This window comes from Mesorhizobium xinjiangense (assembly GCF_009749525.1).
In the GTDB taxonomy this organism is placed as follows: Bacteria; Pseudomonadota; Alphaproteobacteria; order Rhizobiales; family Rhizobiaceae; genus Mangrovimarina; species Mangrovimarina xinjiangensis.
The window spans coordinates 167,698-281,136 of sequence record NZ_WOAC01000001.1 but is presented as its reverse complement, the minus strand read 5'-3'; the positions used below and the strand labels follow the sequence as shown (position 1 = coordinate 281,136).

The following is a 113,439-nucleotide window of genomic DNA, read 5'->3' as shown; positions in this document are numbered from 1 at the left end:
CCGCATGGCGCGATCGTTGCACTGCGAATTGTTTCGAGAGTCGCAAAAAAAAGCGCGGCCCCGGCCAATCGACCATTGCGTGGTTGAATCGATTCGCATAGGCTTCAATCTGTAACGTTTCAGATTCAGGGAGGAGTTAAGATGCGTTATAGGCTCTCGGCCGCAGTTCTGGCGGCAGGTGTCGCATTTCCGCTTGCGGCTCAGGCGACCGATCTCGAAGTCACGCATTGGTGGACGTCGGGCGGCGAGGCGGCGGCGGTCGCCGAGCTTGCCAAGGCCTTCGACGCCACCGGCAACAAATGGATCGACGGCGCCATTGCCGGCAGCGGCAACACGGCGCGTCCGGTCATGATCAGCCGCATCACCGGCGGCGACCCGATGGGCGCCACGCAATTCAATCATGGACGGCAGACCGAGGAACTGATCGAGGCGGGCCTCATGCGCGACGTGACGAAAGTCGCCGAGGAGCAAGGCTGGGTCGACATCGTCAAGCCGGCTTCGCTGCTCGACAGCTGCACCGTCGACGGCAAGATCTACTGTGTCCCGATCAACATCCATTCCTGGGAATGGCTGTGGCTCTCCAACAAGGCGTTCGAGGATGCCGGCGTCGAGGTGCCGACGAACTGGGACGAATTCGTCGCCGCCGCGCCCGCGCTGAAGGAGGCCGGCAAGGTTCCGCTCGCCATCGGCGGCCAGCCCTGGCAGGCAGGCGGCGCCTTCCGTGTCCTGGTGACCGGCATCGGCGGTCCGGATCTCTATGAGAAGGTCTATGGCGACAAGGACGCCGATGCCGCCGGCGGCCCGGAAATGGCGAAGGTCTTCGATGCGGTCGAGGACATGCGCGAAATGTCGGCCGGCTCGAACGTGCAGGATTGGAACCAGGCGACCAATCTGGTCATCACCGGCCAGGCTGGCGGCCAGATCATGGGCGACTGGGCGCAGGGCGAGTTTCAGATCGCAGGCCAGGTGGCGGGCGAGGACTATAGCTGCCTGCCCGGACTCGGCGTGAACGAGGCGATTTCCACCGGCGGCGACGCCTTCTACTTTCCCACGCTGGATGATGAAACCGAGTCCGCGGCGCAACTCGAGCTGGCCTCCGTCATGCTCGACCCGAAGACCCAGGTTGCCTTCAATCTGAAGAAGGGGTCCCTGCCGGTTCGCGGCGATGTCGATCTGGAAGCGGCCAATGACTGCATGCGCAAGGGCCTCGACATCCTGGCCAGGGGCGACATCGTGTCGTCCGGCGAGCAGCTCATGAACCAGGATTCGCTGAACCAGATCAACGATCTGATCGCCGAATTCCTGGCCACGCCCGACATGACGACCGAGGCGGCACAGGAACGCTTCGTCGATATCGTCGCAAGCGCCAAGTAACGATTGCGCCAGCGGCCGCCGCTTCCTTTGCGAACCGGCGGCCCGGCCCTCCCCTTCAAGCTTCAGTGCGGGAAGCTACTGCATGTCGTCCGAACATGAAAACAGACCTCCCATGAGGCTGTTCAGGAACATGACGGCGAAGATCGCCTCTTTGCCGATGATCCTCACGGCCAGTGTCGTCTTTGCCGGCGGGACGGTGTGGACCTTCGTCTATTCCTTCACCGATTCGGGACTTCTGCCCCGGCTGCGCTTCGTCGGGCTCGATCAGTACGAGCGGCTTTGGTCGACGCGACGCTGGCTCGTCTCCATCGAGAACCTGTTCATCTACGGCGTGTGCATGCTGGTCTTCTCGCTGGTGATCGGCTTCGTTCTGGCCGCGCTGCTCGACCAGAAAATCCGTTTCGAGAACACCTTCCGGACGATCTTCCTCTATCCCTTCGCGCTGTCCTTCATCGTCACCGGCCTTGTCTGGCAGTGGCTGCTCAATCCCGATTTCGGCATCCAGGGCGTGGTGCAGGGCCTGGGCTGGACGAGCTTCGATTTCGATCCGCTCTACGACCCCGATATCGTCATCTACGGCATCCTGATCGCCGCTTTGTGGCAGAGCACCGGCCTCGTCATGTGCCTGATGCTGGCCGGCCTGCGCGGCATCGACGAGGATATCTGGAAGGCGGCGCGTGTCGACGGCATTCCGATGTGGCGGACCTATGTCTTCATCGTCATACCGATGCTGCGCCCCGTCCTGGTGACGGCGCTGGTCATCATCGCGTCCGGAATCGTCAAGGTCTACGACCTCGTCGTCGCCCAGACGAGCGGCGGTCCCGGCATCGCTTCCGAGGTGCCGGCCAAATACGTCTACGACATGATGTTCTCCTCGCAGAACCTGGGACAAGGCTTTGCCGCCTCGACGATGATGCTCCTGTCGGTGCTGATCGTGCTCATCCCCTGGGCCTATCTGGAATTCGGGAAGAAGAAGCATGGATAACACCGTTTCGGCCGACCTGCGTGACCTCGACACGTCGGGGCCCAGCGGGCCGCGTCCGCGCCGCACCTTCTCGCGCCGCAACATCTTCCTCTACGGGACGCTGCTGGTCATCGCCCTCTACTATCTGCTGCCGCTTTATGTGATGGTCGTGACCTCGCTCAAGGGCATGCCCGAGATCCGCCTGGGCAACATCTTCGCGCCGCCGGTCGACGTCACCTTCGCGCCCTGGGTCAAGGCCTGGTCGCAAGCCTGCACCGGCCTCAATTGCGACGGCCTGTCGCGCGGCTTCTGGAACTCGGTGCGCATCACCGTGCCCTCGGTGGTCCTTTCGATCGCCATCGCCTCGGTCAACGGCTATGCGCTCGCCAATTGGCGCTTCAAGGGCGCGGAGACGTTCTTCACCATCCTCATCTTCGGCGCCTTCATCCCCTATCAGGTGATGCTCTATCCGATCGTCATCCTGCTGCGCGAAATGGGCCTTTACGGCAGCCTCTGGGGGCTGGTGATCGTGCACTGCATCTTCGGCATGCCGATCCTGACGCTCCTGTTCCGCAACTATTTCACCTCGCTGCCGGAAGAACTGTTCAAGGCGGGGCGCGTCGACGGAGCGGGGTTCTGGGGCATCTATCTCAGGATCATGGTGCCGATGAGCCTGCCCATCTTCGTCGTGGCGCTCATCATCCAGGTGACCGGCATCTGGAACGACTTCCTGTTCGGTGTCGTCTACACGCGGCCCGACACCTATCCAATGACCGTCCAGCTCAACAACATCGTCAATTCGGTCCAAGGCGTGAAGGAGTACAATGTGAACATGGCGGCCACCCTACTGACGGGACTCGTGCCCCTCGCCATCTACTTCGCCTCCGGCAGGTTCTTCGTTCGCGGCATCGCCGCCGGGGCAGTCAAGGGCTGACGATGGAGGCCGCGACCATGGAAAGCGTGATCGTCAAGGATCTGTCACTGAATTTCGGTGCCGTGAAGGTTCTGAATTCGCTCAATCTCGCAATCGAACAGGGCGAATTCCTTGTCCTGCTCGGGCCGTCCGGCTGTGGCAAGTCGACCTTGTTGAACTGTGTGGCCGGCCTGCTCGACGTCTCAGCCGGCCAGATCTTCATCAACGGCAAGAACGTCACCTGGGAAGAGCCGAAGGACCGCGGCATCGGCATGGTCTTTCAGTCCTATGCGCTTTACCCGCAGATGAGCGTGGCCGGCAATCTGTCCTTCGGCTTGCGTGTTTCCGGCATGCCACGGGACGAAATCGACAAGCGGGTCTCGCGGGCGGCCGAGGTCCTCCAGATCGAATCGCTGCTCAATCGCCGGCCGGCAGCGCTTTCCGGCGGCCAGCGCCAGCGCGTCGCCATCGGCCGTGCCCTGGTGCGCGACGTCGACGTGTTCCTCTTCGACGAACCGCTCAGCAATCTCGACGCCAAGCTGCGCAGCGAACTGCGTGTCGAGATCAAGCGCCTGCACCAGCGCCTCAAGAACACGATGATCTACGTCACCCACGACCAGATCGAGGCGATGACGCTGGCCGACCGCATCGCCGTCATGAAGGGCGGCGTGATCCAGCAGCTCGACACGCCGCAGGCGATCTACAGCCAGCCGGTCAACCGCTTCGTCGCCGGCTTCATCGGTTCGCCCGGCATGAACTTCCTCGACGGCGTCCTGGCCAAGGGTCCGGTCTTCGAGGCGGACGGCCTGACCGTGGATCTCGAACGCTATCAGTTCGAAAGCACGGACGGAACCGGCCGCACGGTGCAGCTCGGCATCAGGCCCGAGCATGTCTTGATCGGCGAGGCTGCCGCCGCCATGCCGCACACGGCCGAAACGGCGGTCGAGCTGGTCGAGCCGATGGGCTCCGACACGCTGGTGTGGACCAGGCTGGGCGGACAGGCCTTCGCCCTGCGCGTCGATGCCGAGCGCGCCGTGCGCGACGGCGATACGATCCGCATCGGCTTCGATCCCGCCCGGGCTTCGATCTTCGACGCCGTGAGCGGCGAGAGACTCTGACAAACCCAAATCGATCCCTCTATCCACCAATGAAAGCCGAAGTGATGAACTGGTCATTCCAACTTTACAGCGCGCGCAATTTCCAACCCTGGGACGACGTTCTCCGCATGGTCGCCGAGGTCGGTTACAGCCAGGTCGAAGGTTTTGGCGGCGTTTATGACGACCCGAAGGGTTTCAAGGCGATGCTCGACGAGAACGGGCTGACCATGCCGAGCGGGCATTTTTCGCTCGACATGCTGGAGAAGGAAACCGCGAAGGCTCTCGACATCGCCGATGCGCTCGGTGTCGGGATCGTGATCTGCCCTCATCTGGCGGTAGAGAACAGGCCAACCGACGCGGACGGCTGGAAACGGTTTGGCGAAAGACTGGCCGTCGTTGGCGACGCGGTGAAGCTCGCCGGCAAGCGGTTTGCCTGGCACAACCACGATTTCGAGTTCGCATCGACGGCGGACGGCGCGGTGCCGCAGCGGCTGATCCTTCAGGCCGCGCCCGATATCGGTTGGGAAATGGACGTCGCCTGGGTGGCGCGCGGCGGCGCTGACCCGCTCGCCTGGATCGAGGAGTTCGGGCCGCGCATCGTTGCCGCGCATGTCAAGGACATCGCACCCGCGGGCGAGGCGGAGGACGAGGACGGCTGGGCCGATGTCGGCCACGGCACGATGGACTGGAAGGGGCTGATGGCTGCCCTGCGCGCCAGCACGCCGGCCGATATCTTCGTCATGGAGCACGACAATCCGAGCGACGCCGCCCGCTTCGCGCGCCGCTCCATCGAGGCAGCCAATCGGTTCTGAGGGACGAAAGATGACAGGCAAACTTGGCGTCGGCATCATCGGCAGCGGCAATATTTCCGCGACATATCTCGGCCTCGCCCCGCTCTTCCGTGGCATCGAGATGCGGGCTTGCGCCGACATCGACACGAAGGCGGCCGAGGCGCGGGCGCGCGAATACGGCGTGCGGGCGGAGACGGTGCCGGGCCTCCTTGCGGCCGACGATATCGACATCGTCGTCAATCTGACCGTTCCGGGCGCCCATTACGAGGTGTCGCGCGACATATTGGAGGCCGGCAAGCATCTCTATTCCGAAAAGCCGTTCGTGCTCTCGGTTGAGGAGGGGCAGGACCTTGCCGAACGCGCGGCGAAGAAGGGGTTGCGCATCGGCTCGGCGCCCGACACCTTTCTCGGCGGTTCGCATCAGTTGGCGCGGGACTTGATCGATTCGGGCAAGCTCGGACGCATTACCAGCGGCACCTGCCATGTCATGAGCCATGGCATGGAGCATTGGCATCCTAATCCTGACTTCTTCTTCCAGCCGGGCGGCGGCCCGATCCTCGATCTCGGCCCCTATTACATCGCCAATCTCATCCAGCTGATCGGCCCGGTGAAGCAGGTGGCCGCGCTTGCCACCATTCCCGCGCCCGAGCGCACGATCACCTCCGAGCCGCGCCATGGCGAGACGATCAAGGTCGCCACGCCGACGACGATCCACGCGCTGATGGAGTTTGCAAACGGCGCCGCCGTGACCTTCAATGCAAGCTGGGACGTGTGGCAGCACGGCCATGCGCCGATGGAGCTTTATGGCGAGCGCGGCACGGTCAATGTGCCCGATCCCAACTTCTTCGGCGGCGAGGTGCGCTTCACGAACGGCGCCGATCCGGCCAGCGAGCCGCCGCAATGGGATCACCCGTTCGGCAAGCCGAACCAGGAGCACGCGCACGGCATGCAGGCCAACTACCGCACGGCGGGACTGGCCGACATGGCGCTGGCGATCGGCGAGGGTCGGCCGCATCGCTGCTCGCTCGAACTGGCACTGCACACGATCGACGTCATGACGGGCATTCTTGAATCGGGCGAGACCGGCCGTTTCGTCGCCATGCGCACGCGTTGCGAACGTCCCGCGCCGCTCGGCGTGGCCGAAGCGAAAGCGCTTCTGGTTGACAGCGAATAGCGCTATCGAGAAGGGCGGCGCCCAAGCGCCGTCCGCGACGATTAGAAAGAGGATTTGAATGATGGGCTGGCAGCCTGCCGACAACCGCTACGAGACGATGAGATACAACCGCTGCGGCCGTTCCGGGCTCAAGCTGCCGGCGCTGTCGCTCGGCCTGTGGCACAATTTCGGCGACGATACGCCCCATGCGGTCAAGCAGGCGATCTGCCGCAAGGCCTTCGACCTGGGCATCACTCATTTCGATCTCGCCAACAATTACGGCCCGCCGCCGGGATCGGCCGAAGCCGCCTTCGGCCGCATCCTGCGCGAGGATTTTGCCGGCTATCGCGACGAGCTGATCGTCTCGACCAAGGCCGGTTACGGCATGTGGCCCGGCCCCTATGGCGAGTGGGGCAGCCGAAAGTATCTCCTGGCATCGCTCGACCAGAGCCTGAAGCGCATGGGCCTCGACTATGTCGACATCTTCTACTCCCACCGCTTCGACCCCGACACGCCGCTGGAAGAGACCATGATGGCGCTCGACCAGGCTGTGCGCTCGGGCAAGGCGCTTTATGCCGGCATCTCGTCGTACAATTCGCAGCGCACCCGCGAGGCGGCCGCCATCCTTGGAGATCTCGGCACGCCGTGCCTGATCCACCAGCCGAGCTATTCCATGATCAATCGCTGGGTCGAGGATGACGGGCTGCTGGACACGCTCGAGGACGAGGGCATCGGCTCGATCGTCTTCTCGCCGTTGGCGCAGGGCATGCTGACGGGGAAATATCTCGACGGCGTTCCCGAAGGCAGCCGCGCCACCCAGGGCAAATCGCTGCGCCAGAGCTTCTTGAACGAGGAAACGCTGGCCAATATCCGCCAGCTCAATGCGATCGCCGAACGGCGCGGCCAGACGCTGGCGCAAATGGCCATTGCCTGGGTGCTGCGCAAGGGTCGCGTGACCTCGGCACTGATCGGGGCGAGCCGGCCGGAACAGGTTGAGGATTGCGTCGGTGCGCTGGCCAACCCCGACTTCTCAGAGGAGGAACTTGCCGAGATCGACCGTTACGCGCGCGAGGGCGAGGTCAACATCTGGGCGGCGTCAGCCGAACGCAAGGGGCCGGCGCGCCAGTAGATGCGACGAAGGGGCCGGGCGCGTGCGCCCGGCAGATCAATCTTCAATTGGCTTGTTATTTTAGCCGTGTCAGCAGGCCCGCCATCAGCCGGGCACGCTCGACCAGGCTGTCGATCTCGATATATTCGCCCAGCGTGTGCAGGCCGGCGCCGCGCACGCCGATGGAATCGAGCGTCGGGATGCCGAGCGCGCCGGTGAAATTGCCGTCCGAGCCGCCGCCGGCGCTGCCATGGGTAAGCTCGAAGCCGATCTCGCCGGCGATCTCGCGCGCCACTTCATAAACCGCCATCGTTCCCGCGTCCCGTTCCCAGACCGGCCGCGTGACGCCGCGCGTCACCTCGATCACCACGTCGTTCTCCTCGCCCGACAAGGCGAGCATGCGCTCGATGCCGTGATCGAGATCGTGCTGGCGCTTGGCCATAGACAAGACCTCCGCCTGGCAGGACGACGAGACACAGTTGACCCATTGTCCGGCATGGACGACGCCGACGGAAAAGGTGCAGTCTTCGCCTGTCATCGCCTCGATCTCGAGGATCTTGCGCGCCATGGCGGCGATCGCCGAGCGTCCGTCCTTGAGCGCCCAGCCTGCATGGCTCGGCCGGCCGGCCGTCTTGACGTTGAAGCGCGCGATCGCGTAGCGCCCCGTGACCGCGCCGCCGTCGCCGCGCGCCGGCTCCGGCACCAGCACGATCTTGTTCTTGCGCGCCTCCATCTCGATCAGCTCGCGCGTCGACGGCGTGCCGACTTCCTCGTCGGGCGTGAACAGGACGGTGACGGGCAGCGGCGTTTCGATGCCGGCAATGGCCAGTTGGCGGATGGCCTCGAGGCTCACATAATTGCCGCCCTTCATGTCCTGGATGCCGGGGCCGTAGCAGCGCCCGTCCTCGATGCGCCACGGGTTCTTTTCCAGCGTGCCGATCGGGTGCACCGTGTCGAGATGACCGGAAATCAGGATGCCCGGCTTTCCGAAATCCTTGTGCGCAAAACGCGCCCTGACCGAGCCGCCAAAGCCCATGCGGCCGGGGATGCGTTCGATCTCGGCGCCGGCGGCTGCCAGGTCGTATGCCGCCAGATCCATCATGCGGTCGACGGCGGCTGCGTCGAAGGTCGGGCTTTCGCATTCGATCCAGGGTTTCAGTCCGGCAAGGATCGTTTCGGTGTCGAAAGGAAGGTCGTTGATGGTCATTGGCTGGTTCCGATTGTGCAATGGACTGGATTTGGGTCGGGTTCCTTCGCGCCCCCCTCTGGGCTGCCGCCCATCTCCCCCACAAGGGGGGAGATCACGCCACCTCAAGGCTTCGCTTCCTCTGCAAGATCGGAGATTGGCGAACCTGTCGATGCAGGACGATCTCCCCCCTTGTGGGGGAGATGCCCGGCAGGGCAGAGGGGGGCGAGACCGGGCGCGGCATAGGCGTCTGCCTAAAGCGGCAGGCGCTTTTCGACTATGCGTGCCATGATGCTGGCGCCGACAGGCAGGATCGCATCGTCGAGCACGAAGCCCGGATTGTGAGCCGGCAGCGTGCCGCCATGGCCGAGCGTGCAATAGGCACCCGGCACCACCTTCAGCATGTCGGCGAAATCCTCGCTGCCGGTCACCAGATCATGCGTCTGCGCGGCGTTCTCCTCGCCGACGATCTCGCGCGCGGCGTCGAGATAGGCCTCGGACAGTTGCGCGTCGTTCATCAGCACGTCGAAGATCGGCCGCAGATCGGGAACGACCTCAACCTCGTAGCTCGTGGCAAAACCGGCGCAGAGGTTCTCGACACGCCGGTGGATGAGCTCTTTCACCTCGTCGTCGAAATAGCGGATCGTGCCGGAGATGACGGCCTTGTCGGGCACGACATTGTAGGCGGAACCGGAATGGATCTGGGTGACGGAGACGACGGCGGGCCGGATCGCCTCGACATTGCGGCTGACGATCGACTGCAGGCTCTGCACCAGCGCTGTGGCGATCACGATCGGGTCCTTGGCATGATGCGGCATGGCGCCGTGGCTGCCCACGCCCTTGATCGTGATGTCGAAGAAGGTCGAGCCGGCCATGGCCGCGCCCGGCTTGACGCCGAACTTTTGCGGCTCGGCCAGCGGATTGTTGTGCATGCCGTAGATTTCGTCGCAGGGAAAGCGCTCGAAGAGCCGGTCGGCCAGCATGGCGCGTGCGCCGCCGAGGCCTTCCTCGGCCGGCTGGAAGATGAGGACGGCGCGTCCGGAGAAATCGCGTGTTGCGGCGAGATAACGTGCCGCGCCCAGGAGCATGGTGGTGTGCCCGTCATGCCCGCAGCCATGGAAACGCCCGGGGTTCTTGGAGCTGTAGAGCAGGTTGGTGAGTTCGTCCATCGGCAGCGCGTCCATGTCGGCGCGCAGGCCCACCGTGCGCCCGCCCTCGCCCTTGCCCTTGACGATGCCGATGACGCCCGTCTTGCCGATGCCGGTATGGACCTCGTCGACGCCCCATTTCTCCAGGAGTTCGGCGACGATCCCCGACGTGCGCACCTCCTCGAAGCCGATCTCGGGATGGGCGTGAAAATCGCGGCGGATCGCAGTCAGGTCGTCGGCATAGTCGGCGATTTGCGGCAGAACGGGCATGTCGATTGTCTCCGGGTAGGGGCTATTGCATGGAAAATGAGGGGGGTGTGAGAGAACGCGATACCGTTTGCAAAGGCTCACGCGCTCCCCAGCTCACGGAAATTGGCAAAATCCCAGTTGCGGCCCGGGGCGGCCTCGATGAGGGTGCGGGTATAGGCGTGCTGCGGGTTGGCAAGCACATTGGCCGCCGTGTCGTGCTCGACGATGCGGCCGCGCTGCATGACCACGACCTCGTCGCAGATCTGGGCGGCCACGCGCAGGTCGTGCGTGATGAACAGGATCGCGATGCCGAGCTTGTGCTGCAATTCGTCGAGCAGGTCGAGCACCTGTGCCTGCACCGACACGTCGAGCGCGGAGACCGCCTCGTCGGCGACAAGAACGTCGGGCTCCATGGCGATTGCGCGGGCAATGGCGACACGCTGGCGCTGGCCGCCGGAGAACTGGTGCGGATAGCGGCTGACCGCGTCGTCCGGCAGGCCGACCAGGGCCAGCAGCTCTGCCGCCCGGGCCATCGCCTTTGCACGGTCCTCGCCCATGTTGAGCGGTCCCTCGATCAGGCTGCGGCCGATCGTCCAGCGCGGATTGAGCGAACGGAACGGGTCCTGGAAGACGATCTGGATATGCTTGCGGTGCGGCAGCAGCCGGCGCCGCGACAAGGTGGCGATGTCGGTGCCGTCGACGCGGATTTCGCCGTCCGTCGGATCGACGAGCCGCATGATGCAACGCGCCACGGTCGACTTGCCCGAGCCGCTCTCCCCGACGATGCCGAGCGTGCGGCCCCTGGCGATCTCGAAGCTGACGTCGCTCGCCGCGTGCGTCGGTTCGCGGCGCACGAAGATGCCTGGCGTACTGTAGGTCTTGTCGAGTCGTTTCACTTCCAGCACCGGCCCGCTTTCCGCGGCCAGCCGCGAAGGACGCGGGACCAGGCTCGGCACGGCCGTCAGGAGCTGGCGCGTGTACTCCTGCCGGGGGCGCCGCAGCAATTGCTCGACCGGCGCCTGCTCGACGATCTCGCCCTGCTTCATGACATGCACCGTGTCGGCGATCTCGGCCACGACGCCCATGTCGTGGGTGATGAACAGGACGGCCGTGCCGTGCTTTTCCTGTAGCTCGGCGATCAGGCTCAGGATCTGTTGTTGGGTCGTCACGTCGAGCGCGGTGGTCGGTTCGTCGGCGATCAGCAATTGCGGCTCGAGCACCAGCGCCATGGCGATCATGATGCGCTGGCGCTGGCCGCCGGAAAGCTGATGCGGATAGGAGCGGTAGATGCGCTCGACATCGGGCAGATGCACCTGGCCCATGATGTCGAGGACTCGCGCCCTTCTTTCCTTCGCCGGCATGCGGGCGTGGGTGTCGAGCACCTCGCCGATCTGGTCGCCGACCCGCATGACCGGATTGAGTGCGGTCATCGGCTCCTGGAAGATCATGGAAATGCGCCGGGCGCGCATCTCGCGCATCCGGGTCGGGCTGAATTCGAGCAGGTTGCCACCGTCGAGCTCGATGCGCCCGCCTGTGGCGGCCAGCGCACCCTTGGGCAAAAGCCCCATTACCGCCAGCGACGTGACGGATTTGCCCGAGCCGCTTTCGCCGACCAGGCATGCGGTCTCGCCCTTGCGGATCTGCAGCGAGACGTGGTCGAGCACGGGCGCCGCCTGCGGGTTGTCGACCAGGCCGACTGTCAGGTTCTTGATGTCGAGAACGACCGGCGCGTCATCGAATTTGCGGGATTTGAACTGCATGGTCACGCCTCCCGCTTCTTCAGGCGCGGATCCAGGAGGTCGCGCGCCGTGTCGCCCAGAAGGTTGATGGACAGGATGCACAGCGACAGCATCAAGCCCGGCCAGAAGATGAGCGACGGCTTCAGTTGGAAATAGATGCGGCCCTCGGCCATGATGTTGCCCCAGGTGGGGATCTCCGTCGACACACCGGCGCCGAGGAAGGACAGGATCGCTTCGGTCAGGATCGCCGAGGCGCAGATATAGGTCGCCTGCACGGTCAGCGGGGCGAGCGTATTGGGCATGAGATGCTGCCATAGGATCTTCGGCATCGACGAGCCGAGCGCGATCGCCGCCTCGACATAGGGCTCCTCGCGCGCCGAAAGCACGACCGAGCGCACCAGCCGCACGACGCGCGGGATCTCGGGAATGGTGATGGCGAAGACGACCGACCAGATGCTCGGCCCGTTGAGCGCGACGAGCGCGATGGCGAGCAGGATCGACGGGATCGCCATCAGGCTGTCCATGATGCGCATGACGATGGCGTCGGCGAGGCGGAAGAAGCCGGAGACCAGACCGATGGCCAGTCCGATCAGCACGCTGACGAGCGCCGCGGCGATGCCGATGAACAGCGAGACGCGCCCGCCGGTGATGACGCGCGACAGCACGTCGCGGCCATAGGCGTCGGTGCCCAGCGGATAGGTGTCGCTCGGACCCTTCAGCCGCTGCACGGCATCCATCGCCATGGGGTCGTGCGGTGCGATCAGCGGAGCGGCGATGGCGGCGATGACGATGACGGCGAGCACCACCGCGGCGATGATGGGCGCGGCGCCGATCCGCCATTTCTTCGGCAGGGCGATGGCGCTGAAGACCCATTGCAGCCTGGCTGCCGGTTGTGATGGAGCAGCCATCAGTAGCGAATCCTCGGGTCGATGAAGGTGTAGGAAAGGTCGATCAGCAGGTTGATGAAGACGTAGATCGCGCTGGTCAGCAGGATCATCGCCTGGATGACCGGATAGTCGCGGGCCAGGATCGCGTCGACCGTCAGCCGGCCAATGCCGGGAATGTTGAACACGCTCTCGGTGATCACCACGCCGCCGATCAGAAGCGCGAAGCCGGTGCCGATGATGGTCATGATCGGCACGGCGGCGTTGCGCAGCGCGTGGCGGAACAGGACGATGTTTTCCTTCACGCCCTTGGCGCGGGCCGTGCGGATATAGTCCTCGCCCAGAACTTCCAGCATGGAAGCACGCGTCATGCGCGCAATCAGCGCCACATAGATTGTCGCCAGCGTCAGGCATGGCAGGATGGCGCGCGCCAGGAAGCGGCCGAGATCCTCCGACGGCGCCGCATAGCCCTGCACCGGAAGCCAGCGCAGTTCGATGGAGAAGATCTGGATGAAGATGTAGCCGATGACGAAGACGGGGATGGAAAAGCCGAGCACCGAGAAGGTCATCACGGCGTAGTCGACCCATGTCCGGTGGCGCCAGGCGGCCACCACGCCCATCGGTACCGCAATCAGCACCGACAGGATGATGGTCAGGACGGCGATGTTGAATGTCGGCCAGATGCGCTGGCCGATCATCGACGTCACCGCGGTGCTGGAGATCAGCGACGTGCCGAGGTCGCCTTTCATCAGCAGGCCGACCCAGGTCACGAACTGGACATAGAGCGATTCGTTCAGGCCCAGGGATTCGCGGATGCGCTCGAGCTGTGCCGGTGTGGCCGAGTCGCCGGCAATGATCGCCGCCGGATCGCCGGGCGTCAGCCGCAGGAGAAGAAAGACGAAGACGGCGACGATGGCCATGACGGGAATGACCGCCAGGATGCGCCGGATGATATAGCCAAGCATCGGTTGCTGTGCCTTTGGTTTCAGTGCTCGCGGCGCCTGTGACAGGCTCCCGCCCCCACGGGCAGGACTGTCACCTATCGCGCATTGCCCTCTCATCGACCCGCTTCGCGGGCCACTTCTCCCCCGCAAGGCAGGGGAGAAGAGACGCTTCCATCAATGCCTCAGTCCACCTTGTCGATGTTCCAGAACACCGGGACCGGCGACATCAGCATGCCTTCGAGCTTGTTGGAGCGCGCCTGGGGCGCATAGTACTGGCCAAGCGGGATATAGTTGACGCTGTCCATCGTGTGGATCTGGATCTTCTTGGCGACCTCCTGGCGCTCTTCCAGCGTCTTGGCGGCGATGAATTCGGCGCGCAGCGCCTCGATCTCGTCGTCCTTCGGCCAGCCGAACCAGGCGTCGTCGCCGCGCCCGTTGAGCATCGGGCTGATCAGCGGATTGTCGACCTCCGGCACCATCCAGTTGGTGAAGAAGATGTTCCAGCCGCCATCGGCCGGCTTGGCCTGGCTGGCGCGGCGGGTAACCAGCGTCTGCCAGTCCATCGCCTGCATATCGACGTTGAAGCCGGCATTGCGCAGCGCCTGTGCGGCGACCACCGGCTGTGCGGTCAGCGTCACCACGTCGGTCGGCTGCATGAGCACGATCGGCGTGTTGTCATAGCCGGCTTCCTCGAGCAGTTTCTTGGCGCCCTCTATGTCGCCCCCGCTGACGAGCGTGTCGGACCCCGTCTCGTCGCCGAGCGGCGTGCCGCAGCCGAAGATGGCGCCGCAGACCTTGTAGTAGTCCGGATTGCCGATCAGCGTCGCGAGAACGTCCTCCTGGCTCAGTGCCATCATGGCGGCCTGGCGGATCTCCTTGTTGTCGAACGGCGGATATTTGAAGTTCATGCGGCCGATGGTCTGGTAGCCGAGATCGTCGCGCACCTCGATGGTCACGTCCTCGCTCGTCTCAAGGATGGGCAGGAGATCGACCGGCGCCTGTTCCAGATAGTCGATTTCGCCCGACATGATGGCGTTGATGGCAGTCTGGGCGTCGGGCATGGTAACCCACTTCACCTCGTCAACCTTGACGTTTTTGCCGCCGGCCATCCAGCTTGGCTCCTCCTCGCGCGGCACATAGTCCTCGAACTTCCTGTAGGTCACCGAGACGCCCGGCTGGTACTCGTCCTCGACGAAGACGAAGGGGCCGGAGCCGACATATTCGGTGATCGCGGTGTCGGCCGGCGTGTTGGCGGCGATGCGCTCGGGCATGATGAAAGGCGGCAGGGCCGACTGCTTGGCAATCGTGTCGAGAAGCGGCGCGAAGGGCTCCTTGAGCGTCCAGACGATCGTCTTGTCGTCGGCCGCCTCGAGGCTCTCGGTGACGTCGAAAATGAGCTGGCCGCCCGAGTCCTTCTGGCCCCAGCGCTTCAGCGATGCAACAGCATCGGCTGCCGTCACCGGCGCGCCGTCATGGAATGTCAGACCGTCGCGCAGCGTGAATGTATAGATCAGGTTGTCGTCCGAAATCGTCCAATCGGCCATCTGCGGCTGCGGCGTGAAATTCTCGTCGACCGCGACCAGAACGTCGTAGATCATGTAGGCGTGGTCGCGCGTGATGTGGGCGGTGGTGATCACCGGATCGAGCACGCGAAGGCCCGAATGCATGACGGCGGTAATCGTCTTGGCCTGTGCCGCGGCGGAGGTGGCAAGGCCGGAACCGACCAGGACCGCACCCGACAACAGGGCAGCCGCCGTGCCGCGCATCGTGCGGCTCCAATGTCGCCGCCGGCTCTCGGCCGATGGAATCGATGAATTTATGCTCAGCATGTCCTTTTCCCTCTGTTGATTTCAGTCGCACGAACTACGGTCTTGTTGTTTTGCGTCCGGTTGGGCCGGCGTCGGTTGCTAAGGCGGTTCTTGCGCCGCCTTGTCTTGGGATCTTTCAGGCCTCCACGGTCCTGGTTTGCGCGCCGTGGCTTCCATGGAAGACCGGCCCATTGGGCGAAAGCCGCATGCCTTGAGCCAGGCGCGTCCAGGGCAGGTCGGCCGGGTCGAGCGGCATCGCGCCTGGCGCCTTGCCGACCAGGATGGTCTCGGCGATCGGCTCGAAGTCGGCCCGGAAATGCACCGAGCTCTTGTTGACCAGGATGGCCATCTCGGTCGGCTCGATGCCGACGAAACGATACATCGCCTGATCGGCCATTTGCGCCTTGTGGGTGGTGACCACGATCTTCACCCCGCCAATCGACAGGCAGGCGGAGGGTCCGACATTCATATGCGTCCCGCCATAATAGGGGCCGGTGGCATGCAGGTCGCCATTGGAAAGCGCCTCGACGCGGAACGTTGCCGCGAAAGGCGCATCGCCGGCAATGTTCGACCTGCCGCCGAGTGCCAGTGCAATCTCGGCGCCCTTGCCTGCCGCGTGCGCCGCCCGCGCGGCCTGCGGGTCGACCATCAGGCCGATGGCGGCGTGTTGCGCATCGTTTCTCACCAGTGCCCGCAACATGCCGGTCGTGTCGGAATTGCCGCCCGCGCCCGGATTGTCCTGCGTGTCGGCGATGACAACGGGTTTTGTCGCTCCGGCGGCGATGCGCATGGCCTCGGCCACGGCCGCGTCGGGATCCAGGGCTCGTCCGGCAAATGCATCCTCGCTCTCCAGGACCATGCCGCGAATGCGGTCAGCCGCGGCGTCGGCGGCCGCCTGCGTCTCGCCATAGGCGATCACGGTCGGTCCGCATTCGGCAAAGTCGGCCGCCGGAAAGCCGGTCCAGAACGATGTCGAGGCCACAGTGTCGCGTTCGAGCCGGGCGACCTCCTCATAGATGCTTTTCGCCGGCTCCATGGACGTGCATTGCCAGGCAATTGGGATCAGATAGGGCAGGCGGCGGAACGCTTTTGCGAAGGGCTTTCCGCGCGTCATCAGGGCATCGAGGCCGACCGCTGCGCGCCGGCCCGTCTCGGCCATGTCGACATGCGGATAGGTGCGGAAGGCGACGAGAAGGTCGGCATTGTCGACCATCTTCTGCGTCGTGTTGCCGTGCAGATCGAGGCTGACGGCGATCGGCACGTGCGGTCCCACGACGGCCCGGATGCGTGCGATCAGTTCGCCTTCGCCATCGTCGAGATGGTCGCAGACCATGGCGCCGTGAAGGTCGAGACAGACCCCGTCGAGCGGCATCGCCGCGGCAATGCCCGAAACGATCTCGCCGGCGATCTGTTCATAGGCCGCCTCCTCGACATGAGCCGACGGTATGGCGCCCGTCCACACGACCGGAACCATCTCCCAGCCATGGGCCGCGCCATGCGCGACGGCGCCCGAGATGCCCAGATTGACCCCCGGACAGCGCTTGAGGATTTCGTCGCCGCGGCTGAGCGGCAGATATCCGCCGCCTTGCTCGAAATCGGCCAGAGTCGCCTTGGACGGAGCGAAAGTGTTGGTCTCGTGGAGAAATCCCGCCAGAGCGACACGCAGTGTCATCGTGCGCCCTCTGCGGGAACAGGGATGCCGACAGATGGATCGTTGCAACCCGGCTGCTCAACCGGTCTCGATCGTGCCGACATGATACCCCTCATCAGCCGTTTCCCCTGGAAGCGCCGCTTGACAGTATTGATATCGCTATGCGATACGCTCGTATCATAATCATGATAAGTGCAGCGATTGTCACGAGTCAATGCACATTTGGGAGCACGCTCTTGCAAATGGTCCGTAGGGCGGCGTACGGGGTTCGACCTGTCACCAGCATCGACGACAGCGATCCGCTGTTCATTCAGTCGATCGGCCGTGCGGCGCAGGTGATGGCCGTCTTTCACGACGCCGCCAAGCCGCTCACCTTGAACGAAATCGCCACCCGTTGCGGTATCGGCAAGAGCGCCGTGCAACGCGTTGTCCACACGCTGCGCCATCTGGGCTATGTCGAGCGCGCCGAAGACGACAGGGGCTATGTCCCGGGCATCCGCTTCCTCGACAACACGCTGGACTATCTGCGGCTCAACCCGCTGATTGCGCGTGCTTCGCCGGTTCTTCTGGAGTTGCGGCGCAATGTCCGCGAGCGGGTCGATCTCAGCCTGCGCGACGGGCTGCGGCTCGTCTATGCATCACGCCTGCAAAGCAAGCGCGAAACCTTCTTCGCCACGTTGGTCGGCCAGAGCGTGCCGGTCTATTGCACGTCGGGCGGCATGGCGGTCATGGCGCATCTCGATGACGACGAAGTCGATGACATCATCGAGCGCTCGGACCGTGTGCCGATCACGCCGCGCACCATCACCGAGCCCGATGCGATACGGCGGCAAGTGTGCCAGGCGCGCGACAACGGTTATGCTCTCGCACTTGAGCAGGTGCTCGTCGGGGAAGTCGCCATCGGCGTCGCCATTCTCGGCCATGGCGGACGGCCCCTCGGTGCGATCCACGTCGCCGGTTCGCTGGCCGAATGGGAGGCCGATGTCTTCTGCAAGCGATTCGCGCCGCTCGCCGTCGAGGCGGCCGGTGCCATTAGCCGGCTCTGACGCCGCCTTTGCCGTTCACGGCTTGGGGTCGGCTTCGAGGTAGGCGATCACGTCGGCGATGTCCTGATCGTCCTTGAGACCCGGAAATGCCATGCGGCCCTTGGGTATCACGGATTTCGGTGCGCGCAGATATTTCGCCAGATTCTCGTCGTCCCAGACCAGCCCCTCGGCGCCGGCCTCCTTCATGTTGGGGGAATATTTCGACTGGAAACTTTCCACCGTTCCTGCGGTGCGCCCGACAACGCCGACGAGATGCGGTCCGATCTTGTTCTGCTCCTTGTCGGCCGTGTGGCAGGCCCTGCATTTGTTGAAGACCTTTTTGCCGGCCACGGCATCGCCGTCGGCATGTGCCGCAACGGGCACCGAAAGAGCCAGCGCCGCGAGAGCAGGGACAAGGACACTCGAAAGTTTCATGGGATAATCTCCTCCCTCTTACAGACAATCGATATCTCGCATGAGCGGCTGATGCCGGTGCGCGACCGGGAAGCACGCAGCAGATCCTGTCTGGATGCGACCATCACGCTAATAACCCACAGTCGCCGGCGCGCTGACCGTGAAGGCCTCGACGCGCAAGGACGAGGCGCAAAACCCCAGCAGCAGGAGAATTCCTGTGCCAATGACGAGCAGCAATATGGTTCTCGTATCCATCATTCCGACCACGGCGCGATGTCCTGACAGAGTACCGGACACGGCCGGCGAATGCCACATGATCGCGCCGTCCTTGTGCGGCAAAAGGACGCGACAAATCGGCACTTAGACGTTATGGTGAGGTTGGTGCAGGTCGCGGCTGGACGGGACTGTTCATCAACACCGCGCCGCGGGAACCGCGACCGAGCCGAACCTGATTCAGGAGGATTGGTCATGGCGAATTTTCACGTCTATGCGGGGGCCCAGAAGGCAATTGCGCATCCGAAAGTGCAGCAGATCGGGATGGCCGACGTTTTCGACGCCTTGCGGCTGGGCTTCGAGGATTTCTGGGCCAAGCCCTCGCATTATGTATTTTTGTGCCTGATCTATCCGATCGTCGGCATCATTCTTCTGACCTGGGCCTCGGGCGGAAATACGCTGCAGCTGGCATTCCCGCTGGTGTCGGGTTTCGCCTTGCTCGGGCCTTTCGCGGCGATCGGACTGTATGAGATGAGCCGGCGCCGCGAAGTCGGCATCGACACGTCCTGGGCGCATGCACTCGAGGTGCGCAAATCGCCCGCCATTCCTTCCATTCTTGCCGTCGGTGCGCTGTTGGTCGCCCTGTTCCTGGTTTGGATGTTCACCGCGCAGGCGCTCTATGCATGGCTGTATGGTCCAGAGCCGCCCGCATCCTTGCTCGCATTTCTCAACGAGGTCCTGACCACCCAGCGCGGCTGGACGTTGATCCTGCTCGGCAACCTTATCGGCCTTGTCTTTGCCCTGGTGGTCCTGAGCACCACGGTTGTCGCCTTTCCGCTGCTGCTGGATCGCGACGTCGGCGCCTATGCGGCGATCGAGACCTCGGCGCGCGTCATGCTCGCCAATCCCGCCGCGACCCTGCTGTGGGGGCTGATCGTGGCGGTGGCGCTGGTGATCGGGTCGATCCCGCTGCTTGCCGGCCTGGCGGTCGTCATTCCGGTGCTGGGGCACGCGACCTGGCATTTCTACCGCAAGACTGTGGTTTCGCCGGCAGTGAAGAAGTCGCGCTCCAAGGGCTGAACGCCGCTCCGCGCACTGCCCCTTGCGGGGCGGTGCGCCTCACCCCCCGCCGGAAAACAGCGTCGCGCGAGTGACTTCGGTGTAGTTGGATTCGATGGCCATGATGGCCACGAAGACGAGCACCGCGACCGGCGGCAGCAGGATCGCATAGGCCAGGGCCAGCCGCTCCCACACCATGTGCATGAAGACGGCGACGATCAGGCCCGCCTTGAGGATCATGAATGCCAGGATGAGGCCCCAGCGCAGATAGCCCTGCAGTTCTGCATAATCGACCATGTAGGAACACGCGCTGAGGACGAAGAGCCAGAACCAGACCCAGAGATAGACGCCGATCGGGTGCTGCTGCCCGTGGGCATGTGCGGCCTCGCCGGTCCCCGGCGCAACTGATTGTGCCTGTGCTTCAGCCTGTGCCATCGCTCTTCCTCACCACAGATAGAAGAATGCAAAGATGAAGACCCAGACGAGATCGACGAAGTGCCAGTAGAGCCCCATGATCTCGACATGCTCGTAGTCGCCGCGGCGGCTCGTGAAGAAGCCGCGCTCGCCGCGGTCATAATCGCCGCGCCAGACCTTGCGGGCGACGATCAACAGGAAGATGACGCCGATCGTCACATGTGTCCCGTGGAAGCCTGTGATCATGAAGAACGCGGAGCCGAACTGCGCCGCCCCCCACGGGTTGCCCCAGGGCCGCACGCCCTCGGTGATCAGCTTGGTCCATTCGAAGGCCTGCATGCCGACGAAGGTCGCGCCCATCAGCGCGGTGAACAGGATGAGGATCACCGTCGCGCGCCTGTTCTTGCGATAGGCCATGTTCACCGCCAGCGCCATCGTGCCGCTCGAGGAGATGAGCACGAAGGTCATGATGGCGATGAGGATCAGCGGGATGTCGGCGCCGAACATGTGAAGCGCGAAGACCTCGCTGGCATTCGGCCACGGCACGGTCGTCGACATGCGCGCCGTCATGTAGGCGAGCAGGAAGCAGCCGAAGATGAACGTGTCCGACAACAGGAAGATCCACATCATGGCCTTGCCCCAGGACGCGCTCTTGAAGGCGCGCTGGTCCGACGACCAGTCGGCGACGATGCCCTGCAGGCCGTCCGGGCGTGGCGGCTCTCCGGCCTTCATCGAATGAAGCGTCGTCTCGGCCATGTCGATCATCCCCTCACATCAGCAATTGGCGGCACGCTGCCACCAGATTGCTTGCCCAGCCCGCAAGCAGCACGAAAAGCCCGAGCCAGATGACGAACAGGACATGCCAGTACATGGCGCACAGCTCGACGCCGAGCCGCAGGCGGGCGGTGATTGTCTGGCTGCGCCAGACCTGCCGAACCGTCCAGCCAAGCCCGACGAGGCCGCCGATGATGTGCAGCCCGTGCATGCCGGTGATCAGGTAGAAGAATCCGTTGGCCGCATTGACCCGGAGATTGTGGCCCTCGGCCGCCAGCTCGCGCCAGGCGACGAGTTGGCCGGCGAGAAAGACGAGCGATGCGATGGCCGCCGCGGCAAGGGCAAGCCGTGTCGTGTCCATGCGCCCGCCGCGTGCCGCCACCACGGCGCAGTGCAGCGCCACGCTGGCGAGCGCCAGGATGCCGGTGTTGAGCCACAGGACGGCCGGCATGGGCGGTGCCTGCCAGTCGGCATATTCCATGCGCATGAAGTAGGCGCTGGCGAACAGCGCGAAGAGGCCGCCGATGACGGCCAGCAGGACGCCGAGCCCGACCTTCGCCGTCGGCATGTGCGTCACGTCGTTGTCCGGCAGCGCGCCGACGACACCGCCTTCCAGCCACGGTTTCGACATGATGCGCTGGTTGGCCAGCCACCATCCGGCGACGCAGAAGATGACGAGCAGAAAGACCAGGATGACGCTCATGCCGGCCTCGCCGCGCTTGGGTCGGGATGTGCGGCGCTGTGTTGCGGCCTCGGGTCGTTCTGGGCGATGAAGTCTTCCGGCGCGCCGGGCACCGAATAGTCATAGGCCCAGCGATAGACGACCGGCAGCTTGTCGCCCCAATTGCCGTGCGGCGGCGGGGTCGTCGGCGTCTGCCATTCGAGCGTCGTGGCGCGCCATGGATTGCCACCTGCATCCCTGCCGAAGCGCAGGCTCCAGAAGAGGTTGAACAGGAACACCATCTGGGCGAAGCCGACGACCAGCGCGGCGATGGTGATGAAGGCGTTCAGATTGTCGACCGGCGCGGTCATGAAGGCCGGCTCGCCGATTTCGGGATAGCGCCGCGGCACGCCGACGAGCCCGACATAATGCATCGGGAAGAAGATCGCATAGGCGCCGAGGAAGGTGATCCAGAAATGGAATTGGCCCATCGCCTCGTTGAGCATCTTCCCGGTGATCTTGGGATACCAGTGGTAGATCGCCCCGAAGATGACCATGATCGGCGCCACGCCCATGACCATGTGGAAATGAGCGACGACGAACATGGTGTCCGACAGCGGCACGTCGACCACCACGTTGCCGAGGAAGAGCCCGGTCAGCCCGCCATTGACGAAGGTAACGATGAAGGCGAGCGCGAACAGCATCGGCAAGGTGAGGTGGATGTCGCCGCGCCACAGCGTCAGCACCCAGTTATAGACCTTGATGGCCGTCGGAACGGCGATGATCAGCGTCGTGGTGGCGAAGAAGAAGCCGAACCAGGGATGCATGCCGGAGACATACATGTGGTGCGCCCAGACCACGAAGGACAGCGCGCCGATGATGACGATCGCCCACACCATCATGCGGTAGCCGAAGATGTTCTTGCGCGCATGGGTGGAGATCAGGTCGGAAACGATGCCGAAGGCCGGCAGGGCGACGATATAGACTTCCGGATGGCCGAAGAACCAGAACAGGTGCTGGAACAGGATCGGGCTGCCGCCGCCATAGGAGAGCTGCTCGCCCATCTCGACCAGCGCCGGCATGAAGAATGAGGTGCCGAGCACCCGGTCGAACAGCATCATCACGCAGGCGACGAACAGCGCCGGGAAGGCGAGCAGCGCCATGACGGTCGCCGTGAATATGCCCCAGATCGTCAGCGGCATGCGCATCAGCGTCATGCCGCGCGCGCGGCCCTGCAGCACGGTGACGACATAGTTGAGACCGCCCATGGTGAAGCCGATGATGAACAGGATCAGCGAAACGAGCATCAGGATGATGCCCCAGCTCTGGCCGCCCGGCGTGCCGCCGAGGATCGCCTGCGGCGGATAGAGCGTCCATCCCGCACCGGTCGGGCCGCCGGGCGCGAAGAAGCTCACCACCAGCACCAGCACCGCCACCAGGTAGATCCAGTAGCTGAGCATGTTGACATAGGGGAACACCATGTCGCGCGCGCCCACCATCAGCGGGATCAGGTAGTTGCCGAAGCCGCCGAGGAAGAGCGCGGTGAGCAGGTAGATCACCATGATCATGCCGTGCATGGTGATGAACTGGTAATAGGCCTCGGGCGTGATGAAATCGAACGTGCCGGGAAAGCCGAGCTGCAGGCGCATCAGCCAGGAAAGCACGAGCGCGACGAGGCCGATGGCGATCGCGGTGCCCGAATACTGGATGGCGATGACCTTGGCGTCCTGCGAGAAGACGTAGGTCGTCCACCAGCTCCTGGGGTGGTAGAGTTCAACGTCGGGTACCTCGGCAGGCGGGACGGTGCCGTCCGATTGAGGCGTGACATCGACCATCAAGCGACCTCCCTGCTTGCGGCGGCTGATATCCTGCCGCCGGTGTTCATTGTCCTACCCTATTGCGCCCCGGCTCCTTCGGGCTCGACCGTCTCGGCCGAGCCGACCTGGCGCGGCGCCGACAGTTCGGCGAAGGTCGGCTGCTCCTCCAGCCAGCTCGGATAGTTCTCTTCCGTATCGATCATGACATAGCCGCGCATGAACCCGTGCCCCACGCCGCAGAGTTCGGCGCACAGCACCTCGAAGGTTCCCGTTTTCGTCGGCGTGAACCAGAAATAGGTCACCATGCCCGGCACCATGTCCATCTTGGCGCGGAACTCGGGCACGTAGAAATCGTGCAGCACGTCGATCGAGCGCAGCATCATCTTCACCGGCTTGCCGATCGGCAGGTGAAGGTCGGCGGCCTCCAGCACGACGTCGTCCTGGCCGGCCGGGTCGTCGGGGTCGATGCCGAGCGGATTTTCGAAGCTGACCAGCCGGTTGTCCGTCTTGCCGAGCCGGCCGTCTTCGCCGGGCAGGCGGTAGTTCCATTGCCATTGCTGGGCCACCACCTCGACTTCGGTCGCGTCCTTCGGCACGGTGACGAACTGGCCCCAGACATAGAGCCCCGGCGCCAGCATCGCCGCGACGCCGACCGCGGTCACCACGGTGAGCCACGTTTCGAGCCGCTTGCTTTCCGGTTCATAGGCGGCCTTGGCGCCTTCCTTGTGGCGGAAGCGGTAAACGCAATACGCCATGAACAGGACGACGGCGGCGAACACCACGCCGGTGATCCAGAAGGTGATGACGAGCGTGTGGTCGATATAGCTCCAGTTGGACGCTATGGGCGTCCACCACCACGGGCTCAACATGTGAAACACGATTGAGCCTACGACCACGAGAACGAGTGCAAGCACAATGGCCATGCTGCGTTCCTCCCGACATCCCGGCAGGGTCGCTCTGCAGCCACCATGTCTGCGGACCCATTAAGGATGCCTAATCCATCATAGCTTGATTTGGGCGCAAATTTCTAGGTGATCGTGACCAATGGTCGCGGCTCGGGGGAGCCTGCGCCGATCCGCGATGAAAACGCCCCGCCGCGGCCGACGCTTCCGTGACGGGAAAACCGTTTATTTCCCGATAGTTGATGTTTCTGCAGGCAACGGGCCGATTTTTGTTGTGACCGGGTCATCGCGCTGTAACATAGCGGGAATAACCGCTGCGATCTCGACCGCAACAGAATATAGGGGAGTGCTTATATGACGTCGATCAAACGCCGCACATTCATCAAGGGCGCCGCGTCCGCCGCCGGGCTGTCGCTGGCCGCGCCTTTCATCTCGCGCACCTACGCGCAGGGTTCCTCCGGCTCGGTCAACATCTTCGCCTGGGCCGGATATCTCGACGACGCGATGATGGCGGCGTTCGAAAAAGCGACCGGCATCAAGGCGAACTACACGCCCTACGGCACCAATGACGAGCTGTTGAACCAGCTGCGCGCCAACGATGGCGGCGGCTTCGACATCATCTGGCCGACCGTCGACCGCGTGCCGAATTATGTCGAATTCGAGCTGGTGCAGCCGATCGACGAGAGCAAGGTCGATGTCGACAACTGCCTGCCGAGCGCCTGGACGAACTCCGAGAACCTCGGCGCGGTGATCGACGGCAAGCGCTACCAGGTACCCACCGACTGGGGCACGGAGGCCCTTTCCTTCGACAAGGACCAGGCGCCGCTCGAATACGGCACGGCCTCTTATGGCGACATCTGGAAGCCCGAGATGGAGGGCAAGGCCACCGTGCGCGGCCATTCCGGGCTTGTCGGGCTCGGCCTGTGGCTGGAGGCCGAGGGCAAGCTGCCCATGCCGATGGTCGAAGCCTTCAAGTCCGAAGACAACATGGTCAAGATCTACGACGCGATCCTCGAGGAGGCCATTGCCCGCAAGGCCAACATCATCCAGTTCTGGAACAACGAGAACGAGGCGCAGGGCGCCTTCCGCGTCAATGGCGCGGCCATCGGCCAGACCTGGGATTCGACCGCCGCCGCGCTCGGCAAGGAAGGCCTGCCCATCGGCTTCATCGCGCCGAAGGAAGGCGCGCTTGCCTGGATGGAGGGTGTGGCGATCCCGAAAGGCGCGGAAAATCTCGACCAGGCCTATGCCTTCATCAACTGGTTCCTGACGCCGGAAGCCGGTGCCATGTACACCAGTGCAACCTCCATCAACTCCACGGCCGTCGGTGCCGCCGACAAGACGAGCGATGAAGCCAAGGCGTTCTTCGCTGCTGCCTATCCCGACGACGCGCTCGACAAGCTGTGGTGGTGGCCGATCCAGGAGAGCTGGTTCGTTGCCAAGCGCAACGAATATCAGGACCGCTTCCTGTCGGCCTGATCGCCAACAACAAGAACGATCAAGGGCGGGTTTCGGCCTGCCCTTTTTCGCACCCCGGGGAACGATGTCACATTCCGTAAAACTTCAACAGATCGGCATGACATTCGGCGCGACCCGTGCCGTCAGCGATGTTTCCTTCACCGTCGAAGCCGGTGAATTCTTTTCCATTCTCGGCCCCTCCGGCTGCGGCAAGACGACGATCCTGCGCATGATCGCCGGCTTTCTGGAGCCGACGGAAGGCAAGGTGCTGATAGGTGAGCGCGACATGGCGGGCCTCGGGCCCAACCAGCGCCCGACCGCCATGATCTTCCAGTCGCTGGCGCTCTTTCCGCTCATGCCGGTGTGGGAAAACATCGCCTTCGGCCTCGAAGCGCGCGGCGCCCCGAAGGCCGAGCGGCGGGCAAAGGCGGATGAACTCTTGAAGCTCATCGCGCTCGAAGGCTATGGCGAGCGGATGCCCGGCGAGCTTTCGGGCGGCCAGCGCCAGCGCGTGGCGATTGCGCGGGCGCTGGCGGTCGAGCCGCAGGTTCTCCTGCTCGACGAGCCGCTTTCCGCGCTCGACCTGAAATTGCGCCAGCACATGCGCGCCGAACTGCGCAGTCTGCAAAAGCGCACCGGCGTCACCTTCATCTACATTACACACGACCAGTCCGAAGCGCTTGCCATGTCCGACCGCGTGGCGGTGATGAGCGATGGCGTGCTGCAGCAGGTGGGCGCGCCGCGCGATCTCTACGACAACCCTGCCACATCCTTCGTCGCCACCTTCGTCGGCGAGACCAATGCCATCCCGGGCAAGGTCAGTGCCGTAGAAAATGGCGTGGCCACACTGGAAACGGCCCATGGTCCTTTGCGCGGACGTGTCGGCGACGGGCTTTCCACGGGCAAGACAGGGAAGCTCTATGTGCGCCCGGAGGCGCTGCGGCCCGACGGCAACGGCGAGAACGCGCTGACGGCTACCATCGAGCGCATCGACTTCGAGGGCGCTTTCGCGCTGGTGCATGGCGCGCTTGCCGGCGACACGCCGCTTGTCGCCTCGATCTCCAACACAGAGCTCGGCAGCGCGCCGGCCATTGGCTCGAGCGCCTCCTTCGGCTTCAAGAGCGCCAATGCGGTGGTGCTTCCCGATGGCTGATCTCTACAAACGGTTCGGCGGCGGCCTCGGTACGCTCTTCCTCGTCATCGTCGCGTCCTGGATCGCCGGCATGGTGCTGGCACCCAATGTGATGATGATCGACTATGCGCTGCGCCCCAACCTGCCGCCTTCGCAGATCGGCGGACCGGACGACATCTATTCGCTCGACAACATCCTTTATCTCGCCAATGAGAGCGTGCATCGCGCCATCTTCTACAAGACCGTTTGGGCGAGCGCGCTGGTGGCCTTCGCCACCTTCCTGGTGTGCTATCCGCTGGCTTTCTGGCTGGCGCAGAACGCCACGCCCAACCAGACGGCGCTTGTGCTCCTGGCGCTCACCATTCCCTTCTGGATCAACGAGGTGCTGCGCACGCTGGCCTGGTATATCCTGCTCGCCTTCCGCGGGCCGCTCAACGCCTTTCTACTGGGCCTCGGCATCATCGACGAACCGGTGCGCTGGTATGGCGATGGCGGCGTGCTGGTGGGCATGACCTATGCCTATATTCTGTTCATGCTGTTTCCGATCTACAATTCCATCGAATCCCTCGACAAATCGCAGATCGAGGCCGCCCGAGACCTCGGCGCCTCCACCTGGCGCATCCATTGGCGCGTCGTCATCCCGCACGCCAAGGCGGGCATCGCGACCGGCTGCGTCTTCACCTTCATGCTGGCGGCCGGCAGCTATGTGGCCCCCGCCCTGCTCGGCTCGCCCGGCAGCCGCTGGTTCACCGAAATCATCTACAACTGGTTCTTCGAGGGCGGCGACTGGAACCGCGGCGCAGCCTATGCGCTGGTTCTGCTGGTGCTGTGCCTGGCGGTGGTGCTGATAACGCTCAGGATCGCCCGCGTCAGCCTGGCGGAGGTGGCGAAATGAGCGCGTCCGACCGGCTGATGAAGGCCCTGTTCGGCTTCTACATGATCGCCTTCTTTCTCTATCTCTTCGCGCCGCTGGCGATCATGGGGGCGGCCACCTTCAATGTGAGCCGCTTTCCCACCGTCACCCCCTGGCAGGGAACGACCCTGCAATGGTTCGACGCATTGTGGGCCGACCGGGCCATGTGGAAATCGCTGTGGACCTCCATCGCGGTCGCCTTCTTCGTGGTGCTGATCGCGCTGCCCATCGGCACGGCGGCCGCCCTGCTGCTCACCAGCCTGCATGCCCGTGCGCGCAGCTTCTTGTATGCGGTGATGGTCTCGCCGCTCCTGACGCCTGGCGTGGTGATCGGCATCGCCACGCTGGTGCTGTGGCGGCAATTGGGCGTCGGCGGTGGGGTGTTCCTCATCGTCGTCGCGCAGGCGAGCTTCATAAGCTGCTATGTGATGCTGATGATCGCCGCGCGCCTGCAGCGCTTCGATCCGGCGCAGGAGGAAGCGGCCCTCGGCCTCGGCGCATCGAAGTTCATGGTCTTCCGCCGCGTCCTCCTGCCGTTCCTCAAACCGGCGCTGTTCGCGGCCGGCTTCCTGGCGGTGCTGCAGTCGATCGAGAACTACAACACGACGCTCTTCGTGCGCGGCTTCGACACGCCGCTCACCGTCTACATCGCCACCAAGGTGCGCACCGGCCTGACCCCGGCCGTCAACGCCCTGGCCCTCATCATGATTGCCGTCACCATTGTCGGTGCAGTCGCCTACGAGGTTATGCGGCGGCGCGGCGCTGCGCGCCAGGGCGGTGTGACGGGTGCCGAAGGTGCGACCTCAGCGTGATTTCGGCTTGCCCGGCGCGCCCTGTTCGTCGAGCGGCCGCGCTTCGGAGACCAGCATGATCGGGATGCCGTCGCGCACCGGATAGGCGAGCTGCGCCGATTTCGAGATCAACTCGGCATTCTCGGCATCGAAGACCAACGGCCCCTTGGTCAGCGGACAGGCGAGAAGCTCGAGCAGCTTGCGGTCGACGCCGGTCCCGCGATCGTCCTGGTCGTTCATGCCCGTCTCTTCCTGGTCATTGCAGGCCGGGACCGGGTTCGTTGCTGCGCCGGGCGAGCAGGATTTCGGTGATGGCGATCAAGGTCTCCGCGCGCGACTTCAGGTCGGGCGCCTCCAGCAGCGCCTGCTTCTCACTCGGCCCGTAGGGCGACATCATCGACAGAGCGTTGACCAGCGTTGCATTCTCGGCGCGACGGATATTGTTCCAGTCGGCCTCCATGTCGTTGGCTTCCAGATAGGCTCGAAAGGCCTTGAGCAGTGCCGGCCGGTCGATCTGCGAGCCATCTCCCTCCTCGTCGAGATCCGTGATGAAAGGCGCGACGCGACATTGCCGGAACGGCGTCTTGACCTGCGCCTCTTCGATCAGCCGGAAGCGGCAAACGCCCTGCAGCGCGACCAGATAGCGCCCGTCGCCGGTCTCCGCCAGCGATGTCAGGCGACCCAGGCAGCCGACCTCGCACAGCATCGGCTCGCCGTTCGGCTTCTGCGCGCCGTCGAGCCTAGGCTGGATCATGCCGATCAGCCGGCCGCCCGTCAGCACGTGGTCCACCATCTGCAGATAGCGCGGCTCGAATATGTTGAGCGGCAGGCGTCCGCCCGGCAGAAGCAGGGCGGCAGAAAGCGGAAAGACCGGAATGACCGCCGGTAGGTCGGCGGCCGAGCGGTAATGCGAATTGCCGGCCTGCATCAATGCAAGCTCCCCTGAAACGCCTCCTTGCGGGCGACTGGCACTGGCTCGATCGCGCCAATATGCGGTTCGCCCTGTCCCGCCGCCATCGGATCACGAAAACAGCAGCGAGGAAAGCTTGCGCCGTGCCGCGAGCGTCGCCTGGTCGGTTGGGCCCCAGGCGTCGAAGAACTTCAACAGCTGCATGCGCGCGCCGTCCTCGCGCCAGTCCCTGTCGGAGCGCACGATCTCCAGCAGCGCATCGGCCGCATCCATGCGCTCGCCCCTGGCGTTGTGGATCAGCGCCAGGTCGAAGCGTGCCGCGTGATCTTTCGGATCCGCTTCCAGCCTCTCGCGCAGGGCGCCCGCGTCGCCGAGCTTGGCAGCCTCGTCTTCGAGCGCGATGCGCGCCCGCACGCTGTCGAGCGCGGCATTGCCCGCCTCGTCGGCGGCGATCGTGTCGACGATCTGGCGCGCGGTCTCGATGTCGCCGCGGTCGAGATGGATCGAGGCGAGGCCCGCCGCGGCCGCGGCATTGTCGGGCGCCTGGGCGAGCACGGCGGAATAGATGCGCGCGGCGGTTGCCTCATCGCCGTCCTGGCGTACCGCGGCGGCCTGTTCCAGGGCCTCGGTCACGGGATCGGCCGCCGGGCCGCCGAGACGCTTGATGAAGTCGCGCACCTGGCTTTCGGGCTGCGCACCCATGAAACCGTCGACGGGCTGGCCGTCCTTGAAGGCGATGACCGCGGGTATCGACTGGATGCCGAGCTGGCCGGCGATGGCGGGATGCTCGTCAATATTCATCTTGACCAGCTGCACCGCGCCGTTGGCCTCGGCCACCAGCCGCTCCAGGATGGGAGTGAGCTGCTTGCACGGCCCGCACCACGGCGCCCAGAAATCGACGAGAACCGCTTGATTGCGCGATGCCTCGATCACGTCGGCGGCAAAGTCGGCCGTGGTGGTGTCCTTGACCGGCTGACCCTGCGCGGCCACGCTTTCCCCCGTGGCGCCGGCCTGCTCGCCGTCGGCCTGCTCGCCGCCGGCCTGCTCGCCGCCGAATGTCGTGGTCGTCGTGTAGCCGCCTGAAGGGCCTGCAAATGGCCCTGCATATGGATTGTCTTTCATTCCGCCTGCCTTGCTCGCATTCCCGTTCGACAATGTGCGGTCAATGTGGCGATTGACCCGTTACTTTCAAGATATGGGGCTTGTGACCGGTCGCATTGACGAAGCGCAACAGATCTTCGCGCGACAACGACGTCGTAGCCTCGTTGGTCAGGGGATGGCAATTGATCGTCTCGTGCTCCATCAGGTCTGCGTCGAATAGCATGGTGACCGCGCCCTCGGTATCGTTGATCAGGCCGAGCGCCGTCACCGCGCCCGGCGCGACGCCGAGCAGGTGCATCAGCGCCTCCGGCTTGCCGAACGACACACGCCCGGACGCGCCGATGAGCTGATGCAGCGATTTCAGATCCACCTGCGCGTCCTCGGCCAGGGTGAGCAGGAAGTATTGCCCCTTCTTGTCCTTCAGGAACAGGTTTTTCGTGTGCGAGCCGGGAATCTGGCCGCGCAGCGCCTGTGATTGTTCGACGGTGAACAGGGGCGGATGGCGCACGGTCTCGTGGGCGATGCCCAATTCGTCGAGAAAGGTGATCAGTTCCTGCTCGCTTCGTGCCATGCAATGCTCCCATGGGCGCGCCCGTCAACCAGGCTGGTGTTTAGAGCAATTCCATGAGAAGTGAAACCCGGTTCTCCATCCGGAATGGCGTCAAATCAAAAGGTTAGATCGGTTCACCGATCCCGTGAAGTGATGAATCGAACGAGTGAAATGCCGGCCGGGACGAAACACCCCAACGGCGGGACGCGGTGCTGCGATGGGTGAAAATGCCGGCGATGGACGCCGCTTGGGCTCATGCCAAAGGGGCATGCGTGTAGGCGAAATTTGCTGTTGCATTCTGTCTCGGCATCCGCCATATAGGCGCGGCTTGCGGCGCATGCGCCGCGCGAGCGGGTGTAGCTCAGGGGTAGAGCACAACCTTGCCAAGGTTGGGGTCGTGGGTTCGAATCCCATCGCCCGCTCCAGTTTCCAATTCTTCGAAAGCCGCGGAACTCCGCGGCTTTTCGTGTTTTCGCGCCTGTGAGACGGGCGGTACCGGTGTGCCGTTCAGGGGCCGCGGTTACGGCGTGGTTACGAGTTCGCGGAAGCCCCGCGGCGTGAAATCGCGGCGTTGCTGGGGTACGCAACGATTCAGAAGAATGCGAAGGTAAATGCCCAAAACGGGCACTCTTCGCTCCCAAGCTTCACACCAACTCGCCAACGTCATTGACGCTGATACCTTGGCTGGCTCATCATCTTGAGCTTGGGGAGCGTTAGATGTTCAGGTTTCGACTACTATCGGCTATCGTATGCTTTTGCTTCACTACGGTGGGTGCTTTTGCGGAAGTGCCTAGTGGAGCCGCTGCGCGTTGGGTGGTACTCGCCAGTAGCAAAAGTCTTGACGATGCGATCGGCATCGCGTCGGTATACCAATGGCGTTTTGATGATGTCCGGGTAGTCAGGTCATCAAATGGCTGGCTTGCCGTAGTTGCTGGTCCTGTCCCTGTGCCTAATGGGATAAAGGCCGCCAAGAAAGGCCTTCTCGCTGAAGGAGGGCTACCGAGGGACCTGTTCATGTCCAACGGTGCTGATTTCCTGGAGACGCTTTGGCAACCAGTGCGAGTGGTCTTTCCTAATTGGCAGGCAAATTCTTCGAGCGCGGCGCGCTTCGAGACCTCAGGCCTGCAAGTGACAATAGACACGGTTCCTGCCGACTCAGATATGTATTCGCCACGGATAATGGGCACGAAGAACGGGCAGGTCGCCTTCTCCTCTGTCATGTCGGCCGTCTCCACCAGCAACGGCCAGTCTTCTGTAATGGCAGTTCACCTCGATCCAGCATCAAGCGTACCAGAGATTATCTTTTCGGCCTTCTGGGGCGGCGCTCACTGTTGCACCGTAACCGAGATTTTCAGCCCGGAAGGTAACCATTGGGTCAGGACAGAAGCTTCCACACTTGATGGCGGGGGCTATACATTCAATGACATTGATTCTGACGGAAGCATGGAGTTAATCAGCTCTGACAACAGCTTCCTATATGCTTTCGCGCCCTATGCAAATTCTTGGGCGCCAACAGTTATCGAGCAACTACGCGATGGGGCGCTTTCGGATCAGAGTCACAACTCCAGCTTTACCACCTATTACCGGCGGGAACTCGCGGGGATGGAGCATCTTGCTCAGCAAAACACGTCATTGTGGAATTCGAACGGTTTCCTCGCGGCGTGGGTGGCCACTAAGGCCCTTGTGGGGGAATTCGACGATGCCTGGCCAAAGATGATGGCCTCATTCGATCGTGCGAGCGACTGGCAAATGCAGGTATGCAGCCAACCCCTCAAGTTCTCTGATTGTCCCGACAGTGCCAAGATTAACGCCACCTTTCCTGTGGCGCTGAGAGCCCATCTTCAGGAGCGGGGATATCTTCCGGGCGCTACGAAAGGGGGCGTAGTCGCGGCCGCCAAAACGCCCGATTCGGGAATAGAAGGCCCCTCGGAACGACAGCAAAGTGATGATGAGCCACAAGCATCATCATCTGGAACTGGCTTCTTTGTAACCGCGGACGGAGAAATCATCACAAACTTCCACGTCATCGATGGATGCCGAAACCCGCTTGTACTTCATGGCCGATCGCCATCGTTACCCGCCGCTATCGTAGCACGAGATAAAACGAACGACCTCGCGCTGCTAAAGGTCGAGAAGCAGGTTGACCAATTTGCGCACTTCAACGTGAAGGTGCGATTGGGCGAGCCGGTCGCCGCCTTTGGTTATCCGCTCTCATCCATCCTTTCCAGCGGGGGGAACTTTACTCTAGGAAGCGTCACCGCCTTAAGCGGGCTACGTGACGATTCCCGCTACCTACAGACGTCTGCGCCGGTTCAGCCGGGGAATAGCGGCGGCCCGTTGGTCGACTACTATGGAAACGTCGCCGGTATCGTGACCGGAAAGTTCAACGCATTCGCCGCGATGGTAGCTACGGGCGACATTGTGCAAAATGTGAATTTCGCTATTCGCGGTTCTACCGCAGTGTCTTTTCTTCTTGCGAACCGTGTCGACGTGGCAATTGCGGATGGGGTGATCGCTCAGAAGCGAATGGAACCGCCGGACTTGGCAGATTTTGTCACGAGCATGTCCGTGGCCATACGATGTGAATGAAGCGCTGCGTATTCTGATGGCCAGTTTGTTGGCCGACGGAGCGGTTGGACAAAATTGATAGCGAAATCCCGGCGTGATTTTTCGGAAGAAGCTGGGTTGATTTCAGGGGGATTACTTCGTGTCCAATCGAATTATTCAACAAGCTTCCGCACTTCTTCCGTTGGCGCTCATCGTAGCTTGCGCTCAAGTCGAAACGAAGACGGCGCTCGTTACACCAACGACGGGGCAGGTGCTGTCTGCCGGACCGGGCGACACGGTTCTGAGTTTCCAGTCGCGGCGATCGCTACCCAACATCGTGGGTCGTGCGGATCTATTTGGCCGGACCACCAACGCCGGCGGCACGAAGGTGCGCTACCTTGGAACGCAGGGGCAGCAGGCCGTTTTTGTACGGACTGATGTTCACGTCGAGAGCAATGCGACGACAATGAGCGAGACACCACTCATACTGCCCAATTACTCCAGCACATCAATCAGCGGCACGGTTGGTACTACCCCGATTTCAGGTACGGCGACCTCGACCTCATACCAATACATCCCTGCGCGGGGCTCTACTGAATATGTGACAGCCGAACGGCCGATTCGGATTAATCTTTCCAGCGGTCAGACGCTCAAGGTCGAGGGAAAAACTCTGCGGGTCATCAGGGTCAATTCGCATTCGGTCGACTATCGTATTGAGTGACTGGCGTAACGGCTGCGTCGTCGTCACGGACAATGAAAAGGACTTCACCGACGTCGAGATCATCAACCCGCTGCGCAAGGGCTGATGGTGATGCGCGAGATGGGGAAGATGATGGACGACGACCCCGCAACTGTACGGACGCAAGCGGTGTGGATTGGATTTGGATGACAGCGAAAGGATGGGATGACTGTTGTATCACATCCACATAACTTGCCGTTAACAAGGGCGGTGTCGAACGATGATGGAATTGCTTGGGGACGATGATCCGTGGGTGGCGACCACGTCGGGCGAGCGGCTTTTATTCATGCTACTCCAGAACCATCAGGAATGGCGAGTGCTCGCCGATGCGCTAACGGTCGGCGGCCGTCACCGCCATTGCGTTGATCGCGGCCAGCAGGAAGCTCGCGCGGATGGTGAACTCCAGCGCCTTCCCCTCTGGCGTGCCGCGCGCAATCGCGAGATTGCCCGACGACGAACTGCGGATCAGCTTGATAACGGCCCGCATTCTGGTGAGGTTCTGGTCGCTCTCGAACTCATCGAGCATGACGGGCCGACTGTCGGGACCGAGCTTCTGGCGGATGCCTGCCTCGGTGCTTTGGCCGTCGAGTGCAACGACGATCTTTTCGAGTAGATTGTACATGGCATTCACGAGCGTCGTCTTGCCGGTGTTCTTGGCACCCGTGATAAAGACGTGGGTCCGCCATTCGAGCGCACCGCAAATCACGGCAGACGCCAACCAGCCGAACAGGAGGAACGCGGCGCTGGGCGACGCGAAGTTGAATAACTGGAGGAACTTCAACATGGCGGCCGGGTCCACCCGCTTGCCATCCGGGTCGATCTTTAACGGAATGGGGCAGATATAAGCGTAGCTGGCGCTACTCGGGATCTCGCCGCCAAAGTTGCGAACGACCTGCCCGTTCTCGATATAACGCCCCGACCGCGAACGCTGCCTTCATCGAAACCTCCTTTGGCGCGGCCAGCAGAGATCAAGGTAACGGCCGCCCCCTTAACGTCGATGCCGTCTTTGGTGGGGAAATTCCGCACCCAGAATTCAACAGGCGCAAGATTGAGCAAAGCGCCTGCGGAAAGCAGTCTGGCAGTGGTTTCAACAATGACCAGGTGTCGAGTCTGCTCGAAGAATACGAACCGCCCGTCCGGCAGATAGCCCAAGGGTATCGGCCCCAATTCACCAGGCTCGTAATCCCCGTGAGATGCTCTACTCTGCCCGAGGTTCTTTTCCCGTGCGCTCTTGAGCATTCCGAGCGTTTCGTCGGCGGTGTTTCCGCGATAGCCGAGCGGCAGGAGGCCGTTCAGGCAATGCGCCATCCATTCCAGATCGAGGTCGAGCAGGGCGATGCCGGACGAAGTCAACGCCAACATCAGGTCGTGCGCCTTCAGGTCGGGGCCGCCTTCCGCCATGGCAAGGGCGGATGGGTTCGAGCAGACCTTAGACAAAAACTCGATACGCAATTCATCCAGCATCGGCAGGGCGCATAGGTCGACTTCGTGAAGGGGCTTGCCGTGCCAGCGGTATCGCACGCCGGACGGATGCGGGGACGGCGGAATCACCGTCATTCCCGACGACACCATCAACTCCGCTATTGGAGCCTTCGCCCCTTTCTGGCGGACCTTCTTGCTCTTGGTTTCGGCCGCAAACTGGCAAAAGATGGTGATACCCTTCTGGCCGATTTTGCCCGACACCGGATCGATCAGCCGGCAGAAAAACTTGGTGAAGCCCGGATGATCGCCATCAAGGAAGCCGAACAGATTGTCATTCAATAGCGTGGTTCCGGCCAATAGCCCGATGCTAGCGTTTGGGTGCTTTTGTCGAAGCTGTTGACGCTCGGCAGTCTTCAGCGTCCTATGCTTCGTCCAGCCAGGAATCAGCGGTTTCTTGCCGCCAAGGTCTACGGGCGTGCCGGCCAGCCCGATTTTTTCATAAAGTGCGTCGTGATGTGCAAAAATGCTTTCGCTATCAGGAGCGGATTCGATTTTGGACATGAGTTGCCTCGAATTTTGGCAGCCGATCCCGTTCTGCGCCGAGGCGCAGCTGATCAGCTCGAATTTGTGGAAGAAGGAGCACGGCCCAAACTCGGGCCGCGCAAAGTTAGTGCCGAACTCTATCAGGCCGCAGAGTCGGCACCGGTCGCGACGATGAGGTTTCGCAGGAGGCGTTCTGAGGCCTCTTCTTTCACGAATATGTCACTACTGAGGAGGAGATTCTCCGTGCTCCACTGGAAATCCTCGGAGATCAGAAATTCAACCTGTGCGAGGGGCCTGTGGCAATCGAAAGTAGAATTGTCATTTCGCCAAGTCAGGTCGCGGACATCAAAGAAGTTGACACGACCAAGAAGGACATCAGTATCGCTCCTCTCGACCCTGACTGCCGCAAGGATGTCGCCAGCGATCTGTAGTGAGAACATCACCGGATATAGCCCGACGGTTGTACCTCGAACGCGACCGTCATCGGCAATCTGCAGACAGCCGCGTTTCTCCATTTCGAGCAGGGTCAACTCGGTGGTCAACGCTCCAATATAACCTTCGGGGAGATGGTCGAATTCGTATCCCCAGATCTTAAAATACATCGCTTATTCCTTTCTATTGGCAAACCGATCTCGTTCCGTGCCAAGGCACGGCTGGTCGGCGCCGAATTTGAGTTTGAGTTCGGGTTACGCGGCGGACAACAGTTCGAGGATGTCGCGCAGCTTCACATACTTGCGGCTGTTCAAGATCGAAAAGGTCGGGATGATCCCGGCCCGTGCCGCGCGCTGAATCTTGAAGTACGGAATGCGCAGCGCGGCGGCGGCGTCCCTATAGGTGCGAAGCTGATCGAGGTCATCGAACAGCGGTGGTGATGTGTCGGTATTCATTGCTCTATCTCCTTTCTCAGGCCATTGCGGTCTGGTGGAGACAGGTTTGCCTTAGCGTGAACTTTCCGAACACACCCGAAGCAGCTTTATGGGATTTCGGGAATCGGCGGGATGTCGTCTATCGGCTCACGTACGAACTGCCGCATTGCCTTGGCCGAGAAATGCTTGAAGTCATACGTCGCAGCCAGGTCGCCGTGGGTGATAATCGACTTGAACCAGTCTTCCGGAAAGCCACCCTGGAGCTCTGTCGACTGCAAGGCGGCCTCGATGTGTTCGACAACTCGCAGTTCGGCTTGATCACGGGTCAATCCGGCGTCGATCAGCGGAATCATGATGTTTGCAATCCATTTCCGCTGCGGGTCCTTGGATCGCAATTTTCCTGTCTTCTGGCCCGCGCGTTTATGAGAAAGGTCGTCCGTGTCGTCCAAGACATAGGAAGCGACATAGCCGTGGCAGAACATGATCTTTCCCCACTGCTGCACGTATTCCGGCGTCAGCTTCTTTTCATCAAGCTCCTGGTGAATATACGGGAGGAGTTCGCGGCCCATTTCGAGGTAGTGGTCGCGCTGGTCGAGTTCGCCGCCGGTGTCGCGGTAACGGATAACCGCCATGCCCGCCCGTGAAACCGCCCCATCTTGCCGTCGGTGGTGTTCGTGCGCAAGCGCCTCCTCCCGGCTTTCAACGGGCAGGTCACAGAGCACATGCCTGGCATATTCGAACTGTTCCCGCAGTACATCCCACATCTCGGTTTCGTTCGCGGGAACGCGCATCACGTCGTCGTTGTACATGGCTCCACCAAGTCCCGTCTCGGCGAGAAGCTTGCCTACATCCATCGTCACTGGGACGGTTTGCAGACCTTCCTCCACGACGGCCGTGTCGAGATCGATAGCAACAGTGTCGAGAATTTGATCCGGCCAATTGCCTTGAACAGGAAAAATGCATTGTTCGCCGGCCATGACGAGGGCGGCCGCACCTGGGGCCGCATCGCATCGCTCATCGAGACCGCGAAAATCAACAGTGTCGAGCCCTTCGCCTATCTCAAGGCGACCCTCGAGGCCATCGCCGACGGCCATCCGAAAAGCCGGATCGACGAGCTCCTGCCATGGAACTTCACGCCGTCAAGCTGAAATCCTGTGGGCCGCAGACGTCGCTTACGTCCTTTCTCCCCTCGCGCCACCCATTTCGGCAGTACCCGCTCCTGCGCCGCCTGCCCAGATTGGCAGTTGCCACGCGCCGCGCCTTGCGAAGGCGACGTGCTTGATGGACGAATGGACGCCAAACAATTAGCTTGTGGCGAGGCCACGCGGCGCGCCGCAATCTCGCAGAGCCATGCAAAGAAATTTTCTCAAATATATCTGGGCCAATACCAAACCTTACCAGATCTGGATGGCGGTGGTCATCCTGGTCTCGATGCCGTTCTATTTCTTCTCGCTGGAACTGCCCAAGCGGATCATCAACGGCCCCATCCAGGGCGATCCCTCGCAGGTCGGCGGCGGCACCGGGCGGTACTTTGAAGTCACGCTCCCTTTCGCCGAACGCATCGTCGGCCAACCGCTGGTTCTGTTCCAGGGCTTCGAATTGTCCAGGCTGCCCTTGCTCCTCGCCCTGTGCGCCACGCTGCTCGTGCTGATCATCCTCAACGGCTGGTTCAAGCTCTACATCAATACCTTCAAGGGAAAGACCAGCGAGCGCGTCCTGCGGCGCATGCGCTATGAGATGCTCGACCGGGTGCTGCGCTTTCCCGTCGCCGAGGCGCGCCAGGTCAAGTCGGCCGAGGTTGCCGGGATCATCAAGGACGAGGTCGAGCCGCTGGCCGACTTCATCGGCGAATCCTATTCCGGCCCCCTGTTTCTAAGCGGCCAGGCCATCACCGGCCTGACCTTTCTGTTCCTGCAGAATATCTGGTTCGGCCTCCTGACGATGGTGATCGTCACCGTGCAGTTCGTCATCATCCCGATGCTGCGCCGGCGCCTGATCGAGCTCGGCAAGGAGCGCCAGATCACCGCCCGCACCATGGCCGGGCGCATCGGCGAGATCCTGCAGGGCATCGACGACGTCCATCTCAACGACACGTCCAACTATGCGCGCGCCGACCTGACCCACCGGCTGGGCGATATCTTCTTCATCCGCCTGGAGCTGTTCAAACGAAAGTACCTGGTCAAATTCATCAACAATCTGCTGATGCAGTCGCTGGCCATCCTGTTCTACCTGATCGGCGGCTACTTCGTGATCGTCGGCCAGCTCGATATCGGCGCGCTGGTGGCATCGATCGCCGCCTACAAGGACCTGCCCGGTCCGATCAGCGGGCTGATCAACTGGGATCAGCAACGGCAGATGGCGCAGGTGCGCTATATCCATGCCATCGAGGGGTTCCTGCGCGACGACCTCGAACCGGCCAGTCTGCAGTCCGAGGACCGTCCCGGCCGCATCGAGACGGGCTACGAGGCACGGCAACTGGGCATCCGCGTGGACGGCGCGCAGCCGCTCCTGGAGGGCGTATCGATGCAATTGAAGCGCGGCGAGACCGTGGCGCTCGTCGCCAAGCCGACGGAAAGCGGCGTCCTCCTGCTGCAGGGCCTGGCGCGTCTCGTCGATCCGACGAGCGGGCGCATCCAGGTCGACGGCGCCGATCTCCGCGGGCTGCCGGAATCGCTCACCGGCCGCGTCGTCGGCTATGCCGACAGCAACACCTTCCTGCCCAGCGGCAAGGTGCGCGACCTTTTCGTCGAGGTCTTGAAGAACCGGCCCATGCGGGAGTCGGCGGCCGAGCCCGATCGCGGCAGCAAGACGGCCCGCGAAGCGGAAGCGCGCCGTGCCGGCAACCCGACATTCGATTTCCTCGCCGACTGGACAGATTATGAGCGCGTTGGCGCGGCTTTCGAGGAAGACCTGATCGACCACATCGAGGCCGTGGCGCGCTGTGCGGGGCTCTATGAAGACATCTGCGTGCTTGGAATCAACAGCCCCCTTCACGACGAGACCGGCGCGATCACGTCGCACATCGTCGAGGCGCGCGAACGGCTCAGGGCACATTTCGCCGCTTCGGGATTGGAGGCTTATGTCGAGCCGTTCGACAGCCATCGCTACCATATGCAATCGACGGTCGCCGAAAACATCCTCTTCGGCATGCCGCTCGACCCGGCGTTCGACCCTCAGAACCTGGCCCACAATCCAGCGGTTGCGGACCTGCTCGCGGCATCGCGGGCGCGCGCCCTTCTTATCGAGCTCGGCCTCGAGGTCGCCCGGACCTTCACCGAGATGTTCGGCAGCGATTCCGACAGCGCGCTGTTCGAGACCGTGACCGGTCTGACGCCGGAGCGCATCGACCAGATACGCCAGATGCTCGCGCGCATCGACCGGGAAGCGGACGGGGCGATCGAGAGAGAGGACGAGGACGAACTGATCGCGCTGGCCATGAACTATGTCGAGCCGCGCGATCGTTTCGGCCTGATGAGCGAGCCTTTGCAGGAGGCGGTCCTGGAATTGCGACGGGGGCTGCACCGCCATCTCGAAAGCGTGACGCCGCCGCCCGTCGCCTTCTACGACGAGGCGACTTACAGCCCGTCTCTGACGATCGCTGAAAACATCCTGTTCGGCCGCGTCGCGACCAATCTCGTCGGCGGGCGCGCGCGCATCACCAGCGCCGTGCGCGAGGTGCTCAAGGAGCTTGATCTGTGGCGCGCGGTCTTTGCGGCCGGCCTCGATTTCGAGGTGGGAACCGGCGGCAAGGGGCTGACGGACGGCCAGCGCCAGAAGATGCGGCTGGCGCGCGCACTGATGAAGAAGCCCGACATCCTCATTCTCAATCACGCGCTCGGAGCCTTCCCGTCGGGCGATCAGAAGGCGCTCCTGGAGGGGGTGCTGGACGGTGCGCGCAGCCAGTCGGATGATCGTCCGGGCATTATTTGCGCGCCCGTTGACCCCGCCCATGCAGCTTTGTTTGAAAGAGTGGTATTGTTTGAGGATGGGCGTCTGATCGAAGATGGCGCACCATCCGCGGTGCTTGGCCGGGCCGATGCCGAAATGTTGGAGAAGCCGCGCGAGCCGGGCACGGTCGCCGAAGTACGGGAGTAAGGTGTTGGGGAGCAAAATGACATCGCTCAATGACGAGGTGGCGCTGCTGCGTACGGTGCCGTTTTTCTCGTCGATCGACAGCGGGCGGCTGAAACTGCTGGCCTATGCGTCGGAGAAATTGGCCTTTGAGGACGGGGACCTCATCTTTCGCAAGGGCGAGGCGGAGAACGACACGTTCTTCATTCTCGACGGGGCAGCCGATGTCGTCGACGAAACGGGCGGCGAAGCCATCACCATCGCGCATCTGCCGCGCTATTCGCTGTTCGGCGAGATATCGGCCTTCTGCAACGTCCCGCGCACAGCCACCATGCGCGCCAGCGGCCATCTGATGGTTCTGCGCATTCCGCAAGAGCATTTCATCGATCTCATCCGCAGCTCGCCGGCGATGGCGCTGCAGATCATCCGCGTCCTGGCGCTGCGCCTCGTCGATACGACGAGCGACCTGGTCGCCGCGCGCGCCGAAGGTCATTCCGTCCATAATGACGCGTCGGGCAGTGCCTGACGGTTTCAGCGCGCATAGAGAACGACGAACACCATCACCACGTAGGTGAGCTGGTGCACCATCTGGTCGGCCCCCATTGCCGCCCAGAAGGCTCGTGACTGCATATCCGACTGGTGCGTTTTCGACCAGCGCGCCTTCGTCAGGTCGGTCAGGTAATGCACAATGGCCTCGGCCACGACCAGGACCGCCGTCAGTGTGATCGGCACGCCCACGAGCACCAGGACGATCAGCGATCCGATCGCATGGACGCCGACATGCGCATAACCCCCCGGATGCGTCGGGCTGCATTTGCCAGCCAGCATCCAACCCGTCTGAAGCAGATAGTCTGCAGCAAAGTGTTTTATCTGCAGCCCTGCGAGAAGTAGAAGTACAAGTGTTGCCATGCCTTGTGCTTGTTCGAGCCCCCCAGCCCATTATATCGCCCCAAGCCGAACCTAGGGCAAACAAGACGGCAAGAAAACCTCCAAACCCGTTTTGTCCGAACCTGTGTCTCAATTGCGTCAGGGATGCGGTACTCGCGATTTCCGCGGCGATGCCCGTTGCGGCCCGCCGAAACGCCGCGCGGGAACTGCGCTTCGGGTGCCGGACTCGAGGCTGGCTACCCTTTGACGCCGGATGAAATCATCACCGCCTCGGTCACCCTGCGCTGGAAGACGAGATAGGCGAGCGCCACCGGCATGGCGCCCAGAAGCGCCACCGACATCAGCCGGGCATAGAAGACCCCGAAGGCGTCGTTGACCTGCGTGATGCCGACGGGAATCGTCATCATGTCCTCGGTCGTGACCACCAGGAACGGCCAAAGGAACTGGTTCCAGGCCATGATGAAGGTGATGATCGCCAGAGCCGTGGTGATGCCCCAGTTGAGCGGCAGGTAGACCTTGAACAACAGCGTGTACTCGCCGCCGCCATCCAGAACCACAGCCTCGCGCATTTCCTTCGGCACAGCATCGAAGAACTGCTTGTAGACGATGATCACCACCGGGACGATGAGCTGCGGCAGGATGATGCCGGCCCAGGTGTTGATGAAGCCGAGACTGTTCATGAGGATGAACTGGGTGACAACCAGGGCCTGGGTCGGCACCATGAAGCTCGCCAGCACCACGCCGTAGAGAAGGCGGCGGCCGGGAAAACGCATCTGCGACAGCGCATAGGCGCACATCATGCCCGAAACGATCACGACCACCGTGATGATGACCGAGGTGACGATCGAGTTCATGTACCAGTTCAATAGCCGGGTGTTGAACAGGACGTCGATATAGGAGGCGAGGTTGAACTCGTCCGGGATGAGGCCGGCCTGTTCGCTGACGACGCGGTCTTCGCTGCGGATCGACGTCACGAAGGCCCAGTAGAGCGGAAAGATCCACAGGGCGGCGCCGACGATCGTGAGGATCGTGAGGATGGAGTTCTCGATGCGCCGTGCCGTGCTCATCGCGCGCCCCTGACTTTCAGAACCTGGAACTGCAGCACCGAGACCACCATGATGACGACGAACAGGACGAGCGCGATCGCCGATGCATAGCCGCCATGGTTGAGCTGGAATGCCTCGCGATAGACCATCAGCAAGAGCACGTATGACGAGTTGAACGGCCCACCCTCGCTCATCAGATAGACCTGATCGAATATCTTGAGCTGCAGGATCAATTGCAGAGTCAGCACGAGCGCGGTGACGGGCCACAGAAGCGGCCAGGTGACGCGCCGGAACTGCTGCCGGCTGTTGGCCCCGTCGAGCGCTGCCGCCTCATAGAGCTCCTGCGGAACGTTTCTCAAGCCTGCGATGAACAAGAGCACATTGAAGCCGTTCGTCCACCAGATGGTGACAACGGCGACCATCGGCATGACCCAATAGGGATCTTTGAACACCGGAACGGGCTTGCCGGTGAAGAAGGCGAAGGCGGGTTGCAGGATGCCGAACTGGAAATCGAGCATCCAGGTCCAGATCATGGTCACCACGGAAACGGGCAGGATATAGGGCAGGAAGAAGAGCGCCAGCATGGCCGCTTGAAGCCTGCCCGAGAGCCGGTTGACCAGAAGCGCGATCGTCAGTGCCAGCACCGTGGTGGGAACCACGGTCAGCAGAATGAAATAACCGTTGTTCTTCAGCGAGGTGTAGAACAGATTGTCCGTCAGAATGCGCCGATAGTTTTCAAGCCCCACCCATTCGCCCTCACCGATCAGCGGACCGTTGGTGAAGCTGAGCTCGACCACGCGGATGGCCGGCCAGAGAAAGACCAGGCAGAAAAAGAACACGAATGGCGCGACCAGGCTGAATGCGATCGCGAGGTGTTTTCGGCGGTTGTAGTGCGTTGCCACGGGTTGTGACCTTCTCCATGGTGGCCGCCGCCAGGTCGAGACTTGGCGACGGCCTGGGAGGAATCTAGCGCAGCTTGGACTGCAACTCGCTCTTGATCTGCTCGGCCGCAGCCTGCGGATCGAGATAGCCATGGATGGCCGGCGAGACGATGTTGATCGCCGCGTCGTAGACGGGGGACGCAACGCCGGCGATTTCCGAGCGCGGATCGTAGGCCGCGGTATCGGCGAGGCTGGAATAGGTGGCGTTGGGCTCCATCGCACCGAATTCCTCGCTGTCGGCCACCGGCTTGTAGGCCGGGATGTGGCCGGCGGTCGCCCAGGATAGGGAGTTCTTCTCCATCCAGCCAATCACCGTCATGACGGCCTGGCGCTTTTCCGCCGGCATTTCCTTGCCGGTCTGCTGCGGAATGGCGAAGGCGTGGCTGTCGGCCCAGGTCGCTTGCTGGTCCATCAGCTTGGGCACCTGCACTGCGCCCCATTCAAAGCCCAGCTTGCCGGTCTCGGCGAGGTCGACCATCGTTGGCACTTCCCAAACGCCGTTCAGGTGGAAGGCGGACTTGCCTGACGTGAACAGAGCTACCGAAGCCTCATATTCGGCTTGCTCCGGCTGCCAGCCCTTCTCGGTCCAGTTGGTCATGATCTCGATGGCCTTGGCGGCCTTGTCGAGGCTGTCGCCCGGCAGCACCTCGCCGTCCTTGATGAGGTCGCCGCCCTGCTGCTTGAGCAGGGTGAAGAAGACGCGGTAGACGCCGCCATCGTCGCCCGTCGCGTAGGAGACGGGGGCGGCAGAGCCGTTTTCCTTGGCCAGCGCCAGGGCGCGCTCGAAATCCTCCAGGCTGTCGATGCCTGTCAGATTGCCATTCTCGTCCAGGAACTCGCTGCCTTCGAGATAGCTCTTGTTGTAGTAGAGAACGATGGAATGGATGTCGAAGGGCACGGCGTAAAGTGCACCGTTATCATCAGATGCCGCGTTGATGGCGCGCTCGAAGAAATCGTCGCGGCTGAGGCCGGCGGTTTCCAGATCCTCGTCCGTAATCTCGCTCAATACGCCTTCCGACCGGCCGATCGGCATGCGCGAGAGGTGATAGGTCATGACATCGGGCCCCTGCCCGACGGCGGCGGATGTGCGCACCTTGGTGTAATAGGGCACGCCCCATTCGAGCGTCGTGCCAGTGATCTTGATGTCGGGATGCTCTTCATTGAAGCGGTTGATCAGCGCCTTCATGCGCACCCCGTCGCCGCCTGCCAGGAAGTCCCACCAGATGACTTCCTGCTGCTGGGCAAAGGCCGGCAGCGCGATAATGCTCGCGACCGACGCGGCCAGCAATGTCTTCATGAGTCTCATCTCATCCTCCCTTTTTGATTTCCAGCCTGGATAGCTTTCTTCTTCTCTCGATGAACGGCGGCGGATTTTCCGCTACCGCAGCCGCTGTCCTCCTCGATCAAAAACGAGGACATGTTCGGGACGGGCGCCGAGATGGATGCTGGCACCGTCCAGGTTGTCCCGCGTGCCCCGGCGCTCGACCACGATTTCCGTGCCGTCCTGCGTGCGCGTGTGCAGATAGGACACGCCGCCCAGATCCTCGACCATCTCGACCTGGACCGGGATGCCTTCCCCGCTCACCTCGATATGTTCGGGGCGTATGCCCGCCGTCAGCTCCGTGCCGTGCGGCGGGCGGCCGCCGGCAAGTTGCGCCTCGATCGCGGCACCGCCGGCATTTGTGAGCGAAATTCCTACCCGGCCGTCGCCGGCGCCCGCCGCATGGCCGGGCAGGAAATTCATCGCGGGGGATCCAATGAAGCCGCCGACAAAGCGGTTGTCGGGATCGTCATAGAGCTCGATCGGCCGGCCGGCCTGCTGCACGACGCCGTCGCGCAGGACGAATATCTTGTCGGCCAGCGTCATCGCCTCGACCTGGTCGTGGGTCACATAGATCATGGTCGCGCCGATGCGCTTGTGCAGCCGGGCGAGTTCGAGCCGCATCTGGACGCGCAACTCGGCGTCGAGATTGGACAAGGGCTCGTCGAACAGGAAGACTTTCGGCTGGCGGACAATGGCCCGGCCGATCGCCACGCGCTGGCGCTGGCCGCCGGAAAGCTGCGAGGGCTTCTTGTGCAGATGATCCTCGAGCTGAAGGATACGGGCGGCCTCGGCCACCATTTCCTGAACCTTGCTCTTTGCCGCCCGGGCCAGCCGCAGGCTGAAGGCCATGTTCTCGAAGACGGTCAGGTGCGGGTAGAGCGCGTAGGACTGGAACACCATGGCCACGCCGCGCTCGGCAGGCTCGACGCGCGTCACGTCGCGCTCTTCGATCCCGATCGAGCCGCTGCTGGTTTCCTCGAGGCCGGCGATCATCCTCAAAAGCGTGGATTTTCCGCACCCCGAAGGGCCGACGAAGACGCCGAACTCGCCCTTGCCGATCTCCAGCGAGACGTCTTTTATGACTTCGACGGCGCCGAAGGACTTGCGGACATTGTGGAGCGTGACGCCGCTCATGGTTCAGACCTTCAGGCGGATCAGGTGATAGGACAAGGGCGCCAGCCCGCCGGAGAGTCTGCCGTTTTCCACCAGGAGCCCCGATCCCTCGACCGGCGCGACACGATGGGGCGCCTCCGGTCCGTTGGTTTCGCGCAGGCGTCCCTGCCCTTCGATGACCCGATGCTCTGCAAGCCGCGCCTCGGCGAAGCCCGTCAAGGCCAGGTCGAGTTCCAGCGTCTCGCTGAGATGCCTGTTGAGGACGAACAGGTTGACGAAACCCTCGCGCGCGTCGTGCACGGCGGCGATATCGAGATAGGCGACGTCGTCGGCGACCCGGCAGTCATAGGTCGGACCGTCGACGCTCACCCGCAGCGCGCGGCCGCGGCCATAGAGCGAGGCGAACTGGTAGGGATAGTAGATCGTCTGCTTCCAGGCCGGCCCGCCGCGCTCGGCGCGGATCGGCGCGATGACGTTGACGAGCTGGGCGATGCAGGCGATGCGCACTCGGTCGCTGCGCCGGATGAACTCGTTGAGGAGGCCGCCGACGAACAGCGCGTCCTCGATATTGTAATCCTCTTCCAGCAGCGCCGGCGCCTCCGGCCAGTCCCATTCCTTGACGCGCCGGGAGTCCTCGTCGCGGTTGTGATACCACACGTTCCATTCGTCGAAGCAGATGAAAACGTCGTTCTTGGCGCGCTTCTTGGCCTTCACATAATCGATCGCGCCGCCGATGGCCTGGATGTAGCGGCCCGTTTCCTCGATCTTGCCGAAATAATTCAGCGTGTCGCTGCTCTTGTTGCCGAAATATTTGTGCAGGGAGATGTAGTCGACATTCTCGTAGCACTCTTCGAGCACCACGCGCTCCCATTCGGGATAGGTGGGCATGCCGTCATTGGAGCTGCCGCACACCACCAGTTCGGCATCCGGCGTCAGGCCGCGCAGGGCCTTGGCGGTCTCGTCGGCCAGGCGGCCATATTCCTTGGCCTCCTTGTGGCCGATCTGCCAGGGCCCGTCCATCTCGTTGCCGAGACACCACATCTTCACGTCATAGGGCTCCTCCACGCCGTGGCTGCGGCGTAGGTCGGACCAATAGCTGCCGGATGGGTGGTTCACATATTCGACGAAGTTGCGCGCTTCCTCCAGGCCGCGCGAGCCGAGATTGACCGCCAGCATCATCTCGATGCGGGCGCTGTCGGCCCATTGCGCGAACTCGTTGATGCCGACCTGGTTCGTCTCCTTGGAGCGCCAGGCGAGGTCGAGCCGCACCGGGCGATCTTCCTTCGGGCCAACGCCGTCCTCCCAATTGTAGGCGGAAACGAAATTGCCGCCTGGATAGCGTATGGCCGGAATCTGCAGATCCTTGACCAGCGCCATGACATCCCTGCGGAAGCCGTTCGCGTCGGCTTCGGGATGGCCGGGCTCATAGATGCCGCTGTAGATGGCGCGGCCCATATGCTCGATGAAGGCCGAATAGAGTCGTTCGTCGATGTCACCAATTGAAAAGTCGCGGTGAATGGCAGCGCGAGCCTTCATGCATCCTCCCTTGAAATCATATTTTACGATATGGATCGTAATTATTGATATGTTTTGCCGATGAGGATCGCGCCGTCAAGAGGCTTGTTGGGAAATGTGAGATGGGCGCCTTACCGCCGCGTGCGCAGCCGCATCACGATGTCCTGGTCGTAATTGCCGAAGCCGCGCCCGAAAACATTGACGCCGCCGGGATAGCGGGCGTCCGGCTTCACCTCGATCCGGAGGCGGATCGACCGGTGCGCATCGAGCTGCAGCGCATCGAGATTGACCGGGGAGATGCGCACGCCGTCGACGAACGTGCCTTCGCGGTTGACCGTCCAGCTTTTCAGCATGCCGTATTGCGATCCGGCGAGTTTCCACCAGCTCGGCGTATAGACGCCGCGCTTGTCGCCGAAATCGCCCGGCGAGGTCCAGCTTCCCAGCTCCACGCCGTTGACGCAAAGCGTTATGTCCGACGGCCAGTCCGAATGGGTGCCGGGGACCTCCGAACTCAGTTCCATCGAGAACTCGACATGCTCGATCTCCGATCCGTTGAGCTTGGCGTTGTTGGGAAACTGATATTCGACGAAGCCGCTGGTGAACCAGAGCAGCGACGCCTTCATCCGGTCGGGATCGAGAAAGGTGTCCGGCACATCGAGAAATCCGATAATGCCCTCGGGCGAGCAGATGCCGCAAGGCGCGGTAACGGCGCAATTGGTATACAGGCCGAGCGGCATCGCGACCTGTATGTCATTGGCATTCAAGTTCTTTTCGCCCGCCTTGAACATCACCAGGATTTCGTCGCAGGTCGGATAGCAGATCTTCTGGCTGCCCTTCCTGGCGCGCTGGGATTCGGTGCGGATGAGGCCGGCATCCTCCAGGATCTGCACATTCGAGGAAACGGAGGACTGCGGCAGATCGAGGAGCCTGGCGATCTCGTTGACGTTCAGTCCGCCGCGCTCATGCAGAAGCTTCAGCATGCTGATGCGCGCCGGAGAAGCCAAGCCCTTCAAAACTTTGATGTCATCCTGCGGATCGATGACGAGAAAATTCTGGCTCATGCGTGCTCCTGCCTTGCCTGCTGAAGCTCGTTCTATATCGATGTTTCTGATATTGATAGCCGCTGGCGCGAGAAAACCACAATTCTTGGTACACACCTGATAGCAACCGGCGTCGTCGTCGCCGCGCCCGTCCGCTGCTCGCCCGTTGTGAGCGCCTTGGTCTGCGACGCCGCGCCTACCGGTAGAGCAGCGTCGGCAGCCACATGGTGACGGCCGGCACGAAGGTGACGAGCAGAAGCACCAGCACCAGCGGTACGAGGAACGGCAATGTCGCCGCCACACAGCGCTCGAACGGCACTTTGGAAACCCGCGACAGCACGTAAAGCACCATGCCGATCGGTGGGGTGAGCAGGCCGATCATCAGGTTGAGCACCATCATCACCCCGAAATGCACCGGGTCGACGCCCATCTGCACAGCGATCGGCAGCAGCACGGGGACCAGGATGGTGATCGCCGCCACAGTCTCCATGAAGCAGCCGACGACGAGCAGGATGAGATTGATCAGGAGCAGCACGATGATCGGATTGTCCGAGATGGTCAGGATGAGCGCGGCGAAGTGTTCTGGCACGCGGTTGGAGGTCAGGATCCAGGCGAAGATCGAGGCGGCTGCCACGATCATCAGCACGACCGCAGTTGTCTCGATCGTGTCGACCGAGACGCGGATGAAGCGCCGCCAGTTCAGCGTGCGGTAGACGACGAGCCCGAGGAAGAGCGCCCAGGCGCAGGCCGCGATCGCGGCTTCCGTCGGCGTGAAGGCGCCCGACAGTATGCCGCCGACGATGATGACCGGCGTCATGAGCGAGAGGAAGGCGCGCGCAAATGTCGTTCCCAGCACCGACATGCGAAAGGCCTGGTCGCGCGGATAGCCGCGGCGGCGCGCGAACCAGGCGATCATGACCATCAGCGCTACCGCCATGCACAGGCCGGGCAGGAAGCCGGCGGCGAAAAGCTGGCCGATCGAGGCGCCGGCGACCACGCCGTAGATCACCATCGGCAGCGAAGGCGGGATGATCGGACCGATGGTCGACGATGCCGCGGTCACGCCGACAGCGAAGTCGGGGTCGTATTTGGCGTCGCGCATCGCCTTGATCTCGATTGCGCCGAGCCCGCCGGCATCGGCAACCGCCGCGCCCGACATGCCGGCGAAAATGACCGACGCGCCGACATTGACATGGCCGAGGCCGCCCCGCATCCAGCCGACGATCGCCCTGGCGAAGTCGAAGATGCGTTCGGTTATGCCGGCGGTGTTCATCAGATTGCCGGCCAGGATGAAGAAGGGCACGGCCAGAAGCGGAAAGGAATCGACGCCGTTGACCATGCGGTGGACGACGACCACATCCGGCACCCGTCCGTCGAGAAAGATGAAGACCGCCGAGGCGCCCGCCAGGGCGATGGCGACCGGCACGCCCAGCACGATCATCGCGAAGACGAGGACAAAGAGCAGTGTCAGAAGCATGGCGGACCTGGGCTAGAGATTGGGACCGGTGGCGGCAAAACTCTCGGGATCGATGAGCCGGCTCGTGCCGGTGCGCCAGTGGCGCGCAAGCACGAGCAGACCGTAGAGCGTCATCGCGGCGAAACAGGCCGCGACCCCCCAATAGACGATCGATTTGGGCAGGTTGATCGACACCATCATCTGCATGGTGCGCCCGGCGAGTTGCGTGCACAGCCAGCCGGTGATGGCGTAAAAGGCGATGGCGATGAGATCGACCGCGATCTGCAGGACGAAACGCAGCCGGCGCGGCAGGTAGCGGTAGGCGAGTTCGACGGCGATGTGGCTTTCCTTGCGCACCGCCATCACGGCGCCGATGAAGGTGACCGCGATCAGCAGATAGCGGGCGATCTCCTCGGTCCAGCCGAGCGAACTGTTGAGGACGTAGCGTGTGAAGAACTGCAGGAAGACGACGAAGGCCAGGCACCAGAACACGGCGACGACGAGATAGTCGTCCGCCTTCACGTCGGAGAGATCCGGATCCTCCGGCCCGAGGCGTTCGTCATCCGTCGTCTCCGCATCCTTCATGCGATCCTCCCTTGCCGCAGGGCACGGCGTTTGCGGCAGCTGCGGACGGCCCGCACGCGCCGCGCCGGACCGCCCCTGCGCCGCCATCGGCTTTCACTATTCGATCGCCTGCAGCTTGTCGTAGGTCGCCTGATCCCAGCTGGCGTCCTCGCCATTGTGCAGCTTCACCGTGGCCTCGCGGAAGGGCGCCCGGTCGACCTCGTTGACGTTGACGCCCTGGTCCTTGAACCACTGGACCAGTTCCTGCTCCTGCTCGATGATCTGCTGCGTGGCGCATTCGGCTGTCTCGTCCAGCACACCTTCGAGCGCCGTGCGGTCCTCCTCGCTCATGGCGTTCCAGGCAGGCCCGCCGACGATGGTCAGGAGCGCGTCGGTGATATGGCCGGTGAGATTGACGTAGTCCTGCACCTCGTAGAACTTCTTGGCCTTGATGGTCGGCAGCGGATTTTCCTGGGCGTCGACCGTGCCCTGCTGCAGGGCAAGATAGACCTCGGCGAAGGCGATCGGCGTCGGGTTGGCGCCGGCTGCTCGCGGAAACATCATGTAAAGCGGCGCGTTCGGCACGCGGATCTTCAGGCCCTCCATGTCGGCCGGCATGTTGATCTCCTTGTTGGAGGTCACGTGACGTTCGCCGTAATAGGTGAGCGAGGTGATGTGGTTGCCGGTCGCCTCCTCGTAGCCGGCCGACAGGTCGGCAAACAGGTCCGACTTGCGGTACTTGTCCCAATGCTCGAAGTCGCGGAACATGTAGGGCGCGCCGCCGATGGCGACGGGGCCGTAGGCGCGGCCGGCAAAGAGCTGTCCGGTATAGATGATGTCGACGGTGCCGAGGCCAAGTCCCTCGTTGATGTCGACTTCCTTGCCGAGCGACGAGGCCGGGAAGACCTCGATCGAGTAGCGATCGTCGGTCGCCGCCTTGAGCTTGTCCGAAGCCTCCACCGCGCAGGTGTGATAGGGCTCGCTGGTCTCGTAGACATGGGCCCATTTCAGCGCCGTTTGGGCCGCCGCCGGGCCGGCGAACGTGAATGCTCCGATGCCGGCAAGCGCGATCACTCCGGCTCTTGTCTTTCTGTCGATCATTTTGTTCCTCCCTTGGTTGGTCGCTTCCGTCCGATCCCATCCTGGTCCCGCTTCGCGTGGTGGGCAGGACCCGTGTGGTGTCGGACCGAATTGCTGGAAAACTCGTCCGGACGGGCCGCACGATCATGCGCCCTTGTCCCGGTGTCTCCTCCTTGCCGCCACGGCCGGTCCGCGCGAAGCGCTGATCGCGCCGGTCCTGTTGGCGGCTCTCCTCGACTGACATGTTAGCATGGTTTAGCACGTTGGCAACGGCACGCGGCCGGCAAAAGACGCAAACCCGTCCTTGCAGCGTCGAACCCGCGCAACGCCCCTGCCGGGCTCTCGTCTTGCGATGGCTGGACGTGTAATGAAACGAATAACCGATCATGGTTGAAGACAAACGACAATGACGATGCATGCGTGGCGAAGGGCAGATGGAGATTGAAGCCGACATCGATGCCGGCGAGCGGCTGATCCGGCTCAAATACAAGAAGCGGGGCTGGCTCGTTCTGGCCGCGACGCTGGCTGCCGCTCTCATCTTCATGTGGGGCGCGCTGACCGTCGCCGGCCTGCAGGCGCTGCGTACCGTCGAGGCGTCGCTGCGCGAGGCGCTGGCACTGCAGACCGAAACGCTTTCGGGGCTTCTGGAAAAATACCGCCTGCTGCCGCCGCTCCTGTCGCGCCGCGACGATATCGTGCAGGCCTTTGCCGATCCGCATTCGCCGCGTGGTCTGGCGCTGGCCGAGGCCAAGGCGACCGAGATCGCCAATTATTCGGGCGCCAAGGACGCCGCCTTCGCCGATGCGTCAGGCCGCGTCTTCGCCTCGGCGCGCGGCATATTCGACAATTCCAAGCTGAACGAGAGCGCGCTGCTGGAGGCCGCCCTTCAGGGCCGCCTCGGCCGTGAATCCATGTCGCCCGACGAGAACGAGCGCGCCTATGTGTTTGCCTCGGCGGTCAGGCGCGCCGGCGCGGTCATCGGGGTCATCGCGATCTATGTCAATATGGATCGCATCGAGCTGACCTGGGCGCTTTCGAACAACCCGATCGCCGTTGCCGACAGCACGGGCCGCGTGTTCGTCGCCAACCGCGCCGACTGGCGGCTGCAAAAACTTTACGGCAGGCCCGGAGACGATGCGATCTTCGGCGCTGCGCCGGCGGCAACGGGTGGCGTGGTCACGCCCGCCGCCGGCAGGGCGCAGTATCGCACGGCGGCGCGCCAATTGCCGCTGATGGGCTGGACGCTCCACGTTTTTGCCGACGACGCGCCGGTGCGCACGGCCGAACGCAACGCTGCGATCGTCGCGCTCCTGACCTGTCTGCTGGCCGGCAGCCTCGCCTGGTATGGCGTGAAGCGCCAGGAAGTGCGTGCCGTCAGGCAGTTCCGCGCCCGCGCCACCTCCGTCCGCCTCGAACAGCTGGTGCGTGAGCGCACGGCCGATCTGACCGAGGCCAATGCCGCGCTGGCGCACGAGGTCAAGGAGCGAACGGAAGCCGAGGAACAGTTGCGCCGCACCCAGGCCGAATTGATCCAGGCGGCGAAACTCGCAGCACTCGGCCAGATGTCGGCGACGCTCAGCCATGAATACAACCAGCCGCTTGCCGCAATCCGCACATATGCCGACAATGGCCGGCAACTGATCGCGCGCGGCCGGGTCGAGGCGGCGGCCGACGCGCTTTCGCGCATCGGCGGGCTGGTCGAGCGGATGTCGGAGCTTTCGCGCACGTTGTTGTCCTTCGCCCGCAAGCCCGGCACGGCGATCGGCGACGTGCGGCTCGAGCCGGTTGTCGATGAGGCGCTGATGCTGGCCACGCCGCGGGCGCGCAAGGCTGGGATCGCGATCCGCAAGCAGGGGTTCGACGCCGGAATGGCGGTGCGCGGCGGCCATGTGCGGCTGAGCCAGGTCGTCGTCAATCTGGTCAACAACGCCATCGACGCGCTCAGCGGGGTCGGAAGCGCCGGCGCCGTTGCCGAGCCTTTGATCACGCTGCGCGCGCAACGGCACGACGATCGGATCGTGCTGAGCGTCGAGGATAACGGGCCGGGTATCGCCCCGGCGGCGCGCGATCATGTCTTCGAGCCGTTCTTTTCCACCAAGGGCGTCGGCGAGGGGCTGGGGATCGGCCTGTCGATCGTCTACAACATCGTACGCGAATTCGGTGGTTCGGTCGCTGTCTCCGATACGAGCGAGGGCGGTACACGCATCGCCGTCACGCTGGTCGCGGCGGCGGTCGAAAAGCCTTTGGCGAGGGCCTCATGAGCGAAGCGAGGATCGTGCTCGTCGACGATGACGACGATCTCCGTCCCGCCCTCGTGCAGGGCCTGGAACTGGAGGGCTACGACGTTTGCGCCTTTGCGCGTGCCGAGGCCGCGCTCGAAGAGGTGACACGCGACCTCTATGGCGCCGTCGTCACCGATATCCGCATGCCGGGCATGGGCGGCATGGAATTCATGCGCCGCGTTCTGGAGATCGATCCGGCGCTGCCGATCATCCTGATCACCGGTCACGGCGATATCGCGCTGGCCGTCGAGGCGATGCGCAGCGGCGCCTATGATTTCATCGAGAAGCCGTTCCCGGTGCACCGTCTGACCAACGTGGCCGAACGGGCGATCGAAAAGCGCCGGCTGGTGCTGGAAAATCGCCTTCTGCGCAACACGCTGGAGGCCTCCGGCGGCCTCGATACCCGGCTGGTCGGGCGTAACGGCGCCATACGAAAGCTGCGCGAGGAGATCGCGGCGCTGGCCGACACGGACGCCGACGTGCTGATCCTCGGCGAGACCGGCTCGGGCAAGGAGGTCGTGGCGCGCGCCCTGCACGATTTCGGCGGCCGCTCGAAGGGCCATTTCGTCGCCATCAATTGCGGCGCCCTGCCCGCCGACATCTTCGAGAGTGAGCTTTTCGGCCACGAGGCCGGCGCCTTCACCGGGGCGCAGCGGCAGCGCATCGGCAAGCTGGAACATGCCGATGGCGGCACGGTCTTCCTCGACGAGATCGAATCCATGCCGCCCGACCTGCAGGTCAAGCTGCTCAGGGCGATCGAGCACCGCACGATCGAGCGCCTCGGGTCGAACAAGTCGATTCCGCTCGATGTGCGCTTCATCGCCGCGACCAAATCCGATCTGGCCGAGGAAAGCCGGCTCGGGCGATTCCGGGCCGACCTCTTCTACCGGCTCAACGTGATCGCCCTGCGCATTCCCGCCTTGCGCGAAAGAACGGACGATATCCCGCTCCTGTTCGCCCATCTGTGCCGCGAGGCGCGGGCGCGCTACCGGCGCGAAATCCCGTCCATGACGCCGGCACTGGAAGCCGACCTCACCGCCCATGACTGGCCGGGCAATGTGCGCGAATTGCGCAATGCCGCCGATCGCTGGGTGCTCGGCCTGTGGCGCGGCTTCACCGCGCAGGGCGATGCGACGGAGGGAGATGGCGCCGGCCCGCTCGCCGAGCGCGTCGCCGCATTCGAGAAATCCGTGATCCTGGCCGAGCTGGCGCGCAATGGCGGACGCCAGAAGGAGACCTATGAGGCGCTCGGCATCTCGCGCAAGGGGCTTTACGACAAGTTGCGTCGGCTCGGCATTTCCGGACCGGACGATGAGTAGCTGGCTACACATAAGCGCAGCCCGATGGGTAGATCTGGTGACGTCCCGGCAGTGCAGCTGCGAACCGGTTGCGCCGCAATGCCCGGCATGAGGCCTGACGCGCGCTTCGCATCGACTTGGCACGGCGATTGCGTGTTATGATGCGGCGGCCGCTTGCAAGCGGCGTCAGGGCGATCAGGCCGGTCGTGACTGGTCCGGCACATCGCTTCAACGATTCAAGAGGCGGACGGCTGCGTTCGCGAGAGTGGAGGAAACCATGAAAGTATTGCTCGGCGCCGTCTCGGCGCTCGCCATTGCTGTGTTCGCTGGCCAGGCAAACGCTGCTGAGGGCTGCGACGATGGCGAAATGGTCATCAAGTTCAGCCATGTCGTGGCCGAAAAGGGCCATCCCAAGGGTGAAGCAGCCGTCAAGCTCGCCCAGCGGGTCAACGCCGAAATGGACGGCAAGGCCTGCATGCAGGTCTTCCCGAATTCGACGCTGTTCGACGACGACAAGGTGATGGAAGCCCTGCTTCTGGGCGACGTCCAGCTTGCCGCGCCGTCGCTGTCGAAATTCGAGGCCTATACGCTGAAATACCGCCTGTTCGACCTGCCGTTCCTGTTCAGCAGCCTACAGGCGGTCGAGGCTTTCGGCACGTCCGACAAGGGCAAGGACTTGCTCAAGACCATGGAGGACAAGGGCTATACCGGCCTTGGCTACTGGCTGTCGGGCCTCAAGCAGTTCTCGGCCAAGAAGCCGCTTGTCGAACCCACCGACGCAAACGGCCTCAAGTTCCGCATCCAGACCTCCGATGTCGCCAATGCGATGATCGGGGCGATCGGCGGTTCGGCCCAGAAGCTGGCCTTCAAGGAGGTCTACGGCGCGCTGCAGACCGGCGTCGTGGACGGGCAGGAGAATTCCTGGTGCAACATCTACACCCAGAAGTTCTTCGAGGTGCAGGATGGCGTCACCGAGACCAATCACCAGACGCTGGCTTATCTGCTCGTGACGTCGACGGAATGGCTGAACGGGCTCGACGATGACGTGCGCGAGCAGTTCCTGACCATCGCCGAAGCCGTCACGGCGGAGGCCAATGCCGACGTCGCGAACAAGGAGCAGGCCTGCCGCCAGAACATCCTCGACGCCGGCGGCATGATCCGCGAGCTTGACGACGAGCAGCGCAACGCCTGGGTGGAAACCATGAAGCCCGTTTGGGAGAAGTTCGAAGGCGACATCGGCAAGGATCTGATCGACGCCGCGGTCTCCGTGAACGCCAGCAACTGATCCGCGTCACAACACGACCATGACGCCGTGCGGCGCCCGCCGCCGCACGGCCAACACGGACCGCGCCGAATAGAGCATGTCCCGCTCAAACGGAATCGTTTGAGCGAAAGGTACATGTTCCAGCATATTGATCTGGCGCGCATATCTTTGCTTCAAACGTTTCCGTTTGAAGCGAACGCGCGCTAAAAGGCGCGGCAAGTCCAACGGGGGAGGAAACCCATGGCTCTCTTGGTGCCGGCGCTGCTGCTGGTCCTGTTGCTCGTTCTGCTCAATCTCGTCGAACGCCGCTGGCCGGATGGCGTGACGCGGCTGGAAGAGAATGTGCTGGCCTCGCTTCTGGCGATCATCACCCTGGTTTCCTTCACCCAGGTGATCGCGCGCTACGGCTTCAATTCCGGCTGGACGGGGGCGCTCGAATTCACCCGCATCCTGTTCGCCTGGATGATCCTGTTCGGCATGGGCTACGGCATCAAGCAGGGAATGCATCTGGGTGTCGACGCGCTGGTGCGCTTGCTGCCGCGCAGCCTGTTCCGCGCGGCGGCGGTCTTCGGCGCCTTCGCCGTGTTCCTATACGCCTTCATTCTGCTCTACGCCGGCTGGCTCAGCCTGCTCGGCATCGACGTCTCCACCAACTGGCGCCAGACCGGCGCTCTCGGCTACTGGAAGTTCATGTACACCATGGGCACCGGGCTCGACGATCTGCGCTATCCGCAATGGATGATCGACGGTTTCGGCATCCAGGAGCGGGTGCACCGCTGGGTCGCCTATCTGATGCTGCCGATCGGCCTGACCCTGCTCGCCTATCGCAGCCTGCAGGCGATGGGAGCGATCCTGCGCGGCGAACGCGAGATGGTGATTGCCGGCCATGAGGCCGAGGAACTCGTCGCCGCGCACAAAGACGAACTCAAGGACTGAGGCCGACCCATGGAAGCAATCATCCTGTTCGTGCTCGTCCTGGTACTTCTGTTCCTGGGCGTTCCCGTGGCCGTGTCGCTCGGCCTGTCGTCGATCCTCATCATCGCGCTGTTTTCGCAGGACTCCCTGTCCTCCGTCGCATTGCAGCTTTTTACCGCGTCGCAGAACTACACATTGCTGGCGATCCCCTTTTTCGTCCTTGCCTCGGCCTTCATGTCGACGGGCGGGGTGGCGGCGCGCATCATCCGCTTCGCCATCGCCTCCGTCGGCCACATCAAGGGCGGGCTGGCGATCGCCTCGGTGCTCGCCTGCATGCTGTTCGCCGCGCTGTCCGGCTCCTCGCCGGCGACCGTCGTCGCCATCGGCACGATCGCCATCGCCGGCATGCGCCAGGTCGGCTATTCCAAGGATTTCGCCGCCGGCATCATCGCCAATGCCGGAACGCTGGGCATTCTCATCCCGCCTTCCATCGTCATGGTCGTCTACGCGGCGGCGACCGACGTTTCGGTCGGCCGCATGTTCCTGGCCGGCGTCGTGCCGGGCATCGTTGCCGGGCTGATGCTGATGATCGCCATCTACGTCATGGCACGGGTGCGAAACCTGCCGGCCGAGCCATGGCGCGGCTTTGGCGAGATCATCGCCGGCGGCAAGGAGGCGGGCTGGGGCCTGTTCCTGATCATCATCATTCTGGGCGGCATCTATGGCGGCGTCTTCACGCCGACCGAGGCCGCCGCCGTTGCCGCGGTCTACGCCTTCTTTGTCGCGCTGTTCATCTATCGCGACATCGGGCCGCTCAAGGGCGTGCGCTGGATCCAGGAGAGCGATTCGAAGCGTTCGCGCATCGGCTTTTCCTCGCTCGTCTATGCCGCCTCCTTCTTCTTCGTCTGGATGATCCTGACCTTCTTCATAACCTCTGAATGGGAAAACGTTTCGATGCGCGGGCGCGCCTATGTCGGGCTCGCCCTGTCGCTGGCCATCATGGTCGCCTATTCGCTGTGGCGCGACCGCGAATCCAATCCCTTCAACATTCCCGGCTATCTTTTCGCCGGCCTGCCGATATGGACGCGCAATTTCCGCCTCATCGGGCGGCATTTCTTCGGCTTCTTCTTCAACGACGACACGCGTCGCGTGCTCGTCGAGGCGTCGAAGACGACGATCATGCTGATGTTCATCATCGTCAATGCGCTGCTGTTTGCCCATGTGCTCACCTCCGAACGCATTCCCGATGCCATCACCCAGTTCATGCTCGGTTACGGCTTCAACTGGGTCACGTTCCTGATTGCCGTCAACCTGCTGCTTCTCCTGGGAGGCCAGTTCATGGAGCCGTCGGGCCTGCTTCTCATCGTGGCGCCGGTCGTCTTCCCGATCGCCATGGAACTCGGCGTCGACCCGGTCCATCTCGGCATCATCATGGTCGTCAACATGGAGATCGGCATGATCACACCGCCGATCGGGCTCAACCTGTTCGTCACATCCGGCATCACCGGCATGAGCCTGATCCAGGTGGTGCGCGCGGCGCTGCCCTTCGTGGCGGTGCTGTTCGCCTTCCTGATCCTGATCACCTACACGCCGGTGCTTTCGACCTGGCTGCCCTACAGCCTGATGGGACCGGAAATCGTGACCCGATGATACCGCGGGCGGGCGCCATGGTTGCGCCCGCCTCAGTCGCGGCGCAGAATCGTCCCTGACGGCCCTGCCGTGCCGGTTGATGGTTACATTTTCAATGGTTACGAATGCAACCAAATCGGCTGACCTGATCCAGGGAGGATGTCGTGGCTTATTCCTACATGCCGGGCTTCGGCAATGATTTCGAAACGGAAACGCTTGCGGGCTCGCTGCCGCAGGGCCGCAACTCGCCGCAGCGGCCGGCCTATGGTCTCTATGCCGAACAGCTCTCCGGATCTCCGTTTACCGCGCCGCGCGGCACAAACGAGCGTTCCTGGCTCTACCGCATCCGCCCGAGCGTAAGGCACACGGCGCGCTTCGAGGCGATCGCCATCGAGGACTGGAAGTCGGCGCCCAATCCGGGCGATCACCAGCTTGCGCTGGGCCAGTTGCGCTGGGATCCGGTGCCGATGCCGAATGCCGAGACGGACTTTCTTTCCGGCATCCGCACCATGACCACGGCCGGCGACGTCTATACCCAGACCGGCATGGCGGCGCATGTCTATGTCGCCAACACCGACATGGTTGATGATCATGTCTTCAACGCCGACGGCGAGCTTCTCGTCGTGCCACAGGAAGGCGGCGTTCGTTTCGTCACCGAAATGGGTGTCATCGAAACGATGCCGGGCGAGATCTGCGTTCTGCCGCGCGGCCTCGTCTTCAAGGTCGAGCTGATCGACGGGCCGGTGCGCGGCTATATCTGCGAGAATTACGGTGCCAAGTTCACCCTGCCCGACCGCGGGCCGATCGGCGCCAACTGCCTGGCCAATCCGCGCGACTTCAAGACGCCCGTGGCCTGGTTCGAGGAAAAGGAAACGCCCTGCCGTCTGATCGTCAAATGGTGCGGCAACTTCCATGTCACCGAGATCGACCATTCGCCGATCGACGTGGTCGCCTGGCACGGCAATTACGCCCCCTACAAATACGACCTTTCGACCTTTTCGCCGGTCGGCGCGATCCTGTTCGACCATCCCGACCCGTCGATCTTCACCGTGCTCACGGCGCCCTCGGGCGAGGAGGGCACGGCCAATGTCGATTTCGTCATCTTTCCGCCGCGCTGGCTGGTGGCCGAAGACACGTTCCGCCCGCCCTGGTATCATCGCAACATCATGAGCGAGTTCATGGGGCTAATCCGCGGCCAGTACGATGCCAAGGAGGAAGGCTTCGTGCCCGGCGGCATCAGCCTGCACAATATGATGCTGGCGCACGGACCCGACGCGTTCGGCTTCGAAAAGGCATCGCGGGCCGATCTCGAGCCCGTCAAGCTCGACCACACCATGGCCTTCATGTTCGAGACGCGCTTTCCGCAGATGCTGACGCGCTATGCGGCGGAACTGGAAACGCGGCAGGACAACTACATCGATTGCTGGGCCGGGCTGAAGAAGCGCTTCAACGGCACGCCGGACGGCGACTGGTCCTGAACCGACGGACCGTCGCACCGCACCGGCTCGGCGAAAACAGAGACGACAAGGAGAGACGCTGATGGCGAAGGGCTTCGCATCGACCGGCGACATGACTGAGAAGACGATATCGTTCACCGAGATCGGCGAGGGACTGTGGGCCTTTACCGCCGAGGGCGATCCGAACACCGGCGTCATCATCGGCGACGATTCGGTGATGATCGTCGATGCGCAGGCAACGCCCCGGCTGGCCAACATGGTGATCGAGAAGGTCCGCTCCGTCACCGACAAGCCGATCAAATATGTGGTGCTGAGCCATTATCACGCCGTGCGCGTGCTCGGGGCATCGGCCTATGGCGCCTCCGAGATCATCATGAGCGAAAAGGCGCGCGCCATGGTCGTCGAGCGCGGCCAGGAGGACTGGGATTCGGAGTTCGGCCGCTTCCCGCGGCTTTTCCAGGGGCACGAATCGATTCCCGGCCTCACCTGGCCGTCGCTCACCTTCAGCGACCGCGCGACCTTCTATCTCGGCAAGCGCCGCGTCGACCTGATGTTTCTCGGCCGCGCCCACACCGCCGGCGACATCGTTGCCCATGTGCCCGACGCCAATGTCATGTTCACCGGCGACATCGTCGAATACCGCTCGGCCTGCTATTGCGGCGACGGCCATTTCGCCGATTGGCCGAGGACGCTTGGCGCCATCAGGGATTTCTCCCTCGATGCAATCGCGCCCGGCCGCGGCGATGCGTTGGTGGGCGAGAAGATGGTCAATGCTGCGCTCGACAACACGGCCGACTTCGTCGCCTCGACCTATCGCCCGATCGCCCGCGTGGCACAGGGCGGCGGCTCGTTGAAGGAGGCGTGGGACGCCTGCCGGGCCGCCTGCGATCCGAAGTTCGCCGACTACGCCATTTACGAGCACTGCCTGCCGTTCAATGTCGCGCGCGCCTATGACGAGGCGCTCGGCATCGACACGCCGCGCATCTGGACGGCCGAGCGCGACCGCGACATGTGGGAGAAGCTGCAGGGGTGAGGTCCCGCTACCGGCACGTCCTGGAAAAAATCTGAGGTGTACTGCCTTCGTTCGAAGTCTGGCGATCGCGGCCACCCGGTACGCAATGAAGGCGCGGCTACGCGATGGTGATATCGTATTTCTTGAACGCGGGATCGCTGGTGAGCACGGTCAAGCCCTCGTGGAACGCCTGGGCGATGAGCATCCTATCGAAAGGATCGCGATGATGATCGGGCAATTCATGCAGGCCTTCGATGTGGTCGAGCGCAATTGGCAGGATATCGAAACCGGATGCAAGCAGACTCTGGCCGACATTGTCGACGGTTTTCAGCTTGCCGCGCGCGACCTCGATCGCGATCTCCCAGATGCTCGCCCCCATTCCGGACCGAGTTCGTCCCAATCGTCTGACATCCAATATTCTGTGCCCTCGAAGGCGCCCACACGCGGCAATGTCGGCCTGTCGGCACGCTCCGGAGCGAACTTGGCATATGGCTTGCCGTGCTTGGTGACGTGGATCTCCTCGCCGGCCGCCGCACGTTCCAGAAGCTGCGAAAAACGTGCCTTGGCTTCGGCGACGGAGACCGTCGTCACTGCAGTGGAACGCGGATGCTCGTTCATGGCGTCTCTCGTTTCTGGCCAGAGTTTAGGCCATAATCCGGCTGCCCTCAAGGCCGGCTGAAGCGCCATGGTGGGGAGGAAATACGTGTCGCACATCTTCGAAACGCCGCTTTACCCCTATGCGCGTGTCCCCGACCAGGACGCGGCGACACCGGCGCGCCACAGGGTCGTCGTCGTGGGGGCCGGACCGGTGGGGCTGGCGCTCGCCATCGATCTGGCCCGCCAGGACGTGCCCGTTCTCGTGCTCGACGACAACGAGAAGGTTTCGTTCGGATCGCGCGCCATCTGCTTTGCCAAGCGCAGCCTGGAAATCCTCGACCGGCTGGGCGTCGACCCGGCGCTGGTCGAGAAAGGCGTGACCTGGAATACCGGCAAGGTCTTTTTCGGCGACCGCAAGGTCTACGAGTTCAACCTCCTGCCCGAGGCCGGCCACAAGCGGCCCGCCTTCATCAACCTGCAGCAATATTATCTGGAGAAATATCTCGTCGATCGTCTGCGCGAACTGGAGGCTGCGGGCAAGCCGGTCGAGATCCGCGGCGGCAGCCGTGTTGCGGCCGTCGAGCCGGGCGTCGACCGTGTTACGCTCGAAGTCGACACGCCCGATGGCCCCTATGCACTTCAGGCCGATTGGCTGATCGCCTGCGACGGGGCCGGCTCGCCGGTCCGCTCGATGATGGGGCTCGATTTCGTCGGCCGCGTCTTCGAAGACAATTTTCTCATCGCCGACGTGCGCATGGAGGCGGATTTCCCGACAGAGCGCTGGTTCTGGTTCGATCCGCCCTTCAATCGCGGCCAGTCGGCGCTGTTGCACAAGCAGCCGGACGGGGTGTGGCGCATCGACCTGCAGCTTGGCTGGAACATCGACCGGGAGAAGGAAAAGAAGCCGGAAAACGTCATTCCGCGGCTGAAGGCGATGCTGGGCGAGGACATAGATTTCGAGCTCGAATGGGTCTCGATCTACACGTTTCAATGCCGGCGCATGGAAAGATTCCGCCATGGGCGCGTGGTCTTCGCCGGCGATTCGGCGCATCAGGTCTCGCCTTTCGGCGCGCGCGGCGCCAATTCCGGGCTGCAGGACGCGGAAAATCTCGCCTGGAAGCTCAAGCTGGTACTCGAGGATGCCGCGTCCGAAACCCTGATCGACAGCTACGATCTCGAACGCGTCCAGGCAGCCGACGAAAACATTGAGCACTCGACCCGCTCGACCGATTTCATCACGCCGAAATCGGAGGTCAGCCGCCTGTTTCGCGATGCCGTGCTCGATCTGTCCGAGCATCACGCTTTCGCCCGGCCGCTGGTCAATTCCGGCCGCCTCTCCGTGCCCTGCATTCACGATGCCTCGGCCCTTGCCGGCCCGGATTGCGACGGCCCGCCGGCGCGCACGCGGCCAGGGGCGCCGGCGGTGGATGCGCCGCTGGCCGAGGGCTGGCTGATCGACCGGCTCGGCGATGGTTTCCAGCTTCTCGCCATCAATGCCGAAGCGCCCGAGCGCTTGGAGGTCGACGGTCTTAGCATCCACCGCATCGCCCTGAAGGCGGACGATCCGCAGGACGTGCTGGCCGAGCGCTATCTGGGCGCGGCGCAAAGCGCTGTCTATCTGGTTCGGCCCGACCAGCACATTGTCGCCCGCTGGCGCGAATTCGACCGACACGCGGTCGCCGCCGCCCTGCGCACCGCAATCGGCAAATCCTGAGGAGACTGCGCATGGGCAGGCTGATCACCGAACCCAACATTCCGGGCCCCGATCAATTCTATGCCAATCTCCTGGCGCTGCACGAAGGGCTGGAGAAAGCGGAAAGCGAGGCGGTCAATGCGCGCCTCATCCTGATCCTGGCCAACCACATCGGCGATCCCGAGGTGCTGAAGGAAGCGCTTGCTGCCGCGCGTGCACCAAGCGCCGACAGGGATTGAGCGTGCCTTTACAACGCGCGTTCAGGCGGCCGGGATGACGTTGGAGAGGTGTGGGCTCTCTGATAGCTTGCCTGCCAATGCAGCCATAAACGGGAGAGCGGCCTTGCCGGAAACCGGTCCTGAAACCTTCGACATTGCCATCATAGGAGCGGGCATTGCCGGCGCCTCGCTCGCCGGCGAATTGGGCGATGCGGCCCGCATGGTCCTGCTGGAGCGCGAATCGCAGCCCGGCTACCACACGACCGGACGCTCCGCGGCGCTGTTTTCCGAGACCTACGGACCGCCGGCCATCCGCGCATTGTCCAGGGCCTCGGCGGCCTTCTTCGACGCTCCGCCGACAGGTTTCGCCGCCGCACCGCTGCTTTCCCCGCGCGGCGTGTTGATGGTGGCGCGCGGCGATCAGCTCGGCCTCATCGAGGAGACGCTTGCCGATCCGACGACGAAGGGCCGTTTCCGGCGCCTCGACGCACGGGCGGCCGGCGAGATGGTGCCGATCCTGCGAACCGATTATGCGGCGGCGGCCCTCTACGAGGAAAACGCCCGCGACATCGACGTCCATGCCCTGCATCACGGGTATTTGCGCCGCTTCAAATCCGCCGGCGGACGCATCGAGACCGATTGCGAGGTGCGCGCCGTCGAGCGTGTCGGCGAGCGTTGGCATATTTCCACCAGCAAGGGCGATGTCGCGGCCGACATCGTCGTCAATGCGGCCGGCGCCTGGGCCGACGAGCTCGGGCAGATGGCCGGTGCACGCACGATCGGCCTGGCGCCCAAGCGCCGCACGGCAATGATGATTTCGCCGCCCGACGGCGTCGACCCGTCGGCCTGGCCGATGTTGGTCGACATCGCCGAGGCGTTCTACATGAAACCCGATGCCGGCAAGCTGCTCGCCTCGCCGGCCGACGAGACGCCTTCCCCGCCCTGCGACGCCCAGCCGGAGGAACTCGACGTGGCGATCTGCATCGACCGCATCATGACGGCCTGCGACATCGATGTGCGGCATATCGACAACAGATGGGCCGGTTTGCGCAGCTTCGTCGCCGACAAGACACCGGTCGTCGGCTTTGACGACGGCGTGCCCGGCTTTTTCTGGCTTGCCGGACAGGGCGGCTACGGCATCCAGACCGCGCCGGCGCTCGCCCGGCTGGCCGCGGCCTTGGTCCGGGAACAGCCGGTGCCGCGCGACATTGCCGATGAGGGGGTGGATGCGGTCGACCTGTCGCCGGCACGCCTGACGGCGGTGTGAGGACATGCGCGTGGCGGGGGCGTCGATTCGGCGCTGCATGCCCTTTGCCTTTGTCCGGAAAGGCGATTAATAAGCGACAATAACGGCCCGCCTTGCATGCGGAGCGAGGGACAAGACGGAGACTGCAATCTGATGGCTGAAGTCGTAGCGATACCAAAACTCGTGACGGTTTTCGGTGGCTCGGGCTTCCTCGGACGCCACGTGGTTCAGACGCTGGCGCGGCGCGGCTACCGTGTGCGCGTGGGCTGCCGGCGGCCCGATCTTGCCGGCCATCTGCAGCCGCTCGGCAATGTCGGCCAGATCCAGCCGGTGCAGGCCAATCTGCGCTATCGCTGGTCGGTCGACCAGGCAGTCGAAGGGGCCGACCATGTCATCAATCTGGTCGGGATCCTCTATGAGTCCGGCCGCCAGACCTTTTCCTCGGTGCAGGATTTCGGCGCCCGCGCGGTGGCCGAGGCGGCGCGCGCGGAAGGTGCGGGCCTCACCCAGATCTCGGCGCTCGGCGCCGATCCTGACTCGTCCTCCCTCTACGCCACGACCAAGGCGCGCGGCGAGCAGGCGGTGATGGAGACGCTGCCCGACGCCGTGATCTACCGGCCATCGATCCTCTTCGGGCCCGAGGACGATTTCTTCAACAAGTTTGCGGCCATGACGCGGTTCTCGCCGGCGCTGCCGCTGATCGGCGGCGGCACGACGAAGTTCCAGCCGGTCTATGTGGCCGACGTCGCCGAGGCGATCGCGCGTTCCGTCGACGGCAAGGTCGAGGGCGGCAGGATCTACGAGCTCGGCGGACCGGAAGTGCTGACCTTCCGCCAATGCCTCGAAAAGATGCTCGAGGTGATCGAGCGCAAGCGCATGCTGGTGAACGTCCCCTGGCCGATCGCCCGTCTGCAGGGCGCGATCCTGGGCCTGCTGCCCAAGCCGCTTCTGACCAAGGATCAGGTGACGCTCCTGCGCAGCGACAATGTCGTTTCGCAAAAGGCCGCCGAGGAGGGCCGCACCCTGCCCGGGCTCGGCATTCGCCCGCAAACGGTCGATGCCATCCTGCCGACCTATCTGTGGCAGTATCGCGTTTCCGGTCAGTTCACCCGCGGAAAGCTGGTGTAGCAGGGCTTGGGCGGCCTGGAGAGCCTCGCCGGATTCCTGCCCGACGGAATTGGTGTCGCGGCGGCCGCTTTCCTCGTTCTTGCGAGCTTTTTCACCTCGGCGTTGACGGCGGCCTTTGGCGTCGGCGGCGGCGTGGCGATGCTCGGCCTGCTCGGGCTTTTCATCCCCGTCGCCGCGCTTATTCCCGTGCACGGCGCGGTGCAGTTCGGCTCGAACACCGGACGCGCCTGGCATCAGCGCGCCAATATCCGCTACGCCATCGCGCTGCCGTTTCTCGTCGGAAGTCTTGTCGGCGCGGTCGTGGGGGCTTTTGTCGTGGTGCAACTGCCCGACGCGGTCATGAAGCTGGTGCTCGGCACGTTCCTGATCGTCGTTGTCTGGTCGAAGATGCCGGGGGCCGAACGGCTGGGCCGGGCCGGCCTGGCGATCGGCAGCGCGGTGCTGGCGCTCGCCACCATGTTCGTCGGCGCGACCGGCCCGTTGCTGTCGGCGTTCTTCGCCCAGATCCTGCCCGATGACCGCAAGGCGCTGGTCGCCACCCATGCCGCCGGCATGACGGTGCAGCATGCGCTGAAGGTCGTCGTCTTCGCCCTGGCCGGCTTCGCCTTCTGGCAATGGCTGCCGCTGATTGCCGTCATGATCGGCTCGGGCTATGCCGGCACGGTCCACGGCACGAAACTGCTTCACCGCATGCCGCAAAAGACCTTTCGCACCTGGTTCCGCATCGGCGTCACGCTCCTGGCGCTCGACATGATCCGCCGCGGCATCGCCGGCCTGATGTAGATCTAACCTTTTGATTTAACGCAATTCCGGACGGAGAACCGGCTTCCAGTTCTCCTGGAATTGCTCTATCCCCAGATAAGCAGCGCGGCCATACCGAGAAAGCCGACGATCAGGCGCCACCAGCCGAACAGGCGGTAACCGTGGCGCGAGACATAGCCGAGCAGCGAACGCACGACGATGACGGCGGCGATGAAGGCGGCGATGAAGCCGGCGGCGATGATCGGCAGGTCCGCCGCCGTCAGGACATCGCGATTCTTGTAGAGGTCGTAGGCAAAGGCGCCGGCCATGGTCGGCATGGCGAGAAAGAACGAGAATTCGGCTGCCGAGCGCTTGTCGGCGCCCATGAGCAGTGCCCCGACAATGGTCGAGCCCGAGCGCGACGTGCCCGGGATCATCGCCAGGCACTGGAACAGGCCGATCTTGAAGCAGAGCGACAGCGGATAATCCATGATGTCCTTGTAGCGCGGCACCTGGGGCCGGCGGTCGACCCACAAGAGCACGATGCCGCCGAAGATCAGCATGACGCAGATGAGCATCGGCGTTTCGAACAGAACGGTCTTGATGAAACCGTGGGCGAGTGCCCCGATGACGGCCGCGGGCAGGAAGGCGAGCAGAATGCCGAAGACGAAGCGCCGGGCGCGCGCGTCGTGCGGCAAGGCCAGCGCCAGCGACCACAGGCGCGACAAATAGACCGACAGGATCGCCAGGATGGCGCCGAGCTGGATCAGGACCTCGAAGGCCTTGCCGGTCGACTGGAAGCCCAGAAAATGCCCGGCAAGCAGGATATGACCGGTCGAGGAGACGGGGATGAATTCGGTCAGGCCCTCCAGCAGTCCAAGCAGTATGGCTTCGACAATCGACTGTTCCTGCATGAAAACCTCGGATTGGTTGAGCCGGACACGGCTCGCTTGTCAGGAGAAGGGCGGGCCCGTATAGCTCGGAGTTGCGGGCAACCGGCCTCCGGCGGACGAAGGCTTAGAGCAATTCCAGGAGAAGTGGAAGCCGGTTCTCCGCCCGGAACAAGGAGCTGGATCGGAACATCGATTCTGCGAGCGACGAACCGATCTGGCGGCTTGACCGCAAAAACGCCATAGCCAACACTATTTTGCTGAAGATCATGCTGACGCTTTTTCATCATCCACTTCTCGCCTCCTGCCGCTTCATCCGCCTTTCCTTTGGCGAATTCGGGGAGGAGATCGCGCTGATCGAGGAAAAGCCGTGGATAAGGCGCAAGGAGTTCCTGTCGCTCAATCCGGCGGGAAGCCTGCCCGTGCTTCTGGCCGAAGGCGATCAGGCCATCGTCGGCGCCGACGTGATTGCCGAATATCTCGACGAGACGCGCGGCGCGATCAAGCGCGATAAGCGGCTGTTGGCCGACGATCCCTTCACCCGCGCAGAGACCCGCCGGCTCGTCGACTGGTATCTCGGCAAGACCGAGACCGATGTCACGCGGCATCTGGTGCGCGAGCGGGCCTTCAAGCCGGTCATGGGAAGCGCCTATGGCGGCGGCTCACCGGATTCGGCGGCGCTCAGGGCGGCGCGCGCCAATGTCAAGCAGCATCTCAAATACACCAACTGGCTGGCGGCCACGCGCGACTGGCTTGCCGGAGACCGCCTGTCCTATGCCGATCTGGCCGGCGCGGCGGCGCTGTCGGTTCTCGACTATCTCGGCGAGGTCGAGTGGGCCGAATATCCGGCGGCGCGCGAATGGTATGTGCGCATGAAATCGCGCCCTTCCTTCCGCCCGATCCTGTCCGACCGCGCGACCGGTCTTCCTCCGGTCTCGCATTACGCGGACCTCGACTTCTGATGTGCGCGGCCCCGGTCCATAAAGATCAGGGGCGTCTGCGCGCGTTTCTCGAAGCCGAAGCCCGCGCCGCCGGCTTCGACGGGCTGCGGATCACGCGCCCCGACCAGGTGCGCGAAGCGGGGAGCCGGCTTGCCGAATTCGTCGCTCGCGGCCGGCACGGCACCATGCAATGGATGGCCGACAGGTTGGAGCAGCGCGCCGACCCGGCGCGGCTGTGGCCGCAGGCACGCTCGATCGTCATGCTGGCGATGAATTACGCTCCCGGGCACGACCCGCTGGAAATCCTGGAATGCAAATCCCGGGCGGCGATCTCCGTCTACGCGCAAAATCGCGACTATCACGACGTCATGAAGGGCCGGCTGAAGACGATTGCAGCCAAGCTCGCCGCGCGCACGGGCGCGGACGTCAAGGTCTTCGTCGACACCGCGCCGGTGATGGAAAAGCCGCTGGCCGAGGCGGCCGGCATCGGCTGGCAGGGCAAGCACACCAACCTGGTCAGCCGCGAATTCGGCTCCTGGCTGTTCCTCGGCTCGATCTTCACCACCGCGGAGCTGCCGACCGACGAAGCCGAGGCCGATCATTGCGGCTCGTGCCGGGCCTGTCTCGACGTATGCCCCACCGACGCCTTTCCCGCGCCCTATCAGCTCGATGCGCGCCGCTGCATCTCCTACCTGACCATCGAGCACAAGGGCGTCATTCCGGCCGAGTTCCGCGCCGCCATGGGCAACCGCATCTATGGCTGCGACGACTGTCTGGCAGTCTGCCCGTGGAACAAGTTCGCCCGCCGGGCCAGCGAGGCCAAGCTGCAGGCGCGCGAAGACCTGCGTGCGCCCGAACTCGCCGAACTGCTCGCGCTCGACGACCCGGCTTTCCGCGCCTTCTTCTCGGGCTCTCCGATCAAGCGCATCGGGCGGGAGCGTTTTGTCCGCAACGCGCTGATCGCCGCCGGCAATTCGGGCGACCGGCGTCTCGTGCCGCCGGTCGAACGATTGCTTGCCGACGATTCGCCTCTCGTGCGCGGCATGGCCGTGTGGGCGCTGTCGCAACTGGGCGGCAGCGAACGGATCGCAACGTTGCGGGCGAGCCATGGACCGGATAGCCAGGCCGAGGTCGAGGAGGAATGGCGGTGCGCGCTGACCGGCACAGGCACAACCGCGTGGAGGAAGAAGGCGTCATGAGACTGTTCCTGTTTGGCGCGGGCTATTCCGCGCGGGCCTTTGCGCGCGCGGCGGCCGGCGAGGCGGCATGGATCGGCGGCACGACACGCTCGCTCGATGCGTTCGATACGCTGAAGGAGAGCGGCATACAGCCCTTCCTTTTCGGCGGCGTCTCGCTCGATGCCGAAATCGCCGCGGTGCTCGATTCAGCCACCCATCTGGTGGTCTCGGCCGGACCGGGCGAGGCCGGCGATCCCGTGCTCAATGCTGCAAGGGACGCGATCGCCGGCGCCATGCCGGCGCTTTCCTGGATCGGCTATCTCTCGACCGTCGGGGTCTATGGCGACCATCAGGGCGCGTGGGTCGACGAGGAGACACCCTGCAGCCCGGTGTCGCGCCGTTCACGCGAACGGCTCGAGGCGGAACGGGCCTGGCAGGCGCTCGGCGCCGAGACCGGACTGCCTGTCGCCATCTTGCGCCTGTCGGGCATTTACGGTCCAGGCCGCAATCCCTTCGTCAATCTTGCCGCCGGCACGGCCAGGCGCATCATCAAGCCGGGCCAGGTCTTCAACCGCATTCATGTCGACGACATTGCCGGCGCGCTTTCTCATCTCGCGCGCAACACCTTGGGCGGCATCTACAATGTGACCGACGATCTGCCGGCGCCGCCGCAGGACGTGGTGGAATATGCCGCTTCGCTGATGGCGGTCGAGCCGCCGCCCGCGATTGCCTTCGACGAGGCCGAGATGACGCCGATGGCGCGCTCCTTCTATGGCGAGACCAAGCGCGTTTCGAACGCAAAGCTGAAGCAAAGCGGCTATGCGTTCACCTATCCCGACTACAAGGCGGCGCTCGACGCCATGTGGCGCGCAGACAATTGGCGCGCCGAATGATTGTGGTTGCCTTGGCCCTTCGCCTCTGTAGGCGGATCCTGTGTTAGGGTTCGTTCGGGCGGCCAGCCGATTCACCATTCGCTAACCACGGCGAGGCGAGGCTTGGGATACAGATTCGATCCTGGAGAAGGTTATCCCATGATCCCGCGCACATTTCCCCGGTCCGCCCGTCTCGTCTGCCCGGTCTTGGCTGCAATGGCGACCCTGGCGCTGCCGGCAAAAGCCGAGCCGCTGGCCAAGAACCTGTTCGGGGCCAAGAACCTGCCGGCCTACACGCAGCCGCAGTCCTATGGTTTCTACTCCAAGGGCTGCTTCACCGGCGGAGTGGCCATCGCCGCCGACGGGCCGCACTGGCAGGCCATGCGCCTGTCGCGCAACCGGCGCTGGGGCCATCCCGACATGATCAAGCTGATCGAGCGCTTGTCGCGCGAGGCGGCCGCCGATGGCTGGCCGGGATTGCTGGTCGGCGACATATCGCAGCCGCGTGGCGGCCCCATGTTGACGGGACACGCCTCGCATCAGATGGGCCTCGACGCCGATGTCTGGCTGACCCCGATGCCCGGCAAGCGGCTTACCCAGGCGCAGCGCGAGAAAGTGAGCGCCGTTTCCGTCTTGAAGAAGGGCTCGCTCTACGTCGACGACACCATTTGGACGCCGCAGCACGCCGCCCTGCTCAAGCGCGCGGCGAGCTACCCAGAGGTCGAGCGGATTCTCGTTCATCCGGGCATCAAGAAGAAGCTGTGCGACACGGCGACCGGCGACCGCCGCTGGCTGCAGAAGATCCGTCCCTTCTGGGGCCACCACTACCATTTCCACATTCGCATCGGATGCCCGCCGGGCTCGAGCGGATGCAGGTCGCAACGACCGACGACACCCGGCGAGGGCTGCGGCAAGTCGCTGGCATGGTGGTTTACCGAGGAACCGTGGCGCCCGGCAAAGGGCCCGGAAAAGCCGAAGGCGCGCGACATCATGACCATGAAAAGCCTGCCTGCTGCCTGCCAGGCGGTGCTTCGCGCGCCGGCACCGGCCAATGAGCAGATGGTGACGATCGGCGGCAGCGGCGGACGAACGGTCGCCGCCACCGGACAGCCGACCGCGGCAAGCGCGTTTGTACCGACGCCGCGTGCGTCGATTCCGTTGCCCGAGCCGCGGCCGCGAAACTGAATCGGCATCGCCGGCACGTTGGGGCTTTCCAGCACGGTCGACCTTCTCTATACGACTTAAAACGGTTTAGGTGGAGATGGAATCGGCATCGTGAGCAGACTCCGCGTCGCACTCATTGCGCATGACAAGAAGAAGGACGACCTGGTCGCCTTTGCCCAGGCGCATTCGGTGCTCCTGTCGCAATGTTCGGTCGTGGCCACGGGAACGACGGGCAGCCGTATTGCCGAGGCCTGCCCGTCGCTCGACGTGACGGCGCTCAAGAGCGGACCGCTGGGCGGCGACCAGCAGATCGGCGCAATGATCGCGAATGGCGAGGTCGATGTGCTGATCTTCTTCGTCGATCCCTTGACGTCCATGCCGCACGACGTCGACGTCAAGGCGCTGATGCGTCTGGCGACGGTCTATGATATCCCGATGGCGCTCAATCGATCGACGGCGGAAATCGTGCTTGGCGCGGGCGCCCGCGGCCTGATCCCAACTGACCAAGATTGATGACGACAATTTCCGAGACCATGTCCAACCCAGCCGATCCCGAGGCCATTCTCAATTTCCCGATCCTGATCGGCGACATTGGCGGCACGAATGCGCGCTTCGCCATTCTCGTCGACGCCTATGCGGAACCGAAGCAGTTCCCGACCGTTCAGACGGCCGATTTCGCAACGATCGACGAGGCGATCCAGACGTCGATTCTCGACAAGACATCGATCATGCCGCGTTCGGCCGTGCTCGCTGTTGCCGGTCCCGTCGACGGCGACGAGGTCAAGTTGACCAATTGCGACTGGGTCGTGCGTCCGCGGGCAATGTTCGACAATCTCGGCCTGGAGGATATCGTCGTCCTCAACGATTTCGAGGCCCAGGCCCTGGCGGTCGTCGCACTCGGCGAGGAGCACATGGTGCGGATCGGCGGCGGCGAGGTGGAGCCCGAGGCAAGCCGCATCGTGCTCGGTCCGGGAACCGGTCTCGGCGTTGCCGGGCTGATCCATGCCTGCCACACATGGATACCGGTGCCGGGCGAGGGCGGGCACATGGATCTGGGACCGCGCAGCCCGCGCGATTTCGAGGTCTTCCCGCATCTGGAACGTATCGAAGGACGCATTTCGGGCGAACAGATCCTGTGCGGACGCGGCCTGGTCAATCTCTACCGCGCCGTCGCCAGGGCGGAAGGGGTGGAGGCGCGGTTGTCCACGCCGGCCGAGATCACCGCGGCCGCGCTCGATCAATCCGATGCCATGGCCACGGAGGCGGTTTCGCTGTTCGTCGTCTATATGGGTCGCGTCGCCGGCGACTTGGCACTCGTCTTCATGAGCCGCGGGGGCGTCTATCTGACCGGCGGGATCGCGCAGAAGATCATTCCGGCCCTGAAATCGCCGGCCTTCCGGCAGGCCTTCGAGGACAAGGCGCCGCACAGCGCGATGCTGCGCGACATTCCCGTCTTCGTCATCACCCATCCGCTGGCGGCACTGACCGGGCTGGCCGCCTATGCCCGCACGCCGGCGCGATTCGGCGTCGTGACGACGGATCGGCGCTGGCGCGTCGACGGATCGGCCATGCAGTAGGGAACCGGCCGCCCGCGGCAAGTCCGCGGCATGGGGTCGCCGCGATGTCTTGTCATTCGCCATTGCATGTGGCGACGGCACGATGCATAGGCTTGCCGGACAGCTGTTTTGCCGCAAGGAAGAGACAGGCGCATTGGCCAAAGCCGACCACATGAAGCCGCACCGGCCGGAGCCCGGCGAAGTCATCGCCGTTCTGAAACGGATCATGGCGGAAAACGGGCGCGAATATCTGCCCCACTATCTCTTCGCCGGGTTCTGCCTTTTGACGATGGCCGGCGCCACGGCCTTCATCCCCTGGGTGATGCGGCCGCTGATCGACGACGTCTTCTATGGCGAGCGTTTCGATCTCGTACCCTGGATTTGCATCGCGATCGCCGTCGTCTTCGTCATCCGGGGGTTCGCGACCTATGGCCAGGCGGTGACGCTGGCCAAGATCGGCAACAATCTCGTCGCGCGCTACCAGAAACGCCTGTTCGACCACCTCATGCGTCTCGGTCTCGATTTCTACACAGATACGCGTTCGGGGCGGCTGGCGGCGCAGATCAACGAGAACGTCCTGGGCGTACGCAACCTGTTGAACATGACGCTGAAGTCGCTCGCCGGCGATGCGGTGCTCCTGGTTGCCCTCGTCATCGCCATGATCGCGCTCGATCCGCTGCTGTCGGTTATCGCGCTCCTCATCGGGCCGCCGCTGATTTTTGCGGTCAACAAGATCATGCGCCGCCTGCGCAGCGTTGCGCGCCAATCGGTGGAGGTCAACGCGCGCCTGGTCGGCGCCATGCAGGAGGCCACCCAGGGCGTCGCCGTGGTCAAGGCCTTCACCATGGAGGAGCAGCTTTCGCGGAAGCTCGCCAACCTGATCGCCGAATCGGAACAGCGTGCCAACAAGATTGCCCGCGTCTCGGAACGCGTGACGCCGATCTCCGAAATCCTCGCCGGGCTCGCCATTGCCGGCGTGATCGGCTATGCGGCGGTTCGTGCATTCGGCAGCGGGGAGCCGCCCGGCTCGGTGTTTGGTTTCATCACCGCGCTCCTGCTGGCCTACGATCCGGCGCGCAAGCTGGCGCGCATCCAGGTCAATCTGGAACGCTCGCTGGTCAATGCGCGCATGATCTACGAGATTCTCGACACCAAGCCGCGTCAGCGGGACCGGGCGGACGCGACCGACCTGATCGTGGATCGCGGCGAGATCCGCTTCGAGGACGTCTCCTTTTCCTATTCCAACTCGCTGCCCGTGCTGAGCCGTGTCAGCTTCACGGCCGCGGCCGGAAAGAGCACCGCGATCGTCGGCGAATCGGGTGCCGGCAAGTCGACGCTGATCGCCCTGCTGGAGCGCTTCTACGACCTGACGGGCGGCGTCATCACGATCGACGGCCACGACATCGCCGGCGTCACGCGCCATTCGCTGCGCAAGGCGATGGCCTATGTGTCGCAGCAGCCCTATCTCTTCGAAGGCACCATCCGCGACAACATTCGCTACGGCCGGCCGGACGCCACGGACGATGAGATCGAGGCGGCGGCGAGGCAGGCCCAGGCGCATGATTTCATCATGGCGATGCCCCAAGGCTACGAAACTGTCGTGGCCGAAAACGGCATGGCCTTTTCGGGCGGCCAGCGCCAGCGCCTGTCGATCGCCCGTGCCATCGTGCGCAATGCGCCCATCCTGCTGCTCGACGAGGCGACGTCGGCGCTCGACAACGAATCGGAAAAGCGCGTGCAGCAGGCGCTCGAGACCGTGATGAAGGATCGCACCACGATCGTCATCGCGCACCGGCTGTCCACCGTCGTGCACGCCGACAATATCGTCGTTATGGAGGCCGGGCGGATCGTCGAGCAGGGCACGCATGCCGAACTGCTGCGCGACCGCAACGGCATCTATTATCGCTTCAGCCAGATGCAGAGCCGCGCCACGCCCGACCTGCTGGACGAGGCAGGCGCGGCCACCGACGAAGCCGCCGACATGGAAGAGCTGCGAGACAAGGCATGAGCGACATGAACCTCGTCGTGGTCGGCGCGGCCGGCCGCATGGGCCAGACCCTGATCCGCGCCATCCATGCAAGCCGCGGCGCGCGCCTCGCCGGCGCCGTCGAACGGGCCGGTTCGCCGTGGCTCGGCCATGACGCTGGCGAGCTTGCCGGCGTCGGCATCCTCAACGTGCCGATCAGCGACGATCCGCTGGCCGTCTTTGCCAAGGCTGACGGCGTCGTCGATTTCACCGCACCGGCCGCCAGCGTCGAGTTCGCCGGCTACGCCGCACAGGCGCGCATCGTCCACGTCATCGGCACCACCGGCTGCTCGGCGGAAGACGATGCCGCGATCAAGGCCGCGGCCCGCCACGCGACCATCGTGAAGTCAGGCAATATGAGCCTTGGGGTCAATCTCTTGAGCGTACTGGTGCGCCAGGCGGCGGTGGCTCTGGAGGCGGCCGATTTCGATATCGAGGTCCTGGAGATGCACCACCGCCACAAGGTCGACGCCCCCTCCGGCACAGCCCTGCTCCTCGGCGAGGCCGCCGCAAAGGGGCGCGGCGTCAGCCTGCACGAAGAGAGCGTGCGTGTGCGCGACGGTCATACCGGGCCGCGCCCCGAAGGCGCCATCGGCTTTGCCACGCTGCGCGGCGGTTCAGTGGTCGGTGAGCATTCGGTGATCTTGGCCGGCGAGGGCGAACGCATCGTCCTGTCGCACCATGCCGAAGACCGCTCGCTGTTCGCGCGCGGCGCCGTCAAGGCCGCGCTATGGGCGCGCGGGCGCAAGCCCGGTCTTTACTCGATGCTTGACGTGCTCGGCATTCCGGGCTGAAAGACACGCTCGTCTCGAAGAACAACCACCGCACAGGGAAGATCGATGTCCGGAACACTGGTCCTTGTCCGCCACGGGCAAAGCGAATGGAACCTGAAGAACCTCTTCACCGGCTGGCACGATGTCGATCTGACCGATAAGGGACGTGCGGAGGCCAAGGCGGCCGGCGAAGCGCTGAAGAAGCGCGGACTGCGCTATGACGTCGCCTTTACCTCCGTCCTTATCCGCGCCCAGAAGACGTGCCGCTTCATCCTCGAGGCGACGGGCCAGGGCGACATGGAGATGATCGAGGACCAGGCGCTCAACGAACGCGATTATGGTGACCTTACCGGCCTCAACAAGGACGACGCGCGGGCCAAGTGGGGCGACGAGCAGGTTCATGTCTGGCGCCGGTCCTACGCCGTGGCGCCGCCAGGAGGCGAGAGCCTGCGCGACACCGGCGCCCGCGTCTGGCCCTATTATCTGCGCGCCATCCAGCCGCATGTCTTGCGCGGCGAGACGGTGCTGGTCGCCGCGCACGGCAACTCGCTGCGCGCGCTCATCATGGCGCTCGATGGGCTGACGCCGGACGAGGTGGTCAAGATGGAACTGGCGACCGGCGTTCCGGTCGTCTACCGGCTGAATGCCGATTCCACCGTCGCCTCGAAGGAGATTCTCGACTGAGAAGCGGGTTCATCGGTGGCCGGGGAAGGCTCTGCAGATCGGCCGACGAGACATGCGGCCCGGCCGGTCGGGGCCGTGAGAACGGGATCGGCGACAATTTTTTCAAACCGCATTGACACGGCCATGCCGCCCGCCTAAACGAAGCGGCGCACCTGCCCAGGTGGCGGAATTGGTAGACGCGCACGGTTCAGGTCCGTGTGCCGCAAGGCGTGGAGGTTCGAGTCCTCTCCTGGGCACCATCGGCCGCTCAAGGCCGATCCCGCTGCCAATCAACATATGCAAATTGCAGGCCGGATCCGACGCAATCGGGCCGGGCACCGTGGCCTTTCTCAGTAATCGCGTTCGAAGAACAGGCCGACGCCGGTGTCGCCGTCGGAGGCGACCGAGCCGCGGGCCTTCAGGTCCTTGGTGATGTCGAGATTGATCGTGCCGCGCGTGGTGCCGCTGGTGCCGGCTTCCACGCCAAGATAGATATTGTCCTGGATATAGCGCCCCGCGCGCACCCCGGCCCCGCCTTCCTCGTCGGTGACGACGTCGAGCTCGTCGAGCCCCGTCGCGCCGCGCAGGTTCTGCAGGAGCGAGGTATTCGAGCCGCCCGCCAGCTCGGCGGCGGCGGCGGCGAGCTGCGCGATCTGGACGGCCGACAATTCATCGAGCCCGCGGTTGAAGATGAGCCGCGCCAGCACCTCGTCCTCGGGCAGTTCGGGCTGTGAGGAAAAGCCGATATTGAGATCCGACACGCGCCCGCGCACCGTGATGAAGACGTCGATGCCGCTGCGCTCGGCCCGCGCGATGAAGTTGAGGAACGGGTCGAGATCGCCCACCAGCGTCACTGTGCCCTCGTCGAAGGTGATGCGCTGGCCGATGATCGCCAGGCGGCCGCGGATGAGCTCGAAACCGCCGACCGGCTGAATATCGCTCACCGGCCCGGTGAGGCGGACCTGGCCGCCCAGCTCGGCGTCGAGGCCGCGGCCGCGCACGAAGATGCGGCCCGGCGCGTCGATCGTCATGTCGAGCCGGGCGATGCTCGGGCGCGCCGAGGGCATGGGCGTGCCGTCCTCGGCCTGGGCGCGGCGCAGGGTGGCCTTCACGCCGGGCGATGGATTGATGTGGCGGACATCGAGGGCGGCGGCTCCGCCGCCGAAGTTCGAGGGCACGGAAATCTCGGCCCGTTCGACGGTCAGCGCGCCGCCGATCAGGGGATCGCGGGCGAGCGCGCCGGTGATGGTGATCTCGCCGCTGACGGTGGCCACCACCATGTGGCCGTCGGCGTAGCGCGCCTGGTTGAGGCCGATCCTGATATTGGCCGGAAAGCCGGCCTGGCTGTTTGTCGAGATCGTGCCGGAGGCGTTGATGGTGCCGCCGCTGGCCGACGCCGCCGTAAGCGAGGCGATCGTCACGGTTTCGCGTTCCAGGCGCGCCGAAAGCGCGATGTCGTTCAGCCGGAGATTGCTTTGCGGGTCGACGATCTGCGCGCCGCTGGCGGAAATGCTGCCGGCCAGTTGCGGCCGGTTGAGGCTGCCGGTGGCCGTCAGGTCGAACGTGACCGTGCCCGACGCCTGTGCGCCGCGCTCGGCAAGCAGACGGTTGGCGAGCGCCAGCGGCACATTGCCCCTGGCCGACATTCGCAGACCGGCGCCCGACAGAGGCGCCGTGCCGCTGGCCGTGATCTCCAGGCCCGCCGGCCCGTCGACGCGCCCGGTCTCCAGCGTCAGCGCATTGCCGGCAAATCGCCCGCGCGCCTCGGCGCTGAGCGGCGCGGCGCCGAATTCTTGCAGCGTTGCCGCCGACAGGCCCGTGCCGGAAAGCTGGAACGTCGCTTCGGGGTCGGCCAGCGTTCCGCCAATGCGGGCCGAGCCGGTGACATTGCCGGCGAGGTTCTGGCCCGGCACGGCCCTGTTGAGCAATGCGAGGGGGAAGCTTTCCAGCCGCGCGTCGAGGTCGAGGCGCCCGTCGCCCAGGGGAACCGCGCCGTTGGCGCTGGCACGAAAGCCCCTGGGGCCGGTCAGCGAGGCGTCGACATTCATCATCCCGCCGCTGGTGGTTCCGCGCGCATCGATGGAGACCTGGTCGAGGCCCGCCGCGCGCAGTGCAGCGGCGGTGAGCGACCGCCCGGAGAGGTCGAACGTGATTTCCGGCGCGTCGCGCGTTCCGGCAATGCGCGCCGAGCCATTCAGCGTGCCGCCCAGCTCCAGATCCGGCCGGATGGCGTTGGCGAGCGCCAGCGGCAGGTCGCGGATGGTGACATTCATGTCGAGCGCCTCGGCGATCGTACCGGCCGCCGCGACATGGCCGCTGCCGACCGCCAGAGCGAGATCCTCGATGGTGACGGTCTGGCCTTCGACGAGCAGCGATGCGGGCCGGCTGAGCCGCGCGGCGAGTTCACCCTGGGCGAGATCGGTCCGGCTCAGCGACAAGCGGAAACCCTCGCCTTCCGGCGCCAGGGCGCCGGTCGCCCCGACGGTCGCTCCATTGGCGAGGCCGGCGTCGAGCGTAAAATCAGTTTGCGTGCCGCTGCGCCTGGCTTCGGCCTCCATCCGGTCTATCGTCACGCCGCCCGCCACGACGCCGCTGGCGCGCGCGGTGCCTTGCGCGGCAGGCACGCCCAGAAGGTCGTCGATCGCCACTGCAAGATCGGCCGCGTCGATCCTGGTGTCGCCCAGCTCGAACCGTTCGATATCTGCACTGATGTCGGCGTGCTGGCGGTTGTCCTGTGCGGCCAGCTCGATCTGCGCCTGGATAGCGCCCCGAGCATCGGCAAGAAAGAGAGCCGCGGCGGTCGAGATGTCCGCCGCATCGACAGCGAGGGACCCTGAAAAGAGCCCCGACGCATCCTGCGTGACATTGCCCGTCAGCCGCGCGCCGCCGGCCGCAAAGCGCAGGTCGCCGACCCGTTTCTCGTCCTCGGCAAGCGCGACTGCCGCCGAAAGCTCGGCCAGCACGCCGTCGAGGAACGCGCTGCCGGCCAACTGACCGTCGAGCACATTGTCCTGCAGCGTGCCGTCGAAGCCGAAATGCGCCTCGCCGAGCCGCTTGCCGGCCAGGTTGCCCCCAGGCACGCTCGCCTGAAAGGTGAGATTGATCAGGCCGTCGCCACCCTTGGCTGTGCCAGACGCCGTCAGCCGCCCCTCGGCCTGGGGCGACAAAAGGGCAAGATCGGAAAGCGTGAAATCGAGATCGAAATCTGCGGCACCCGTGGCAAATGTGCCGTCGGCTGCAAGGGTCACCTGGTCGTTCCCGATCCTGAGCCCGTCGGCCGTCAGGCCCTCTTCGCCGCGCGCCGCCCGGCCGACGATGGTCGTGGCGCCGGCGAGCAGATTGTCGGCCGCTTCGTTGTCGATGCGCAATTCGTCGGCCGTGCCGTCGAGCGTCAGGTCGAAGGCGCCGGTCAATGGACGCAACTCGCCATTGGCGCTCAGATCGAGCGCACCGGACAGGTCGCGCCCGGCAAGTGCCGAAAACGGCGCAAGGCTGGCCGTCTCCAGCCCGATGCGGCCGCGATAGGCGAGATCGGCAAAATTGCCTTGCGTCGAAAGGCGAAGCGCCTTGCCCGACAGAACCGCGCGGGCGATCTCGACCGGCGATCCGGCGCGCCAGGATCCTTCGACATCGAGTTCGACCGCTTCTCCCAGGGCTTGCGCCACGTCGGCCCGTTCGGCAGTGATGCCGGAGATATCGCCGTCCGCGGCAAAGGTGATTTCGCGCACCGTCGGGCGGTCGAGATTGCGGGCCAGGCCGCCAAGCTCCAGCACCGTTTGTTCGGCTGCCAGGCCACCCGTTTGGAGACCGGCAAGGTCGACGGTCGCACTCCAGGTCTCGTCCGTCGCATCGCCATAGGCGATTTCCATGCGACCTTGGTCCAGCGTCGTCGTGGCGCCCGGTACCGGGAGCAGCACGCGCGAGCCGTCCGCATTGGCAATGCGCGCGTCGAGGGCGAGGCGGCGCAGGAAGCCGTCGCTGCCGGTTTCGGCCGAAGCGTTGAGCGCGAGGGCGGCGCTGGTGAGATCGAGATTGTCGAGGCGGATACCGCCGGCGTCCTTGACGAGGCCGGCCGCTTCGATACCCGTCTCGGCGCCGAAGAAATCGCGATAGACCGGCGCCACCAGCCGCGCCACCGACCCTTCGAGCCGTGAAGTGAAGGCGAGCCCCTCATTCTGGCGGCGCAGGCCGGTCTGGCCCGAAAGGACGCGTTCTCCGGCGGCATCGAGCGTCGTCGTCAGGTCAAATGCGGATAATGGCCCGCTGCCCGATGCGGCAAGGTCGATCGGCGGCCTGCCCTCGATGTTCAACAGATTGGCCACCACGCCGTCTTCGGGTTCCGACAATGCCAGGTCGATGTCGAGCTGTTCCGTTTCGTTGGCGAAGCTCGCCGCCAGGTGCAACCGGCCGCCGGGCCCGTCGAGGCGCGTCAGGTCGAGCTCGGAGTCGAGCTCGGAGTCGAGCGAGCCGCTTTCCAGCCGAATGCGCCCGGTAACCGCGAGGACGGATTCCAGGCCGAACACAGTTTCCCCGAAGCTGACGCGCTCGACCTCGAGCGCATCGAGCACGACCGCCACCGGCAGCTCCGGCAGGCTGAAGGATCGCGATTCCGGGCTTGGCAGGCTTTCGTCCGGCAGCGGTTTGCGGGCGACCTCGATCGCCTCGGCCGACAGCGTATCGATGGCCAGGCGCCCGCGCAGCAGGGCAAGGCGGCTCCACACGATCGAGGCATTCTCGATGCGCAGCCAGACGCCGTCGCGGTCGGCCACGGTGATCTCGCCGATGCGCGCGTTCGACGACAGCGCGCCCTGGATGCCGTTGATGCGGATTTGCCGATTGGGCGTGGAGAGCTGGTTTTCCACGAAGCGCAGGAAATAGGAACGCTCCTCGTCGGCCGTGTCCTGGGCGAATACAGGGCTCGCGGCAAACAGCAGCAGCATTATGAATAGAAGCCGGGTCAAAACGCCTGTCCTATTCCAACGTAGAAGGCGAAGTCGGGATCGTCCGGGTTGGGATCGATCGGTACGGCGAAATCCAGTCTGATCGGGCCGAGGGGCGTCAGATAGCGCAGGCCCGCACCGACGCCCAGCTTAAGGTCCTGGTCGAAATCGGGAAAGGTCTCTTCGCCCACATATCCCGCATCGACGAATCCGACGACGCCGATCGTCTCGGTGACGCGGGTGCGCAGTTCGACCGAGCCCTCGATCAGCGAGCGGCCGCCGATCACATTGCCGGCCGGCGTTTCAACGCCGATATTGCGGTAGGCATAGCCGCGCACGGAAGCGCCGCCGCCGGCGAAGAACAGGCGGTCGGGGGCGGCTTCCGCGATTTCCGGGCCGATCAGCGTGCCGAGCTTGACGCGGCCGGCCAGCACGAAGCGGGCATCCTCGCCGAAGCCGTAATAGGTGCGGCCCTCGGCGGTGAAGCGCACGCCCGGATTGTTGTAATTGAATTCGTAGAAGGGCTCGGCAACGAAATCGGCGTAGTAGCCGCGCGTGGCGTCGGCCGGATTGTCGCGCGTGTCGTAGGTCAGGCCGCCCAGTAGGCCGGCGCTGGTGAATTCGCGCGTTCCGAACGTGTCGTCCTCGAAGCGCGCATGCCGGGCGTTGACGAACAGGCGGCCGGACAGTTCGTCCGTGAAGACATGGGTGAAGCCCGTCTCGGCCGACACGCCGGTCTTTGTATAGGGATCGAGCACCTCGCGCTCGCCGATCAGCGAGGCGCTGAAATCGGTGTCGGGCGTGTAGACGCCCGGCTTGGTGAAGATGATGCCGGTGCGGTAGGTGAAGTCGTCCGGGTCGAGGCTGTCGATGCCTGCCACACGCCCCTCGATGCGCAGCCTCTCTGCGCGGCCGAACAGGTTGCGGTGCATCCAGTAGGCTTCGAGCCCAATGCCGTCGAGCGTGGAATAGCTGCCGCCAAGCCCGATGCGTCTCAGCGCACGCTCCTGCACGATGACGCTGAGCGGCAGGAGACCCTCGCGGGTGATGGCGTCGGCCTCCTCGATGCGCATGGAGCGGAAGACGTCGAGCCGGGAAAGCCGGGTGCTGGCTTTTTTCAGATCGTCGGGGTCGTATTCCTCGCCCGGTTTCAAGCCGGTCATATAGGCCACGAAAGCCGGATCCATACGTTGTGTCCCGGATACCGAGACGGGACCGTAGACCGCACGCCGGCCAGGGTCCATTTCGATTGCCGCGTCGACCTGATCGCCATCATGGGCGGCTGTCACGCGGCGTTCGATGACGCTCGCCTTGGCATGGCCCTGCTGGCGCCAGGCGTCGATCGACAGCCGCTCGGCCTGCAGGATCACCCCCGAACGAGCAACCTGGCCGGGCGCAAAGCCGGCTTTGGCCGGTGGCTCGACCTGATCGCGCCTGTCCGTCGTCGGCGGGGCCGGGTTGACCACCGTGGCGTCGCGGAAATGAAACAACGGCCCCGGATCGACGATCACCCGGACGGCCGCGGAGTTGGCGAGACGGGCGTCCGGCGGCAGGTCGAACGCCTCCTTGCCGTCAATCGTGATGCTGATCGTTCCGCCGTAACGCCCGGTCGAATAGAGCGTGGCGAGCAGCTTTTGATAATCCCCGCGCGCCTTGGCGATCAGGCCGGCCGCGCCCGAGGCGGGTTCGGCGCGGTCCTGCCACAGGCTGGAGGCGCCCTTCAGGGTCTTTTCCATGCCGTCGACATCCGCCGCCACGGCGAAGTCGATCGAATAGGGCTGCGGCTGGCCGATGATATCCGCAGTTTCGGCCTCGCGGTCGCGCTCGAAGAAGCGCATGCCGAACAATTCGAAGGCTTGCCCCGGCGGCACGGTGGCAAGCTGCAGCGCGATCGCGCCCATGGCAAGAAGGGTCGGCGTCTTGTACCGGCGGCCGCTCAACTGCCTTCCCCTCCCTCGACTCGCACGAACTTGCACTCACGTCACATTTCGACCGCCCGCCGCAGCCTACTTCCCACAAAGCAGGGTGAGTCTTCAAGCGCGGAGCGAAATACGTCTGGCCGCAGGGTAAATGTTTGGCGGCGATTGAAACATCATCGCCACACAGGGGGTGCGGGAGGCTGCCCTATTCGAGCAGCCAGGCGTGCTCGGCGGCGTTATGGAACTTCCAAGTGCGCTTCGGTCCGGCCATGACATTGAGATAATAGAGGTCGTAGCCATGGCAGGCGGCGCAAGGGTGGTAGCCTTTCGGCACGAGGACCACATCGCCGTTTTCCACCGCCATCGCCTCGTCGAGCGCGCGGTCGTCGGTGTAGACGCGCTGGAAGGCAAAGCCCTGCGGCGGGTTCATGCGGTGGTAATAGGTCTCTTCCAGATAGGATTCGGCCGGAAGATCGTCCTCGTCGTGCTTGTGCGGCGGATAGCTCGACGTATGGCCGCCGGGCGTGATGACTTCCACGACGAGCAGCGAATCGGCCGGTTCGTTCTCCGGCAGGATGTTGGTGACGTAGCGGGTGTTGGTGCCCTTGCCACGCACCTCCTGGCCGAGGTCGTCGGGCGATATCGCGCGCGCCGGCAGATTGCCGCCGAGCCCCGGCGCCGAGCAGATTGCCAGCTCCAGCGCGTCTTCGGCCGTGACGCTCCAGTTTGAACCTTGCGGGACATAGAGCGACCACGGCTTGCCGTCGAAAGGCGTCTTGCGCCCGCCGAGAATGCCGAAGTCCCGGCCGCCGGCGGCGGCTTTGCCCGACCCGGTAACGAAGACGAGACAGACCTCACGGTCTTCGGTCTGCGCCGAGACGATCTCGCCCGGCTTCAGCCGGTGGAGATCGAACCCGACATAGGTCCAGCCGGCGCTTTGCGGCGTCACCGAGATGACCCGGCCGTGCGCACCGTCGGGTTTCACCAGCAACCTGGACATGATTTTACTCCTTGTCGTGCGGATTGGCGGCCGTTTCATCGTCGGGGCGCCAGGCGATGAAGAAGCTCCAGACGCCATAGGCCGTGACCGCCGCGGCCAGAAGCGCCCAGCCGGTCTGGCCGTTCGCCCATTCGACGAGCGCCCAGGCGGCACAGGCGACAACGATCATGGCGCGCACCCAGAGCGGCCGGAATATGCGGTCTGCGCCCTTGCTCATCGAAGCCCCGCCTGTTTGAGGAAGGATGCGAGATTTTCATGGCCCATTGCGGCGTAAGTCGCGGGAGTGGCCTTTTTCGGGTCCTGCTCCGCCTCCACGACCACCCAGCCGCTATAGCCGGGCAGGGCCTTCAGCACGGTCACGAAATCGATCATGCCGTCGCCGGGCACCGTGTAGACGCCCGCCAGAACCGCGTCGAGGAAGGACCAATCGTGACGGTTGGCAGACCACATCACGTCTTCGCGAACGTCCTTGCAATGGACATGACCGATGCGGCCGTTGTAATGGCGGGCAAGCCGCGCCGGATCGGCGCCGCCCCAGACCGCATGGCCGGTGTCGAGCAGCAGGTGCACGGCGTCGCCCGTCACCTCCATGAACCGGTCGATCTCCGCCTCGGCCTGGATACAGGTCCCCATATGGTGATGATAGACGAGCTGCAGTCCGAATTCGTCCATCAGGGCAGTTGCGAATTCCGTATAGCGCGCGCCGAATTCGCTCCAGGCCCCGTGCGCCAGAACCGCCCGGGCCGAAAGCGGCACGGACCGGTCGCCATGGATGGCGTTGGAGGTCTCGGCGGCGATGAAGACCGAACAGCCCATCGCCTTCAGGAGCGCGGCATGATCGCGGGCGGCTTCGAACTCGTCGGCTGCGGCCCGCGTCAGGAGACTGGTCGAATACCAGCCGCCGACCAGCGCCAGGCCGTGCGCGTCGAGCACCGGCCGCAATGCCTCCGCCCGTCGCGGGAACTTGTTGCCGAGTTCCATGCCTTCGAAGCCGGCAGCGCGCGCCTCGCCGAGGCATTGCTCGAGCGGAATGTCGCCGCCCACTTCCGGCATGTCGTCGTTCGACCAGCCGATAGGGTTCACCCCGATGCGGATCATTCTCTTGCTTCTCCAAATTCGTTCGCTGGCGGCAGAGGTCAGTCTCCCATCCGCTGCCGCTTCGTCTCTTCTTCATAGTCCCGCCGCTTCGCGGCCACCTCGGAGCGTTCGCTCACCTCAGGCACGGCGACATCCCACCAATGACCGCCGGCCTCGGTCGAGATCAGCGGGTCGGTGTCGATGACGATCACGGTGGTGCGCTCGTTGCCGCGCGCCCTTTTCAAGGCCTCTTCGAGTTCCGCGATCGAGGCGGCCTTTTGCGCAATCGCGCCGAGGCTCGCCGCGTGGGACACGAAGTCGACCTCGGGCAGGCTCTCGTGCCGCGCGTCCTTGAACAGATTGTTGAAGCTCTCGCCGCCGGTCGCCACCTGCAGCCGGTTGATACAGCCAAAACCGCGATTGTCGAGCAGGACGATGGTCAGTTTCAGGCCGAGCATGACCGAGGTGGCGATCTCGGAATTGAGCATCAGATAGGAGCCGTCGCCGACCATGACGACGATCTCCTCGTCGGGCCTGGCCATCTTGGCGCCGAGCCCGCCGGCGATCTCGTAACCCATGCAGGAATAGCCGTATTCGCCGTGATAGGAGCCGGGCTTTCCGGCCCGCCAGAGCTTGTGCAGCTCGCCCGGCAATCCGCCGGCGGCATGCAGCACGGTAATATCGGACCCGAGCGCGCGCTGCACCGCGCCGATCACCTGTGCGTCGGAGGGCAGGGCCGCATTGGTGGCGGCTGTCGCGGCATCGGCTTCGCTTTGCCACTCCGCCTTGCCGGACTTGGCGTTTTGCGTCCATTCGGACGGAGCGTTCCAGTCGCCCATCGCCTCGCGCAGTTCGCGCAGGCATTCGCGCGCATCGCCGACGACCGGCACCGCGCGGTGCTTGCCCGCATCGAAGGGCTGCACATTGATCCCGACGATGCGCTTTGCGCCGTTTCGGAAGAGCGCCCACGAGCCGGTGGTGAAATCCTGCAGGCGGGTGCCGACGGCGATCACAAGGTCGGCCTCCTCGGCGAGACGATTGGCGGCCGCGGTGCCGGTGACGCCGACCGCTCCCATGTTCAAGGGGTGATCGTCCGGCAGCGAGGACTTGCCGCCCTGCGTCTCGCAGACCGGGAGGCCGGTCGCCATGGCGAATTTGGCGAGTTCTTCGCTGGCACCGGAATAGAGGACGCCGCCGCCGGCAATGATGAGCGGCTTTTGCGCCGCCCCGATCGCGTCCGCCGCCTCGCGCAGCTCGCGGACGTCGGCGCGCGGCCGGCGCGGCAGCCAGACCCGCTCGGCAAAGAAGCTTTCGGGATAGTCGAAGGCTTCGGCCTGCACGTCCTGACACAGCGCCAGCGTCACCGGGCCGCATTCGGCCGGATCCGTCAACACCTGCATGGCGCGGCCGAGCGCCGGAACGATCTGCTCGGGCCGCGTGATGCGGTCGAAATAGCGCGAGACCGGGCGGAAGCAGTCATTGGCCGAGACGGTTGCGTCGCCGAAATCCTCCACCTGCTGCAGCACGGGGTCGGGAATGCGGTTGGCGAAGACATCGCCCGGCAGAAGCAGCACCGGCAGCCGGTTGACATGGGCAAGTGCGGCCGCCGTCACCATGTTCGTCGCGCCGGGGCCGATCGACGTGGTCGCGGCCATCATGCGGCGGCGGAATGTGGCCTTGGCGAAGGCGATCGCGGCATGCGTCATCGCCTGCTCATTGTGGGCGCGAAAGGTCGGCAATTGCTCGCGCACCCCGTACAGCGCCTCGCCGAGGCCGGCCACATTGCCGTGGCCGAAGATCGCCCACACGCCGGCGAAAAGCGGCAGCCTCTCGCCGTCGATCTCGGTCATCTGGGCCGCGAGATGGCGCGTCAGGGCCTGCGCCATTGTGAGCCGCACCGTCTTCGCCATTGTCGAACTCCTCCAGGGACCTATGCGGCCTGTTGGCCGCGCGCGGCAAGCCAGCTCTGCGTCAGTTGCTTGAACCGGGCTGCCATGTCGCCGATCGCCTCTGCGTCGCTCATGCGCCCGGCCAGCCATTCCTCGGCGGCGTGGGCAAACAGCGTGCGCCCGACGGCGAAACCCTTGACGATCGGGGCGGTGGCGCATGCGCGAAAGGCCGCTTCCAGATCCTTCGCCGGCGCCTCCAGTCCCAATAGCACGACGCCGCGGCACCAGGGGTCGTGCGCGCCGATGACGGCCTCGATGGCCGCCCAGGCCTCGGGCGAGCGCTGCGGCTCGAGCTTCCACCAGTCCGGCTTGATGCCGAGCCCATAGAGCTCTTCGAGCGCCCGCGCCACCGTCGTGTCGTCGAGCGGCCCGTGCCGGCCGGCGATGATCTCGATCAGCAATTCGCGGCCGACCTTGCGCGACGCCTCGAACAGCCTTCTCAGCGTCTGCTGCTGCTCGTGCTTGAGCGCGTCCTCGTCGTCCGGATGATAAAAGCACAGGCATTTGATGCAATGGTCGACCGGCCATTCGACGAGCTGCGCGCCTATATCCTGCGAAAATTCGAACCTGAGCGGCCGCGACCCCGGCTCCTCCACCGGCCGTCCGAGCCAGGACATGTCGTGGCGGGCAAATTCGAACATCGCCTCGCGGCCGTGTTTCTCGTCGATCAGCATGCCGTAGCCGGCGCGACCGCCGGCGACCTCCGCCGCCGCCTTCACCGCCAGCACCTTGAAGGCGGCAATGCGCCCCACATCGCCGCCGCAGCGCGCCGCGATCTCCTCGAGCTGCACGCGGTGGTCGATGGCAAAGGCCATCAGCGACGGGATCGCCTTGCGCCGCGTCGTCGCCCAGTGGACATGGTTGAGTGCCTCGTCCTTTCGCAGTGCCGTCTCGCGGCTGCCGTGCTCGAGAAAATACTGCAGTTCCGCGAAGGTGGGGATTTCCGGCGAGCACAGGAGCCGCGAGACGGCGAAGGCGCCGCAGGCATTGGCCCAGGTGGCCGCCGTTTCCAGGCTTTCGCCGGCCAGCCAGCCGCGCAGGAAGCCCGACATGAAGGCATCGCCGGCGCCCAGCACGTTGTAGACCTCGATCGGGAATCCCCGGCCGACAATGCCGGCTTCGAGATCGTCGGAGATCGCGCCTTCATAGACGATGCAGCCCATCGGCCCGCGCTTCAGCACGATGGTCGCCCGCGAATGGGCCCGGATCGTTTTCAGGGCCGCCAGGAGATCGCTTTCGCCCGACGCGATCAGCACCTCCTCTTCCGTGCCGACGATGAGGTCACATCCGGCGAGCACCGTCTTCATCTTGGCCGATACTTTTTCCGAGGCGACATAGCGGTTGTCGCCCTCGGCATGGCCGGCGAGCCCCCAGAGGTTCGGCCGGTAGTCGATGTCGAGGACGACATTGCCGCCGGCCTCCTTCATCAGCCGCATCGCCTTGCGCTGTGCGGCATCGGTGTTGGGTTGCGAGAAATGCGTGCCGGTGACGACGAGCGCGCGCGCCGAGGCGACGAAGGCGGGATCGACATCGTCCTCGCACAACGCCATGTCGGCGCAGTTTTCCCGGTAAAAAAGCAGCGGAAAATTCTTGTCGTTTTCCACCGACAGGATGGCGAGCGCCGTCAGCCGTTGGCTGTCACTGACGATCGCTTTGTCCGAGACACCCTCGCGGCGCATCTGCTCGCGGATGAAACGTCCGAACTGCTCGTCGCCGACACGCGTTAAAAGCGCCGACTTCAGGCCGAGCCGTGCCGTGCCGATGGCGATGTTGGCCGGGCAGCCGCCGACGGATTTGGCGAAGGAAGACACATCCTCGAGCCGCGAGCCGATCTGCTGGCCGTAGAGATCGACCGAGGCGCGGCCGACGGTGATGACGTCCAATACCCTCCCGTCTTCATCGGCCATGCCGTCCTCCCTGCGGCGTTTCCGCGCTCCGTGCGGGCGCGCGCCGTTGCGATATGGTAGTGATCGTGCGAATGAAACATAAATTCCATTGCAGCGTCAATATGGAATGAATATTCTGAATATGGCAATGCCATTCCAGTTCGAAAAGGACCTTTGACGATGATCTCAATCGCGCTGCTCGGTGCCGGCCGGATCGGTCAGATCCATGGGCGCAACATCGCCGCCTCGCCGCGCGCAAGGCTGGCCGCCATTTCCGATCCCGTGCCGGACGGCGCCGAGGCGTTGGCTGCCGTCACCGGCGCATCCGTCATGGACGCCGATGCGGTGTTTGCCTCCAGCGGGATCGACGCCGTCTTGATTGCCACGCCGACCGACACCCATGCCGACTTTATCGAGCGCGCGGCGGCGGCCGGCAAGGCGGTCTTGTGCGAAAAGCCGATCGACATGAGCGCCGAGCGCATCCGTCAAACGCTGTCCAAGGTCGAGGCGGCCGGCGTGACGCTGATGATCGGCTTCAACCGCCGCTTCGATCCCAATTTCGCCGCCCTGCAACGCCGCCTGGCCGAGGGCGAGGTGGGCGATGTCGAGCTGGTGACGATCCTGTCGCGCGATCCCGCGCCGCCGCCGGTCTCCTATGTCGAGCGCTCGGGCGGTCTGTTCCGCGACATGATGATCCACGATTTCGACATGGCCCGCTTCCTGCTGGGCGAGGAGATCGTCGAGGTGCAGGCGGTCGGCTCGGCGCTCATTGATCCGGCCATTGGCAAGGCCGGCGACGTCGACACCGCTGCCGTCGTGATGAAGACGGCCTCGGGCCGCATCTGCCAGATCTCCAATTCGCGCCGCGCCACCTACGGCTACGACCAGCGCATCGAGGTCCATGGCTCCAAGGGATTGCTGTCGGCAGGCAATGTGCACGAGACGACCGTTCGCTTCGCCGGCGCGTCCGGCGTCACGGCCGACCCGGTGCAGAACTTTTTCCTCGAGCGCTACGCCGCGGCCTACCGCGACGAACTCGAAGCCTTTGTCGATGCGCTGGAGAGCGGGACGAAGCCGCCGCCCGACGGTCTTGACGGGCTGAAGGCACAGCAACTGGCCGACGCGGCGACGCAGGCCTGCTTTTCCGGCAAGCCCGTACGGCTGGATTGAGCGGGACGTGTTCTAAGGGGGAGGGCAATCGTATTTCCCCCCTCCACCATGCTTCGCATGGTCCCCTCCCCCGTAAACGGGGGAGGATCAAGCGACGCCGCAGGATCCACCCCTGCGAAGCGGGGGAGGGGGACCGCCGAAGGCGGTGGAGGGGGTAGAGAGAGCCAGTTGCGATTGTCTTCCCTCAAGGGGAAAGAACCGCGTCACCCCTTCCTTCTGCGCTCGGCCACCGCCACCGTCAGCGCCATGCTGAGCGCCATGGTCGCCGACAGGGAGCGGAAGCCGGAGAAATCGGCTTCGGCGATCTCCAGCCACTCCGTGGCGCATTCGGCAAGCGGAGAGAAGGCGCTGTCGGTGATTGAGACGACCGGCAGGCCCTTGACGCTCAACTGCCGCGCCTGCTCGACGGTTGCCGGCGCGTAGGGCGAGAAGCTGACCGCGACGACGGCATCGCGCGGCCCCGCCAGGTCGAGGACCTCGGGATCGAGCCCGGCCGCAGATCCGGTCAGGAAATAGCGCACCTTGAGCTTGCCGAAAGCGTAGGCAAGGTAGCTCGCCACCGGAAAGGCCCGCCGCCGCCCGACGATGTAGATCGTCTCCGCGCCCGCCAGAATGGAGGCGGCCTGCTCGAAGCGCGCCGGATCGACGCTCTCCGACAGCCGGTCGATCGACTGGCCGGCGGCGGCCAGGAAGCCGTGCAGCACCGCCTGGTCCTCCGAGCCGCCTTCCGCACCGGCGCGGATGACGGCGAGCCGTTCGTCATAGTTCGACGTGCGTTCCTTGAGCCGGGCCCGGAAGATCCCCTGGAGATCGGAAAATCCGTCATAGCCGAGATGCTGGGCGAAGCGGACCAGCGTCGAGGGCTGCACCTCGGCCGAGGCGGCGACGCTGGCGGCGGTGCCGAAGGCGATCTCGTCGGGATTGTCGAGCGCGTAGATGGCGACCTGCGCCAGCCGCTTCGGCAGGTCGCTGCGCCGGTCCAGAATGAGCTGGCGCAGCGCGTCGTAATCGCGCGGTGTCGTCGTCTCCCGGTCGCCTGCTTCCATATGCCTGCCGTCCCTGCCGCCGCCGGCTCAGTCGCGCATTGCCGGCCAAGATTCAACTCTTGACGCATCGTGCCACAGATGGAATAAATATTCCAGCAGTGAAATTTTCGGTACGTATGTTCCGTTGTCGCTGCACGTGCGGCGCCAGCCGGGTGGAGAATGCGGCGCTGTCGAACCATCGTTTCGATCTGGGAGGATGCATCATGAAGAAACTCGTAAAGTCCCTGCTGGTGGCAACGGTCCTTGCCGGCACGGCCGTGGCGGCCGAGGCGACCGACATCATCGTGGTCAGTCACGGCCAGGCCTCCGACCCGTTCTGGTCCGTGGTCAAGAATGGCGTCAGCCAGGCGGCCGCCGACATGGGCGTCAATGTCGACTACCGCGCGCCGGAAACCTTCGACATGGTGGCGATGAGCCAGTTGATCGACGCCGCCGTCAACCAGGCGCCGGACGGCCTGGTCGTCTCCATCCCCGATGCCGACGCGCTCGGGCCCTCGATCCAGAAGGCCGTGGCCGCCGGCATCTCCGTCATCTCGATGAATTCGGGCTCGGACGTCTCCAAGGAGCTCGGCGCGGCGCTGCATGTCGGGCAGGACGAATTTGACGCCGGCAAGGCCGGCGGCGAAAAGCTCAAGGAAATGGGCGGCGAGAAGGGCATCTGCGTCAATCACGAGGTCGGCAATGTGGCGCTCGACCTGCGCTGCGAGGGATTTGCCGAAGGGTTCGGCGGCGAGGTGACGGTTCTGCCGACCACCAACGATCCGGCCGAGATCCTGGCCAAGGTCAAGGCGGCGTTGTCGACGGACCCCGAGATCGACACGATCATGACGCTCGGCGCGCCGCTGGCCGGTGAGCCGACGGTCGCCGCCGTTGCCGAATCCGGCATGGAAGGCAAGGTCAATGTCGCCTCCTTCGACCTGTCGGCCAATTTCCTGCAGGCCGTGGCCGACGGCAAGGCGGCCTTCGCCATCGATCAGCAGCAATATCTGCAGGGCTATCTGCCGGTGACCTTCCTGGCGCTCAACGCCGAATACGGGCTGATGCCCGGCGGCAACGTGCCCTCGGGCCCGAACCTGGTGACGCAGGACAAGGCGGCCCAGGTGGTCGACCTGTCGGCAAAGGGCATTCGCTAGAACATGTCCCGCTCAAATGGAATCGTTTGAGCGAAAGGTCCGTGTTCCAGCATATTGATCTGGCGCGCATATCTTTGCTTCAAACGTTTCCTTTCGAAGCAATAGCGCGCTAGGCCATTGTATCCGGCGACGTCCGCACAGCATGTCGTCGTGCGAAGTTGCCCCGTCCACCACGCTTCGCGTGGTCTCCCTCTCCCGTGAACGGGGGAGGATCAGGCGAACCCGCCGGTCCCTCCCCTGCGAAGCGGGGAAGGGGAACCGCCGAAGGCGGTGGAGGGGACGCCCCGGCCCCTGGACCGCAAAGAGGAAACGGCCATGACGGACCAGAATACGGCAGTCATCGAAGAGGCGCGTGACGAGCGGCTGAAACAGGCCTCCTTCCTCACCCGCCTGATGCGGCGCCCCGAACTGGGCGCCGTCATGGGCCTCGTCATCGTTGCCGGCTTCTTCATGATGGTTGCCAACCCCGTCATGTTCGAACTGTCGGGCGTGATGAACTTCCTGGCCCCGGCCGCCCAGCTCGGCCTTTTGGCCATCGGCGCATCGCTGCTCATGGTCGGCGGCGAGTTCGACCTGTCCGTCGGCTCCATGGTCGCCTTTGCCGGCCTCATCTTCGGCGCCTGCGTCGTCACCATCGGCCTGCCGCTGCCGGCGGCCATCGTGCTCACCCTCGCTTTCGCCGCGGCGATGGGGTTCGTCAACGGACAGATCGTCATCCACACCGGCCTGCCGAGCTTCATCGTCACGCTGGCCTTCCTGTTCATCCTGCGCGGCCTGTCGCTGGTCGGGCTCAAATGGGCGACCGGCGGCGCCACGCAATTGCGCGGCGTCCGCGAGGCGGCGACCGACACGCCGCTCGACGCCTTCTTCTACGAACTGTTCGCCGGCGAGGCGTTCGAGGGCCTGTTCGCCTGGCTCGCCGCCAATGACTGGACGGCGAAGTTTCCCAATGGTCAGCCGAAAGTCACCGGCATGCCCGTCGAGATCCTCTGGTTCGCGGCAATCGCCTGCCTGGCCGCCTTCCTGCTGACGCGCACGCGCTACGGCAACTGGATCTTCGCCTCCGGCGGCGATGCCAATGCGGCGCGCAATTCCGGCGTGCCGGTGCGCCGCGTCAAGACCTCGCTGTTCATGGTGACGGCGGCCTGCGCCGCCCTGGTCGCCATCCTGACCGTGCTCGATTCGGGCTCGACCGACGCGCGCCGCGGCTTCCAGAAGGAATTCGAGGCGATCATCGCGGCGGTCATCGGCGGCTGCCTGCTGACCGGCGGCTACGGTTCTGCAATCGGTGCGGCGCTCGGCGCCGTCATCTTCGGCATGGTGCTGATCGGGCTGACCTACACAGCCATCGACCAGGACTGGTATCTCGTCTTCCTCGGAACCATGCTCCTGATGGCGGTGTTCTTCAACAACATCATCCGCAAGCGCGTGACGGGAGAACGCTGATGTCTGCCCCAATCGTCGAAATGCGCGACATCGAGAAGCACTTCGGTTCGGTGATCGCGCTGGCGGGAGTTTCGGTCACGGTCAATGCGGGCGAGGTGCATTGCCTGCTGGGCGACAATGGCGCCGGCAAGTCGACCTTCATCAAGGTGATGGCCGGCGTGCATCAGGCGACGAAGGGCGAAATGCTGGTCGACGGCAAGACGGTCCGGTTCTCCAGCCCGCGCGGGGCGCTCGATGCCGGCATTGCAACCGTCTACCAGGACCTGGCGATGATCCCGCTTATGTCGGTGACGCGCAACTTCTTCATGGGCCGCGAGCCGGTCAGGGGCATCTGGCCGTTCCGCCATGTCGATTTCGACTTCTGCGATCGCGTCACGCGCGAGGAGATGCATCGCATCGGCATCGACGTGCGCGACCCCGGCCAGGCCGTCGGCACGCTTTCGGGCGGCGAGCGCCAATGCGTGGCGATCTCGCGTGCCGTCTATTTCGGTGCCAAGGCGCTGATCCTCGACGAGCCGACATCGGCGCTCGGCGTGCGCCAGACCTCGATGGTGCTGAAATATATCGACATGGTGCGCAAGAAGGGGCTGGCGGTCGTCTTCATCACCCACAATGTGCGCCATGCCATCGCCGTCGGCGACCGCTTCACCGTGCTCAACCGGGGCAGGACACTGGGCACCGCGCTGCGCGGCGAGATCAGCGCCGAGGAACTTCAGGACATGATGGCGGGGGGCAAGGAACTGGCCGAATTGTCGGACGAGCTGGGCGGCACGGTCTGACGAGGATTCCTCCCGCGACGGCCCGATCATCTTGACGGCCGTCCAACTCGGGGCGGCGCTGCCGCCCCATTTTTTGGAGACAGCGGCAATGCAGGACATCGGCGTCGGTCTGATCGGAACAGGCTATATGGGCAAGTGCCACGCGCTTGCCTGGAACGCGGTGAAGCCTGTCTTCGGTGACGTGCCGACAATCCGGCTCGCCCATCTGGCAGAGACGGATGACGAACTGGCCCGCACCCGCGCCGACGAATTCGGCTTCGAGCGGGCGAGCGGCGACTGGCGGGCGCTGATCGCCGATCCGGCGGTCGATGTCGTCTCGATCACCACGCCCAACCGGTTCCACGCCGAAATGGCGATCGCCGCGCTTCAAGCCGGCAAGCATGTGTGGTGCGAAAAGCCGATGGCGCCGAAGCCGGAGGACGCCGAAGCCATGCTGGCCGCGGTGCGCGCATCAGGCAAGGTGGCGATCCTCGGCTACAACTACATCCAGAACCCGGCGATCCGCCATATCCGCGCCCTGCTCGATGAGGGCGCGCTCGGCACGGTCAATCATCTGCGCCTCGAAATGGACGAGGATTTCATGGCCGATCCCGACATGCCCTTCATGTATCGCCACGAGGCGTCGTCCGGCTGGGGCGCGCTCGACGATTTCGGCGTCCACACCCTGTCGCTCGTCTCGACGCTGCTCGGCCCCGTGGCGCGCGTCATGTGCGACATGGCGAAACCCTATGAAACGCGTATCACGGCGGACGATGGCCGGCGTGCCGTCGAGGTCCACGATATCGCCACCGTACTCGTGCGGCTGGAGGGCGGCGCGTCGGGCGTGATCGCCCTCAACCGTTCCGCCTGGGGCCGCAAGGGGCGTCTTGCCATCCAGATCTTCGGCTCGAAGGGCTCGATCGTCTACGACCAGGAACGCATGAACGAGTTCCAGCTCTATTCGACGGCGGACCGGGCGAGCGAGCAGGGTTTTCGCACCGTGCTGACCGCCCCACATCACGCGCCCTATGATCGTTTCGTTCCCGCGCCCGGTCATGGGCTCGGCTTCAACGACCTGAAGATCATCGAATGCCGGCAACTGATCGGCCGCATGCGCGGCGAGCCGGCTGCCGCGATCGGCTTCGAGGAGGGTATCGGCATCGAACGCACGGTCGACGCCATGGCCCGGTCATTTCGCGAAGGACGCTGGGTCGACGTCTGACGCCGTCTCGGCAAGCAGCGCCTCGAAGGCGCTGGCGGCATTGGTGCGGTGATGCTCCTTGTGCCGGATCAGGCTGAACCGGCGCACAGGCAGCGTCACGCGCGGGCTGGCGAGTGCACCCGCCAGAATCGCGCCGCCCGTGACATGGCTCGACAGGATCGCCGCGCCTGCGCCGGCCTCGACCGCCGCGCGCACGGCCTCGTTGGTCGGCAGTTCGACCGCGATCTCGATATCCGCCACTGAAAGCCCCGCCTTCTCCAACGCCCCTTCGAGGGCTGCGCGGGTGCCCGAGCCGGGCTCGCGCACGACCCAGGCCGTGTGCGCGAAATCGGCAACCGAAACAGCGGCACGGCCCGCCCAGGGATGGGCCGGCGAAACGACCAGCACCAGCCGGTCCGTGGCGACCGGGCGCACGGCGAGAAGCGGGTCGTCGACTTCGCCTTCGACGAGGCCGATATCGGCCAGGCCGTCGCGCACCATTTCGGCCACGGTCTGCGTGTTGGTGACGGTCGCCGTCAGCGCGATGCCGGGATAGCGGGCCCGATAGGCGGCAAGCCGTGCCGGCATCCAGTAATTGCCGACCGTCTGGCTGGCGGCGATCTTCAGCGTTCCGCGCTTCAGTCCGGCCAGTTCCGCTAGCACCGTTTCGGCGGCGCCGGCGCGTGCAAGCACGGCGCGGGCTTCGCCGAGAAAGGCGCGGCCGGCCTCCGTCAGCACGATGCCGCGGCCCACCCGGTCGAACAGTTTCGTGTCGTAGCGTGCCTCGAGCGCAGCGATCGCCGCACTGGTCGCCGACTGCGTCAGGTTGAGCGCGCGCGCCGCCTGCGTCACGTGCTCGCGCTCGGCCACGGCGATGAAGATGCGAAGCTGTTCCAGTGTCACGGGACCTAATTAGACGCAGAGCACGACAAAGAACAGGCTGAATGCGCTGATGAAGAGCGTGGCGGCAAGGGCGAGCATCAGCGGCCGCAGGCCCTTGGCCTTCAGCCGTCCGATATCGGTGCCGAGCCCCATGGCGGCGAGCGACAGCGACAGGAGGAAGGCCGTCGCCTGAACGATCATGTCATGCAGCCAGGGCGCCGGCGGTGCGAAGCTGTTGAGTCCGACCACGCCGGCAAAGCCGAGGATGAACCAGGGAAAGGGCGCTTTCGCGCCGGAGGCGTCGCCGTTTGCCGCGGCGCGCCGCGCGGCGAAGCTGCCGAGCAGCATGACGACCGGCGCCAGCAGCATGACCCGCGCCAGCTTGGCGATGACGCCGAACTCGCCCGCTGCCTCGCTGTGCTGGAAGGACGCCGCGACGACCTGGGCGATCTCGTGGATGGAGGCGCCCGTCCACAGGCCATAGGCATGCGGGCCGAGTTCGAGCAGACCCGCCAGGAGCGGATAGATCAGCATGGCGAGCGAGCCGCAAATGGTGACGCAGGCAACGGCATAGGAAACATCCTCGTCCGGCGCCCTGGTTGCCGTGTTCGCTGCAATGACGGCCGAGGCGCCGCAGATCGACGTTCCCGCGGCAATGAGTTCGGCGAGCTTGCGGTCGACGCCGAGCGCGCGGCCGAGCCGGACGGTGAAGACGAATGCGGCTGCCAGCGTCGCGGCGATCACCGCCATGCCGGAAAGCCCCACTTCGGCCAGTTGCCAGCCGGTAAGCTGGAAGCCCAGCAGGATGATGGCGAAACGCAGCACGCGCCTGAGCGCAAAGGCGAGGCCCGGGGCAGCGCGCGCCGGCACGCCGACGACGGCGTTGAAGCCGATGCCGACGAGAACCGCCAGGATCATCGGGCTGAACATCGCCAGGCCGGGCGTCGCCGCGAGGCCGGTCGCGCCGGCCGCTATCGCGCCCGCCAGCACAATGCCGGCAAGAGGGCCGTCTTGGGGGGCTGCGGCCGGGGCATCCGGATCCTGCGCACCGTCCGCGCCGGTCCAACCGTGGCCGATGGCGCTTTGCTTCATCATTGCTGTCTCGTGGCGATCATGCATGTCGGCCACGAGCCTGTTCGATGAAGGTCAATCGATCAAACGAATAATAAATGTCGAAATGATCGGTAAAAGCGAACGTTTTGGCTGCAGTCCCGCTATCGGGCGGCATAACCCGGTATTGCCGGGCGAATCAGAAAGTGATGCGGACCGTCCTTGGCGCCTGCTGCCGGCCCCGTTAGGCCGTTAACCATTGTTGATGGAGCGACAGGAGAGGGTCGAAAAGACCAATGAACAAGCGAAATCGCGCGATCCGCGCAGCGCTCGGACTCGGCGCACTCATGGTCGTCGCGTCGGCGGGCGACGCCGCGGCCCAATGCGGCCGCGCATCCTGGTACGCGCTGACCTCGAAGACAGCGTCGGGCGAGCGGATGAACCCGGCCGCGATGACGGCGGCTCATCGCACGCTGCCCTTCGGCAGCCAGGTAAAGGTAACGAACAAGGGCAACGGTCGTTCCGTCGTCGTCAGGATCAATGACCGCGGGCCGTTCATTCGCGGCCGCGTGATCGATCTGTCGAAGGCGGCGGCGCGCAAGCTGGGCTTCATCCGGGCTGGCCATACCTCGATCTGCATGACGCGGATCAAGTAGGCCCGGACGGTTACAGCGCCACGCGCGACTCGAAACGGCCGCGCACCTTTCTGTCCACGACGAACGTCTTGCCGGCATGCGGATCGCGCTCGCGCGCCGCGGCGTCCTTGCCCTTCCAGGCCGAGGTGACGACTATTTGCGAGGCGTCGGGGCCGGCGAAGGCGGGGCAGCTCGATTGCCCGGCCGGTATGGCGATCGTTTCGATGAGCTGTCCCCCGGGCGACCACTTGTCGAGCGCGCCCGCGCCCCAGCGCGCGTTCCAGATATTGCCCTCGGCGTCGCACACCGAACCGTCGGGCCAGCCGTCCTTGCCGCGCCGATCGATGAAGGGTTCCGGATCGCCTGTCGGCAGACCCGTCGCCGGATCGCACGCGACCCGGTAGACGATGGCACGCGGCGTGTCGGTATAATAGGCGATCGCGCCATCGGGCGAAAAGCAGATCGAGTTCGGAATGGAAATGCCGGGATAGAGTTGCCGGATCTCGCCGTTGCGGTACCAGTAGATGGCGCCCGCATCGCGCCCCTCGTCCTTGGCCATGGTGCCGATCCAGAAGGCGCCGGAGGGATGGACTCTGGCATCGTTCGACCGCGTATTCGGGTTGTCGGCCTCAAGCGGCCGGTGCAGCGTCAGCGCGCCGCTCGTCCGCTCGCGCAGGTAAAGCCCGTCCTCTGCCGCGATGAGCTGGCGCTCATCGTCCACCACGGCAAGCGCGCTCGCCATGAATGGCAGGTCGTGGACGCGGGTCGGCCCGTCCGGAAAATCGCGCTCCAAGAGCTTTCGTCCGACAATGTCGAACCAGTAGAGCGTGCCGGTATCGGGATCGTAGGTCGGACCCTCGCCGAGCTCGCAGGCATTGTGGCACAGGATGCCGGCGCCGTGGCCCGGCATGTTGTTGTCGTTCATTCCTTCCCTCCCGGATTTCACAGATACCCGCCGTCGACGATCAGTGTCTGCGCCGTCATCATGCGCGAGGCCGACGAGGCGAGGAACAGGCATGGCCCGACCATGTCGCCGGGCTGGATCTCTTCCTTCAGGCATTGCCGGTCGATGAAGGCGGACAGGGCCTCCTCCGTCACCCACAGCGCACGCTGGCGCTCGGTGATCACCCAGCCGGGCGCGATCGCGTTGACGCGGATACCGTAGGGGCCAAGCGCGCCGGCCAGCCCCTTGGTCAGCCCGACCACCCCGGCCTTGGCCGCCGTATAGGAGGGATATGCGCCGCTGTTGATCATGAAGGAGATGGAACTGAAATTGACGATCGTGCCGGCGCGCGCCGCCTTCATGCCCTCGGCGACAGCCTGCGCAGCAAAGAATTGCGGCCGCAGATTGATCGCCTGGTTGTCGTCCCAAAAGTCCGGCGTGATTTCCTCGATGCGGTGCCGGTCGTCGAGCGCGGCATTGTTGACCAGCACGCTCACCGTGCCGTGCGCTTCTGCCGCGTTGCCGGCGGCCGTGCGCAGGGCTTCCACATCGCGCAAATCGGCCTTCAGGAAGAGCGGCCGGTTTCCGATTTCGGCCGCCAGCCGGTCGCACAGCGCCTGGCTCTCCTCTTCGGCAATGTCGATGAAGGCGACCTTCGCGCCCTGGCGCGCGAACCCCTCGGTCAGGCTGGCACCGATGCCGGAGCCGCCGCCGGTGATCAGCACCGAGGCGTTTTCGAGATCGGGAAAGATGGCGCTGGGCATCATGCGGCTTGTCTCCTCCGGTCGGACCGACCGCAGGTATCGGAGAAATGGGCCGCCGCCGCAACCCCGTCCGTGCGGCACGCTACTGCGCGGCCACGGCCGCCGCGGCATAATCCCGGCGCAGGGCGTCGAGTGTTGTTGCCGCATCGGCCGGACGGCCGAAATGGTAGCCCTGGCCGCCGGCGCAGCCGAGGCCGAGCAGCATCTGCGCCTGCTCGTCGTTTTCGATGCCCTCGGCCACGGTCGTCATGCCGAGCCCTTCGCTCATCGCCAGGATGGCGCGCACGATGTGTTCGGACGGCCGGTCGTCGAGCATCGATGCGACGAAGGCGCGGTCGATCTTCAGCTTGTCGAACCTGAACTCGCGCAGCCGGCCGAGGCTGGACTGGCCGGTGCCGAAATCGTCGAGCGCTATTCTGATCCCCTCATTGCGGAAATCGTGGATGATCGCCTCGGCCGAGGCGGGGTCGCCCATGACGCCGGTCTCGGTGATCTCGATTTCCAGCCGCCGCGGGTCGAAGCCGGTGCGCTCCAGCAGCGACAGGACGGCGCGTCCGGTGTTCTGATCGACCAGTTGGGACGGCGAAAGGTTGAACGACAGAAACAGCTCGTCCGGCCATTTCTGCGCCGCGGCGATCGCCTTGCGCAACAGGAGTTGGGCGAGCGGTCCGATGATGCCGCGTTCTTCCGCGATCGGAATGAACGAACCCGGCGAGACGACGCCGAGATCCTTGTCGGTCCAGCGGGCGAGTGCCTCGAAGCCGATGATGCGGCGCGTCTCCAGGTCGACGATCGGCTGGAAATGCGGCTCGACCTCGCCGGCCGACACGGCCCGCCGCAGCGCCTGCTCGATGCGCGTGGCACGCTTTTGCGCCTCCTCCATCTCCTGCGTATAGACCACGACACGGCCGCGCCCCGAGCGCTTGGCGTGATAGAGCGCGGTTTCGGCCCGGGTGATGAGCTCGGCCGGTTCTTCGGAGTAGAGGAAATAGAGCGAGCAGCCGACCGACGCCGAAAGGCGTGCCGTGCGCTCGCCAATGTCGTAGGGTGCCGACAGGACCTCGATCAGCATGCGCGCCCGTTCTCCCGCGGCCGCCTCGGAGAAGGTCATCGGCAGCAGGAAGGCAAATTCGTCGGCGCCGATGCGCGTCACGGTCGAATGCTGGTCCATGGCGGCATGCAGGCGCATGGCCGCCTGCTGCAGGATGTCGTCGCCCGCCTTGCGGCCGAACAGGTCGTTGATCGGCTTGAAACCGTCGAGATCGATGATCCCGATGGCGAACGGCGCGGGATCGTCGGCGCGCTCGGCGATCAGCCGCGCGATCTTGCCGTGGAACCGGCGACTGTTGCCGAGCCCTGTGAGGGGGTCCGTCAATGCGAGATCCGCATTGTCGGCGGTCGGGTTCACTGCGCCGGTCATTTGGCCCTTCGATGGCGTTGGAACTTGCTGTCTGTCGGCTGTCGAGCAGACCGGTCCGGCATGCTCGCAGCAAACCCTTTATGAAGCGTATCGATCGGCGTACCCAGACCGTCATTGGAAAATCGGCCGCGAGGCTATACATGCATCGGGCCTGACACAGATGCGCATCGCCGGAGAACGCTCATGCCGCTGAAAGTTGCCGTCCAGATGGATCACGTCGCGACGCTGTCGATCGCCGGCGATACCACCTTCGCCCTGTCGCTCGAGGCCCAAAAGCGCGGCCATGAACTTTTTCATTACACGCCCGACCGGCTGTCGCTGCGCGACGGCCGCGCGACCGCCCGCGTCGAGCCGATGACGCTCAAGGATGTGGAGGGCGATCACTATGCGCTCGGCGAGGCGCGCAAGGTCGATCTGGCGGAGATGGACGTGGTGCTGCTGCGCCAGGATCCGCCCTTCGACATGAACTACATCACCACGACCCATATTCTCGAACGCATCCATCCCGCGACCCTGGTCGTCAACGATCCCGCCTGGGTGCGCAACAGTCCGGAAAAGATCTTCGTCACCGAATTTCCCGACCTGATGCCGGACACGCTGATCACCAAGGATCCCCAGGAGGTCGCAGCGTTCCGGCGCGAATTCGGCGACATCATCGTCAAGCCGCTCTACGGCAATGGCGGCGCCGGCATCTTCCACCTCCTCGAGGCAGACCGCAATCTCGCCGCGCTGCTGGAAATGTTCGGCCAGATGTTCCGCGAGCCCTATATTGTCCAGCGCTATCTCAAGGAGGTGCGCGGCGGCGACAAGCGCATCATCCTGATCGACGGCGAGCCGGTCGGCGCCATCAACCGCGTGCCGGCCGAGCATGACTCACGGTCCAACATGCATGTCGGCGGGCGCGCCGAGAAGACCGAATTGACCGAGCGCGAGCGCGAGATCTGCGCGCGCATCGGCCCGGCCCTGCGCGAGCGCGGCTTCATCCTCGTCGGCATCGACGTCATCGGCGACTATCTCACCGAGATCAACGTCACCTCGCCGACCGGCGTGCGCGAGGTGAAGAAATTCGGCGGCGCCGATATCGCCGCGCTGTTCTGGGATGCGGTGGAGGCCAAACGCGCCGGCTGAGCGTTCCCCGGCTGTTCGCGTTCTGCAACCGCTTTCAACCGGGCTGCGCGCAATGCGATAGTATGTTCCTGTATTGTTCTTTACAGCGGCGGGGGATATTATACTTGACAAACCCAACGGCGACTCCTAAATAAGGATCAAGGAGTTATCGCCATGTCAGTTCTGTCCCGCCCCTATTTCCACGATGAAGCCGCCGCCTTCCAGCATGTGGAAGAAATCCTGTGGCCCCAGGGCCCGGTTTGCCATCACTGCGGTGCGATGGATCGTATCTACAAGCTCAAGGGCGTTCGCACGAAGCCTTCCAAGAAGAGCCCGGAAGGCATCGAGCGCCACGGCCTCTACAAGTGCGGTGAGTGCCGCAAGCAGTTCACTGTCCGCATGGGCACGATCTTCGAGGAAAGCCATCTGCCCTTGCACAAGTGGTTGCAGGCGATCCACCTGATTTGCTCGTCAAAGAAGGGCATTTCAGCAAACCAGCTTCACCGCGTTCTGGAAGTCACGCTCAAGACGGCATGGTTCCTAGGCCACCGCATTCGTGAAGCCATGCGCTCGGATGACTTCTCCCCGATGGGCGGTAATGGCGGCACTGTGGAATCCGATGAAACGTACTTCGGCAAACTGGCGGGCACGACCGGCAGGGGCATGGGCAACAAGAACGTGGTGCTTACCCTTGTGGAGCGCGGCGGCAAGGCCCGCTCATTCCATATCGCCAGCACCACCATGAAGGCCGTCCTTCCCATCGTGAACAAGTACATCGCCAAGGAAGCGTGGCTCATGACCGACGAGGGCATGCACTATCGCCATATCGGCAAGCACTTCCCGAAGCACCGTGCCGTCAACCACAGCGCCGACGAATATGGCCGTTGGGAATATTCCCGCGATGGCGAAAAGTTCACCGCCATCAACGTCAGCACCAACACGGTCGAAGGCTACTATTCGATCTTCAAGCGCGGCATGAAAGGCGTCTATCAGCATTGCGCGGAGCATCACCTGCACCGCTATCTGGCAGAGTTTGATTTCCGCTATTCGAACCGCGTTGCGCTTGGCGTTGACGATGGCGTTCGTGCTTTCCTCGCGCTCAAAGGTGCTAAGGGCAAGCGGCTCACCTATAGGCAACCTTGTTGAGGCGAAGGCCGAATATCGGAAAAGTCGACCTGTCCAGCTCGAACTACCTCTTAGAAGTTCGAGCAATTACAAAAAGTGAGTCGTTATCAATGGGTTAGCGATGCCGTAATTAAATCATTGATTCTGTGTTGGTTTTGGCCCATATTTTTGTTGCCGGGGATACGTCGAAACGTATCAGGGCGAAAGCCCGCCCGGCGGCTATTTCCACCCTTTGGTCGGAAATTTCACTAATCCAAATCCCTCATATTTTCCGGCTGCGTTCGTCCGAAAGGATGGGCGAATAACGTCGAAGAATGTCCGATCCCCGATATTGAAGGCCCGGCCGATAGCCCCCGCCACCATATCAGCCATCTGAACGCCAATGCTCATGTGGGATGGCGTTAAGAAAATGCACTCGACGAAATTGTCATAGTTGCTAACAAATGCGGTTTCGTTTTCAACCATATCAGAGTGGTGAACTCTAAACTCATCATCCTGCTTCCGGCCACGATGATCCCCGACGATTAGGCCAAGTTGTTTGTCGCCCACAAAGCGGCTAAGATCCTGCAAGTGGTATTGAAAGCGCTCTGATACTGGCTTGTATGTGTAATGGTAAAGGCTCTCGGCGTCTTTGACGTAGGCCGTGTTGTAGGCAGCTTCTACGCTCGCGACGCACGCTATGATTTTGACGCTTTTTCGCTTGGTGAGGATGGAAAAATACTCTGACCGGAATGCATCGCGAGTTGCTTGGTCCAGATGCGATACGGAGTTATCCGGTTCCGAATTATGCATCCCGAAGTAACGCCATTTAATTTCACCACCGACACGGTATTTTGGCTTGGCACATAGGTGTCTCACTTCGCCAGCGATGCCATGCCACTGGGATTCGTGCATTACGATCCCGGCGATGATAAAATAGGGGTTCGATTTCTTCGAGCCAGGCTTTGGTGGCGTCCCGCTCTCGTCAATGAAAAAGAAGTGCATTTGCAGATGACGACAGAAAAAGCGAAAAAGAGTCAAGCCGACAAGTTCCGCGAGGCCGCTCGCGAGCTTGAAGCGGATGACTCCGAAGAACGCTTTGACCGGCTGTTGAAGAAAATCGCGAAATCACCTGCGCCAAAGCAGGACAAGACGAGCGACAAGGAATGAGTGACTACAATCCGCCACCTTGGAATTGGCGACCGGTCATTGCCGGGGCTGTTTGTGCGGTGGTTGTGTGTGCGGTAATTTTCTACGTTGTCTAAAAGAAAATGTCGTGGCGGTTCAATTTCCGCGCCTCTTCAAGCATCCCTTGCCTAAGAAGCTTGCCTATTGCACCGTAGTAGCGCGCTTGACCGTCGCTCCAATGAACCGAGCGAAAATCCGAATCCCCGCCTATCTCCAACGTCGAAAACATGGCCATCAAAGCGGCGACATCACTGCCAAGGCGCGCTTTCATCTTCCGCATTAGGTTGGTTTCAAGCTGACGAGCGTGCTCCCATCCGTTGATACTCCCCGAATCGTCCGTACCCCAACGCCGGGCTTCTGCATCTGCAATTTCCTTTAGTTCGGCACGGTGAGCCTCTAGGAAATTCCAGTATCTTTCTTCAAACCGCTCACACGCGTCAGCGACAGCATCCAATGATATCTTACGGATACCCTGAACAGATCGCGCCTTCGCAATACCAGCATAAAGATGAAACACACTTCCGAAGACGAGCAGCGCAATAGGTAAGTACACATACCACGGAACCATCTCGCGGATCATGGCCCACACCATTCCGCCATACAGGATGGTAGCCGCCACGATGGATGAAGGCGTGATGCCCCATGGTGCGCCGATCTCCCGCAAGTTTCGGAAGAATTCCACCCACGTATTAAAACGACCTGCAACCTTCTCAAAGCCCATTCCTGCGTCATATCACCGGCTCCTGGGTTTGTGAAGTATAATATCCCCCAGCGGCGGAACCGTGTGCTTTAGTGCCGGTCGCAGGCCTCGGTCGGGTTCGATTTGAGGTTGCAGCGCGGGCGCATTGGCCAGGAGGGGCGGCGCAATGGTGGCAAGGGTTTGCACTGTCGCATTTCAGGGGATCGAGGCGGTTCCCGTCGATGTTCAGGTGATGGTTGCGCCCGGCAAGATGGGCATGCAGATCGTCGGCCTGCCGGACAAGGCGGTCGCCGAGAGCCGCGAGCGGGTGCAGGCCGCGCTCCATGCGTCAGGCCTGTCGATGCCGCCCAGGAAGGTCACGGTCAATCTGGCGCCGGCGGATCTGCCCAAGGAAGGCAGCCATTACGACCTGCCGATCGCGCTCGGCCTGATGGCGGCGCTCGGCGCGGTTCCCGCCGACGCGCTGGCCGGTTTCGTGGTGCTGGGGGAACTGTCGCTCGACGGGACGATCGCCCCGGTGGCGGGCGCCTTGCCGGCGGCGATCGGCGCCAATGCGGTCGGCAAGGGCATTATCTGCCCCAAGGCCTGCGGTCCGGAGGCGGCATGGGCCGGCGAGGAGATGGAGATCCTGGCGCCGTTCAGCCTGATCGCCATCGCCAATCATTTCCGCGGCACGCAGGTGCTCGCCCGCCCGCAGGCCGGGGTTCGCCAGCCGGCCGGATCCCTGCCGGACCTGGCCGACATCAAGGGACAGGAAAGCGCCAAGCGGGCGCTCGAGGTGGCGGCGGCCGGCGGCCACAACCTCCTGATGTGCGGCCCGCCCGGTTCGGGCAAGTCGATGCTGGCCCAGCGGTTGCCTTCGATCCTGCCGGCGCTGGCGCCGCGCGAACTTCTGGAAGTCTCGATGATCGCCTCGGTGGCCGGGGAACTGGCCGACGGCAAGCTCTCCGACCGGCGGCCGTTTCGCGCCCCGCATCACTCCGCCTCGATGGCGGCGCTGGTCGGCGGCGGATTGCGGGTGCGGCCGGGCGAGGCCTCGCTCGCCCATCACGGCGTGCTGTTTCTGGACGAATTGCCGGAATTCACGCCGGCCGTGCTCGATTCACTGCGCCAGCCGGTCGAGACCGGCGAATGCGTCATCGCCCGGGCCAATCATCGCGTCTCCTATCCGGCGCGCTTTCAGCTCGTGGCGGCGATGAACCCGTGCCGCTGCGGCAAGGCCGGAGAACCGGGCCATCAATGCGCGCGCGGTCCGCGCTGCCAGACGGACTATCAGGCGCGCATTTCCGGGCCGCTGCTCGACCGCATCGACCTCAGGATCGAGGTGCCGGCGGTCACGGCGAGCGACCTGATTGCGCCGTCGCGCGCCGAGGCGAGCGCCGACGTGGCGAAAAGGGTGGCCCAGGCGCGCGAGATCCAGGCCGCCCGCTTCGCCGCCCTCGGCCAGGCGGGGATCGGCATCAATGCCCGCTGCACGCCGGCCCTCGTCGAGACGATCGCGGCGCCGGACGAGGCGGGGATGGCGCTGTTGCGCGATGCGAGCGAGAAATTGGGCTTCACGGCGCGCGCCTTTCACCGGGTGCTCAAGGTGGCGCGCACGCTGGCCGATCTCGATGGCCAGGAAACGGTCGCCAGGATTCACCTCGCCGAGGCAATTTCCTACCGCATGGCATCCGAGAAGATGGTCCTGGCGGCGTGATCTGCGAAAGCTATTTCTTGACCGAGCCGACGAGCGTGTTGGGCTCGTCGCGCAGCGACACCCAGCGTCCCGTATGTGCGCTCGACTGGCGCTTCAGGAAGCGGTAGCCGGTATGGTCCCACGTGCGGATCTCGTCGGTCAGATTGTCGAGGATGAAGTCGCCGTCACTGGTCCGCAAGGTCAGGACGGCGTGGCCCTCGCCGTCGCGCTTGCGAACGACCGTGATCAGGATATTGGAATAGTCGATGCCGCGTCGGTGCAAGAGGCGGCGCTTCTCCAGCACGTAGTCCTCGCAGTCGCCGACGCCGTTCGGGTAGCTCCACACCTCGTCCTTGCCGAAGACGTCGATATCGTTCATCGGCGTCACGGCCTGGTTGACGTCGACATTGATCGCCTGGATCGCCTGCCACAGAGCCGCGCTGATACGCTGTGGTCCCCGGTCGACGCTGCGTATGGCGCATTCGCCCGGGTTGGCCCGGCAGAATTCGAAATGGCCGATCGGCTGCGAGGTCAGGCCGCCGGTGATCATCGAGCCCGCCAGCGCCGCACCGCTCCACGAGGCGGCCACGCCGATCAGCGCTGCCCGCAGCACCATCGCATAAACGGAGAGTCTGCCCGATCCCATCTGGCCGCCCGATCACCCTGCTTCGCGTTGCCTGTTATAATCGTTAATGAAATGTTAAGAGGTGATCGGCGCACCTGTCAATGTGCACGGGGGCAGCCTTCGCGCGTATGGTTAAGAGCGGCCGCAAGGCACCGCGGCTTGCATGGCAGGCGGGAAAACCTTCTTTCTTTCAGCATTTTGGCTGGTCCGCTAATATTGAAACGGGCGCGGCGGGCGCCCGGATCCCGCGTCGCACCAGCCAAATTGGGTAGCCGGCGTTGCCGATGCGCAACAGGCCGATTGCGAGGGCCTCCGGCGGCGCCGGACGGGCGCGCCTGTGATCGGGGAAAGCCGGTGCGCCGGGAACGGCTAGCGCGCGTTCGCTTCAAACGGCAACGTCTGAAGCAAAGATATGCGCGCCAGCTCAATGTGCTGGAACATGTACCTTTCGCTCAAACGTCACCGTTTGAGCGGGACATGTTCTAGTCGCGATCGACGCGGCCACGCAGTTTCTTGACCGTGGCGCGGCCGGCCTTGGCTTTCAGGCGGCGTTCGACCGCCGAGCGCGATGGCCGCGTCTTCTTGCGCGGCGGCGGTGGGGGCTCGGCGGCCTTGGCAAGCAATTCGACCAGCCGGTCGCGCGCGTCCTGGCGGTTGCGTTCCTGGGTGCGAAAGCGTGCCGCCTCAATGACGATCGCGCCGGATTTGGTGGCGCGCTGGCCGGCGAGCCGCAGGGCGCGCAGGCGCACCGGCTCCGGCAGCTCGGCCGCGGCCAGGTCGAAGCGCAACTGCACGGCCGTCGCCACCTTGTTGACGTTCTGTCCGCCCGGGCCCGAGGCGCGGATGAAGCTTTCCTCGATCAACTCCTCCGAGATCGCCAGTCCCGGCGCGACCGGTATCATGCCTGTCCTGTCCATGAGGCCTGAATAGCGCAATTCGCCAGGACGTGGAAACCGGTCGCCAGAAGACGGCGAAGAGTTTCCGTGCCATTACTCCCGCCGCAGGCGAATCAGATAGGTTCTGCGCATGGCGCGCGGCTTTTTCAGACGGACAGGGCAGGAAGCGGCATCATCTCCGGCCGCGCAGCAGCACACGCACGACGTGGCGGGCCGGTCCCTGCCGCTCAGGATCGTGGAGAACGCGCGCGCCAAGCGCCTGACATTGCGGATCGACGCCGGCGGGCGCGGCCTGCGTATCACCGTGCCGCCGGGGCTGGCGCGCGGCGAGGTGGAACGGTTTCTAGGCCGGCATCAGGGCTGGCTGGAAGCACGGCTCGCCCGCCTGCCCGACCAGCCGCAGGTGCGCCCCGGCATCAAGATCCCGCTGCGCGGCGTGCCGCATCTCATCGTCCACGAGTCCGGTCGTCGCGGCAGCGTGTCGGTCGAGACCGTCGGCGGTGCGCCGGCGCTCGTCGTGCACGGGGAAAGGGCGCATCTGTCGCGGCGGCTGGCCGATTTCCTCAAGCGCCAGGCCAAGGCCGACATCGAACCGCTGGTCGCGCGCCATACGGTGACGGCCGGCCGGCGGGCCTGCTCGGTCCGCTTCAAGGACACTTCGAGCCGCTGGGGATCGTGCTCCTCGGACGGCAACCTGTCCTTTTCCTGGCGCATCATGATGGCCCCGCCCGTCGTCATCGACTATCTCGTGGCGCACGAAGTGGCGCATCTGAAGGAGATGAACCACGGGCCGAAATTCTGGGCCCTGTGCAGGGAACTCTGTCCGCGCACGGACGAAGCCAAGGCCTGGCTGAAGCGCAATGGCGGGGCGCTGCAGGCGATCCAATTCGGTGAATAGTAAATAGAACCGTGGCGGCGCAGAAGCTGAGGGTTGCTGGGCGGCAAGATCTTCCGCACCATTCACCATTCACCATTCACCGGCCCGCTTGCCTCGACTCCGCCGCCATTTCATGGCACTTCCTCTCCATGTCGCTCGAGATAAAGATATGCGGATTGAAATCGCCGGATGCCGTCGCCGCCGCGCTTGACGGCGGGGCGAGCCATGTCGGCTTCATCTTCTTCCAAAAGAGCCCGCGCAACGTGACGCCCGGGGAGGCCGGCCGGCTGCGCGAGGCCGCGCGCGGCAGGGGAAGGGCCGTGGCGGTGACGGTCAATGCCGATGACGCCTTTCTCGACGCGGTCGTGGACGCCATGGCGCCCGACATCTTGCAACTGCACGGCAAGGAAAGCCCCGAGCGGGTGGGCGAGGTCAAGGCGCGTTACGGCCTGCCGGTGATGAAGGCGTTTGCGGTCAGCGAGCCGGGCGATCTGGCGGCGATCGAGCCCTATCTGGGCGCCGCCGACCGTTTCCTGTTCGACGCCAAGCCGCCGAAGGGGTCTCAATTGCCCGGTGGAAACGGCGTGGCCTTCGACTGGCGCATGCTGGCGGGCCTTGACCCGGACGTTGATTACATGCTTTCGGGAGGTCTCAACGCCGCGAATATCGGCGATGCGCTGCGCCTTGCCGCCCCGAACGGAATAGACGTCTCCTCCGGTGTCGAAAGCGCGCCGGGCGTCAAGGATGCGGCGCTGATCGAAGAACTTTTCCGGGCCGTCAGGGACGCCGACAAAAGTCGCGCTGCCTGACCGCTCCAGAGCAATTCCGGGAGAAGTGGGTTTCTGCGTCCGGACATTGCGAAAATCAAAAAGCCGGCCGGCTGCGGTCGGTGCAACAGGTCAGGAGATCGGCATGAACAGGCCGGCGGCACCCAATACGTTTCGTTCCGGGCCCGATGAACAGGGCATGTTCGGCATTTTTGGCGGGCGTTTCGTTGCCGAAACGCTGATGCCGCTGATCCTCGATCTCGAAGACCATTGGAACAAGGCCAAGGATGATCCCGAATTCCGGGCCGAGCTTGGCGCCTTGTCGACCCATTATGCCGGCCGCCCGTCGAAGCTCTATTTCGCCGAGGGCCTGACGCGGCATTTGGGCGGGGCGAAGATCTATTTCAAGCGCGAGGACTTGAACCATACCGGTTCGCACAAGATCAACAACTGCCTCGGCCAGATCCTGCTTGCCAGGCGCATGGGCAAGACGCGCATCATCGCCGAGACCGGTGCCGGTCAGCATGGCGTCGCCTCGGCCACGGTGGCGGCGCGGTTCGGCCTGCCCTGCGTCGTCTATATGGGAGCGACTGACGTGGAGCGGCAGGCGCCCAACGTTTTCCGCATGCGGCTGCTCGGCGCCGAGGTCAAGCCCGTCGCCTCGGGTCACGGCACGCTCAAGGACGCCATGAACGAGGCGCTGCGTGACTGGGTGACCAATGTCGAGGACACCTATTACCTGATCGGCACGGCGGCCGGTCCGCATCCCTATCCCGAACTGGTGCGCGACTTCCAGTCGGTCATCGGCATCGAGGCGCGCGAGCAGATCGTCGAACAGGAAGGACGCCTGCCCGACGCGATCGTGGCGGCGGTCGGCGGCGGCTCCAACGCCATCGGGCTGTTCCACTCCTTCCTCGACGATGCGCAGGTGCGCATCATCGGCGTGGAAGCGGGCGGACACGGGCTCCAGGGCGAAGAGCATTGCGCCTCGATGAACGCCGGCCGGCCCGGCGTCCTGCACGGCAACCGCACCTACCTGCTGCAGAACGAGGACGGACAGATCCTCGACGGTCATTCGATCTCGGCCGGCCTTGATTATCCCGGCGTCGGGCCGGAGCATTCGTGGCTGCGCGACACGGGGCGCGTCGAATATGTGCCGATCCTTGACAACGAGGCGCTCGAGGCGTTTCAGGTGACGACGCAACTCGAGGGCATCATCCCGGCCCTTGAATCGGCCCATGCCATCGCGCATACCATGAAGCTGGCCCCGACGATGGACAAGGACCAGGTCATCATCGTCAACCTTTCGGGCCGCGGCGACAAGGACGTTCACACCGTCGCAAAGATGATGGGCATGGAGATTTGAACGATGTTCGAAATCTACCGTTCCAAGCACAATCCTCACCACTATGTGGCGGTTGCCGCCGGTGACGGCCA

At 64.2% G+C, this 113,439-nt stretch carries 105 protein-coding genes, 2 tRNA genes and 1 pseudogene (1 of these 108 only partly in view); 56 read left to right on the top strand and 52 right to left on the bottom strand.

Features of this window, described 5'->3' with window-relative positions; all coding sequences use genetic code 11:
* Nucleotides 1-141: 141 nt before the first annotated feature.
* The 7 genes from GM909_RS01385 to mgrA all read left to right on the top strand — a co-directional run bounded on the left by GM909_RS01385 (nt 142) and on the right by mgrA (nt 7,421).
* On the top strand, nt 142-1,374 hold the full coding sequence (locus tag GM909_RS01385) for an ABC transporter substrate-binding protein (RefSeq protein WP_157014391.1): 1,233 nt from the start codon (nt 142-144) through the stop codon (nt 1,372-1,374).
* Nucleotides 1,375-1,456: 82 nt separating this feature from the next.
* Nucleotides 1,457-2,359, top strand: a complete 903-nt coding sequence (locus GM909_RS01380; protein WP_157014390.1) for a carbohydrate ABC transporter permease — start codon at nt 1,457-1,459, stop codon at nt 2,357-2,359.
* Complete coding sequence (locus tag GM909_RS01375; protein WP_157014389.1) at nt 2,352-3,272, top strand: carbohydrate ABC transporter permease; 921 nt, start codon at nt 2,352-2,354, stop codon at nt 3,270-3,272. Before GM909_RS01380 ends, GM909_RS01375 begins: the two co-directional genes overlap by 8 nt.
* A gap of 17 nt (nt 3,273-3,289) precedes the next feature.
* On the top strand, nt 3,290-4,369 hold the full coding sequence (locus GM909_RS01370; protein WP_157014388.1) for an ABC transporter ATP-binding protein: 1,080 nt from the start codon (nt 3,290-3,292) through the stop codon (nt 4,367-4,369).
* Nucleotides 4,370-4,413: 44 nt separating this feature from the next.
* Nucleotides 4,414-5,160, top strand: a complete 747-nt coding sequence (locus GM909_RS01365) for a sugar phosphate isomerase/epimerase family protein (protein ID WP_157014387.1) — start codon at nt 4,414-4,416, stop codon at nt 5,158-5,160.
* A 10-nt stretch (nt 5,161-5,170) separates the two neighbouring features.
* Nucleotides 5,171-6,313 carry a Gfo/Idh/MocA family protein gene (locus tag GM909_RS01360; protein ID WP_157014386.1) on the top strand — a complete coding sequence of 381 codons (1,143 nt, stop codon included), beginning with the start codon at nt 5,171-5,173 and terminating at the stop codon, nt 6,311-6,313.
* A gap of 61 nt (nt 6,314-6,374) precedes the next feature.
* Nucleotides 6,375-7,421: an L-glyceraldehyde 3-phosphate reductase gene (gene mgrA / locus GM909_RS01355; RefSeq protein WP_157014583.1), complete on the top strand. Its 1,047-nt coding sequence runs from the start codon at nt 6,375-6,377 to the stop codon at nt 7,419-7,421.
* A 55-nt stretch (nt 7,422-7,476) separates the two neighbouring features.
* Here the strand turns inward: mgrA and GM909_RS01350 are convergent, their stop codons facing one another.
* From GM909_RS01350 to GM909_RS01320, 7 genes are all read right to left on the bottom strand, one after another.
* Nucleotides 7,477-8,607, bottom strand: coding sequence for a M20/M25/M40 family metallo-hydrolase (locus GM909_RS01350; protein WP_157014385.1), 1,131 nt, complete (start codon nt 8,605-8,607; stop codon nt 7,477-7,479).
* A 233-nt stretch (nt 8,608-8,840) separates the two neighbouring features.
* Nucleotides 8,841-10,004, bottom strand: a complete 1,164-nt coding sequence (locus tag GM909_RS01345) for a M20 aminoacylase family protein (RefSeq protein ID WP_157014384.1) — start codon at nt 10,002-10,004, stop codon at nt 8,841-8,843.
* Between the two features lie 77 nt (nt 10,005-10,081).
* Nucleotides 10,082-11,743 (bottom strand): ABC transporter ATP-binding protein, encoded by a 1,662-nt coding sequence (locus GM909_RS01340; RefSeq protein WP_157014383.1) that lies wholly within the window; start codon nt 11,741-11,743, stop codon nt 10,082-10,084.
* 2 nt (nt 11,744-11,745) lie between these two features.
* Nucleotides 11,746-12,630 (bottom strand): ABC transporter permease, encoded by an 885-nt coding sequence (locus GM909_RS01335; RefSeq protein ID WP_157014382.1) that lies wholly within the window; start codon nt 12,628-12,630, stop codon nt 11,746-11,748.
* Complete coding sequence (locus GM909_RS01330) at nt 12,630-13,571, bottom strand: ABC transporter permease (RefSeq protein WP_157014381.1); 942 nt, start codon at nt 13,569-13,571, stop codon at nt 12,630-12,632. The genes GM909_RS01335 and GM909_RS01330 overlap by 1 nt, the downstream gene beginning before the upstream one ends.
* Before the next feature lie 161 nt (nt 13,572-13,732).
* Entirely contained in the window at nt 13,733-15,316 is a 1,584-nt protein-coding gene (locus tag GM909_RS01325; protein ID WP_198174076.1) for an ABC transporter substrate-binding protein, read from the bottom strand.
* 178 nt (nt 15,317-15,494) lie between these two features.
* Nucleotides 15,495-17,030, bottom strand: coding sequence for a M81 family metallopeptidase (locus GM909_RS01320; RefSeq protein ID WP_157014379.1), 1,536 nt, complete (start codon nt 17,028-17,030; stop codon nt 15,495-15,497).
* A gap of 221 nt (nt 17,031-17,251) precedes the next feature.
* On the opposite strand from GM909_RS01320, the gene GM909_RS01315 reads away from it, so the two are divergent.
* Nucleotides 17,252-18,055 (top strand): IclR family transcriptional regulator, encoded by an 804-nt coding sequence (locus tag GM909_RS01315; RefSeq protein WP_157014582.1) that lies wholly within the window; start codon nt 17,252-17,254, stop codon nt 18,053-18,055.
* A gap of 15 nt (nt 18,056-18,070) precedes the next feature.
* Here the strand turns inward: GM909_RS01315 and GM909_RS01310 are convergent, their stop codons facing one another.
* Entirely contained in the window at nt 18,071-18,469 is a 399-nt protein-coding gene (locus GM909_RS01310) for a c-type cytochrome (RefSeq protein ID WP_157014378.1), read from the bottom strand.
* A gap of 51 nt (nt 18,470-18,520) precedes the next feature.
* Between GM909_RS01310 and GM909_RS01305 the strand changes: the two genes are divergently transcribed.
* The gene (locus tag GM909_RS01305; RefSeq protein ID WP_157014377.1) at nt 18,521-18,730 is read left to right on the top strand and encodes a hypothetical protein; all 210 of its coding nucleotides are present in this window, start codon (nt 18,521-18,523) and stop codon (nt 18,728-18,730) included.
* Nucleotides 18,731-18,916: 186 nt separating this feature from the next.
* Nucleotides 18,917-19,741, top strand: coding sequence for a DUF2189 domain-containing protein (locus tag GM909_RS01300; RefSeq protein WP_157014376.1), 825 nt, complete (start codon nt 18,917-18,919; stop codon nt 19,739-19,741).
* Between the two features lie 39 nt (nt 19,742-19,780).
* Here GM909_RS01300 and GM909_RS01295 read toward each other — a convergent pair whose 3' ends face one another.
* From GM909_RS01295 to GM909_RS01275, 5 genes are read right to left on the bottom strand one after another with little or no spacing between them, the layout of a single operon-like run.
* Complete coding sequence (locus GM909_RS01295) at nt 19,781-20,155, bottom strand: cytochrome C oxidase subunit IV family protein (RefSeq protein ID WP_157014375.1); 375 nt, start codon at nt 20,153-20,155, stop codon at nt 19,781-19,783.
* Nucleotides 20,156-20,164: 9 nt separating this feature from the next.
* A complete protein-coding gene (locus GM909_RS01290) occupies nt 20,165-20,890 on the bottom strand; it encodes a heme-copper oxidase subunit III family protein (RefSeq protein WP_157014374.1) in 726 nt (241 codons plus the stop codon).
* A 13-nt stretch (nt 20,891-20,903) separates the two neighbouring features.
* Nucleotides 20,904-21,611: a cytochrome c oxidase subunit 3 gene (locus GM909_RS01285; RefSeq protein ID WP_157014373.1), complete on the bottom strand. Its 708-nt coding sequence runs from the start codon at nt 21,609-21,611 to the stop codon at nt 20,904-20,906.
* On the bottom strand, nt 21,608-23,404 hold the full coding sequence (locus GM909_RS01280) for a cbb3-type cytochrome c oxidase subunit I (RefSeq protein WP_157014372.1): 1,797 nt from the start codon (nt 23,402-23,404) through the stop codon (nt 21,608-21,610). Before GM909_RS01280 ends, GM909_RS01285 begins: the two co-directional genes overlap by 4 nt.
* Before the next feature lie 59 nt (nt 23,405-23,463).
* Entirely contained in the window at nt 23,464-24,309 is an 846-nt protein-coding gene (locus GM909_RS01275; RefSeq protein WP_157014371.1) for a cytochrome c oxidase subunit II, read from the bottom strand.
* Between the two features lie 333 nt (nt 24,310-24,642).
* Here GM909_RS01275 and GM909_RS01270 point away from each other — a divergent pair, with 333 nt between their 5' ends.
* The 4 genes from GM909_RS01270 to GM909_RS01255 all read left to right on the top strand — a co-directional run bounded on the left by GM909_RS01270 (nt 24,643) and on the right by GM909_RS01255 (nt 28,603).
* Nucleotides 24,643-25,767, top strand: coding sequence for an extracellular solute-binding protein (locus tag GM909_RS01270; protein WP_157014370.1), 1,125 nt, complete (start codon nt 24,643-24,645; stop codon nt 25,765-25,767).
* Nucleotides 25,768-25,831: 64 nt separating this feature from the next.
* On the top strand, nt 25,832-26,899 hold the full coding sequence (locus GM909_RS01265) for an ABC transporter ATP-binding protein (RefSeq protein WP_157014369.1): 1,068 nt from the start codon (nt 25,832-25,834) through the stop codon (nt 26,897-26,899).
* On the top strand, nt 26,892-27,773 hold the full coding sequence (locus GM909_RS01260; RefSeq protein ID WP_157014368.1) for an ABC transporter permease: 882 nt from the start codon (nt 26,892-26,894) through the stop codon (nt 27,771-27,773). The genes GM909_RS01265 and GM909_RS01260 overlap by 8 nt, the downstream gene beginning before the upstream one ends.
* Complete coding sequence (locus tag GM909_RS01255) at nt 27,770-28,603, top strand: ABC transporter permease (protein ID WP_157014367.1); 834 nt, start codon at nt 27,770-27,772, stop codon at nt 28,601-28,603. The genes GM909_RS01260 and GM909_RS01255 overlap by 4 nt, the downstream gene beginning before the upstream one ends.
* Here GM909_RS01255 and GM909_RS01250 read toward each other — a convergent pair.
* From GM909_RS01250 to GM909_RS01235, 4 genes are all read right to left on the bottom strand, one after another.
* Nucleotides 28,595-28,822, bottom strand: a complete 228-nt coding sequence (locus GM909_RS01250; RefSeq protein WP_157014366.1) for a Trm112 family protein — start codon at nt 28,820-28,822, stop codon at nt 28,595-28,597. The two genes, GM909_RS01255 and GM909_RS01250, sit on opposite strands and share 9 nt — an antisense overlap.
* A 16-nt stretch (nt 28,823-28,838) precedes the next feature.
* Nucleotides 28,839-29,510, bottom strand: a complete 672-nt coding sequence (locus tag GM909_RS01245) for an LON peptidase substrate-binding domain-containing protein (RefSeq protein WP_157014365.1) — start codon at nt 29,508-29,510, stop codon at nt 28,839-28,841.
* Nucleotides 29,511-29,603: 93 nt separating this feature from the next.
* Entirely contained in the window at nt 29,604-30,614 is a 1,011-nt protein-coding gene (gene trxA / locus GM909_RS01240) for a thioredoxin (RefSeq protein ID WP_157014364.1), read from the bottom strand.
* Nucleotides 30,615-30,654: 40 nt separating this feature from the next.
* Complete coding sequence (locus GM909_RS01235; RefSeq protein ID WP_157014363.1) at nt 30,655-31,164, bottom strand: prolyl-tRNA synthetase associated domain-containing protein; 510 nt, start codon at nt 31,162-31,164, stop codon at nt 30,655-30,657.
* Nucleotides 31,165-31,493: 329 nt separating this feature from the next.
* Between GM909_RS01235 and GM909_RS01230 the strand changes: the two genes are divergently transcribed.
* The 3 genes from GM909_RS01230 to GM909_RS01220 all read left to right on the top strand — a co-directional run bounded on the left by GM909_RS01230 (nt 31,494) and on the right by GM909_RS01220 (nt 34,411).
* Nucleotides 31,494-31,568: transfer RNA gene (locus GM909_RS01230), tRNA-Gly, on the top strand.
* A gap of 589 nt (nt 31,569-32,157) precedes the next feature.
* Complete coding sequence (locus GM909_RS01225) at nt 32,158-33,732, top strand: S1C family serine protease (RefSeq protein WP_198174074.1); 1,575 nt, start codon at nt 32,158-32,160, stop codon at nt 33,730-33,732.
* Between the two features lie 118 nt (nt 33,733-33,850).
* Nucleotides 33,851-34,411: a hypothetical protein gene (locus GM909_RS01220; RefSeq protein WP_157014361.1), complete on the top strand. Its 561-nt coding sequence runs from the start codon at nt 33,851-33,853 to the stop codon at nt 34,409-34,411.
* 349 nt (nt 34,412-34,760) lie between these two features.
* Here GM909_RS01220 and GM909_RS01210 read toward each other — a convergent pair whose 3' ends face one another.
* The 5 genes from GM909_RS01210 to GM909_RS01190 all read right to left on the bottom strand — a co-directional run bounded on the left by GM909_RS01210 (nt 34,761) and on the right by GM909_RS01190 (nt 37,892).
* Nucleotides 34,761-35,213 (bottom strand): nucleoside/nucleotide kinase family protein, encoded by a 453-nt coding sequence (locus tag GM909_RS01210; RefSeq protein WP_157014360.1) that lies wholly within the window; start codon nt 35,211-35,213, stop codon nt 34,761-34,763.
* Nucleotides 35,214-35,251: 38 nt separating this feature from the next.
* On the bottom strand, nt 35,252-36,412 hold the full coding sequence (locus tag GM909_RS01205) for a bifunctional DNA primase/polymerase (RefSeq protein WP_157014359.1): 1,161 nt from the start codon (nt 36,410-36,412) through the stop codon (nt 35,252-35,254).
* 122 nt (nt 36,413-36,534) lie between these two features.
* Nucleotides 36,535-36,996 carry a hypothetical protein gene (locus GM909_RS01200; RefSeq protein WP_157014358.1) on the bottom strand — a complete coding sequence of 154 codons (462 nt, stop codon included), beginning with the start codon at nt 36,994-36,996 and terminating at the stop codon, nt 36,535-36,537.
* A gap of 84 nt (nt 36,997-37,080) precedes the next feature.
* Entirely contained in the window at nt 37,081-37,281 is a 201-nt protein-coding gene (locus tag GM909_RS01195) for a hypothetical protein (RefSeq protein ID WP_157014357.1), read from the bottom strand.
* An 86-nt stretch (nt 37,282-37,367) separates the two neighbouring features.
* The gene (locus GM909_RS01190; protein ID WP_157014356.1) at nt 37,368-37,892 is read right to left on the bottom strand and encodes a hypothetical protein; all 525 of its coding nucleotides are present in this window, start codon (nt 37,890-37,892) and stop codon (nt 37,368-37,370) included.
* 186 nt (nt 37,893-38,078) lie between these two features.
* On the opposite strand from GM909_RS01190, the pseudogene GM909_RS01185 reads away from it, so the two are divergent.
* The 3 genes and pseudogenes from GM909_RS01185 to GM909_RS01175 form a co-directional block, all read left to right on the top strand.
* Nucleotides 38,079-38,408, top strand: a pseudogene (locus GM909_RS01185) (transposase domain-containing protein); the annotation flags it as partial.
* Nucleotides 38,409-38,610: 202 nt separating this feature from the next.
* Nucleotides 38,611-41,355, top strand: a complete 2,745-nt coding sequence (locus tag GM909_RS01180; protein ID WP_157014355.1) for an ABC transporter transmembrane domain-containing protein — start codon at nt 38,611-38,613, stop codon at nt 41,353-41,355.
* Between the two features lie 16 nt (nt 41,356-41,371).
* Complete coding sequence (locus GM909_RS01175) at nt 41,372-41,857, top strand: cyclic nucleotide-binding domain-containing protein (protein ID WP_198174073.1); 486 nt, start codon at nt 41,372-41,374, stop codon at nt 41,855-41,857.
* Between the two features lie 5 nt (nt 41,858-41,862).
* On the opposite strand, the gene GM909_RS01170 is transcribed toward GM909_RS01175, so the two are convergent.
* From GM909_RS01170 to GM909_RS01125, 10 genes are all read right to left on the bottom strand, one after another.
* Nucleotides 41,863-42,240 (bottom strand): DUF3307 domain-containing protein, encoded by a 378-nt coding sequence (locus GM909_RS01170; protein WP_157014353.1) that lies wholly within the window; start codon nt 42,238-42,240, stop codon nt 41,863-41,865.
* Nucleotides 42,241-42,455: 215 nt separating this feature from the next.
* The gene (locus GM909_RS01165; RefSeq protein ID WP_157014352.1) at nt 42,456-43,286 is read right to left on the bottom strand and encodes a carbohydrate ABC transporter permease; all 831 of its coding nucleotides are present in this window, start codon (nt 43,284-43,286) and stop codon (nt 42,456-42,458) included.
* Nucleotides 43,283-44,167, bottom strand: coding sequence for a carbohydrate ABC transporter permease (locus tag GM909_RS01160; protein WP_235911558.1), 885 nt, complete (start codon nt 44,165-44,167; stop codon nt 43,283-43,285). The genes GM909_RS01165 and GM909_RS01160 overlap by 4 nt, the downstream gene beginning before the upstream one ends.
* A 64-nt stretch (nt 44,168-44,231) precedes the next feature.
* Nucleotides 44,232-45,512, bottom strand: coding sequence for an extracellular solute-binding protein (locus GM909_RS01155; protein WP_157014350.1), 1,281 nt, complete (start codon nt 45,510-45,512; stop codon nt 44,232-44,234).
* 72 nt (nt 45,513-45,584) lie between these two features.
* Nucleotides 45,585-46,664 (bottom strand): ABC transporter ATP-binding protein, encoded by a 1,080-nt coding sequence (locus tag GM909_RS01150; RefSeq protein WP_157014349.1) that lies wholly within the window; start codon nt 46,662-46,664, stop codon nt 45,585-45,587.
* Nucleotides 46,665-46,667: 3 nt separating this feature from the next.
* A complete protein-coding gene (arfA, locus tag GM909_RS01145) occupies nt 46,668-48,179 on the bottom strand; it encodes an arabinosylfuranosidase ArfA (RefSeq protein WP_157014348.1) in 1,512 nt (503 codons plus the stop codon).
* Nucleotides 48,180-48,289: 110 nt separating this feature from the next.
* Nucleotides 48,290-49,219 carry an ArsR/SmtB family transcription factor gene (locus tag GM909_RS01140; protein ID WP_157014347.1) on the bottom strand — a complete coding sequence of 310 codons (930 nt, stop codon included), beginning with the start codon at nt 49,217-49,219 and terminating at the stop codon, nt 48,290-48,292.
* A 175-nt stretch (nt 49,220-49,394) separates the two neighbouring features.
* Nucleotides 49,395-50,675 carry a TRAP transporter large permease gene (locus GM909_RS01135; RefSeq protein ID WP_157014346.1) on the bottom strand — a complete coding sequence of 427 codons (1,281 nt, stop codon included), beginning with the start codon at nt 50,673-50,675 and terminating at the stop codon, nt 49,395-49,397.
* A gap of 12 nt (nt 50,676-50,687) precedes the next feature.
* On the bottom strand, nt 50,688-51,239 hold the full coding sequence (locus GM909_RS01130; protein WP_157014345.1) for a TRAP transporter small permease: 552 nt from the start codon (nt 51,237-51,239) through the stop codon (nt 50,688-50,690).
* A 96-nt stretch (nt 51,240-51,335) separates the two neighbouring features.
* The gene (locus GM909_RS01125) at nt 51,336-52,319 is read right to left on the bottom strand and encodes a sialic acid TRAP transporter substrate-binding protein SiaP (protein ID WP_157014344.1); all 984 of its coding nucleotides are present in this window, start codon (nt 52,317-52,319) and stop codon (nt 51,336-51,338) included.
* 413 nt (nt 52,320-52,732) lie between these two features.
* Here GM909_RS01125 and GM909_RS01120 point away from each other — a divergent pair, with 413 nt between their 5' ends.
* From GM909_RS01120 to GM909_RS01090, 7 genes are all read left to right on the top strand, one after another.
* Nucleotides 52,733-54,559 carry a sensor histidine kinase gene (locus GM909_RS01120; protein ID WP_198174072.1) on the top strand — a complete coding sequence of 609 codons (1,827 nt, stop codon included), beginning with the start codon at nt 52,733-52,735 and terminating at the stop codon, nt 54,557-54,559.
* The gene (locus GM909_RS01115) at nt 54,556-55,899 is read left to right on the top strand and encodes a sigma-54-dependent transcriptional regulator (RefSeq protein WP_157014342.1); all 1,344 of its coding nucleotides are present in this window, start codon (nt 54,556-54,558) and stop codon (nt 55,897-55,899) included. Before GM909_RS01120 ends, GM909_RS01115 begins: the two co-directional genes overlap by 4 nt.
* A gap of 256 nt (nt 55,900-56,155) precedes the next feature.
* On the top strand, nt 56,156-57,163 hold the full coding sequence (locus tag GM909_RS01110) for a DctP family TRAP transporter solute-binding subunit (protein WP_157014341.1): 1,008 nt from the start codon (nt 56,156-56,158) through the stop codon (nt 57,161-57,163).
* Between the two features lie 219 nt (nt 57,164-57,382).
* Nucleotides 57,383-58,078 (top strand): TRAP transporter small permease, encoded by a 696-nt coding sequence (locus tag GM909_RS01105; protein ID WP_157014340.1) that lies wholly within the window; start codon nt 57,383-57,385, stop codon nt 58,076-58,078.
* 9 nt (nt 58,079-58,087) lie between these two features.
* Nucleotides 58,088-59,707, top strand: coding sequence for a TRAP transporter large permease (locus tag GM909_RS01100; RefSeq protein WP_157014339.1), 1,620 nt, complete (start codon nt 58,088-58,090; stop codon nt 59,705-59,707).
* Between the two features lie 143 nt (nt 59,708-59,850).
* Complete coding sequence (gene hmgA / locus GM909_RS01095) at nt 59,851-61,164, top strand: homogentisate 1,2-dioxygenase (protein WP_157014338.1); 1,314 nt, start codon at nt 59,851-59,853, stop codon at nt 61,162-61,164.
* 61 nt (nt 61,165-61,225) lie between these two features.
* Nucleotides 61,226-62,176, top strand: coding sequence for an MBL fold metallo-hydrolase (locus GM909_RS01090; RefSeq protein ID WP_157014337.1), 951 nt, complete (start codon nt 61,226-61,228; stop codon nt 62,174-62,176).
* Nucleotides 62,177-62,273: 97 nt separating this feature from the next.
* On the opposite strand, the gene GM909_RS01085 is transcribed toward GM909_RS01090, so the two are convergent.
* Both GM909_RS01085 and GM909_RS01080 read right to left on the bottom strand, forming a co-directional pair.
* Nucleotides 62,274-62,534 carry a type II toxin-antitoxin system VapC family toxin gene (locus GM909_RS01085; RefSeq protein ID WP_157014336.1) on the bottom strand — a complete coding sequence of 87 codons (261 nt, stop codon included), beginning with the start codon at nt 62,532-62,534 and terminating at the stop codon, nt 62,274-62,276.
* Nucleotides 62,483-62,773: a type II toxin-antitoxin system Phd/YefM family antitoxin gene (locus GM909_RS01080; protein WP_157014335.1), complete on the bottom strand. Its 291-nt coding sequence runs from the start codon at nt 62,771-62,773 to the stop codon at nt 62,483-62,485. The genes GM909_RS01085 and GM909_RS01080 overlap by 52 nt, the downstream gene beginning before the upstream one ends.
* Nucleotides 62,774-62,858: 85 nt before the next feature.
* On the opposite strand from GM909_RS01080, the gene GM909_RS01075 reads away from it, so the two are divergent.
* From GM909_RS01075 to GM909_RS01055, 5 genes are all read left to right on the top strand, one after another.
* Nucleotides 62,859-64,466: an FAD-dependent oxidoreductase gene (locus GM909_RS01075; RefSeq protein WP_157014334.1), complete on the top strand. Its 1,608-nt coding sequence runs from the start codon at nt 62,859-62,861 to the stop codon at nt 64,464-64,466.
* Between the two features lie 11 nt (nt 64,467-64,477).
* Entirely contained in the window at nt 64,478-64,684 is a 207-nt protein-coding gene (locus tag GM909_RS01070; protein WP_157014333.1) for a DUF2783 domain-containing protein, read from the top strand.
* A 103-nt stretch (nt 64,685-64,787) separates the two neighbouring features.
* Nucleotides 64,788-65,930, top strand: coding sequence for an NAD(P)/FAD-dependent oxidoreductase (locus GM909_RS01065; RefSeq protein ID WP_235911556.1), 1,143 nt, complete (start codon nt 64,788-64,790; stop codon nt 65,928-65,930).
* A 132-nt stretch (nt 65,931-66,062) separates the two neighbouring features.
* Entirely contained in the window at nt 66,063-67,037 is a 975-nt protein-coding gene (locus GM909_RS01060) for a complex I NDUFA9 subunit family protein (protein ID WP_157014331.1), read from the top strand.
* Nucleotides 67,038-67,043: 6 nt separating this feature from the next.
* Nucleotides 67,044-67,820: a sulfite exporter TauE/SafE family protein gene (locus GM909_RS01055; protein ID WP_157014330.1), complete on the top strand. Its 777-nt coding sequence runs from the start codon at nt 67,044-67,046 to the stop codon at nt 67,818-67,820.
* Between the two features lie 65 nt (nt 67,821-67,885).
* Here the strand turns inward: GM909_RS01055 and GM909_RS01050 are convergent, their stop codons facing one another.
* A complete protein-coding gene (locus GM909_RS01050; protein ID WP_157014329.1) occupies nt 67,886-68,692 on the bottom strand; it encodes an undecaprenyl-diphosphate phosphatase in 807 nt (268 codons plus the stop codon).
* A 245-nt stretch (nt 68,693-68,937) separates the two neighbouring features.
* On the opposite strand from GM909_RS01050, the gene GM909_RS01045 reads away from it, so the two are divergent.
* From GM909_RS01045 to GM909_RS01000, 10 genes are all read left to right on the top strand, one after another.
* On the top strand, nt 68,938-69,630 hold the full coding sequence (locus GM909_RS01045) for a glutathione S-transferase family protein (protein ID WP_157014328.1): 693 nt from the start codon (nt 68,938-68,940) through the stop codon (nt 69,628-69,630).
* On the top strand, nt 69,630-70,808 hold the full coding sequence (gene queG, locus GM909_RS01040; protein WP_157014327.1) for a tRNA epoxyqueuosine(34) reductase QueG: 1,179 nt from the start codon (nt 69,630-69,632) through the stop codon (nt 70,806-70,808). Before GM909_RS01045 ends, queG begins: the two co-directional genes overlap by 1 nt.
* Nucleotides 70,805-71,680, top strand: coding sequence for an SDR family NAD(P)-dependent oxidoreductase (locus tag GM909_RS01035; protein WP_157014326.1), 876 nt, complete (start codon nt 70,805-70,807; stop codon nt 71,678-71,680). Before queG ends, GM909_RS01035 begins: the two co-directional genes overlap by 4 nt.
* Before the next feature lie 138 nt (nt 71,681-71,818).
* Nucleotides 71,819-72,844 (top strand): penicillin-insensitive murein endopeptidase, encoded by a 1,026-nt coding sequence (mepA, locus tag GM909_RS01030; protein ID WP_157014325.1) that lies wholly within the window; start codon nt 71,819-71,821, stop codon nt 72,842-72,844.
* A gap of 90 nt (nt 72,845-72,934) precedes the next feature.
* Entirely contained in the window at nt 72,935-73,336 is a 402-nt protein-coding gene (locus tag GM909_RS01025; RefSeq protein ID WP_157014324.1) for a methylglyoxal synthase, read from the top strand.
* A 20-nt stretch (nt 73,337-73,356) separates the two neighbouring features.
* Nucleotides 73,357-74,400 (top strand): glucokinase, encoded by a 1,044-nt coding sequence (locus tag GM909_RS01020; protein WP_157014581.1) that lies wholly within the window; start codon nt 73,357-73,359, stop codon nt 74,398-74,400.
* A 151-nt stretch (nt 74,401-74,551) separates the two neighbouring features.
* On the top strand, nt 74,552-76,387 hold the full coding sequence (locus GM909_RS01015) for an ABC transporter ATP-binding protein (RefSeq protein WP_157014580.1): 1,836 nt from the start codon (nt 74,552-74,554) through the stop codon (nt 76,385-76,387).
* Entirely contained in the window at nt 76,384-77,199 is an 816-nt protein-coding gene (gene dapB, locus GM909_RS01010) for a 4-hydroxy-tetrahydrodipicolinate reductase (protein WP_157014323.1), read from the top strand. Before GM909_RS01015 ends, dapB begins: the two co-directional genes overlap by 4 nt.
* A 45-nt stretch (nt 77,200-77,244) precedes the next feature.
* On the top strand, nt 77,245-77,862 hold the full coding sequence (locus GM909_RS01005) for a 2,3-bisphosphoglycerate-dependent phosphoglycerate mutase (protein ID WP_157014322.1): 618 nt from the start codon (nt 77,245-77,247) through the stop codon (nt 77,860-77,862).
* A gap of 154 nt (nt 77,863-78,016) precedes the next feature.
* A tRNA-Leu gene (locus tag GM909_RS01000) sits at nt 78,017-78,101 on the top strand.
* A 90-nt stretch (nt 78,102-78,191) separates the two neighbouring features.
* Here GM909_RS01000 and GM909_RS00995 read toward each other — a convergent pair.
* The 7 genes from GM909_RS00995 to GM909_RS00965 all read right to left on the bottom strand — a co-directional run bounded on the left by GM909_RS00995 (nt 78,192) and on the right by GM909_RS00965 (nt 90,633).
* Nucleotides 78,192-82,802: a translocation/assembly module TamB domain-containing protein gene (locus GM909_RS00995; RefSeq protein ID WP_235911554.1), complete on the bottom strand. Its 4,611-nt coding sequence runs from the start codon at nt 82,800-82,802 to the stop codon at nt 78,192-78,194.
* Nucleotides 82,799-84,682, bottom strand: a complete 1,884-nt coding sequence (locus GM909_RS00990) for an autotransporter assembly complex protein TamA (protein WP_157014578.1) — start codon at nt 84,680-84,682, stop codon at nt 82,799-82,801. The genes GM909_RS00995 and GM909_RS00990 overlap by 4 nt, the downstream gene beginning before the upstream one ends.
* Nucleotides 84,683-84,905: 223 nt before the next feature.
* Complete coding sequence (gene iolB / locus GM909_RS00985; protein ID WP_157014321.1) at nt 84,906-85,700, bottom strand: 5-deoxy-glucuronate isomerase; 795 nt, start codon at nt 85,698-85,700, stop codon at nt 84,906-84,908.
* A gap of 4 nt (nt 85,701-85,704) precedes the next feature.
* Entirely contained in the window at nt 85,705-85,917 is a 213-nt protein-coding gene (locus tag GM909_RS00980; RefSeq protein ID WP_157014320.1) for a DUF3329 domain-containing protein, read from the bottom strand.
* Nucleotides 85,914-86,798 (bottom strand): myo-inosose-2 dehydratase, encoded by an 885-nt coding sequence (gene iolE, locus GM909_RS00975; RefSeq protein WP_157014319.1) that lies wholly within the window; start codon nt 86,796-86,798, stop codon nt 85,914-85,916. Before iolE ends, GM909_RS00980 begins: the two co-directional genes overlap by 4 nt.
* A gap of 38 nt (nt 86,799-86,836) precedes the next feature.
* On the bottom strand, nt 86,837-88,687 hold the full coding sequence (gene iolD, locus GM909_RS00970) for a 3D-(3,5/4)-trihydroxycyclohexane-1,2-dione acylhydrolase (decyclizing) (protein WP_157014318.1): 1,851 nt from the start codon (nt 88,685-88,687) through the stop codon (nt 86,837-86,839).
* Nucleotides 88,688-88,707: 20 nt separating this feature from the next.
* Nucleotides 88,708-90,633 carry a bifunctional 5-dehydro-2-deoxygluconokinase/5-dehydro-2-deoxyphosphogluconate aldolase gene (locus GM909_RS00965; protein ID WP_157014317.1) on the bottom strand — a complete coding sequence of 642 codons (1,926 nt, stop codon included), beginning with the start codon at nt 90,631-90,633 and terminating at the stop codon, nt 88,708-88,710.
* A 159-nt stretch (nt 90,634-90,792) separates the two neighbouring features.
* Between GM909_RS00965 and iolG the strand changes: the two genes are divergently transcribed.
* On the top strand, nt 90,793-91,782 hold the full coding sequence (iolG, locus tag GM909_RS00960) for an inositol 2-dehydrogenase (protein WP_157014316.1): 990 nt from the start codon (nt 90,793-90,795) through the stop codon (nt 91,780-91,782).
* Nucleotides 91,783-91,985: 203 nt separating this feature from the next.
* Here the strand turns inward: iolG and GM909_RS00955 are convergent, their stop codons facing one another.
* Nucleotides 91,986-92,828, bottom strand: a complete 843-nt coding sequence (locus tag GM909_RS00955) for a MurR/RpiR family transcriptional regulator (protein WP_157014315.1) — start codon at nt 92,826-92,828, stop codon at nt 91,986-91,988.
* A 203-nt stretch (nt 92,829-93,031) separates the two neighbouring features.
* Between GM909_RS00955 and GM909_RS00950 the strand changes: the two genes are divergently transcribed.
* The 4 genes from GM909_RS00950 (at nt 93,032) to GM909_RS00935 (ending at nt 97,387) form a co-directional block, all read left to right on the top strand.
* Entirely contained in the window at nt 93,032-93,961 is a 930-nt protein-coding gene (locus GM909_RS00950) for a sugar ABC transporter substrate-binding protein (protein ID WP_157014314.1), read from the top strand.
* A gap of 315 nt (nt 93,962-94,276) precedes the next feature.
* Nucleotides 94,277-95,407: an ABC transporter permease gene (locus GM909_RS00945; RefSeq protein WP_157014313.1), complete on the top strand. Its 1,131-nt coding sequence runs from the start codon at nt 94,277-94,279 to the stop codon at nt 95,405-95,407.
* Complete coding sequence (locus tag GM909_RS00940) at nt 95,407-96,186, top strand: ATP-binding cassette domain-containing protein (RefSeq protein ID WP_157014312.1); 780 nt, start codon at nt 95,407-95,409, stop codon at nt 96,184-96,186. Before GM909_RS00945 ends, GM909_RS00940 begins: the two co-directional genes overlap by 1 nt.
* 88 nt (nt 96,187-96,274) lie before the next feature.
* Nucleotides 96,275-97,387: a Gfo/Idh/MocA family protein gene (locus GM909_RS00935; RefSeq protein WP_157014311.1), complete on the top strand. Its 1,113-nt coding sequence runs from the start codon at nt 96,275-96,277 to the stop codon at nt 97,385-97,387.
* On the opposite strand, the gene GM909_RS00930 is transcribed toward GM909_RS00935, so the two are convergent.
* Both GM909_RS00930 and GM909_RS00925 read right to left on the bottom strand, forming a co-directional pair.
* Nucleotides 97,355-98,269 carry a LysR family transcriptional regulator gene (locus tag GM909_RS00930; protein ID WP_157014310.1) on the bottom strand — a complete coding sequence of 305 codons (915 nt, stop codon included), beginning with the start codon at nt 98,267-98,269 and terminating at the stop codon, nt 97,355-97,357. The two genes, GM909_RS00935 and GM909_RS00930, sit on opposite strands and share 33 nt — an antisense overlap.
* A gap of 9 nt (nt 98,270-98,278) precedes the next feature.
* Nucleotides 98,279-99,343: a YeiH family protein gene (locus GM909_RS00925; protein WP_235911552.1), complete on the bottom strand. Its 1,065-nt coding sequence runs from the start codon at nt 99,341-99,343 to the stop codon at nt 98,279-98,281.
* 251 nt (nt 99,344-99,594) lie between these two features.
* On the opposite strand from GM909_RS00925, the gene GM909_RS00920 reads away from it, so the two are divergent.
* Entirely contained in the window at nt 99,595-99,954 is a 360-nt protein-coding gene (locus GM909_RS00920; protein WP_157014309.1) for a septal ring lytic transglycosylase RlpA family protein, read from the top strand.
* A 10-nt stretch (nt 99,955-99,964) separates the two neighbouring features.
* Here the strand turns inward: GM909_RS00920 and GM909_RS00915 are convergent, their stop codons facing one another.
* The 3 genes from GM909_RS00915 to GM909_RS00905 all read right to left on the bottom strand — a co-directional run bounded on the left by GM909_RS00915 (nt 99,965) and on the right by GM909_RS00905 (nt 103,060).
* On the bottom strand, nt 99,965-100,858 hold the full coding sequence (locus GM909_RS00915) for an SMP-30/gluconolactonase/LRE family protein (protein ID WP_235911550.1): 894 nt from the start codon (nt 100,856-100,858) through the stop codon (nt 99,965-99,967).
* A 17-nt stretch (nt 100,859-100,875) separates the two neighbouring features.
* Nucleotides 100,876-101,643, bottom strand: coding sequence for an SDR family NAD(P)-dependent oxidoreductase (locus tag GM909_RS00910; protein ID WP_157014308.1), 768 nt, complete (start codon nt 101,641-101,643; stop codon nt 100,876-100,878).
* Nucleotides 101,644-101,722: 79 nt separating this feature from the next.
* Entirely contained in the window at nt 101,723-103,060 is a 1,338-nt protein-coding gene (locus GM909_RS00905; RefSeq protein WP_157014307.1) for a putative bifunctional diguanylate cyclase/phosphodiesterase, read from the bottom strand.
* A 183-nt stretch (nt 103,061-103,243) separates the two neighbouring features.
* On the opposite strand from GM909_RS00905, the gene gshB reads away from it, so the two are divergent.
* Nucleotides 103,244-104,188, top strand: coding sequence for a glutathione synthase (gene gshB, locus GM909_RS00900; RefSeq protein WP_157014306.1), 945 nt, complete (start codon nt 103,244-103,246; stop codon nt 104,186-104,188).
* Between the two features lie 153 nt (nt 104,189-104,341).
* Nucleotides 104,342-105,313 carry an IS1595 family transposase gene (locus GM909_RS00895; protein WP_157014305.1) on the top strand — a complete coding sequence of 324 codons (972 nt, stop codon included), beginning with the start codon at nt 104,342-104,344 and terminating at the stop codon, nt 105,311-105,313.
* Nucleotides 105,314-105,511: 198 nt separating this feature from the next.
* Here GM909_RS00895 and GM909_RS00890 read toward each other — a convergent pair whose 3' ends face one another.
* Nucleotides 105,512-106,276: a DUF3800 domain-containing protein gene (locus GM909_RS00890; protein WP_157014304.1), complete on the bottom strand. Its 765-nt coding sequence runs from the start codon at nt 106,274-106,276 to the stop codon at nt 105,512-105,514.
* Between the two features lie 6 nt (nt 106,277-106,282).
* On the opposite strand from GM909_RS00890, the gene GM909_RS25680 reads away from it, so the two are divergent.
* Nucleotides 106,283-106,441, top strand: a complete 159-nt coding sequence (locus GM909_RS25680) for a DNA-binding protein (protein WP_198174070.1) — start codon at nt 106,283-106,285, stop codon at nt 106,439-106,441.
* Between the two features lie 91 nt (nt 106,442-106,532).
* On the opposite strand, the gene GM909_RS00885 is transcribed toward GM909_RS25680, so the two are convergent.
* Entirely contained in the window at nt 106,533-107,180 is a 648-nt protein-coding gene (locus GM909_RS00885) for a hypothetical protein (RefSeq protein WP_157014303.1), read from the bottom strand.
* Nucleotides 107,181-107,325: 145 nt separating this feature from the next.
* On the opposite strand from GM909_RS00885, the gene GM909_RS00880 reads away from it, so the two are divergent.
* Nucleotides 107,326-108,858, top strand: coding sequence for a YifB family Mg chelatase-like AAA ATPase (locus GM909_RS00880; protein ID WP_157014302.1), 1,533 nt, complete (start codon nt 107,326-107,328; stop codon nt 108,856-108,858).
* Nucleotides 108,859-108,868: 10 nt separating this feature from the next.
* Here GM909_RS00880 and GM909_RS00875 read toward each other — a convergent pair whose 3' ends face one another.
* Both GM909_RS00875 and arfB read right to left on the bottom strand, forming a co-directional pair.
* Nucleotides 108,869-109,483 carry a transglutaminase-like cysteine peptidase gene (locus tag GM909_RS00875; protein WP_235911548.1) on the bottom strand — a complete coding sequence of 205 codons (615 nt, stop codon included), beginning with the start codon at nt 109,481-109,483 and terminating at the stop codon, nt 108,869-108,871.
* Between the two features lie 461 nt (nt 109,484-109,944).
* A complete protein-coding gene (gene arfB, locus GM909_RS00870; protein ID WP_235911579.1) occupies nt 109,945-110,364 on the bottom strand; it encodes an alternative ribosome rescue aminoacyl-tRNA hydrolase ArfB in 420 nt (139 codons plus the stop codon).
* Between the two features lie 124 nt (nt 110,365-110,488).
* Here arfB and GM909_RS00865 point away from each other — a divergent pair, with 124 nt between their 5' ends.
* The 4 genes from GM909_RS00865 to GM909_RS00850 form a co-directional block, all read left to right on the top strand.
* Nucleotides 110,489-111,256 (top strand): M48 family metallopeptidase, encoded by a 768-nt coding sequence (locus GM909_RS00865; RefSeq protein ID WP_157014300.1) that lies wholly within the window; start codon nt 110,489-110,491, stop codon nt 111,254-111,256.
* A 128-nt stretch (nt 111,257-111,384) separates the two neighbouring features.
* Nucleotides 111,385-112,044, top strand: a complete 660-nt coding sequence (locus GM909_RS00860; RefSeq protein WP_157014299.1) for a phosphoribosylanthranilate isomerase — start codon at nt 111,385-111,387, stop codon at nt 112,042-112,044.
* A 103-nt stretch (nt 112,045-112,147) separates the two neighbouring features.
* Complete coding sequence (gene trpB, locus GM909_RS00855) at nt 112,148-113,368, top strand: tryptophan synthase subunit beta (RefSeq protein ID WP_157014298.1); 1,221 nt, start codon at nt 112,148-112,150, stop codon at nt 113,366-113,368.
* A 3-nt stretch (nt 113,369-113,371) separates the two neighbouring features.
* Nucleotides 113,372-113,439, top strand: partial view of a hypothetical protein gene (locus GM909_RS00850; protein ID WP_157014297.1) — the 5' end (the start) only. The gene runs 172 nt beyond the window's last position; 68 of the gene's 240 nt are visible here — the first part of the coding sequence; it begins with the start codon at nt 113,372-113,374; its stop codon lies beyond the right edge, outside the window.

Bases quoted from the DNA above. Each gene is read 5' to 3' on its own strand.
- GM909_RS01385 (WP_157014391.1), top strand. From the start codon at position 142: ATGCGTTATAGGCTCTCGGCCGCAGTTCTGGCGGCAGGTGTCGCATTT.
- GM909_RS01380 (WP_157014390.1), top strand. From the start codon at position 1,457: ATGTCGTCCGAACATGAAAACAGACCTCCCATGAGGCTGTTCAGGAAC.
- GM909_RS01375 (WP_157014389.1), top strand. From the start codon at position 2,352: ATGGATAACACCGTTTCGGCCGACCTGCGTGACCTCGACACGTCGGGG.
- GM909_RS01370 (WP_157014388.1), top strand. From the start codon at position 3,290: ATGGAAAGCGTGATCGTCAAGGATCTGTCACTGAATTTCGGTGCCGTG.
- GM909_RS01365 (WP_157014387.1), top strand. From the start codon at position 4,414: ATGAACTGGTCATTCCAACTTTACAGCGCGCGCAATTTCCAACCCTGG.
- GM909_RS01360 (WP_157014386.1), top strand. From the start codon at position 5,171: ATGACAGGCAAACTTGGCGTCGGCATCATCGGCAGCGGCAATATTTCC.
- mgrA (WP_157014583.1), top strand. From the start codon at position 6,375: ATGGGCTGGCAGCCTGCCGACAACCGCTACGAGACGATGAGATACAAC.
- GM909_RS01350 (WP_157014385.1), bottom strand. From the start codon at position 8,607: ATGACCATCAACGACCTTCCTTTCGACACCGAAACGATCCTTGCCGGA.
- GM909_RS01345 (WP_157014384.1), bottom strand. From the start codon at position 10,004: ATGCCCGTTCTGCCGCAAATCGCCGACTATGCCGACGACCTGACTGCG.
- GM909_RS01340 (WP_157014383.1), bottom strand. From the start codon at position 11,743: ATGCAGTTCAAATCCCGCAAATTCGATGACGCGCCGGTCGTTCTCGAC.
- GM909_RS01335 (WP_157014382.1), bottom strand. From the start codon at position 12,630: ATGGCTGCTCCATCACAACCGGCAGCCAGGCTGCAATGGGTCTTCAGC.
- GM909_RS01330 (WP_157014381.1), bottom strand. From the start codon at position 13,571: ATGCTTGGCTATATCATCCGGCGCATCCTGGCGGTCATTCCCGTCATG.
- GM909_RS01325 (WP_198174076.1), bottom strand. From the start codon at position 15,316: ATGCGCGGCACGGCGGCTGCCCTGTTGTCGGGTGCGGTCCTGGTCGGT.
- GM909_RS01320 (WP_157014379.1), bottom strand. From the start codon at position 17,030: ATGACACTGCGTGTCGCTCTGGCGGGATTTCTCCACGAGACCAACACT.
- GM909_RS01315 (WP_157014582.1), top strand. From the start codon at position 17,252: ATGGTCCGTAGGGCGGCGTACGGGGTTCGACCTGTCACCAGCATCGAC.
- GM909_RS01310 (WP_157014378.1), bottom strand. From the start codon at position 18,469: ATGAAACTTTCGAGTGTCCTTGTCCCTGCTCTCGCGGCGCTGGCTCTT.
- GM909_RS01305 (WP_157014377.1), top strand. From the start codon at position 18,521: ATGCCGGTGCGCGACCGGGAAGCACGCAGCAGATCCTGTCTGGATGCG.
- GM909_RS01300 (WP_157014376.1), top strand. From the start codon at position 18,917: ATGGCGAATTTTCACGTCTATGCGGGGGCCCAGAAGGCAATTGCGCAT.
- GM909_RS01295 (WP_157014375.1), bottom strand. From the start codon at position 20,155: ATGGCACAGGCTGAAGCACAGGCACAATCAGTTGCGCCGGGGACCGGC.
- GM909_RS01290 (WP_157014374.1), bottom strand. From the start codon at position 20,890: ATGGCCGAGACGACGCTTCATTCGATGAAGGCCGGAGAGCCGCCACGC.
- GM909_RS01285 (WP_157014373.1), bottom strand. From the start codon at position 21,611: ATGAGCGTCATCCTGGTCTTTCTGCTCGTCATCTTCTGCGTCGCCGGA.
- GM909_RS01280 (WP_157014372.1), bottom strand. From the start codon at position 23,404: ATGGTCGATGTCACGCCTCAATCGGACGGCACCGTCCCGCCTGCCGAG.
- GM909_RS01275 (WP_157014371.1), bottom strand. From the start codon at position 24,309: ATGGCCATTGTGCTTGCACTCGTTCTCGTGGTCGTAGGCTCAATCGTG.
- GM909_RS01270 (WP_157014370.1), top strand. From the start codon at position 24,643: ATGACGTCGATCAAACGCCGCACATTCATCAAGGGCGCCGCGTCCGCC.
- GM909_RS01265 (WP_157014369.1), top strand. From the start codon at position 25,832: ATGTCACATTCCGTAAAACTTCAACAGATCGGCATGACATTCGGCGCG.
- GM909_RS01260 (WP_157014368.1), top strand. From the start codon at position 26,892: ATGGCTGATCTCTACAAACGGTTCGGCGGCGGCCTCGGTACGCTCTTC.
- GM909_RS01255 (WP_157014367.1), top strand. From the start codon at position 27,770: ATGAGCGCGTCCGACCGGCTGATGAAGGCCCTGTTCGGCTTCTACATG.
- GM909_RS01250 (WP_157014366.1), bottom strand. From the start codon at position 28,822: ATGAACGACCAGGACGATCGCGGGACCGGCGTCGACCGCAAGCTGCTC.
- GM909_RS01245 (WP_157014365.1), bottom strand. From the start codon at position 29,510: ATGCAGGCCGGCAATTCGCATTACCGCTCGGCCGCCGACCTACCGGCG.
- trxA (WP_157014364.1), bottom strand. From the start codon at position 30,614: ATGAAAGACAATCCATATGCAGGGCCATTTGCAGGCCCTTCAGGCGGC.
- GM909_RS01235 (WP_157014363.1), bottom strand. From the start codon at position 31,164: ATGGCACGAAGCGAGCAGGAACTGATCACCTTTCTCGACGAATTGGGC.
- GM909_RS01225 (WP_198174074.1), top strand. From the start codon at position 32,158: ATGTCCAACGGTGCTGATTTCCTGGAGACGCTTTGGCAACCAGTGCGA.
- GM909_RS01210 (WP_157014360.1), bottom strand. From the start codon at position 35,213: ATGTTGAAGTTCCTCCAGTTATTCAACTTCGCGTCGCCCAGCGCCGCG.
- GM909_RS01205 (WP_157014359.1), bottom strand. From the start codon at position 36,412: ATGTCCAAAATCGAATCCGCTCCTGATAGCGAAAGCATTTTTGCACAT.
- GM909_RS01200 (WP_157014358.1), bottom strand. From the start codon at position 36,996: ATGTATTTTAAGATCTGGGGATACGAATTCGACCATCTCCCCGAAGGT.
- GM909_RS01195 (WP_157014357.1), bottom strand. From the start codon at position 37,281: ATGAATACCGACACATCACCACCGCTGTTCGATGACCTCGATCAGCTT.
- GM909_RS01190 (WP_157014356.1), bottom strand. From the start codon at position 37,892: ATGGCGGTTATCCGTTACCGCGACACCGGCGGCGAACTCGACCAGCGC.
- GM909_RS01180 (WP_157014355.1), top strand. From the start codon at position 38,611: ATGCAAAGAAATTTTCTCAAATATATCTGGGCCAATACCAAACCTTAC.
- GM909_RS01175 (WP_198174073.1), top strand. From the start codon at position 41,372: ATGACATCGCTCAATGACGAGGTGGCGCTGCTGCGTACGGTGCCGTTT.
- GM909_RS01170 (WP_157014353.1), bottom strand. From the start codon at position 42,240: ATGGCAACACTTGTACTTCTACTTCTCGCAGGGCTGCAGATAAAACAC.
- GM909_RS01165 (WP_157014352.1), bottom strand. From the start codon at position 43,286: ATGAGCACGGCACGGCGCATCGAGAACTCCATCCTCACGATCCTCACG.
- GM909_RS01155 (WP_157014350.1), bottom strand. From the start codon at position 45,512: ATGAGACTCATGAAGACATTGCTGGCCGCGTCGGTCGCGAGCATTATC.
- GM909_RS01150 (WP_157014349.1), bottom strand. From the start codon at position 46,664: ATGAGCGGCGTCACGCTCCACAATGTCCGCAAGTCCTTCGGCGCCGTC.
- arfA (WP_157014348.1), bottom strand. From the start codon at position 48,179: ATGAAGGCTCGCGCTGCCATTCACCGCGACTTTTCAATTGGTGACATC.
- GM909_RS01140 (WP_157014347.1), bottom strand. From the start codon at position 49,219: ATGAGCCAGAATTTTCTCGTCATCGATCCGCAGGATGACATCAAAGTT.
- GM909_RS01135 (WP_157014346.1), bottom strand. From the start codon at position 50,675: ATGCTTCTGACACTGCTCTTTGTCCTCGTCTTCGCGATGATCGTGCTG.
- GM909_RS01130 (WP_157014345.1), bottom strand. From the start codon at position 51,239: ATGAAGGATGCGGAGACGACGGATGACGAACGCCTCGGGCCGGAGGAT.
- GM909_RS01125 (WP_157014344.1), bottom strand. From the start codon at position 52,319: ATGATCGACAGAAAGACAAGAGCCGGAGTGATCGCGCTTGCCGGCATC.
- GM909_RS01120 (WP_198174072.1), top strand. From the start codon at position 52,733: ATGGAGATTGAAGCCGACATCGATGCCGGCGAGCGGCTGATCCGGCTC.
- GM909_RS01115 (WP_157014342.1), top strand. From the start codon at position 54,556: ATGAGCGAAGCGAGGATCGTGCTCGTCGACGATGACGACGATCTCCGT.
- GM909_RS01110 (WP_157014341.1), top strand. From the start codon at position 56,156: ATGAAAGTATTGCTCGGCGCCGTCTCGGCGCTCGCCATTGCTGTGTTC.
- GM909_RS01105 (WP_157014340.1), top strand. From the start codon at position 57,383: ATGGCTCTCTTGGTGCCGGCGCTGCTGCTGGTCCTGTTGCTCGTTCTG.
- GM909_RS01100 (WP_157014339.1), top strand. From the start codon at position 58,088: ATGGAAGCAATCATCCTGTTCGTGCTCGTCCTGGTACTTCTGTTCCTG.
- GM909_RS01090 (WP_157014337.1), top strand. From the start codon at position 61,226: ATGGCGAAGGGCTTCGCATCGACCGGCGACATGACTGAGAAGACGATA.
- GM909_RS01085 (WP_157014336.1), bottom strand. From the start codon at position 62,534: ATGGGGGCGAGCATCTGGGAGATCGCGATCGAGGTCGCGCGCGGCAAG.
- GM909_RS01080 (WP_157014335.1), bottom strand. From the start codon at position 62,773: ATGAACGAGCATCCGCGTTCCACTGCAGTGACGACGGTCTCCGTCGCC.
- GM909_RS01070 (WP_157014333.1), top strand. From the start codon at position 64,478: ATGGGCAGGCTGATCACCGAACCCAACATTCCGGGCCCCGATCAATTC.
- GM909_RS01060 (WP_157014331.1), top strand. From the start codon at position 66,063: ATGGCTGAAGTCGTAGCGATACCAAAACTCGTGACGGTTTTCGGTGGC.
- GM909_RS01050 (WP_157014329.1), bottom strand. From the start codon at position 68,692: ATGCAGGAACAGTCGATTGTCGAAGCCATACTGCTTGGACTGCTGGAG.
- GM909_RS01045 (WP_157014328.1), top strand. From the start codon at position 68,938: ATGCTGACGCTTTTTCATCATCCACTTCTCGCCTCCTGCCGCTTCATC.
- queG (WP_157014327.1), top strand. From the start codon at position 69,630: ATGTGCGCGGCCCCGGTCCATAAAGATCAGGGGCGTCTGCGCGCGTTT.
- GM909_RS01035 (WP_157014326.1), top strand. From the start codon at position 70,805: ATGAGACTGTTCCTGTTTGGCGCGGGCTATTCCGCGCGGGCCTTTGCG.
- mepA (WP_157014325.1), top strand. From the start codon at position 71,819: ATGATCCCGCGCACATTTCCCCGGTCCGCCCGTCTCGTCTGCCCGGTC.
- GM909_RS01020 (WP_157014581.1), top strand. From the start codon at position 73,357: ATGTCCAACCCAGCCGATCCCGAGGCCATTCTCAATTTCCCGATCCTG.
- GM909_RS01015 (WP_157014580.1), top strand. From the start codon at position 74,552: ATGAAGCCGCACCGGCCGGAGCCCGGCGAAGTCATCGCCGTTCTGAAA.
- dapB (WP_157014323.1), top strand. From the start codon at position 76,384: ATGAGCGACATGAACCTCGTCGTGGTCGGCGCGGCCGGCCGCATGGGC.
- GM909_RS01005 (WP_157014322.1), top strand. From the start codon at position 77,245: ATGTCCGGAACACTGGTCCTTGTCCGCCACGGGCAAAGCGAATGGAAC.
- GM909_RS00990 (WP_157014578.1), bottom strand. From the start codon at position 84,682: ATGGGCGCGATCGCGCTGCAGCTTGCCACCGTGCCGCCGGGGCAAGCC.
- iolB (WP_157014321.1), bottom strand. From the start codon at position 85,700: ATGTCCAGGTTGCTGGTGAAACCCGACGGTGCGCACGGCCGGGTCATC.
- GM909_RS00980 (WP_157014320.1), bottom strand. From the start codon at position 85,917: ATGAGCAAGGGCGCAGACCGCATATTCCGGCCGCTCTGGGTGCGCGCC.
- iolE (WP_157014319.1), bottom strand. From the start codon at position 86,798: ATGATCCGCATCGGGGTGAACCCTATCGGCTGGTCGAACGACGACATG.
- iolD (WP_157014318.1), bottom strand. From the start codon at position 88,687: ATGGCGAAGACGGTGCGGCTCACAATGGCGCAGGCCCTGACGCGCCAT.
- GM909_RS00965 (WP_157014317.1), bottom strand. From the start codon at position 90,633: ATGGCCGATGAAGACGGGAGGGTATTGGACGTCATCACCGTCGGCCGC.
- iolG (WP_157014316.1), top strand. From the start codon at position 90,793: ATGATCTCAATCGCGCTGCTCGGTGCCGGCCGGATCGGTCAGATCCAT.
- GM909_RS00955 (WP_157014315.1), bottom strand. From the start codon at position 92,828: ATGGAAGCAGGCGACCGGGAGACGACGACACCGCGCGATTACGACGCG.
- GM909_RS00950 (WP_157014314.1), top strand. From the start codon at position 93,032: ATGAAGAAACTCGTAAAGTCCCTGCTGGTGGCAACGGTCCTTGCCGGC.
- GM909_RS00945 (WP_157014313.1), top strand. From the start codon at position 94,277: ATGACGGACCAGAATACGGCAGTCATCGAAGAGGCGCGTGACGAGCGG.
- GM909_RS00940 (WP_157014312.1), top strand. From the start codon at position 95,407: ATGTCTGCCCCAATCGTCGAAATGCGCGACATCGAGAAGCACTTCGGT.
- GM909_RS00935 (WP_157014311.1), top strand. From the start codon at position 96,275: ATGCAGGACATCGGCGTCGGTCTGATCGGAACAGGCTATATGGGCAAG.
- GM909_RS00925 (WP_235911552.1), bottom strand. From the start codon at position 99,343: ATGATGAAGCAAAGCGCCATCGGCCACGGTTGGACCGGCGCGGACGGT.
- GM909_RS00920 (WP_157014309.1), top strand. From the start codon at position 99,595: ATGAACAAGCGAAATCGCGCGATCCGCGCAGCGCTCGGACTCGGCGCA.
- GM909_RS00915 (WP_235911550.1), bottom strand. From the start codon at position 100,858: ATGAACGACAACAACATGCCGGGCCACGGCGCCGGCATCCTGTGCCAC.
- GM909_RS00910 (WP_157014308.1), bottom strand. From the start codon at position 101,643: ATGATGCCCAGCGCCATCTTTCCCGATCTCGAAAACGCCTCGGTGCTG.
- GM909_RS00905 (WP_157014307.1), bottom strand. From the start codon at position 103,060: ATGACCGGCGCAGTGAACCCGACCGCCGACAATGCGGATCTCGCATTG.
- gshB (WP_157014306.1), top strand. From the start codon at position 103,244: ATGCCGCTGAAAGTTGCCGTCCAGATGGATCACGTCGCGACGCTGTCG.
- GM909_RS00895 (WP_157014305.1), top strand. From the start codon at position 104,342: ATGTCAGTTCTGTCCCGCCCCTATTTCCACGATGAAGCCGCCGCCTTC.
- GM909_RS00890 (WP_157014304.1), bottom strand. From the start codon at position 106,276: ATGCACTTCTTTTTCATTGACGAGAGCGGGACGCCACCAAAGCCTGGC.
- GM909_RS25680 (WP_198174070.1), top strand. From the start codon at position 106,283: ATGACGACAGAAAAAGCGAAAAAGAGTCAAGCCGACAAGTTCCGCGAG.
- GM909_RS00885 (WP_157014303.1), bottom strand. From the start codon at position 107,180: ATGGGCTTTGAGAAGGTTGCAGGTCGTTTTAATACGTGGGTGGAATTC.
- GM909_RS00880 (WP_157014302.1), top strand. From the start codon at position 107,326: ATGGTGGCAAGGGTTTGCACTGTCGCATTTCAGGGGATCGAGGCGGTT.
- GM909_RS00875 (WP_235911548.1), bottom strand. From the start codon at position 109,483: ATGGGATCGGGCAGACTCTCCGTTTATGCGATGGTGCTGCGGGCAGCG.
- arfB (WP_235911579.1), bottom strand. From the start codon at position 110,364: ATGATACCGGTCGCGCCGGGACTGGCGATCTCGGAGGAGTTGATCGAG.
- GM909_RS00865 (WP_157014300.1), top strand. From the start codon at position 110,489: ATGGCGCGCGGCTTTTTCAGACGGACAGGGCAGGAAGCGGCATCATCT.
- GM909_RS00860 (WP_157014299.1), top strand. From the start codon at position 111,385: ATGTCGCTCGAGATAAAGATATGCGGATTGAAATCGCCGGATGCCGTC.
- trpB (WP_157014298.1), top strand. From the start codon at position 112,148: ATGAACAGGCCGGCGGCACCCAATACGTTTCGTTCCGGGCCCGATGAA.